The sequence below is a fragment of the Actinomycetes bacterium genome (assembly GCA_024222295.1).
GTDB lineage: Bacteria > Actinomycetota > Acidimicrobiia > Acidimicrobiales > Microtrichaceae > JAAEPF01.
On record JAAEPF010000055.1, the window covers coordinates 1 to 115,343 of the forward strand.

A 115,343-nucleotide genomic window follows, 5' to 3' on the forward strand; every position below is an offset into this window, starting at 1 on the left:
AGGGCCGCATGGTTGCCCCTTGTCGGTTTCGCCGTCATCGGGGTCGTCGTGTTCTACGTGTCGTTGCCCCTGGCAGTCGACACCGGCGGCATCTCGCTCGCCTACGTGCTGCTCTACACGGCGCCGATCTGGGTGATTCTCGCGGCGGCGGTCTTTCTCGGCGAGCGCCTCGCTCCGCCGTTGATCGTGGCGGCGGGCGTGTCGGTGTTGGGCGTGGTTGCTCTCGTCGCGTCTGCCGGCGGCACGGTGAACGTCACCGCGGTGTCGGTCACGTGGGGGCTCGTGTCGGGGCTCAGCTATTCGAGCTACTACATCCTCGGGCGGCGACTGTTCGACCGGTTGGGTGCAACGTTGGTGTACGCACTGGTGCTGCCGGCCGGTGGAATCGTGCTCGCAGCAGCGGTGGGCATCGCGATGCCCACTGCGGCGATGCTGGGATGGCTCGCCCTTCTCGGGTTCGGGTGCACATACCTGCCCTACCTGTTGTTCGGAATCGGCATCACCCGCACCGGGTCTGCACGCGCCGTCGTGGTGGCGATGATCGAGCCGGTGCTGGCGGCGGCCATCGGGGTGGCCTTCTACGGCGAGCAGCTCGGGCTGCTCGGCATGGCGGGTGCCCTCGCAGTGCTCGTCGCCGCCGCAACGGTGGGTATCCGGCGCGAGGCCGGGCCCGCCGAAGTGGTGCACCCCTGAGGGCGCGCATTCGGGGCACGGCCGGAGCCTGAGTACCCTCGACCCACTGTGATCACTGTTTCGGGCCTGTCGAAGTCACACGGCGGCCGGACGCTCTTCGAAGACGTCACCTTCCGGCTCATGCCCGGGCGTCGCGTCGCGCTCGTGGGCGGCAACGGTGTCGGCAAGACCACGATCCTCGAGATCATCGTGGGTGACCAGGATGCCGACGCGGGCGAGGTGCACGCGGCGCGTGGCACCCGGATCGGCTACCTGCCCCAGGAGTTGGCCGAGCAGGTCGACGGCACGGTGATCGAGGAGGTCATGCGCGCGGTCGCGCATGTGACCGAGCTGGAGGAACAGCTGACCCGATTGGCAGCCGACGTCGCACCGACGGCTCCCGGCGGTGACCAGGAGGACGCCGAGGCCTATGAACAGGCGCTCGCCGCGTACGGCGAAGCGCAGCATCGTTTCGAGACCTTGGGCGGCTACGGACTCGAGGCCGAGGCGAGGCGCGTGCTGGCGGGCCTCGGGTTCACCTCCGCGGACATGGACCGCGCGGTGCGCGATCTGTCGGGCGGCTGGCGGATGCGCGTGGCGCTGGCCCGCCTCATGCTGTCGGCGCCTGACCTCCTCGTGCTCGACGAGCCGACCAACCATCTCGTCGTGGAGTCCGTCGCTTGGCCCGCGCGTTACCTCGCTGATTGGCCGGGGGCGATCCTGTTCGTGTCCCACGACCGCGACTTCATCGATGCGGTGGCGGAGCGGGTCATAGAGGTGTCCAACGGCCATGCGCTCGAGTACGTGGGCGGTTTTGCCGAGTTCGTCGTTCAGCGCGAGGAGCGTCTGGCCGGACTGATGGCGGCCCAGGCCAGCCAGCAGGCCAAGGTGGCCGAGGTGGAGCGCTTCATCGAGCGGTTTCGCTACAAGGCGAGCAAGGCCCGCCAGGTGCAGAGCCGCGTGAAGATGCTCGACAAGCTGGATCGGATCCAGGTGCCGGATCGCGCCGAGCAGGCGGCCAACTTCGCGTTCCCCAAGCCGCAGCGCAGTTCACGGGTTGTCATCGAGGTCGATGACGCGACTGTGGGCTTCGATGGCCAGCCCGTGCTGTCCGGTGTGGACATGGTGGTGGAGCGCGGACGAAAGCTCGCCCTGATCGGGCCCAACGGTGCGGGCAAGACAACGCTGCTGCGCATGATCCTGGGCGAGCTGGCACCGGACGGTGGCACCGCCGGGCTCGGGGCCAACGTGGATGTCGCCCACTTCACCCAGCATCAGGTCGACAGCCTTCGATTCGACCGCACGGTGCTCGAGGAGTTGCGCGCAACGGTGGGGGAGCAACATGGCCGCAACCTGCGCACCGTGCTCGGTGGCTTCGGATTCTCAGGCGAAGCGGTCGACCGCAAGGTCGGGGATCTCTCCGGTGGCGAGCGCACGAGGTTGGCGCTTGCCCGCATCATGGTCGACCCCGTGAACCTGCTTGTGCTCGACGAGCCGACCAACCACCTCGACCTGCCGAGTTGCGACGTGCTCGAGGACGCCCTGATCGCGTACCCGGGCACGATCCTGCTGGTCACCCATGACCGCTACCTGATCCGCGAGGTCGCCGATGGCCTGGTCGTGGTCAAGCACGGCCGGGCGGTGATGCACGACGGAGTCGACGAGGAACTGCTCGCACCCAGCGGTACCACGGCTGCTGCTGCGCCGGCGACGGCCGGCGGACCCGCGGGCGGCTCGTCCGCTGGGAGCGGTGCTCGGCGGGAGAACCGTGCCGATGTGCGTCGTCGGGAGGCCCGGGCACGGGAGCGCTCGGCTGCTGAGACGCGCGAGGTGCGCAAGCGGGTCCAGCGCCTGGAGCGCCAGGTGACCAAGGCCGAGGCCGAGGTTGAGCGGCTCGGAACGGCCCTGGCCGACCCCGACATCTACGACGACCACCAGAAGGTGAGGGCGTTGTCCGACGAGCACGACGACGCGAAGGCGAAGTCCGAGGTTCTCATGGCCGAGTGGCTCGAGGCCCAGGAGGAACTCGAGTCGGCAGGCGGCTGAGCCGGTCGGTCAGGTCGGCTCGTCGCCGGTCAGGTCGATCTCGCGCAGGATTATCCGCGTCTGGGACTCCTCGACCCCACCTGAGTCACGCCACTGCATGAGCAGTCGGTCGAGGGTGGGTACGTCCGCGCATGCCAGCATGAGCACGTAGTCGTGTGAGCCGGTGACGTGCATGGCCGATTGCACCTCTGGCGCCGCGGCCAGCATGCGTTCGAATGGTCCGGGGTCGACCGAACGAGAGAGCCTGATCTCCGTGATCGCGCGCAGCCCCACACCGAGCGTCGCCAGGTCGATCTCCGCGCTGTAGCCGCGGATCACGCCCGAGGTCTCGAGACGCCTGACGCGATCGGCGGTCGCCGTGGCGCTCAACCCGATGCGCTCACCGAGATCGCGCCACGTGAGCCGCCCCTCGGAGCGGAGCTCACCGAGGATCACATGGTCGAGATCATCCATGGCCGGGGAATCCAGTGCGATGTCGATCATATGACTCACAATACCCTCTGAAACAAGGTCTCCACATCGGCATACTCGGCCATATGGAGATGTCGCATGTATTTCTGGGCCTGGCCACGGGGATTCCCGTGATGATCGTGGTCGGACCGGTCGCCCTTCTGCTCATCGAACAGGGCATGACCAAGGGTGTCCGCGCGGGTGCGCCGGCAGCGTTCGGAGTGTCCGCAGTCGATCTCGTGTTCGCGTCGGCTGCCGCCATGGCCGGCGCGGCCGCTGCAAGCGTGCTGGCTCCGGTGGAGCCGCTGATGCGCATCGCGGGCATCGGCGTGCTCGGGGTGCTGGCCTGGAGGCTGTGGCGTGACGCCGCGGCTGACCTGGCAAGGAAGGGCCCGCCCGCCGAAAGCGCCCAGGCCGAGCCTCCCGGGGCCCGTGCGCGTGTTGCGGGCGAGCGCGGTTCGGTATCGATGAAGGGTGGCGACCTGCCCACCGAGGCAGCGCTGCGCGGTCAACTGTCGATGGCAGCTCGGTTCTTCGTCGTCACGGCACTCAACCCGATCACGATCGTGGTGTTCACGTCCATCGTGCTCAGCGGTGCCGAAGGCGTGGGCACTCCGGGGTGGGTGCTCGGAATGGTCATGGCGTCGATGTCGGTCAGCTTCCTGTTCCTGGCCCTGGGTCAGGGGCTTGGGGCGGTGCTGAGTGAGCGGGCCACCATCCGTCTCCGGATGGCAGGCGCGGTGCTGATCGTGGCGATGGCCGGGTGGTTCGCGTTCGCCTGAGTCAGCCGACCTCAGCCGACCTTGTGGTCGCCGGACTCCGCCAGCTTCTTCGCCCACGGGTAGTCAGGCTTGCCCGAGGGTGAGCGCTGGATCTCGTCGACCTCGTGCAGCTCGCGGGGCACCTTGTAGCCGGCTACGTGGGTGCGGGCGTGTTCGCCGATCGAGTCGACGTCGGCAGACTCCCCCTCGCGCCACTGAACGATCGCAGCGACGCGCTGGCCCCAACGGTCGTCGGGCACGCCGACCACCAGGCAGTCGAACACAGCCGGGTGTGACTTCACGGCCTGCTCGACTTCCTCGGGGAAGATCTTCTCGCCACCGGAGTTGATCGACACGGTGCCGCGCCCGAGCATCACGATGTTGCCGTCGGCCCACTTGCCGAAGTCGCCGGCGATCGCGTACCGGTTGCCGTCGGCGGCCTCCACGAAGGTCTCGGCGGTCTTCTTCGGATCGTTGTAGTAGCCGAGCGGCAGGTTGCCCCGGCGGCCGAGGCGTCCGATGCGGTCGTCGCCCTCGGGGATCAGCGCGAGGTCGTCATCCAGGATGGCTACGTCGCGGCCGGGAGCCACGGTGGGCCCGCCGCCCTCGATCTTCGCCCCCTTGGCTGCGTAGGTGATGCCCTGGAAGCCCGACTCGGTGGAGCCGATGGAGTCCGTGATGATCAGGTTGGGGAAGTAGTCGAGGAAGCGGTCCTTCACCGACTGGCTGAACAGGGCTGCGGAGCTCGACAGTGAGATGAGGCTGTCGGTGTTCCAGCGCCCCGGGTTGGCGTCGAGCGCCTCGATCATCGGTCGGGCGATGGCGTCGCCGGTGATGATCATCGAGTTGAGACCGTCGTTGTGCACCGACTCCCACACGGTCTCGGCGTCGAACCTGCGCAGCAGCACGATCGTGGAGCCGATGAACCACTGGCTGAACGTGGCGATCTGCGCCGCGCCGTGCATCAGCGGCGGGATCACGCAGAACACGAGGCCCGACTCGCTTGCAGCGGCCTCCTCGGCCCTCGAGTACTCGGAGGCGACCTTCTCGTTGGTCAGGGCGTCGATGCCCTGACCGAGCGCGAAGAAGATGTCCTCGCTGCGCCACATGACGCCCTTGGGCATTCCCGTCGTCCCGCCGGTGTAGATGATGTAGATGTCGTCGCCGGAGCGTTCCGGGAAACCACGCTCGGGCGATCCCTCGGCGCATGCGTCCTCGAATGCCACCGAGCCGAGCTTGTCCAGCGACTCGGTCAGCTCGGGCGTGTCGGACCCGGGGTCCTCGATGTGCACGAAGGTCTTGAGCCTGGGCGACTCGTCGGACACCGCCGCCAGCCTGGGGGCGTACTCCTCGTCGAACACGCAGGCAACGCAGTCGGAGTTGTCGATCAGGTAGGCGAGCTCCGCCTCGACGTAGCGGTAGTTGATGTTGATCGGCACCGCCCGCACCTTCAGCGTGCCCAGCATCGCCGAGATCCACTGTTCGGAATTCATGGCGTAGATGCCGACGTGGTCGCCGGGGGACACGCCATGGTCGGCGAGCCAGTGGCCTATCCGGTTTGCGCGGGCGTCGAGTTCGGAGAACGACCACGCCGTGCCGTCGTAGATGAGGGCGGCGCGCTCGGGGACTGCGTCGGCCGTGTGCTCGAAGAGGTCAGCGAAGTTGTATGCCACGGGGACAAACTAGAACAGGTTGCAGTTCGCGTTCATCTCGTGCCGGCCGCCTCGGGCCCGAGGCGGATTCAGCTGCGGGGGGAGGTGCTGTCGCCGACGACGCCCGCCGCGGCGCGAATGTCGATCTCGGTTGGGGTGTCCTTGGGCGGCTTCTTCGACTTCGAACCGGACTTGGCTCTCGACTTGCCCGCTCCCTTCGACTTGGCCGCTTCGGCCTTGGAGGCGCTCTTTACCTTCGAGCCGTCGCCTTTCGAGCGATCGCCCTTTGAGCCGTTGCCTTTCGAGCGGTTGCCTTTCGAGCCATCTCCTTTCGAGCGATTGCCCTTTGAGCCATTGCCCTTCGAGCCGTTGCCCTTGGATCCGCCAGCCTTCGTGCCGGCCTTCTTGCCGCTCGAACGCTTCGCCTTCCTGGCCGCCTTGGACGTTGCCGTGACCGGTGCGGCGGTCTTCGTGACTGTCGGGTCCTTCTGCTCGGCCAGCGCCAGGATCTCCTCGAACGCGGGATCGACCGCAGCTGCCACGTCCCATACGTCGGGCACGAGGTCGCGGTCGGCCATGAAGCCGATGTCGATGTGGTCGCGGTAGGACAGCACGGTGATGTTGAGCCCGGCCCCGTCCATGATCGGCCCCATCGGGTAGGCGGCCACCAGTTCCGCTCCCGCCAGGTAGAGCGGGAACGGCGGACCGGGCACGTTGGAGATCACCAGGTTCTGCACCGGCGCGATCGAGTCCGCCAGGTGCATCGAGCCGTACAGCCTCGAGGCGAGTCCGAACGTGCGTGGCGCCGACCACTCGGCCCAGTCGGTGAGCGTGCGGGCTCCGACCATGTCGTGGTCCTGTTTGGCGCCATGTGTGGATTCCGCGATCGCGGCCAGCCTCTCGGCCGGGTCGTCGATGTTGGTCGGCAGGCCGGCGAACATCGCGGAGACCTTGTTGCCCAGCGCGCCTCGTTCGTCATCCACGCGAACCGACACGGGGCATGTTGCGACCAGTGGTTCGTCCGGCAGCTCTCCGCGTGCTGTCAGGTAGTTGCGCAACGTGCCGGCGCACACCGCCAGGATGACGTCGTTCATCTTCACGCCGAGCGCGTCCTTGACCGCCTTGGCCTGGTCCAGGGGCAGCCGAGCGAACGACACGGTGCGGTGTGGTCCGATCGTGTGGTTCCAGGGCGCACGCGGCGCCCCGAGCGGCACGGCACCGTGGTTGGCCTCCGGGTCGCGGGCTGCGGTGATCAGCTCCGAGATGCCGCTGATAGTGCGCTTGGCCAACCCGAACGAGTCGCCGAGCCTGCGGATCTTCGAGATGGCGGCGTATGTGAGCAGCTCCTGGTCGGTCGGGATGTGCTCGGGCTCGACTTCTGGGACCGGCTCGATGTCGTCGCGGCCGTCGGGGGAGAGGTCGTAGAGCTCGGTCATGATCTCGGCGCCGGATGCTCCGTCGATCGCTGCGTGGTGCACCTTGACCACGAAGCCGACCCTGTCCTGCTTCAGGCCCTCGATGACCCAGGCCTCCCACAGGGGGCGGTTGCGGTCGAGGGGGATCGAGGCGATCTGGGCCGCGACCTCGCCCAGCTCCCGTCGACCGCCAGGTGAGGGGCATCCGATGCGGCGAACGTGGTAGTCGAGATTGAAGTTGGGGTCCTCGACCCAGACGGGGTGGTGGAACTGGAACGGCACCTGCACGAGCCGCCGCCGGAACGGGGGCACGAGGTGCAGCCGCTGGCGGATGTGTTCCTTGATCGCGCCGAAGCTGTAGCCGCCCTGCATTGTGGACACGTCGTAGATGCCCGTCATGGCGACGTGCATGTGCGCCTCGTGGGTCTCCAGGTACAAGAAGGCGGCGTCCATGCCTGTGAGGCGTTCCATGAGGCCATTGTCGCCCATGTCGGTGGGGTCGCGTCCAGCGGAACCCGCACGGCGGGGTCGCGGGCCCCGACGCAGGCGGATTGTCGGCAACTGCGCGTTCGGCCAGACTTCCGGCGATGCCCGAATCGAAGCTCGACCCACTGTGGACCCCGTCTGCGGAGCGCACCGCCGCGACGGCGATGGACAGGTTCCGCCGGTCCGCCGCGGCCGAACTCCGCCACGACCTGGATGACCCCGCGTCGCTGCACCGGTGGTCGGTCGAGTCACCGGAGGAGTTCTGGGGCCGTCTGTTCGATGGCCTGGTGTCCTCGGTCCAGCGCCGCGGACCGGCATTGACGGTGGGTGGGAGCGGCGCGTTCGCGACCTCATGGTTTCCCGAGGAGCGCCTGAACGTGGCCCGCCTGATCCTCGAGGGTGCGGCCGGTGCTTCGGTGGTCGACCCCGACTCGGTGATGCTGGTGTCGCTCGATGAGCGGGGCCGGCGCCGCGAGCTCAGCCGTGCCGAGGCGACCGCAGAAGTGGGCGCGATCGCGGCAGCGCTGCGAGCCGAGGGCGTCGGACCGGGAGACAGGGTGGCCGTGTGGCTTCCCAACACCGACGTGGCGATGCTGGTCATGCTCGCAGCGGCCTCGATCGGCGCCGTGTTCAGCTCCACGTCTCCCGACTTCGGCGTCGACGGGGTGCTCGACCGGTTCACCCAGATCGAGCCGACCGTGCTGGTTGCCGCCGACGGCTACACGTACGGCGCCAAGCACTTCGACCGCCGGCCGCAGCTGGCCGAGATCATGGCAGGCCTGCCCAGCCTGAGGCGTACGGTCGTGCTCGGCTTCCTCGACCCGGCACCGGACCTGTCCGCGCTCCAGGAGTTCGGCACTCCGGTCGACTTCGGTGCATGGGTGGCACCCCACGAGGGCACAGCCCCCGAGTTTGCCGATCTGCCCTTTGACCACCCGTGGTACGTGCTCTTCAGTTCCGGCACCACGGGCGTGCCGAAGTGCATCGTGCACCGCACCGGTGGGGTGTTGTTGCAGCACCTCAAGGAGCACCAACTGCACAGCGACATCGGCCCTGGCGACCGCGTCTGCTACTTCACGACCTGTGGCTGGATGATGTGGAACTGGCTCGCTTCGGTGCCTGCCTCCGGCGCGACAGCGGTCCTGTTCGAGGGCAACCCGTTCCATCCCGGCCCCGCCCGGCTGTGGGAGCTGGCCGAGTCGGAGGCACTCACCTTCCTCGGCGTGTCGGCCAAGTACATCGACGCAGTGGCCAAGGCCGGCTATGTGCCCGCCGAGGCCGTCGACCTCTCCGCGCTGCGCACCATCGCGTCTACCGGGTCGCCCCTGTCGCCGGAAATGTTCGCATGGATCTACGACGCAGTCGCTCCAGGCTGCGCGGATGGAGGACTCCACCTGGCTTCGATCTCCGGAGGAACCGACCTGTGTGGGTGCTTCGTGGGCGGTGACCCGACCCGGCCCGTCTACCCCGGTGAGATCCAGGCTCCCGCGCTCGGCATGGCGGTCGACGTGTGGGACGTCGACGGCAAGCCGGTCCCGCCGGGGGAGCGGGGCGAACTCGTCTGCACCGCGCCGTTTCCCTCCACTCCGCTGGGCTTCTGGGGCGACGGCCCGCTGGGGGAGCTCGGTCCGCGGTACCGCTCGGCCTACTTCGAGCGGTTCCCGGATGTGTGGGCCCACGGTGACTTTGCCTCGTGGACCGACCACGGGGGCATGGTCATCCACGGCCGCTCGGACACCACGCTGAACCCGGGCGGTGTGCGTATCGGAACCGCGGAGATCTATCGCCAGGTAGAGCAGGTGCCAGAGGTGCTGGAGTCCCTGGTGTTCGGCAAGGAGGTTGACGGCGACGTGGAGATCTCGTTGTTGGTGCGTCTGGTGGAGGGGGCCGAGTTGGGCGACGAGATGGTCGCCGACATCAAGACCCGCATCCGCACCGGATGCACGCCGCGGCACGTGCCTGCGTTGGTGCTGGCGGTGGAGGATCTGCCGCGAACGCGTTCGGGGAAGCTGGCGGAGCTGGCAGTGTCGGACAGGGTCAACGGTCGGGATGTCCGCAACACCTCCGCCCTCGCCAACCCGGAGTCCCTCGACGCCATCGCGCCGCTCTTCGACTGAGCCCGTCCGGCCAGTCCGGAGCTCGGTGGTTTCGTTGGTGCTGAATCACGCTCAGCGTGATTCAGCACCAACGAAACGCCTCGAGGATCAGCCCGGGCGGTCGGCCCGCCGTGGATCGGTCACTTCTCGATCCTCTGGTGCTCCACCACGAGGGTGAACGCCATGATGGCGACCACGGCGATGAGCAGGACCACGGCGTCGATCGAACTGCCGAACACGAGAAGCGCGGCGATCGCCACTGCGCTGAGGACCCGCTCGCGTGCAACGGCCCGGAATGTTCGCCACACTGCCGCGGAGATTCCGAGGGCGAACAACGCCAGCCCGCCCAGCAACATCATCCTGAAGCTCGCCGGCACCGGGTCGCTCGGGTGCAGTGCCATCTCCTCGAGTGCGGCGGCCGACACGATGATGCCCGCCACGATCGGAGCGTGCGCCCAGGTGTAGACGTCGCGCACCCAGCGGCCACGCGCGTTGTCGCCCTCCAGTTCGTCGCCGTAGTGCTCGAGGGCCGGACTCGGCCGGTCGAAATAGCCCCACCACAACATGCAGGCGAACACGCCGGATGCGATCAGTGCGGCCAGGGTTGGGCCCGGCAGGCCCTCGCCGGCCTGGAGGTTCGCGAGCACCGGCAACCCGATGGCCACGATCACCTCGCCCAGGGCGATGATCACGATCAGTCCGTGGCGTTCGGCCATGTGGCCGACGCGTACGAGCCACTGGCCCCGGCCGGCAAGGACCATCGCACCGAGCACGATCAGCGCCGCGACCAGCCAGAGCGTGAGCCGGGCGTTGCCGTCGAAGGTGGAGCCCACGACCAGTACGACGATCGCGGCGACGTTGGGCAGTATCCAGGCCACCGCGGAGGAGCGATGCTCTGCGGTCATCCCGGTCACGAGGGACTGGATGGCAAAGCCGAGGCACATGATCGCTGCGAGCGAGACTGCGAACACCGTGCCGCTGTCGCCCAGCGCATCGGAGGTTGCGGCGGCCATCGGCACGCTGGCGACCGTGGCCGCCAGGAAGATGAGTCTGACCCGGCGTCCGTTGCCGGACACGGCATTGGCCGCCCAGGTGAGCTGCTGCCAAGGCAGCCACAGCAGCGCGAACACAAGCGCCGCCTCGCCCACACCGCTCCATGTCGGGTCGTTGATGAGCGTGGAAACGATCTGTGAGAACGCGAACACGTAGGCGAGGTCGAAGAACAGCTCGACTGGATCTGCCGTGAAGTCCTCGGTTCGCTCGGGGAGGATGATGCCCTTCATGGCCCGCACCCTACGTAGGTCGGCCGTGTGGCGCAGCACAGTTCCTGGACCACCGGCGTCGCGAGGCGGCAGCAATGAAGTAGACAGCTCCCTGGCACGAAAGGCGAGGTAAGCCATGCCGAAGCTGAAGCGCAAGGCATACGAGAAGGAACTGGAGAGGCTCGAGGTCGAGCTGGTGAAGCTCCAGGAGTGGATCAAGGCCGAGGGCCTGAGGATCGTGGTCGTGTTCGAGGGACGCGACTCCGCCGGCAAGGGCGGCACGATCAAGCGGATCACCAACCGCACCAGCCCAAGGGTGTTCCGCACGGTCGCACTCCCGGCACCGACGGAGCGCGAGAAGACGGAGTTCTACCTTCAGCGCTACATGGCACACATGCCGGCGGCGGGGGAGATGGTCCTGTTCGACCGGAGTTGGTACAACCGTCTCGGCGTCGAGCGGGTGATGGGCTTCTGCACCGATGAGGAGTACGAGAGGTTCCTCACCATCTGCCCCGGCTTCGAGCACGCCATGGTGGACGACGGCATCATCCTCATCAAGTACTGGCTCCACATCAACGACGAGGAACAGGAGCGCCGGTTCCGTAGCCGCATCGACGATCCCCGCAAGGTCTGGAAGCTGTCGCCGATGGACGTGGCGTCCTGGGACAAGTGGGTGGACTACTCGAAGGCGCGCGACAACATGCTGCGCCACACCGACACGGAGTGGGCGCCATGGCATGTGGTCGATGCCAACACCAAGCGCAACGCACGGCTCAACGTGATCCGCCACCTGCTCGACCAGATTCCCTATGAAGACCTGACCGGCCCTCCGGTCGAGTTGCCACCAAGGTCCCGCGACAGCGACTACGAGCTACCCGCCGACGTCGAGTTCAACTTCATCCCCGACCACTACTCCTGACTGTTCGCACCCGCGAGTGGTGCTCCGGTGGGTGGCGTCAGGATCGGTGTCGGCGGAGGGCCTTGTCGGCCTCGGCGATCACCGACGACGCCAGCGTGAGGCCGATCACAGCGAGCCACTGCATGCCGGTGAGGGTCGTCGTGTCGAGCCACCGCTGCAGCAGCGGCAGCTCGACGGCCAGCCAGGTGAGAGCAGCGGAGATGCCGAGCCACCCGACGTAGGGCCAGAACGGCCCCGTCCACACCGGTGTGGGATCACGCCGCTGCACCAGGGCCAGCGGCACTCCGGCGAGCGCTGCAACGGCGAACGCCATCGTCATCGCGATCGAGGGGGCGTCGACCTTCGGCTCGTCGGGACCCCACACGAGCGGCACCACACACGCAAGGGCGGTCACCAGGCCGATCGCAAACCACCGCAACCCGGTGTGGCGGTTGAAGATGAGCGCCGTCGGGTCGCGGGGCAACTGGTCCATCAATGACGGATCCTCCACGTCGGTCATGATCGCCAGCACCGCCCACACCGCCACGATCAGGCTGATGTACAGCAGCATCCCGGGCGTGAGGGCGACACCACTGTTGATGTTGAACGCAGTGGCTATGAGCATCAGCAACAGCACACCGAAGAGGCCGGTGAGCTGGTAGCGCAGGTAGGTCGAGATCTTCTCGTAGATGTCACGGCCCAGCCGCACGGCCTTCACCAGTGTCGAGAAGTTGTCGTCGGTGAGGATCATGCGCGCGGCCTGCTTCGTGACCTCGCTTCCGCTTCCCATGGCCACGCCGATGTCGGCCTTCTTGAGTGCCGCGGCGTCGTTGACTGCATCTCCGGTCATGGCGACCACTTCGCCGCTCTCCTGCATGCTCGCCACGAGCCGGAGCTTGTCCCTCGGGGCCACGCGCCCGAACACGTGCAGGTGCGGCACGGCTGCGGTCAGCTCTGCGTCGGTCATCTTCTGGAACTCGGGGCCGGTGGTGACTCCCTCGCCGAGGCCCAGGTCGGCCGCTATTGCCTGGGCAGTCACGGCGTGGTCGCCGGTGATCATGCGGACCTCAATGCCCGCACGATGCGCGACCTCGACTGCGTGCTTGGCCGATGGGCGCAGCGGATCGATGATGCCCACGAGCGACACGAACACGAGGTCGGCGACCAGGTCCATCGGATCGACGTCGCCCGTGGTCGGATCGTGTTCGAACTTCCGCACAGCGAACGACAGCACCCGCAGCCCCTTCTCGGAAAGCTCCTGATTGGCTGCCAGGAGCTCGTCGCGGACCTGCTCGATCGGCACGATCTCATCGCGCCACAACACCTCGGAGCACCGTGCGAGCACCACATCGGGTGCACCCTTGACCAGTTCCAGCACGGAATCACCCTCCTCCAGCGGGTTCTCGTGGAAGGTGGCCATGAACTTGTAGGCAGAGTCGAACGGCACCTCCGCGATGCGCGGATGCTCCCGCCTGGTGATCTCTGCGTCCACTCCCGCCTTGGCGGCCAGCACCACCAGCGCCGCCTCGGTCGGGTCACCGATCACCTCGCCGGCGTCGGACACCGTTGCGTCACTGCACAGGCACAGGCCGAGCCCGAGGTTCTCGAAATCGTGGGCCTCGTCGCCGGCCGCAGCCAGGATCGCCCCCGACTTCTCATAGCCGCCTCCCTCGATGCTGTACCAGCGGCCATCGGTGAGCATCCGCCTGGCGGTCATCTGGTTGAGCGTAAGTGTGCCGGTCTTGTCGCTGTTGATGGCGGAGGTGGATCCGAGAGTCTCCACATCGGTGAGGTTCTTGACCACGGCCTTGGACTCGGCGAGCCGTCGCGCGCCGGAGGACAGCATCAACTGCACGAAGGTGGGCATGCCGCTCGGGATCGCCGAAATGGCGACCACGATCGCGAGCAGGATCAGGTCCTCCAGTTCCAGGCCCCTGAACAGGCCGATGATCACGATCACGGCGACGGCACCCCATGCCACGAGGCCTATCCACTTGGTGAGGTTGTTCAGTTCCGTCTGCAGCGGTGAGAGACCGACTTCGACGTCGGACAGCATCCCGGCGATGTGGCCCATCTCGGTGTCGGCACCGGTGCCCGTCACGATGATCGTGGCGGTGCCACGGCTGATGGCCGTGTTCTGGAACAGCATGTTGGTGCGGTCACCCAGGGCGACGTCTGCCGACAGCGTCTCCACGTCCTTGGCCACGGGAGCGCTCTCGCCGGTCAGCGCCGCCTCCTGCACCTCGAGGGTGGCCGACGCGATGATCCGGCCATCCGCGGGCACCAGGTCGCCGGCCTCCACGTTCACGATGTCGCCGGGAACGAGGTCCCGCGCAGGCACCTCGACAAGTGATCCGCCGCGAAGCACGCGGGCGCTTGGCACCTGCATGTCCTCCAGGGCGTTCACGGTGGCCTTCGCCTTGAGCTCCTGGTTGGCCGCCATGACCACGTTGAGGGTCACGAGTACCGCCACGAGTATCCCGGTGGACACCTGGCCGATGAGGATGCTGGCAACGGCAACCGCGACCAGCATCATGTTCATCGGGTCGCGCAGTGCCTTGAGCACCACCTCCCAGAAGCTGGGTGGTGGCTGCTTGGGGATCTCGTTGGGGCCGACCCGGCCGAGGCGCAGGGCGGCCTCCTGCTTGGTCAATCCCTGGCCCGGATCGACAGCCTGGTTGGCGGCGACGGTTGTCGTGTCGAGTGTGTGGGGCGACATGTCGTGGCCCGCGGCCGGCTGGGGCTGGGGCGGTTCGGTGTCAACGCTCATGGCATTCCCTCGGGTGTCAGAGGACGGTGTGTTCCTTGTGGCAGCAGCGAGTCTCTCACTTGGCGGGGCCGCGTACCCTTCGTTCCATGCGCATTGCATTCGGAACCGACGAGATGACGACGACGAGCGAGGCTTCGGTTGCCTGGCTGCGCGACAACGGCCACGTGGTGGATGTGCTTGACGGCACCCCGGAGTGGCCCGAGGTGGGGCGGGCGGTCGGTCAGGCCGTGGCCGGGGGTTCGGCGGACTTCGGCGTTGTTTGTTGCTGGACAGGCACCGGCGTGTCGATTGCTGCCAACAAGGTGCCGGGAGTGCGCGCAGCGCTGTGCACGGACGCCGATACCGCTGCCGGGTCCCGCCGCTGGAACGATGCGAACGTGCTCGCCATCGGCCTGCGACTCACCTCGCCGACGGTTGCGACGGAGATGCTGGAGACGTTCCTGGCTTCGGATCCCGACCCGTCGGAGTTCGACGCGGTCGGTCGTGTCGAGGCCGGCTAGCCGGCCTCGACCATGCCCAGCGCAGAGGTCCAGAATTCCTGTGCGCGGGGCACATCGCTGACCCGCAGCACCGCATGGTTGAGACGCTTGACTTTCATCGCAGCATCCAACCGGGCGGTCCAGGGCATCATTCCCTGATGGCCACTGCGGCTACGACGAGGCCGATGCCGGCCAGCTCGGCTGCGCTCGGGGCCTGTGCGAGCACCACCGCGCCGATGACGGTCGCCGCGGCTGGCAGGATCGCGAGCAGCACGGCGAACTGGTGGGTGCTCACGCGCCTCAGCACGATCTGGTCGAGGCCGTAGGGCACCGCGTTGGACAGCACGCCGACCGCCAGTGCGCTGGCCAGCCACCACCAGTTGTCCAACGCGGCCGACGACCACTCCCACAGCAGGGGGGCCAGGACCACCGTGCCGATGGCGGTCCCGACCGCCAGTCCGTCCACACCGTCGCCGTTGCGGGCCACTCGGGCGCCCAGGGGTATGTACAGCGCCCAACAGGCCGCTGCGGCCAGTGCGAAGAGCACGCCGACCGCCGAGCCCGAGAACTGGATTCCGGCCAGCAGCATCACGCCGGCAGCGCCGAGAGTGAGCGACACCCAGGCACGCCGGGTGCGCGCACCGATGGCCCCCACGGTGATCGGGCCGATGAACTCGATCGCAACCGCGGTGCCGAGCGGAAGTTCGCCGATCGACATGTAGAACAGCGTGTTCATCGCCGCCAGCGCGATGCCGAACAGCGCCGAGTCGATGAGGCGCCGCCCGGTCCAACTGCGTCGCCATGGCCGCCGGACCGCAAGCAGGATCAGTGATGCCCCGACCAGTCGCCACCACGCCACGCCACCGGGCTCGATGTGGTCGAAGAGGCTGACCGCCAGCGAGGCGCCCAGGTACAGCGACGTGGCGGAGACCAGGAACAGCGGAACCGGGCCGACCCGGTCGAGGGGACCGTGGTCAGCCGTCGTGACCCTCCCAGTACGGGTCGCGCAGTTTGCGCTTGAACAGCTTGCCCGACGGGTCGCGCGGCATTTGCTCGGTCAGGTCGATCGAGCGCGGGTGCTTGAATTTCGCCAGCGACTCGGCGAGCGCTTCCATGATCCCGGAGCGCAGTTCGTCCCGCGCAGCGTCGCTGCCCAGGACCGACAACTCGCGTGGCTGCACGACGGCCTTGATCTCCTGGCCCCACTCCTCGTTGGGGATGCCGAACACGGCGGCGTCGCCAACTGTCGGGATCGCCAGGAGCGCAGCCTCGATCTCGGCGGGGTAGACGTTGACCCCGCCGGACAGGATCAGGTCACTGCGTCGGTCCTTGAGGAACAGGTAGCCGTCGTCGTCGAGCAGGCCCCAGTCACCCACGGTGAAGAACCCGTCCACACGGTTGGACTCGGTCTTGTCCCTGTCGCCCTTGTACTCGAAGTCGGCGAGGGCGAGGCTCATGTACACGGTTCCTTCCTCGCCGGTGGGCACGTCGTTGTGGTCGTCGTCGAGCACGCGGATCTCTGCTCCCGGCCATGGCAACCCCACCGAACCCGGCTTCTTCGTCCACTCTGCAGCCGAGATCGAGGTGCCGCCCCCCTCGGTCGCGGCGTAGTACTCCCAGATCGCGTCGCCCCACCAGTCGATCATCTGGCGCTTCACGTCTGCGGGGCAGGGTGCAGCCGCATGAACCATCGCCCGCAGGCTCGAGACGTCGTAGCGCCCCCGATTCTCCGCAGGGATCGATCCCAGGATTCGGTGGAACTGGGCGGGAACCATGTGTGACCACGTCACCGCGTGTTCGTCGACGAGTTCCATGAATCGTTCCGAGTCCCAGCGGTCCATGAGGATGGCGGGGTGACCCATGTGCAAGGCGCTGCCGAACCACATGAGGGGAGCCGTGTGGTACAGCGGCGAGCCGCAGATGTGCACGTTGCCGTCCTCGGGCACTATCCCGAACATGCCCTGCAGGCCCGTCATCATCTCGGCCATGTCGTTGGGGTCGATCTCGAACATCGCCCGGCGCACACCCTTGGGCCGGCCTGTGGTGCCAGAGGTGTAGTGGGTGGCCTGCCCGGCGGTGCGGCCCTGCGGTGCATCGGTCGGTTGGCCTTCGGTCAGCTCAGTCCACGACCTGAACCCGTCGATGTCGCCGACGGCGAACCATCGGTCGTCTGCGAGCGATGATTCCTTGCGTGCAACGTCGACCGGGTCGGCGAAGCGCTCATGCACGACTGCCACCTTCGCCTCTGTGTCGTCGACGATGTAGGCGATCTCGGGGCCGACGAGGTGGTGGTTGATCGGGGTGATGCGGACCCCGGCCTGCATTGCTGCGAGGTAGACCTCGACCATGGGGATGTCGTTGGGCTGTACGACCACGACCGAGTCGCCGGCCTCCACACCCTGGGTGCGCAGCCCGTGCACGAGCTGGTTGGAGCGGGCCAGCAATTCGCCGCGGGTCATGCTGCGGCCGTCGTGCATGATCAGCGCGGTGGTATCCGGTTCGCGCTCGGCGAGTCGCCAGAATCCGTAGTCACCCATTGTCTGAACCCCCCGGGTTCGGTCCCTGATCGCCCGGTCACGATACTGCGATCCGGCGCGGCAACAGTCCGGTGGCCTGACCTCGCGCTACCGTGGCGCGCCGGTGGAGGCAGGAACAGAGAGTGACCTGAGGCGCCTCGGGCGCAATGCGGCCTGGACCAGTGCCGGCTCTGCGGTCGCGCTGGCGCTGCTGTGGGCCGTGTTCGTGGAGGCCGGATGGGGCCAGTCGGTGGACGACATGGTGCTCGAATCGCGTCGGGTGACGGACCTGACCGCAATCGCGCGCAACGCCTCGAGCCTCGGCCTGATCACCAACAGCTCGCTGGCCCTCGGTTGCCTGGCGCTGCTGGTGGTGGCTGCGGCTTGTGTGGTGGGTGCAGCAACGGTGACCACCGAGGTTCTCAAGAAGCTCGTGATCGACCGCCCGGCGTTGATCCACGAGAGTGCCGGGATATCCGGGAACTCGTTTCCGTCGGGCCACACCACCATCTCGACGGCCTTGGCGCTCGCGGTGCTCCTGGTCGTGCCCGTCCGATGGCGCAAGGTGGCTGGTGTGGTCGGCGCGTTGTGGATCACCTTCCAGGCGACGGGAGTCGTTGCGACAGGGTGGCACCGCCCGAGCGATGCCGTTGCCGGCTACGCCGTGTCCCTCGGTTGGGCGGCGTTCGCCGTGGCCGCGCTGGCCCGGCTCGGCCGCGCGGACAGGGCAACCGAGGGGGACGAGGACCCGAGGAGCGCATGGGCGCTGATCCTGTTCGCACTCCTCATGGTCGGGCTCGTGACCTCGGTCCTTGTCGGTGGCGCGAGCCCGTTCAACCTCGGCGGACTCAGTTTCGTGCTCGCTTCGGCGCTGATCGACGCGCTTGGCATCGGAATCGTGGTCGGCTTCCTGTGGTTGGTGCGCGGCTGGTCGCTCGGACGCCCGCCGGCGTCCGGGACCGGCCAATCGGCCCGGTCCGTCGGTTTCCGCCACCAAGGCGATAGAAAATGGAGTCAGGAGTAGCGCACCTGCCTCCCCGCCGGTGCGGACAAGGAGTCGTCATGTCCCGCACGTACCGCACGCTCGCAGTGCTCTTCGCAACCCTGGCCCTGCTGGGTGCCGCATGCACCAGTGACAGCGAGTCCGACGGCGGAGATGGAGGTGACGGCGGTTCCGGTGCGGTGTCCTCTGTGGAGGACGCCAAGGGCGCGGTGGTGCAGATCGAAGCGGCGGGCGAGTTCCGTGACCCCGAGGTCGGTGTCGTTTCGGGAGGTGGCACCGGATCGGGGTTCATCATCGACCCGTCGGGGATCATCGTCACCAACAACCACGTGGTCACCGGAGCCGGTTCGCTCAAGGTGCACGTGGGCGGCGAGAAGACCGATATCGCCGCCGAGGTGCTGGGCGTGTCGGAGTGCAACGACCTGGCGGTCATCAAGCTGGACGACGAGGGCCCCTGGCCATACCTGCAGATCTCCGACACGGCACCCGAGCCTCCTCTCGACGTGTACGCGCTCGGCTTCCCGCTGGGTGATCCCGAGTACACCGCCACCAAGGGAGTTGTTTCGAAGGCCAGCGCGGACGGCGAGTCCAGCTGGGCCTCGGTCGCGAGCGTGATCGAGCACGACGCCAACATCCAGCCCGGCAACTCGGGTGGGCCGCTGGTGGACGACAACGGCATGGTCGTCGGCGTCAACTACTCGAGCTTCTCCAACGCCGAGACCACCACCCAACAGTTCTACGCGATCAACGCCGATCTGGCCGGCGACGTGGTCGAGACGCTCAAGGAGGGAGACGAGCTCTCCATCGGAGTGAACGGCACCGCGGTCCTCGACGAGGAGAGCGGAATCGCGGGCGTGTGGGTCAACGCAGTCGACGCAGGTGGCCCCGCCAAGAAGGCCGGTGTGCAGCCCGGTGACATCATCACCAACCTCAACGGTGTGGCGCTCGCCAGCGGCACCATGGAGGAGTACTGCGACGTGCTTCGCTCCTCATCGGAAGGGGACGTGGTCTCGATGCGGGTGCTGCGCTTCGACACCGAGGAGATCCTCGAGGGCGAGATCAACGGCGAGGAGCTCACCACGGCCCAGTCCTTCGCCGCCGAACTCGGTGACCAGGTCCAGAACACCGGCGGCAGCGATGTGCTCCCCGCCGATGCCTTCGTCGAGATCGTGGACGACACCGACCGAATCGCCACGAGGATCCCTGGTGAGTGGGAGATCAGCACCTCCCCCCAGGACCTGCTGGAGCTTGGAACCGCCCAGCCGACGGTGGTCGCGGCTCCTTCCATAGACGCCTTCAACGGCAACGCCGGACCGGGTGTCCAGATCATCGCCGTGGACGGGGTCACACCCGACGTGGCAACGCTGACGGGTGCACTGGATGCCCTCGTCGAGGGATCGGGTTGTGCTGAGCAGAACCGGGAGGACTACGAGGACTCCGTGCTCTCCGGGCCTGCTGCGGTTCTCGACTGCGGTGGTGGCGTGGTCGGCGTCGCCCTGGTGGCCGCCACCAACCAGAACCCGGATGCTGCCGTGGTGTTCGCCGGCCAGGCCAGCACAGACGGCGACCTCGACGTGCTGGACACGGCCCTGGCTGCCTTGGTCGTGCGCTGAACAGGGGTGTTCAGCGGCCAAGCAGGCGCTCGAACGCCCCCGGCACGTCCGACGGTCCCGCCAGGGTCGTCCACCGAACCCTCAGCGAGTTGGCCAGCGCCTCGGCATCGGCTGAGTCGCCCTCGGGGGCGATCACCACGAGCTCGTCGATACCGGCGGCATGGGGGAGCGGATCGCCCCCGGTGGTGGCCCTGCAGTCGGACAGCAGCACAGCCACGCGCCGCCCCGCAGTGGAACGCCCCAACTGACGGGCCGCGGTTCGCAAGGCCAGGCCGACGTCGGTGATGCCGAATCCCCTCAGGGTCAGCACGTCTGACACGACCTCTTCCACGGCGCGTGTCTCGTCCTGTGCCTTGACCACGATGGACCGGTCGCTGAAGCACACCACTGAGCAGTCCTGTGGCGCTCTGTAGGCGACCGATGCCGCAGCCACTGCGGCAGCGGCGAGCCGGTCGCCGGCCATCGAGCCCGACCGGTCGACCAGCAGGCAAACAGCGGTCGCCGGCCGGTCCCATGTGGTGACCCGCAGGTCGTTCGGGTCGGCTGCAGCACCGAAGCGCGCTGCTGCGAGCGCGTCCATCGACCGGTCGAGGTCGAGGTCCCCCTCGTTGGCCACAAGAGGTGCCGAGCGCAGCCGACCGATTCCGCGACGGGGCGATCCGGCGCGGGCGAACGTGACCATGATCCGCGCCGCTAGCTGTCGGGCCAGGTCGGCGAGCCGCCGGTCGGTGGCCCCGACAAGGTCAGCCAGCATCGCGAGTGCTTCGTCGGGGTCCTCGTCGAAGGCTTCGTCGAATGCGTCCTCGTCGAGAATGCCCACCTCGGGGCTCACCTCCTCGAAGCTCTCGTGGCGCGACAGCTCGCGCCGCGAGGCTGTGCGTCGACCGGCCTCGGCCACTGCATCACGGGCGGCTTCGGCCTCTTCCAGCTCGTCGTCGGCGGCCATGCCGGGCCCGCCAGCAGGCGGGGTCAGGCTTTTCCCGGATCCTCCGGCGGGCCGTTCCCGGCCTCCGCGGGGGCGAAGTGAAGCTGCCACAACTCCTCGACGATCTCCTCCGCTGAGCGGTTGCACCCCTCGCGGATCCGCAGCCGCCCCGACAGGGCCAGGAGTGCCGCATCCAGGGTCACCGTCGCGTCATCGGCCGTGGAGCCGCGCAGTGTCGCGAGCTCGGTGCTCAACAGTGCGTGGTCGATGGCGCCGCGTACCGAGGATCCCGTGCGCACGTCGGGGTGCTCGCGGCTGTCGCGCACCATCGCAACGGTCGCAGCGAGTTGGGCATCGGCCACGGGCGAGCCGGCGGGCAGGGCCGAGGCGACGATCTCGCGCTCCTCGTCGCCTGACTGGTAGTCCATCGCCAGGCGGCAGCACCTGTCGTACACGGCAGAGGCGATGCGGGCGGTGCCCACTGCGTCGAACGGGTTCATCGCGGCAACCAGCCGGAACCCCGGCGCCGCGCAGACGCGGCCGAGGCGCGGCACGTGCAGTTCGCCCTCGCTCATCACCGTGATGAGCACGTTGAGGGTCTCCTCGGGCACCCGGTTGATCTCCTCGACATACAGCAGCGAACCGTCGCGCAGCGCCGAGATGAGGGGGCCGTCGACGAACACATCGGGCACGTATCCCTCGCTGAGGACCGCCGCCGGGTCGAATGTGCCGACCAGCCGGGCAGGCGTGAGCTCGGCGTTTCCCTCAACGAATTCGAAGCCGATGCGTGCTTCAGCTGCGATCGCACGCAGCACTGTCGACTTGCCGGTGCCCGGCGGCCCTTCGAGCAGTAGGTGGCGGCCTGCCGCCAGCGCGGCGACCACGGACTCCAGTTCGCGGCGCCGCCCCACGACTTCTGTCGTGAGGCGGCTCAGCAGTTCCGGCCCGAAGGCCGGTTCGGTTGGATCTACCGGGTCGGGAGCGGCAGCGTCAGAACTCGAGGACGCCACGGATGTTCTTGCCGTCTCGCAGGTCCTGGTAGCCCTGGTTGACATCGTCGAGCTTGTAGCGGTTGGTGATCAGCTCATCGAGCTTGAGCACTCCCTCGCGGTACATCGAGAGCAGCTGGGGGATGTCGGCGCGGGGGTTGCCGGAGCCGAACACGGTGCCCTTGATGGACTTGTTCATCATGGCGAGCATGAACAGGTTGAGCGACACGTCGCTCTCCATCATCCCGGCAAGTGCGGTGATGACGAGCGTGCCGCCCTTGGACACGAGGTTCATCGCCGGCTCGACCATCTCGCCCGTGACCACGCCGGGCGTGAGGATGGCGGAGTCGCACATGTCGCCCCAGGTGAGGTCGGGCACGGCGATGAGGGCCTCGTCGATCGAGGAGTACGTGTGGGTGGCGCCCATCTCCATTGCCTTCTCGCGCTTGAACTCCACCGGGTCGATGGCGATGACACGCTTGGCACCGGAGATTGCCGCGCCCTGAACCGCGTTGATGCCGACGCCGCCGATTCCGATCACCGCCACGTTGTCGCCGGGCTTCACCTCGGCTCTGTGCACGGCGGAGCCGACGCCGGTGGCGACGCCGCAGCTCACGAGTGCCACGACCTCGAGGGGCAGGTCGGGCTCCACCTTCACAACGGAGGTCTCCGACAGCAGCAGGTTCTCCGAGAAAGTGCCGAGCTGCGCGAAGCGGGCGGCCTCGTGCTCGCCGATCTTGTGGGAGCTCGAGCCCTCGGTGCGGGTCATCATCTGCAGGTCGAACAGCTTGGCGCCCTCGTCGCAGATGTTCTGCTGGCCGGTCGAGCACCACTTGCAGCGGCCACATGCAGGGATGAACGACATCGACACGTGATCGCCGGGAGCGACCGCGGTGACACCCTCGCCGACCTGCTTCACGATGCCGGATCCCTCGTGGCCACCGATGAACGGCCAGAAGGGCACCGGCATGTCTCCGGTGACGACGTGCTCGTCCGAGTGGCACATGCCGGCATAGGCGGTGTCGATCAGGACCTCGCCCGGGCCCGGATCGTCGATCGTCATGTCCTCGACCTTCCAGTCCTGCTGGTGGCCCCACAGGACGGCTGCTCGGGTCTTGGTCGGCATGGATTCCCCCTTGGAACTGCTGGCCGCACGGCGTGCGGTCGCCCAAGTTCTACAACACCTGTCGAGGTCGATGTAAGCCGGCTGGTGTGGCGTGGGTCTCAGGCCGCGGTCGGGCCTTGTCGTTCAGCCGGAGACGGCGGAGGGCTCCCGGGCTGCCTTGCGCAGGGCGTCGTTGGCGTCAGCGGGCAGGTCGCCCAGCGGTTCGCGGATCTCGGCGACAGTGGGGCCGATCTTCGCGGCCAGGGGCGCCAGGGCGTCGAGGTCGAACCCGTAGAGCTCGGCTGCGTTGACCGCGACGAGCTTGTGCACCTCACCCGGGTCCATGTCGTGCATCATCGCCCGCAGCCCTTGCCGGCTGAACGGCGCCGTGCCCTCGTCGTGGGGGTAGTCGGATCCCCACATCCAGCGGCCTTCGCCGAGCACCTTGCGCGCCTCGAGGTCGGCCGGGCCGGGCATGGACACACCGAGCCAGACATTCTGCGCGACGTAGTCCGAAGCCGAGCGCGGCAGTACCGCTTCCGGCGGGAAGCGCAGCTCACCCGTGGCGCCGGTGCTGCGGATCGTCTCGAGTGTCGCGTCGAGGCGCTCGAGCATCGGCGGCAGCCATTCGGCGCCCGACTCGGTCATCACGAACTTCAGGTTCGGATGCCGTTCGAACACGCCTGAGAGCAGCAAGTGTGCGAACGGTCGCTGGGCGTAGAACTGCACTTCGGTGAGGTACAGAACCATCGAGTGGGGGTAGCGGCCGTAGTTGGGCAGGCCGGTGCCACCGTGCACGTTCACCGGCAGACCGAGCTCTTCGAGCTCCGACCACAGCGGTTCATAGCAAGGGTCGTGCAGCGGCTTGACCCACGTGCAGTCCGGCGGGACGTTGGGCAGCAGCACGCCGCCGCGCAGGCCGGCCTCTGCGATCCAGCGGGCGTCCTCGATTGCGTCGTCGACGTCGTTGCAGAAGATCTGCCCGATCCCGGCGCGCTGGTCCGGGTAGCGGGCACACCAGTCGACCATCCAGCGGTTGTGGGCCTGGACCCCGGCGCGGCGCTGGTCGTAGTCCTCGGGCTTTGGCGGTCCGGCGAACAGCACGAAGCTCGGGAAGAACGGCGGCACCGTATTTGGGAACACCACCTCGCCGACCACCCCATCGGCCTCCTGTTGGCGGATTCGCAGTTCGTCATCCCAGTTGCGGAGCTTGCGTTCGTCGCCCAGGTCCGAGAACGGATTCCTGTAGTCGCCTCGCCAGTCATCGAAGGCCTGGCGCCACTCGGGGTCGAGGTACTCGCGGTACTGCTCGTGGTTGCCGCCGGCATGGCAGTCGGCAGAGATCAGTGTGTAGTGGTCCTCTGGTGCGCTTGGCGCGGATGACATGGCAAGTTCCCCCGGGTGAGTCAGGCCACAGCATCGCAGTTCGGGCGATGGCGCGCCCAGCGGGCCTGTCGCCGTAGGATCGTGGACATGAACCTGCACAACACCGCCGCGGTCGACCGCGACCCCACTGCCGCCATTGGTGACGACACCGCGACCGGCAAGGCCGACGAAGAGCGCACCGTCGAAGACGAGTCCATGGTGACCGAGGAACTCCTGGTCGAAGAGGTCTCGATCGACGGCATGTGCGGGGTCTACTGAGCTCCGATTCGACCGCCGTGGACCTCGACGCCCCGTACCGCCTCGACTCACAGGTGAGCCTGCGGCCCGAGGACTTCGGGGCGCTCGCCTACCACTTCGGCAACCGCAAGCTCAGCTTCGTGAAGCACCCCGACCTGCTGCGCGTGCTCGAACTGCTCGACAGCGAGTCGACGCTCGCCGAAGCACTCGTAGCAGCCGGGGTCGACGAGAGCCGCTGGCCGTCGTTCGTTGCCGCACTGGAAACGCTCGAAGCGTCGGAGATGGTACGTGTCCGCACCACCTGAGCTGATTGTGGCGCAGCCGCCCACTGCCACCCGACCGCTGGTGGAGCACTTCAAGGAAGGCCTCGCCGCGCCGATCTGCCTCACGTGGGAGCTCACGTGGGCATGCAACCTGGCCTGCGTGCACTGCCTCAGCTCGTCGGGTCGGCGTGACCCACGCGAGCTCAGCACCGAGGAGTGCTTCGCGGTCATCGACGAGCTGCAGGCACTGAAGGTGTTCTACGTGAACCTCGGTGGCGGTGAGCCCATGCTGCGCCCCGACTTCCTGGACATCCTCGACTACGCGGTCGCCCACGATGTCGGAGTGAAGTTCTCCACGAACGGCACGTACATCGATGGCGAGGCTGCCCGGCGTTTCGCCGAGATGGACTACCTCGACATCCAGGTCTCGATCGACGGGGCAGATGCCGTCGTCAACGATTCGGTTCGGGGCGAGGGCTCGTTCGCAGCAGCGCTCGACGCGATGGGCCGGCTCGCCGGGGCGGACTTCGGGCCATTCAAGGTGAGCATCGTGGCGACCCGCCACAACATCGACCAGCTGGACGCCTTCAAGGCGATAGCGGATGACCACGGCGCGCAACTCCGCGTCACCAGATTGCGTCCGTCGGGTCGCGGAGCCGACTCGTGGGACGAGCTGCATCCCACCCAGGCCCAACAACGCCAGCTCTACCACTGGCTGCTGGACCGACCCGACGTGCTCACCGGAGACTCCTTCTTCCACCTGTCGGCGCTCGGTGAATCGCTGCCGGGGCTCAACCTCTGCGGCGCCGGGCGGGTGGTGTGCCTGATCGACCCGGTCGGCGACGTGTACGCCTGTCCGTTCGTGATCCACGACGAGTTCCTCGCCGGCAACGTACGCGACGAGGGCGGATTCACGAAGGTCTGGCGCAGCAGCGACTTGTTCACCACACTTCGCGAGCCCGACAACCCCGGCGCCTGTGTGAGCTGCGGCAGCTACGACGCCTGCCAGGGAGGCTGCATGGCCTCCAAGTTCTTCGTCGGACTCGACCTCGACGACCCTGACCCCGAGTGCGTGCACGGTGCCGCGGACGAGAAGCTGGCCTCGCTCGCGTCGGGCTCCGGCGGTGCACCGCGCAGCGGCCAGGACCATTCGCGTCCGGGCGTTGCGGTGCCCACACCGGTCCGTCGTCGCTGATGGGCCGCAAGTCTGATCTGCCGCTCAAGTTCGCGCGCCCTGATTGACGATGGAGTGGTTCAGCTCGTCTGCTGGGGACGGGCTCGACGTCTGGGGTAGGGCGTGTCTGGATCAGGGGAACACGAAGCGGGGGACCTGGCCGTCCTCGACCGCGACACTGCGCGGGTGCCGTCGCGGCGCTCACTCATGCGATGGGGGCCGGTGTTGGGCGCAGGTGCGGTCGCCGCGGCCTGTGTGCCGGCGCCCGAGAGCCCACCCGCCCCGGTTCCGGCACCGGCTCCGACGGGGCCGAGCCAGCCTCCCACATGGTCGAGCGCGACCGGCATGCACGTGGCCCGTCGGCTGACCTGGGGTGCAACGCCGGCGCTTGCCACAGGGATCGAGCAACTGGGCCTCGCAGCCTGGCTGGACGAGCAACTCGCCTGGCGCTCGATCGATGACTCCCATGTGGCGCCGATGCTCACCGCCTGGCCGCGGCCCGACATGACTGCGCCAGCCCTCAAGGCGGACCAGCCATGGAAGGTCGCACAGGAGCTGGCGGCGCACGAGACGATCCGCCGCTGCTACTCCAACAGGCAGCTGCACGAGGTGCTGGTCGACTTCTGGTTCGACCACTTCAACGTCGACATCCACCACAGCACTTCCAGGTACCACATGGGCGAGTACGACCGGCACGTGATCCGGCCCCACGCCCTCGGTCGGTTCTCGGACATGCTTCCGGCCGTTGCGGCCCATCCGGCGATGTTGCACTACCTCGACCAGGCCAGTTCCCGGGCCGACAGGGGGCGCGTACCCAACGAGAACTACGCGCGTGAGCTCATGGAACTGCACACGGTCGGCTCCGAAGGCGGCTACAACGAGGACGACGTCGTGGCGGTGGCCCACCTGCTCACCGGGTGGTCGACCGATGGCTCCGTCGGCGGTTTCGTGTTCCGCCCCGACCGGCACGACATGGGGCCGATGACCCCCACCCGTCAGGTGCTCGGCTGGGCGCCGGGAGGCCTCACCGGAGAGGCAGCGGGCCGGGCGTTCCTCAACCACCTGGCACACCACCCGGTCACCGCGCGCCGGGTGTGCCACAAGCTTGCCCGCCGCCTGATCCGCGACGACATCTCGCCGCACTCGGCGGTGGTCGACTCAGCGGTGCAGGCGTGGCAGTCCTCCGGCACCGACATTGCCGCCACGGTGAGGGCGTTGGTGCTGTCGGCAGAATTCGCCTCGGCCGCGGGCGCGAAGGTGCGCCGCCCCCAATCTCTCGTCACCCAGATGGTGAGGGCCCTCGGGATCCAATGGCAGATCCCGAGCAAGCCCGACAACTTCCTGTGGGCCAACTGGAGCAACCTCGAGCAGCTCGGCAACGCAAACCACGCCTGGCCTGCACCGAATGGGTATCCGGATGCCAACGGCTTCTGGCTGTCGGTCGGCGCACTCGTGTCACGTTGGAACCTGGCGGTCTGGCTCGCCTACGACACGATCGCCGGGATGCACTTCGACGCCGCTGCCACGATGGACTGGGCGCCCAACCGACGTTGGGGTGAATGGCTCGACGCCCTCGCGGAACGAATAGCCGGCGAACCGTGGCCACCAGAGGTACGGGCCTCGGTGCTTTCCCACCACGGTGTGACCGAGACAACGGTGTTCAGGAGCTGGGACCACCACGCCGCAAAGGCGGTCGTAGCGGTCCTCTTGCAGACAGCGGGGTTCCAACGATCATGACCACTCGACGCAACTTCATGGTCGGCGCCGCTGCAGGCGCCACGACGGTCCCCCTGATCGCTGCCCCCTCACTGGCGGGAGCCACTCCGTACAACGGGAACACGCTCGTCGTGATGTTCATGCGCGGCGGTTGCGACGGGCTGTCGCTGTTCCCGCCGGTGGGGGAGGCGGCGTACCACGATGCGCGTCCGACGGTCGCGGTGTCCGACACAGCCGCGTTGGCGCTGGCCGGACCCGGTGCCGACTCCAACTTCGGCTGGAACCCCGGGGCGGCCCGGCTGTCGGAGTTCTTCGACGCCGGGCGCGTGGCAGTGGTACCCGCGGCCGGTTCGCCCGACCACTCCCGTTCACACTTCGACTGCCAGGACGGCATCGAGGCGGGCCGACCCGAGGATCGCCGTTCGGTCAGCGGTGGCTGGATCGGCCGCTACCTCGCGGGGACCGCTTCATCTGACCACCCGCTGCGGGCGTTCAGCGCGGGCACGGGTATCCCGCCATCGATGCGGGGCTACGGGGCGATCTCGGCTCCGTCGATCGACAGGCTGGGCCTCCTGTCGTGGGGGCCGGAGCCGGCCTGGGCCCGAGAGGCGATCGCTGCGGGCTACTCCGCCGAGCGGGCGGGCGGAGACCTCGCCATGTGGGCGGGGGTGACCCTTGGGGCCCTCGATGAGATCGAACCACTGCTGGCGGGTGAGGTCTCTCCGCCCGACGGTTGGCCCGGTTCCTCGGTGGCGAGGCTGCTGTTCACCATTGCCCGCCTGCTCGAGGCGGGCCTGCCTGTGCAGATGGCCACGGTGGACCTGGGCGGGTGGGACCACCACGACAACATCGGCTCCGCGACCGACCCCAACAGCCGCACCCGCGGACACATCAACGTGCTGGACTCCGCCCTGGGTGCCTTCTTCGACCGCCTCGACGCTGCCGGACTGGGCAGCAGGGTGACGGTGGCGACCATGACCGAGTTCGGCCGCCGGGTGGGGGAGAACGATTCGGGCGGCGCGGACCACGGCTACGGCGGCCCGATGGTCGTGGTGGGTGGTGGTGTCAGCCCCGGCGTCAAGGGGCCATGGCCGACGGTGGCCGAGGATGCTCTAGACCGCGGCGACCTGGCCGTGACCGTCGACCAGCGCACAGTGATGTCGGAACTGCTCGCCAGCCGCCTCGGTTCAGGCGACCTGAGCGGCGTGTTCCCGGGCTTCAACACCTCGCCCGGCACCTTCGTGGGCGTCGCCGCCTGACTTGCTCGGGCATGATTGCCCGATGAGTGACGACCGTTACGCCGCCTTTCCGGGCCTCACACTCGACCGACCGTCAGACGGGGTGCTGCGCATCACCCTTGACGCGCCGGGCCTCAACTCTGTGGATCGCGCCGTGCACCGCGAGCTCGCCGATGTGTGGCTGGCAGTGGACCGCGACCCCGACACGCGGGTGGCGGTGCTCAGGGGCGCAGGCAAGGGTCTGTCGGCCGGCGGCAGCTTCGACCTCGTCGAGGACATGATCGACGATTACGAAGCCCGCACGCTCGTGCTGCGAGAGGCCCGCGATCTCGTATTCAACGTGATCAACTGCTCCAAGCCGATCGTGTCGGCAATCCACGGCCCCGCCGTTGGCGCCGGGCTCGTGGCGGCGGTGCTGGCCGATGTTTCCGTGGCAGGCCGCTCGGCGAGGATAATCGACGGCCACACCCGCCTCGGCGTGGCGGCCGGTGACCATGCCGCGATCTGTTGGCCGATGATGTGCGGCATGGCCAAGGCCAAGTACTACCTGCTCACCTGCGACGCGCTGACCGGCGAGGAGGCCGAGCGCATCGGCCTCGTCAGCCTGTGTGTGGATGACGACGAGGTGCAGGACAAGGCCCATTCCGTCGCAGAGAGCCTGGCCGGCGGCTCGCAGTCGGCGATCCGCTGGACGAAGCATTCGCTCAACAACTGGTACCGAGACCACAGTTCGATCTTCGATGCATCGTGGGGCCTGGAGTTCTACGGGTTCGGCGGCCCCGACGTGGCGGAAGGCGTGGCGTCGCACCGCGAGAAGCGCGAGCCCCGGTTCTCCGGGCCGACAAGCGAGTGAGTGCCTCGGTGACGCCCCTCATCATGGGTGTCGTCAACGCGTCGGTCGACTCGCTGCTCGGCGGGGTCGACGCGGCAGGCGCGGCGGAACTGGCCGCGCAGATGGTGGACAGCGGTGCGTCGATCCTCGACTGCGGCGGCCAGTCGCTGCGGACGGACCAGGGCGAGATCAGCGTGCAGGAGGAACTCGCCCGCGTGCTGCCAGTCATCGAGGCGGTGCACGCGGCCTGCCCCGACACGACCGTTTCGATCGACACCTACCGCGCAGGTGTCGCCACAGAGGCGATTGCTGCGGGAGCGGGCCTCGTGAATGACCCATCGGGACTGCTCCACGAGGATCTGGCAGGGGTGGTGGCCGGTTCCGGCGTGGACCTGGTGCTCGCCTATAGCCGCGCCGTGCCCAAGGTGCGCATGACCCGCGACCAACTCGTGGACGACCCGGTTGCCGATGGCGTCGGGTTCATCAACGAGCGCATCGCCGTGCTCCAGGCGGCGGGTGTGGATCGTTCCACGGTCGTGGTCGATCCAGGCCCCGACCTGGGCAAGTCACCCGACCAGACCATCGAGATCCTGCACCGGGGCTCCGAGATCCGCGCGGCAGTCGGTGGCGGCCGGTTCCTCTGGGCCGTGTCGAAGAAGGACTTCATCGGGGCGTTGCGGGAGCGCACGCCCTCACAACGCGGTCCGGGCACCCTCGGGGCGCTCGCAGCGATCGACTTCGAGCCGGGCGACATCGTGCGGGTGCACGACGTCGCCGGCGTGGCCGACTTCTTCGCGGTCCGCGCCGCCATCAACGAGGGCTGCGATGGCCCCCTCGACCTCCCCGAGCACGTCCGTTACGAACCCGGTGGCTGATCACATCCGGTCGGTCAGCTCCAGCAACGATGTGTGGAACGCGTCGGCGTCGAGGTCGTGGCTCCAGCCGTGCCCACAGAACAGACGGTCGAAACGGTGCCCCGACTCTGCAAAGCGGCGCAGCGAATCACGCTGGGCGTCCCAGGAGAACCAGCAGGCGTTGCGGAACGCGGTGAGGTGTTCGCTGCGCGGGCTCCAGGCCAGCGAGTCACCTGAGAACAGCAGATGGTCGTCCACCAGGAACAGCACCGAACCCTCGGTGTGTCCCGGCACCGGGAACGCCACGATGTCGTCGCGGACCCGCACTTCGTCGGTGCCGTCGATCATGTGGTTGGCATCCGGTGCAGCCGATGAGTCCGCCTCGTGGACCCAGACTTGCGCGCCGAAGCGATCGGCATAGCGGGCGTAGTCGGCCACGTCGTCACGGTGTGACAGCAGGATGTGGTCGATCCCACCCATCTCCTCGACCGGGCCGACCACCTCGCGGGTCCAGCGCGGTGAGTCGACCATCACGTTGCCTGCGTCGCGCGCGACCAGGTAGCTGTGCGCCCCGAACGAGGAACGGGCGTTGTGGCCCAGCCGGTACACGCCATCGCCGAGGTCCTGGGGAAAGGCCTTCGGATATGGGCGCTTCAGCGTCTCGTTGCCGACCGAACGGGTGGGGCACACGAGAAGTGCACGCCAAGCAGCATCGAGGTCCTCGGGCGTCTCCGGCTGACGAAGGAAGACGGACTTGCCGTCGTCGTCGGTTCCCACGAGGCCCGGGGCCACATGGCGTGCCGCATCGCAGTTGATGCAGTTCGTGTCGACGTACCAGTCGCCCGGGGCCGAGAGCTCATTGCGGTCCATTGGCCGTGCCATGGCGACTCCCTTGTCGGCTCCATCCGCCGGCCCGGTCGGGCCGGTCGGTCGTGTCAGCCGGGCAGTTCCATCAACTCGATGCGTACCCCGGCCGGGTCCGAGAGGAATACCAGATTCACACCCGGATTGGTCCGCGTCGACTCGATCACGCTGCCGCCCGCAGCCACTGCCCGGTCCACGGCGCCGTCGAGGTCGTCCACCCAGAGCGCCAGGTGTGTCAGCCCGATCGTGGCCCGGCTGGTCGCCGGTGTGCCGCTGGGCGTGGGGGAGTCGTAGCCGAGCAGCTCGACCGCGAAGTCCCCATGCTGCACCACCTGGGAGTGCACCACCAGCGGCGCCCCGTCATCAGGTATCACCTCCAGCGCGGCCGCGATGTCGGGCACCGACTCGGAGTCGATGTCGAATCGGTCCGTGGCGTCGAAGCCGAGACCCTCGGTGAAGAACCGCATGGTGGCCTCGAGGTCGGGTGTGCACAGACCCACGTGCGACGGCTTGATCATCAGACGACCTCCGGCAGGCCAATGGGGTTGGGAAACGGAATCCAGCCGGCCTCCACGACCGATGCGGCGAGCGGGATCAGGCCGTCGCGAAGGTGGGCACGGCCCGACTCGCCGATTGCCGCGAACGGGGGTGCGGCAAGGTCATCGGTACGGCTCTCGATGCCCTCGTGCAGCTTGCGGCCTCGCTCTGTGAGTGCGTCGTCGGCCGCTTCGAGGATCCCGGCGACCCGCAGTGTCGTCGTTGCCTCGGTCCAGTCCGCCTCGCTCCACCCCCGGTTGTCCCGCAACACAGCGGGATCCGTGCCGGAGGCTGCTGCGGCCAGGACGTGGGCCTCGCAGCCGCTGAAGCCGTCAGCTGTGAGTACCGCTACATGCCCGCCGCCGCGGTGCTCGCGCAGCGACGTGCACATCTGCCACAGGTCTTCGACCAGATCCTCGAATGGCATCACATCGCGGTTGGCGGCGAACAGCGGGCGGCCCGTCGCATCCGCTGACTCGACGGCCCGGTCGAGCGTACCCAGCAGGCTCGACACGTGGTCGTCACAGTCGGGCATGGCCTCGCGGATCGCCTGGGCAGCAGCTCGTGCCCGACCTTCGACTGCAGTCTCGGGTTCCACGAACCCCCACGCGTCGGGCAGTGCCTTCAGGACCATCTCGGTCTCGAACCCACCGAAGGTCGACTCGACCACGCCCGGGCCCACGGCGCCCATGGGGGCCGCCCGAGTGCCGAAGTAGCCCATCCAGAAACCCCTGAAGCCCATCTCGGCGTTGGCCTCGCGGCAGTGGGGCGCGAAGTATGTGACCGCATGCACCGTCTCGATGAGGTGCCACAGGTCCCGTGCTTCACTCGCGTGCATCACCTCATCATTGCCGCTTGCGGAGCCACGTGGTGCCGCGCCATGTACCGTCCCCACCAACTGCTCGAAACGGGGGCGCCCATGGCCGGCAAGGGCATCACGATGACCGACGAGTTGCGCGAGTACATGCTGGCGCACAGCGATCCGCCTCGCAGCGACGTGCACCGCCGCCTCATGGAGCGTACGGCGCAGGAGATGGGCGACCTCTCCATGATGCAGATAGCCGCCGAGCAGGGCCCGTGGCTCACGTTCACCGCGAGATCGATGGGCGTTAGCAACGCCGTCGAGGTCGGCACGTTCACCGGCTACTCGGCACTCTGCATCGCGGAAGGCCTGGCACCCGGCGGCAAGTTGCACTGCCTCGACATAGACGCCGACTTCGTGCACATCGGCCGGCCGTTCTGGCAGGAGGCCGGGGTGGCGGACCGCATCGAGGTGACCATTGCCCCTGCGCTGGAGACACTGCAGGCCCTTCCCCATGACGATCCGATCGACTTCGCATTCATCGACGCCGACAAGGAGAACTACTGCGCGTACTACGAGGAGCTGCTGGGTCGCGTGGCGCCCGGTGGCCTCATCGTGGCCGACAACACCCTGTGGGCGGGCGCAGTGCTCGATGAATCGGTCGATGACTCCTCCACCGTTGCCATTCGGCAGTTCAACGACATGGTCGCAGCGGATGAGCGCGTCGACTCCCTGCTGGTCAACATCGGTGACGGGTTGATGCTGGCCCGCAAGCGCGGCTGACCCGGGTTGGCCGCGATGCGTCGATTAGCAACCCAACCAGAGACCTCACCGTTAGACTGACCGGGTGTCCCATCGTGAGGAAGAGAAGCGCTACGAGGCACTGAGCCCGTTCGAGCTCAAGAATGAGCTGCAGGCGTTGGCCGGCTCGGCGGACGAAGCGCTCATGCTCAATGCCGGGCGGGGCAACCCCAACTGGGTGGCCACGGAGCCGAGACGGGCGTATGCGGAGCTGATGCAGTTCGCCCTCGACGAGTCGGAGCGCAACCCGATCCGCGACGGATTCGGGGGCACACCGCAGCGCGACGGCATCGCCAGCCGACTTCGGGCCCATCTGGAGGCCGACGGCGCGCAGGGCGCAGCGTTGCTCGGCCGCTCGCTCGACTGGGTCGGCAGCACCCTGGGGATCGACGCCGACGACTTCGTGGTCGAACTCTGTGACGCCATCCTGGGTGACCACTATCCGGTTCCCGTGAGGATGCTCACGCAGTGCGAGAAGGTGGTCGACGCCTACCTGGCTCTCGTACTTGCGGGCGGCTCATGGCCGACCGGCAACTTCGAGCTGTTCGCCACCGAAGGCGGCACGGCAGCGATGACCTACGTGTTCAACTCCCTCGCGGAGAACCGGTTGCTGCACAAGGGCGACAAGATCGCACTCGGCACGCCGATCTTCACTCCCTACCTCGAGATCCCGGAACTGAACGACTACGAGCTCGTCATCCTGGAAGTGGAGCAGAGCGAGTCGGACGACTGGAGGTACTCGGCCGACGAACTCGAGAAGCTTGCGGACCCGGACGTGAAGGCGTTCTTCGTGGTCAACCCGTCGAACCCCGCCTCGCGGGCGATGCACGCCGACACGCTGGCTGCCATCGGCGAGCTGGTGCAGGACCGGCGTGGCGACCTGATCCTGCTGACCGACGACGTGTACGGGACGTTCGTCGACGACTTCCGTTCACTCGCCGCGGCGGCGCCGCACAACACCGTGCTCGTGTACTCGTGGTCCAAGTTCTTCGGTGCCACGGGCTGGCGCCTCGGCGCCATCGGGCTGCACGAGGACAACGTTCTCGACCGGCTGCTGGCCGACCTCCCGCGATCCGACCGCGACGAGCTGGCACAGCGCTACTCGACGGTCTTCCTCGACCCTGCCGCTGCCCGCATGATCGACCGGCTCACCGCCGACAGTCGCACGGTGGCGCTCAACCACACAGCCGGGCTGTCCACGCCCCAACAGGTGATGATGACCCTGTTCTCGCTGCATGCGCTCACCGAGGGCGGACGCAACTACCAGCAACAGGCACAGGCGATCGTGCGCGCCCGCATCGACAAGCTCTATGCAGCGATGGGTGTGGAGCACTCGACGAGCCAGTGGGACACCAGCTACTACACGATCATCGATGTTCCGCAGCTTGCCGAGGATCGCCACGGCGCGGGTTTCCGCGAATGGCTCACCACTGCGCACGAGCCGATCGACTTCGTGTGGCGTCTGGCCCAGGAGCGCGAGGTCGTGCTGATGGACGGTGGCGGTTTCGAAGCACCGGACATGTCGGTGCGGGTGTCGCTCGCCAACCTTCGAAGCGAGGACTACGTGCGCATCGGCGAGGCGATCTCCGGGCTGCTCGAGGACTACCACTCAGAGTACGAGGGCGATCGGTGAGGTCTCGGGCGTGATCGACTGGATCGAGGACGTCTTCGACACGGCACCTCTGCTGGCGCTGTTCCTGGCCGTCGGGCTCGGCCACATCCTCGGCAAGCTGCGCATCTCCACCTTCAAGCTCGGTGGCATCGCCGGCACCCTCATAGTCGCCGTGGCGATCGGCCAGTTCGGCATCTCGCTCAGCGATGACCTCAAGACGGCCTTCTTCGCGTTGTTCATCTACGCGGTCGGTTTCCAGGGCGGCCCGCAGTTCGTGGCGTCGCTGAACCGCCGCACGATCAACCAGCTGGCATCGGCGGCGCTGATGGCCATCGTCGGTCTCGGAGTGGTCCTCGCCTGCGCGTTCGCGTTCGACCTCGACAAGGGAACGGCAGCCGGCCTCGGCGCGGGCGGGCTCACACAGTCGGCGATCATCGGCACCGCGGACGAGTCGATCGAAGAACTCGACGGCGTGAGTGCCGACGACAAGAAGCAGATGCAGACCAACGTGGCGGTCGGCTACGCGATCACATACATCTTCGGTCAGATAGGCCCGATCATCGCCGTGACCTGGCTGTTTCCGCTCTGGCGGCGCTGGAACATCCGCAAGGAGGCCAAGGCGAAGGCCGAGCGGATGTCGGGCGGCGAGATCATCCTCGAACCGGGTGAGGTGGATGCCGTCGAGCCGCTGCGCACACGCTTCTTCAGGGTGGGCGTCGGCGCGGACCTCGATGGCATGACGGTCGGCGACATCGAGCTGAGCGACCCGTACGTGGCCATCGAGGCTGTCGTGTCCGAGGGCAGCACGCGCTCGGGCGAACCCGACGTCGTGCTCGAGGCCGGTGACGTGGTGGCCGTCACTGGCTACGTGGCGCAGCTCGAGGGTCTGGAGACGACCCTCGGTGAGGAGATCCCGCCGCCGCTGGGTTTCCACATCGTGGAGGAGCAGCGCGACGTGGTCATCACCAATGGGGAGGTCGAGCATCGTTCGCTCAAGGACCTCGCCACCACCGTCGACGTGGATGTCCGCCATGGCGTGCTCCCCTCGAAGCTCGTGCGCATGGGCCACGAGATGCCGCTGCTGCCCGACGTCGAGCTCCAGCGCGGTGACGAGCTCACCCTCATGGGGCGTCCCTCGGACATCGACCGTGTGGAGCCACTGCTCGGATACGGGGTCTCCGCAGCGAAGATCACCGACTTCGTGTTCTTCGGCTTCGGCATGGCCCTGGGTGTCGCCATCGGGCTGCTCACCTGGACCATCGGGGACGTGCCCATCACCCTCGGCACCGGCGGCGGCTGTCTGGTGTCGGGGCTCATCTTCGGGTGGCTCCACGCAAGGGTGCCCAGATTTGCCGCCGTGCCGGTGGGCGCGACCAACTTCCTGCGCGATTTCGGGCTCGCCGTGTTCGTGGGCGTCGTCGGTCTCACGGCCGGCAAGTCGGCGATCGAGAGCCTGGAAGCCAACGGCGTGAAGCTGTTCCTGCTGGGACTCGTCGTCACGATGCTGCCGATGCTCATCGTCTTTCCGATCTCGTACTACGTGTTGCGCATCAAGGACCCGATCGACTCGCTGTCGTGTGTCGCCGGTGGTCGCAGCGCCAATCCCGGGTTTGCGGCTCTGCTCCAGAAGGCTGGAAATGCCACACCTGTCGCGGCGTTCACCGTTACCTACGCGCTTGCCAACGTGCTTCTCACCGTGTGGGGGCCACTGATCGTGGGCATCGTGCCCACGACCGTTTCGTAGGGATCGCCGGGGAACATCCGCGCCCGGGTTTCCGTTGGGCGGGCCCTGCGAGCAAGCATGAGGCGTGCCCGCTGTGCAGCCATCGTTGCTCGAAGAATTGAGGATCGGTCCGCGCACCGCGCCCAACCGGGTTGTGTTCGGCCCCCACGAGACCAATCTGGGCCGCGGCCGCAAGCTGTCTGAGCGGCACACGGCCTACTACGAGCGCCGAGCGGCAGGTGGTGCCGGGGTGATCGTCACCGAGGAAGCATCGGTGCACGACTCGGACTGGCCCTACGAACGGGCGCCGCTCGCCACGGAATGCGGCGACGGCTGGGCGGAGGTCGTCGAGGCTTGCGGGGCACATGGATCGCTGGTGCTGGCAGCGATCGGCCATGCCGGCGGACAGGGCACTTCGCACTGGTCCCAGAGCGAGCTGTGGGCACCTTGCCGCGTACCGGAGGTCAACACCCGCGAGGTGCCGAAGTGGATGGAGGCCCCGGACATCGAGGCCGTGATCGCCGGCTTCGCCGAGGCCGCCCGCACCGCTGTGGAGGCCGGGTGCGACGGCGTCGAGGTCAACGCCGGCCAGTTCTCGTTGGCCCGCCAGTTCCTGTCGGGTCTGACCAACACCCGCGACGATGAATGGGGCGCCGACCGCACGTTGTTCCTGGACCGGGTGCTGGCAGACGTCCGCGCAGCCGTCGGCAGCGAAGCCATCGTTGCGCTGCGTCTCTCTTGTGACGAGCTTGCGCCCTGGGCCGGAATCACTCCCGAGGACGCACCCGCCCTCGCGGTGGACCTGCTCGGCGATCCGGCTCGCCCGGCGTTCGACATGCTCACCGTGGTGAGGGGCTCGATCTTCTCCACCGGGGCGACGCGTCCCGACGGTCACACCCCCGAGGGGTTCAACCTGGAGCTCGCGAACTCGGTGGCAGCCGCGCTGGCCGAGGTCTGCGACGTGCCGGTGGCGGCCCAGGGGTCGATCGTGGATCCGGCCATGGCCACCAGCGCCGTGGCCGCAGGGCCTGTCGCCGCCGTCGAGATGACCCGGGCACAGATCGCGGACCCGCTCCTCGTGTCGAAGCTCGCCGATGAGGAGCCACAGCAGGTCAGACCATGTGTGCTGTGCAACCAGATGTGTGCGGTGAGGGACAACCGCAACCCGATCGTGAGCTGCACGGTCGAACCGGCCAGCGGGCACGAGACCGAAGACGTGCCGGTGCGCGGTACGGCCCTGGCCCCCGTAGACGTGCTGGTTGTGGGGGGTGGCCCGGCGGGCATGGAAGCTGCACGCGTTGCCGCCCTGCGCGGCCACAGGGTCCGCTTGGCGGAGCGCAGCGACGAACTGGGCGGCAACCTTGCCGTCACGGCTGCACAGCCCGGCCGCAGCCGCTTCGCCGTGCTTGCAGGATGGCTGCAGTCGGAGTGCAGTCGCCTCGGGGTCGACATCCGTACCCGCCACGATGTGTCCTCTGCGGAAGCGGGCGAGGTTCCCCACGTGATCCTCGCGGTCGGCAGTCGTGACGGCGACCTCGCGGCGGATCCGTCCCGAGGCGCCCACGTCGTGTCGGCAGCCTCCGCGCTGGCAGCCCCGCGTGGCTTGCCCGAAGGGGCAGTGCTCGTCTGGGACCCGATAGGCGGCCCGACCGGAGTCGCCGTGGCGGAGCTGCTGGCAGCCATAGGGCGCGATGTGCACCTGGCCACGCCCGACTACACGGTGGGCAATGAGCTGGCCCGTTCAGGTGACCTGGGCCCGGCCAATGCCCGGCTGGCCCAGGCCGGCGTGCAGATGCACCGCCGTCGCACGCTGGGCGAGCTCGGGGATGGAACGGCGGTGCTTCGCGACCGCTTCGGTGGCGACGACCTGGTCCTCGAAGTCGGGGTGGTGGTTGATGCCGGAGCGCGGCTTCCGCAGACCGATCTCGAAGTGGACCTGAGCGGCCACCTCGGCCATGACATGGCGGCAGCGGGTGACTGTGTGGCACCTCGAACGGTGCACGAAGCTGTGCTCGAAGGTCGGCGCCGGGCCCTCGAGCTGGGATGAACACTGTTCACGCTTACCCCTGAACGCCTCACGGTTGGTACGGTTCTGCCGAAGCCACCAATAGAGGGGTGAAGCGTTGAGTAACGACGCATCCGGATCGGCCACGGCGGCCGAGACCAAGCCACGCGAGCAGATCACCGATGTGGTGATCCGGCTGGCGGGGGATTCGGGCGACGGAATGCAGCTCACCGGCAATCAGTTCACTGCCGTGAGTGCCCTGGCGGGCAACGACCTCGCCACCCTGCCCGACTTCCCTGCCGAGATCCGTGCCCCAGCCGGCACGTTGCCGGGAGTGTCAGCCTTCCAGGTCCGGATTTCCTCAGAGGACATCTCCACTCCGGGTGACGAGGCCGACGTGCTCGTGGCAATGAACCCGGCGGCGCTGCGTTCGGAGATATCCAAGCTCCGCTCGGACGGCATGGTGATCGTCAACGCCGACGGGTTCGGTGAGCGCGACCTCGAAAAGGCCGGCTACGAAGTCAGCCCTCTGGACGACGACAGCCTGGATGGCTTCAACGTGGTCGAGGTGCCGATGACCAGCCTCACCGTCACCAAGGTGAAGGAACTCGGAGTCAAGGGCCGCGACGCCGAACGTTCGAAGAACTTCTTCGCGCTGGGCCTGCTGTGCTGGATGTACAGCCGCAACCCGGACGACCTGCGCACGTGGATCGAGGAACGGTTCTCCTCCGACGAGCTGGTGAAGGCGGCCAACACCACCGCCTTCGAGGTCGGATACGCGTTCGGCGAGACCACCGAGCTGATCCCGGTCACCCGTGCCGTCGCTCCCGTCGACAGGCCGGCCGGCACGTACCGGAACGTCAACGGCAACACCGGTCTGGCCTGGGGGATCATCGCCTCTGCCCAGCTCTCGCAGTTGCCGACCTACCTCGGTTCGTACCCGATCACACCGGCATCCGACATCCTCCACGAGCTCGCGAAGTACCCCGAGGCGTCGATCCGGACCTTCCAGGCTGAAGACGAGATCGCCGCTGTGGCCTCGTCGGTCGGGGCCGCGTTCGCCGGCAACCTGGCCTGGACGACAACGTCGGGGCCCGGCATGGCGCTCAAGGCGGAGGCGATCGGCCTCGCCATCTCCCTCGAGCTGCCGCTCGTGATCGTCGACATCCAGCGAGGTGGTCCCTCCACCGGCCTGCCCACCAAGACAGAGCAGTCCGACCTGCTGCAAGCGCTGTACGGCCGCCACGGCGAATCGCCCCTGCCGGTCATCGCGGCATCCCGCCCTGCGGACTGCTTCGAGTGTGCGATCCAGGCCGCCGACATCGCGATCCGATACCGCACACCAGTGATCCTGCTGTCAGACGGCTACATCGCCAACAGCTCCGAGCCATGGTGCATGCCCGACTCGGCATCGCTGCCGGACCTCAGCACCGAATTCGCCACCGAGCCGAACCACAAGGCGCCCGATGGCACCGACGAGTACTGGCCGTACCTGCGTGACCCCGAGACCCTCGCCAGGCCATGGGCCACCCCGGGCACCCCCGGACTCGAGCACCGCATCGGTGGCATCGAGAAGGCCGACGGATCGGGCGACATCTCCTACGATCCCGACAACCACCAGCGGATGACCAACCTGCGTGCCGAGAAAGTGGCCGGTGTGGCCGACTACTACGCACCGCTCGAGGTCACCGGCGATCCCGATGCCGACCTGCTCATGGTCGGGTGGGGATCCACGTGGGGCGCGATTGCCTCGGCGGTAGAGACCATTCGCGGTGAGGGTGCCAAGGTTGCCCAGGTGCACCTGCGCCACCTCAACCCCCTTCCGCGCGAGCTGGGTGACGTCATCAAGGGCTTCCGCAAGGTGCTTGTGCCCGAGATGAACCTCGGCCAGCTGTCGAGGGTCCTGAGGGCGGAGTACCTGGTCGATGCCCAGTCCGTGAACAAGGTGGCCGGCCTTCCGTTCACCGGCGGAGAGATCGAAGCCGAGATCCGCAAGGCGCTCGGCGACATCAGCAACGGAGGTGCCTGATGACTGCCACGCCTGTCGAGATACCGACCACTACCCGCGCCGACTGGCAGAGCGACCAGGAGGTCCGCTGGTGCCCCGGCTGCGGTGACTACTCGATCCTCGCCGCCCTGCAGTTCGCACTGCCCGACATGGGTGTGCGGAAGGAAGACACCGTGGTGGTCGGCGGCATCGGCTGTGCTGCGCGCTTCCCGTACTACATGGACACCTACGGCATCCATGGCATCCATGGCCGCGCCCCGGCGATTGCCACTGGAGTGGCGATGGCGAACCCCGACCTGTCGGTGTTCGTGGTGGGCGGCGACGGCGACCTGCTGTCCATCGGCGGCAACCACCTGCTGCATGCGCTGCGCCGCAATGTGAACCTCACGATCCTGTTGTTCAACAACCGGATCTACGGGCTCACCAAGGGCCAGTACTCGCCCACGTCCGAGCAGGGCAAGGTCACCAAGTCCTCGCCCCAGGGCTCCGAGGATGCTCCGCTGATCCCGCTGTCAGTCGCACTGGGCGCGGACGCGACGTTCGTGGCTCGCACCCACGACATGGACCGCAAGCACATGCAGGAGGTCTTCCAGCGTGCGCATGCCCACCGCGGGGCCGCGTTCGTGGAGGTGCTTCAGAACTGCAACGTGTTCAACAACCACGCCTATGACCAGATCACTGCGCGGTCCAACCGCGACGACATGGTGATCCCGCTCGTGCAGGGTGAGCGGATCCGCTTCGGTCCCGACGGCCAGAAGGGCGTGGTGCTCGACCCGAAACAGGGCGCTGTCGTGGTCGACGTCGCCGATGTGGGTGAGGACGCGCTGCTGACCCACAACGAGGCACGTGACCATCCCTCGGTGGCGTTCGCACTCAGCCGTCTGTCCCCCAACATGGACGAGCCCACGCCCATGGGCGTGTTCCGCGCTGTCGACAAGCCGGTCTACGGCGAGCGCAACCCGGTGCCCGAGGCACCCCCCGGGCGTGAGTTGATCGACAAGCTGCTGCACTCAGGGTCGACCTGGGAAGTGCAGTGAGTGATTCGCCCAGTCGAATTGCACTGCGCAATCAGATGAATTCTCTTCACTTGGGGGATTCGTGCGTTCTAATCCGTGTGATCAACGCGTAGACTGGAGGGGCAAGCCGCGGGTTGGCTCCCACGGCAAGGACTAGGGCGACAGGCAACGAAGCCGAACGGAGACCTCTGATGATCGAGAAGACCAAGAACCTCCTCGAAGCGACGATCCAGCAGTCGCTGGACCTCGCGAAGGCCGCGAACAGCGCCTTTCGCACACATGACGACGTTGCAGTGGCGCTGCCTGGCGGGATGTTCGGACACGTGCACAAGGGCCGCCTCGTGGGCTTCGGTCTCGAGCCGGTGGGTGACGTGGTGGTCGATTCGGACCGTCAGGTCGAGAACCTCATGGACGGCGACGGCGGTCATGTCCTGTGGGGCAGGGTCGCCGCGGTTGCAGGCGGTGCTGCCGCAGCTGCTTCCACGATCGCCGGCGTGACTGCCGCGATTCTGCGCGGCCGGCGCCACGGCACAGCGGCTGCTGCCTGATACAGCGGCTGCTGCCTGATACAGCGGCTGCTGCCTGATACAGCGGCTGCTGCCTGATACAGCGGCTGCTGGATCCCCGAGACTGCGCGCCAACTTCTGCGAGCCGACCCCGCCGACCTACCGTTGCACCGATGGCGGAGCGGATCCTCTGGACACCCCAACAGATCGGGCCTGTCACGGTGCGCAACCGCATCGTGTTCTCAGCGCACCTCACCAACTACGCGCGTGACGGCCTTCCCACCGAACAGCACGCCGCGTACTACGCCGAGCGGGCAGCCGGTGGTGCCGGTCTGATCATCACCGAGGAACACTCGACCCATCCGACCGACTGGCCCTACGAGAAGCTGATCCACGGCTTCAACCGCGACGTGATCCCCGGCTACCGCCGCATCACCGAGGCCGTTCACCGCCACCGCACTCCGATCTTTGCCCAGATCAACCACAACGGCGGCCAGGCATCCTCGATGTACTCCCGCCTGCCCGTATGGGCGCCGTCACCGGTGCCCGACCCGCTGTTCAGGGAAGTGCCGAAGGCTGTCACGCACGGTGAGATCGCCGAGATCGTCGCCTCGTATGCGCGCGTGGCCGAGCATTGTGCCGAAGGCGGTTTCGACGGGATCGAGCTCCAGTGCTCCCACTCGTCGATCGTGCGCGGGTTCCTGTCGCCGGCAACCAACAAGCGCACCGACGACTACGGAGGGTCGCTGGCCAACAGGGCGCGGATCCTCATGGAGATCGTGGCCGCGGTGCGGAGTTCCATAGGCGCCGATCTCGCGCTCGGAGTGCGCCTGTGCGGCGACGAGTTGATCGAGGGCGGGACCACCAGCGACGAGGCGGTCGAGGTGGCGGAGATGATGGATGCCGCAGGCCAGGTCGATTACATCAACACCTCGATCGGCGTCGCGACTGCGTCGTTGTTCATGATCGAGGCGTCGATGCACATCCCGCCCGGATACGCCACGTTCATTCCGTCAGCGATCCGCAAGGCGGTCGACCTGCCTGTGGTGGGAGTCGGCCGCTACAAGGATCCGATCCAGGCCGAGCGCTCCCTCGCCGAGGGCCACTGCGACCTCGTCGGTGTCGTGCGTGGCCAGATCGCCGATGCCGACTTCGTGGCCAAGGCCCGTGCCGGGTCCGCCGACGACACACGGTTGTGCTTGAGCTGCAACCAGGAATGCGTGGGCCGCATGGGGCTCAACCGATGGTTGGGCTGCATCGAGAACCCGCGTACCGGGCGCGAGTCGCTCGGCGTCGGTCTGGCGCAGCCGGTGTCCCTGGCGCGTGAGGTGCTCGTGGTGGGTGCAGGCCCCGCCGGGCTCCAGGCCGCGATTGCGGCCGCCCGCAACGGGCACCGGGTCACCGTGTGCGAGGCGGCCGATGAGGCCGGCGGCCAGGTGCGTCTGGCGGCGTCGGTGCCCAACCGCGCCGAGTTCGGTGACCTGGTGCGAAACCAGCTGCACGAATGTGGGCGTCTGGGCGTGGAGATCGAGTACGGCACGACCGTCGACGCCGGGGAGGTGGCGCGCCGCATGCCCGACCATGTGGTGGTGGCGACTGGCTCCGCACCGGCCCGCCCATGGTGGGCACCGGCGGACGCGGAGTGGATCGTGGATGTGCGTGACGTGCTCACGGGCGCGGCCCAGCCGAGCGGCTCGGTGCTGGTGCTCGACGAGTTGGGCTTCCATCACGCCACGTCGGTGGCCGAGCTGCTCGCCGACGGCGGGTGCGAAGTCGAGATCGTGACGCCGGGCATGGTCGTTGGCCAGGACCTGGGCATCACTCTCGACCTGGAGAACTTCTGGATCCGCGCACAGGCGAAGGGAATCCGCCAGAACACCGAACTGGTGCCCATGTCCGTCGATGGGCATGTTGTCGGTTTCCAGCACCACCCCACGGGCCAGATGCAGGAGCGGGAGCCGGACTGGATGGTGCTCGCGGTTCCGTCCGACCCCGTCGAGTCGCTCTACTTCGAGCTGCGCGAAGCAGGCCTGAGCGTGGAGCGCATCGGTGACGCCATCGCGCCCCGGCGGGCCCACGCCGCTGTGGTCGACGGCGAACGGGTCGGGGCGGCCCTCACCTGACGGTCACCAGTCGACCTTGTCGCAGCCGCTGTGGCTGTCGGGCTCGACCTGCAGTGTTGCGTGGTGGATGTCGTGGTTGCCGGCCAGCAGGTCACGGGCGGAGTCGAGCACCCGGTGGTGGTCTGCATCGGTGCACACCATCAAGTGGGCAGTGAGCACGTCCATGTCGGTTGTGAGGGTCCAGACGTGCAGGTCATGCACATCGACCACCTCGTCGATGCCCTCCAGCTCGCCGCGGATCGCATCGAGGTCCACGTGCCGGGGCGCCTGCTGAAGCAGCACGCGCAGCGCCTCGCGGGCGAGTCGGATCGCCCGCGGCACGATCCAGATGCCGATTGCGAGGCCTATCCACGCGTCGATCACAGGCTCGTCGGTGATCAGGATCAGGGCGCCGCCGGCCACAACGCCCACCGATCCGACAGCGTCGGCCAGCACCTCGAGGCGGGCGCCTTCAGCGGCGAGCGATCCGCCCCCACTGAGCAGCTTCAGGGCGACCAGGTTGGCAGCCAGCCCCAGGGCGCCGACGACGAGCACCGGCATTCCGGGCACGTCGGGCGGGTCCTGGATGCGCTGCACTGCCTCCCAGATCGCCCATATGGCAACAGCGCACAGGAGCACACCGTTGGCGAGCGCGGACAGGACCTCCAGTCGGTACAGGCCGAAAGTCCGCTCGTCGCGGGTGGGTCGTGAGGCGAACGTGACCGCAGCGAGGGCCAGGATGATGCCACCAACGTCGGTGAGCAGGTGGGCGCCGTCGGTGAGCAGCGACAGCGAGCCAGTGCTGATGCCCACCGACACCTGCACGATGAGGGTGAAGATCGTGATGCCGAGCGCCCACGACAAGGGCTTTCGTGCCGACTCTCCGGAGCGTGCGAGTGCCGAGCCATGATTGTGGCCGCGGGCATGGTCGTGCGCCATGGATCCAGAGTACGTGAGGCTTGCCGGATCAGCCCTCGACGGCGGCGGCCGCCGAGAGTAGGTCGGCGACGAGGCCCTCGAAGAGCACCTTGCCGTGCTCGGCGGTTGCAGCGGTGGGGTCACCAAGCACGCCGTTGGGTGCGACAGCCGCCAGTCCGTCGGTGCGCAGCACATCGCCGATCTCGGAGAATCGTGTGCCCGGGCCGGGTTCCGCGAGTTCCATCCGCACCCGATCCGGAGCGAGGTGGAGCATCATCGACGTCTCGGTCCGTCCAGCGTGGGGGTCGCCGTCGGGCACGCGGGGATGCCATGCCGCGACGCGTCGGCCTTCGCCGCGAAGCGTGGACACGGCCGCCTCGAGCGCCTCGAGGTTGCCTCCGTGTCCGTTGACGAACAGCACGCCGCCAAAGCCAGCCCACGCCCCGGCGTCGGCTGGTTCGGGCAGGGCGCTGCGGGCAATCTCCACTGCCACATCACGCATGGCCTCTGTCCCGATCGACAGCGTGGCCGGGAAGCCCCGATGCTCGCCGGAGGCACCGATGCTGACCGGTGGGGCAACCACGACGTCGTCGCGCGACTGCGCCAACGCTTGGGCGAACGCGCATGCGATGACGGTGTCGGTGTCGACGGGAAGGTGACGCCCATGCTGCTCGCAACTGCCTGTGGGCACAGCCAGGATCGGCGAGCGCTCTGCGAGATCCGGCCAGCGCAGGTCACCCAGGCGGTACGAGACCATCAGTCATCACCGCCGAGGTACCCCCATGACCGCAGTTGCTCGACGATCATGCGCGCCGCCTCGGCCGGCTCGGCCTCCACGGAGCGGGGTGGTTCTGTATCCAAGCCGGCGCCGGTGAGCTGCGTGATCCGATCGAGCGCGCTGTTGCCTGCGGGCGGTGGCAGCACGCGAGCCCGCGGTCGCCATGGCCGCATGCGGGGTGGCTCCACATGGGCCTCGATGCGGCCCCGCTCAACGTGGAGCGTAGGGCCCTTCGCGGCTGACCCCAGGGACGCCGACAAGGGGGCGCGGCGCAGGGTGGCTACCGCCCCCTCCACCGAATAGACCGCAGGGCCGTTGATGGCGAGGCGTTCGCGCCGCGCGCCATCGAGCCGTCGCACGGCGGTGGCCCCTGCGGATTCCGGAGTCACGGAGATCAGGCCGAGAGCCTGCGCGAACTGGAGGTGGTGCGCCAACAGCCCCGGCACCGACCCGGATCCGCGGTCGTAGCTCAGGTCGCCGCATACGACCGCTCGTGCATCCAGCTCACCGGGTCCCAGAACCGATGCCAGCACGTCGGCCACGGTCTCGGAGTGCAGCCCCGAGGACTGGTCGATCCGCACGACCCGCATGGCTCCGGACGCGGCGAGTTCCAGCAGTCCACGGTCTGCATCCGGGGGGCCTGCGCACACGATCACGGCTTCGCACTCCCAGGCCTCGGCCATCTGCAGGGCCACCTCGAGGGCGGTGCGGTCGGCAGGGGAGAAACCCCCGCCGCGCTCGGACGGAGTGACCGTGCCATGCACGGGATCGATCACGGGTCGGAGGTCGACCCACTTCACGCAGGCCACCACGGGACCCGTCGGTGCCGACGCGTTGGCGCTCATGAGTTGTGGAACACCACCCCGTGGCCACCCTCCGGGTAGGTCCAGGTGATGGCGCCCTCCTCGTTGCACACGAGGTAGCAGGTGCCGCACTCGAAGCACTGCTCGTAGTTGAATACGATGCCGCCGTCGGAGGTGGGCACGAACAGGTCGGCCGGGCAGGCCGTGATGCACCCACGGACCGTGCAGTCGCGGCAATGCGTGTCGTCGAGGGTGATGTGGGCATCGGAGTGGACTCTGAACTCCGCAGAGTTCATCCGGGCCTCGAAGCTGATCTCCGGGTATGGGTTGGGTGTATGCGCTGCCATCTGTCGACCTGTCATCCAAACGTGCGCAGGGCGCGCCATCCGTCTCGTGCGGCGTCGCGGATCCGCAGTCCATTGCGGCGCATCTCAGAGCGCACGATCTTGCGCAGCCTGGGCTTCGGGTTCGGGTTGTCCACCTGGAAGACCTGTTCGACAACCCCACAGGCCACCGCCGGAAGGTACTTCTGTGCGAGATCGCCCATCACGAGGTGTGGTGCCTCGCGCAACCGCCTGTGGTCCTGCATCACGAAGCTCGACTCGAGTCGTGACCGGTATCCGGAGAGCCCCGTGGCCGATGCATCACCTTGATCGACAGCCTTGGCGGCCGCACGGCCGGCCGCAGCACCTGAACCTATGGCGAAGTTCACGCCTTCCAGCCAGATCCCCGCAGCAAGGCACATCGCTGCGGCATCACCGGTCACGAGGATCCCGTTGCCGACGATTTCCGGCATCATGTCGTAGCCCGCCTCCGGGATCACATGGGCGGAGTACTCCTTGACCTCGCCACCCTCCACGAGGGGTGCCACCGCGGGATGCGCCTTGAGGTCGGCCAGGATCTTCTCGGGCCGCACGTCCCCCTTTGCCAAGGACGGGAGCGACAGCACCAGCCCGACCGCGATGGTGTCCCGGTTGGTGTAGACGAATCCGCCACCGGGCACATCGCCGGTGCATCCGATGATCTCGATGTCCACCCCGTGGTCGCCCCGCACACCGAAGCGCTCGTCGATGACCTCGCGGGGCAGGGCGATCGTCTCCTTCACGCCCAGCGTGTAGTTGGCCGCGTCGACCTCGCCGTAGAGGCCGGCCTCCTTGGCCAGGAACGAGTTGACTCCATCGGCCGCGATCACCACTGGCGCCGTGAGCTCGCCGTCGGGGCGGTCGGTGCGTACGCCGACCACTTGCCCACCTTCGCTCAGCAGGCCGGTCACCGTGGTGGAGCAGACCAGTTCGGCCCCGGCGTCGACCGCCTTGTCGGCGAGCCAGGAATCGAAGTCTGGCCTGTAGGCCGTGGCGCCGTTGTAGGGCTCCTCACCCCATGCCTCGGTGCGGTAGTCGACCGTGAGCGCCTGGGTACCGGTCATGATCATCGTCTGGCGTCGCGTCACCCAACGCTGGATCGGGGCCTCGCGGTACCACTCGGGCACCAGGTCATCGAGCACCCGGCCGTAGATGACCCCGCCGTACATGTTCTTGGAACCGGGGAACGGTCCGCGCTCCACCAGCACCACACGCTTGCCCGCGCGCGCGGCAGTGAGCGCAGCAGCAGAGCCTGCGGGCCCGGCGCCGACCACGATCACGTCGGCGGTCGTCATGGGGTCACCTCGGCGGCCGCATCGTCGAGAGCTGCCAGCTCTGCTTCGAGGGCATCGAGGGTGGCGTTGGCGTCGGCCACGATCGCCAGGTCTGCGAGGCCCATCATCGGACAGTTCGCCTCGGTGTTGACCGAGATCACATGATCCGGGCTTCCGAGGCCGCTGGTGTGCTGCACGGCGCCGGAGATCCCGAACGCCATGTAGAGGCGGGGATCCACGACCACGCCCGTGGTGCCGATCTGGCGCTCGTGGGGCAGCCAGCCCTTGTCGGTGATCACCCGGGTGGTGCCGACAGAGGCATCCAGTGCGGTGGCGATGCCCGTGAGTTGCACGAACCGCTCGCTCGCTTCGAGGCCGTTGCCGCCACCGAGGATCCGGGGGGCCTCTGCGAGGTCCATCGTGGTCACGTCCGGCGGCAGCACCTCGACGATCTCCGCCTCGGCCGTCTCGGGTGCCTGCAGGTCGAGTTCGGTGACGGACATCTCCAGCATCGGGTCGGGCTCGACGCCGCGTACGCCCGGCTGGAGCGTGACCACAGCGGCGCCGCGAAGCGAGTGCTCGGCCATCGACGACCCGGCGAAGCCGACCGTGGTCACACGGTCCTCGCGGACTTCGATGGCGCCGGCGATGGGCACGTGCTCGAGCAGCGCCGCGAGCCGGGGAGCAAGATCGCGGCCGTCGGGGCTGGCGGGTAGCAGCAGGATCCGTTCCTCCGCGAGCAAGGGAGCCAACACGGCAGCCCATGCACCCGGCGCGAAGCCCGGGGTGTCCCAGACCCGAACGTCGGTTGCGAGTCCGCGCAGCTCCTGGCTTGCCGTCATTGCCGACTCTCCCACGAGCACGGCTGCTCCGCCCGCCTCGGCGACGGCTTCGGCGCCTCCCGCGGGCAGCTCACCCGCACGCACCGGGACCACTGCGATCATGGGGCAAAGCTACCGCTGGCCGACTCCGGCTCCCCAGTCGTGACCGCCGATGGTGTCCCGTGCCACGCTTGGTGCATGACAGAAGCCAATGTGCTGGTCACCGGTGCGGCCCGCGGCATAGGCGCCGAGGTCTGCCGACAGTTCGCCCGGCAGGGTGCCCGCGTGGTTGCGCTCGACCGCTGTGAGGACGACAAGCGTATCGACTACCCCCTCGCCACAGCAGAACAGCTTGACGCCGTGGTGGCGGATTGTGGCGGCGGTGCAACGGCGGTGGTGGCAGACGTAGCTGACCGCGGCGCCCTGATGGCAGCAGTGGAGGGCCTGCCCACCTTCGACGCGGTGGTTTGCGCCGCGGGGGTGCTGTGGGGTGGAGGCCCGCTTTGGGAAACGCCCGAAGAGGCATGGGAGGCCCAGGTGGGTGTCAACACCACCGGAGTGCTCAACACCGCCGCAGCAACGGTGCCGGCGATGCTCGACGCAGCCGAGCCGCGGTCCGGTCGTTTCGTGGCCGTGGCCTCCGCTGCAGCTTCGAGGGGTTTGCCTTCACTCGGCAGCTACTCGGCAACCAAGCATGCGGTCGTCGGTCTGGTGCGGTCCCTCGCAGCCGACCTCGGCGACTCGGGCATCACCGCCAACGCGGTGGCGCCGGGTGCCACCCGCACCGACATCCTCGAGGCCTCAGCCGCCGTCTACGGGCTCGACACGCCCGAGCAGTTCAGTGAGCACCATCTGCTGGGCCGACTGCTCGAGCCGGCCGAGGTGGCATCCGCGATCGTCTGGCTCTGCAGTCCGGCCGCTGCTGCGATCACGGGTGCCGTGCTTCCGGTGGACGCCGGAATGACTGCGTCGTGAGTCAGCGGCCCCCGTCCGCGTTGCGGGGCTGGCCGGTGTGCGCTGACGAATCGCTGCGCCGCCTGGCGCCACAGGTGTGGTTGGGCGGCTCGCCGTTACGCCTGTTCAGGTTGACGGAGCCAGGCGACGAGTTGCTCCGCGAGCTGGAAGCGGCGGGACCTGGTGGTCTGGCGGTCAACGGCTCCGCCGCAACCCGGCTGATCGACCGGCTGGTGACGACCGGAGCCGCCAATCCGCTCCCTGTGCAGGGCGACACCACTCCTGACCCGGCTGAGGTGACTCTGGTGGTCCCGGTCCGCGACCGGGCCCGGTCGCTCGACCGACTCCTCGAGCGATGGCGTTCCGCTTCGCCGGGCCCGCCGCGCGCCGCGGTGGTCGTGGACGACGGATCGGTCGAGTCCGGTGAGGTCGCCGCTGTGGCAGGCCGCCACGCCGCCACACTCCTGGTGAACGAAACGCCCCGGGGGCCCGCCGCTGCGCGCAATGCAGGGCTGCGCCAAGTGCGAACACCGCTGGTGGCGTTCGTCGACTCGGATGTCCGGGCCGACGGCGACTGGCTCGCGCCGCTACTCGCTCAGATGGCCGACCCCCGGGTGGCGCTCGTGGCACCACGGGTCCGTTCCCGGCCGGGTCCGGGCGCGCTGGCACGCTACGAGTTCGAACACTCTCCACTCGACCTGGGGGCTGAACCATCCGTGGTGCGTCCGAGGGCCAGGGTCGCCTACCTGCCCGCTGCCACTCTCGTCGGGCGGGTGTCGGTGCTGCGCGACCTGGGGGGATTCGACGAGTCGATGCGCTTCGGTGAGGACGTCGACCTGGTGTGGCGGGTTGTGGACGCCGGCCATGGCGCACGCTACGAGCCGGCCTCCCAGGTGTTCCACGCCCCGCGGGCGGACTGGCTCGGCTGGGCTCGGCAACGGTTCGCCTACGGGTCATCGGCTGCACCGCTGCACACGCGCCATCCGGGTTCGGTGGCGCCGGTGTCCTGTTCGGGGTGGAGCGCCGCGATGTGGGCGCTGGCGGGAGCCGGCCATCCGGTCGCTGCGCTGGCTGTCGGCGCTGGGTCTGGCGCCGCACTGGCTCGCAAGCTCGAGGGAGTGGCTCCGACTGACTCAGCGATGCTCGCGGTGAAAGGGCATGCGGGCGCGGCTCGAGGGCTGTCGCGTGCTGTGGTGCGTCCCTGGTGGCCGGTGGCTCTCGCAGCTTCGGCTGTCTCGCGACGAGCCCGCCGTTTCGTGCTTGCCTCGGTTGCCACGACCGTGGCCTCTGCAGAGGGCACGGTCGCCGACAGGTTCACCAGCCTGGCCGACGACGCCGTCTATGGCGCAGGGGTCTGGTGGGGCGCCGCTCGAGAACGGTCCTTCGGGGCGCTGTTGCCGGCCCTGCCCCGGTGGCCCTGAAGAATTGCTGATCGCACTCAAGGTTTCGGTGGCCGTTTGCCGATCAAGTACCACTGGCGGAAGGGCGGGGCGGACAAAGCGTCCGTGTGACATCGCAATGCAGCCGTGCTGGTGGGGTTGCTTCTTGTGACCGCGGCTTCAGTGGTGTCCCCCCGCCCTACCCCCGGTCCCCACCCTTGGTGGGCAAGCCGCTTGTCCCCGGGTTCACTCCTCGATCGTGATTGCGTACTCGGGGCAGTTGTCGGCCGCGAGCCGGGCCTTCTCCTCCAGCTCGGCGGGCACGTCACCTTCGATGCGGAGCACTGCGTATCCCTCGTCATCCACGTCGAACACCTCTGGTGCCAGCAGGTAGCAGCGATTGTGGCCCTGGCAGGCGTCGCGGTCGTACTTGATCCTCATCTCAGGCTCCCTGGGCTGTCTCGAGTATGCGCACGGGTAGCTCGCGGGGTCCGCGTACCTGGCCGGTCGACCAGCGCACCGCGTCGGGGTCGGGGTCTGCCAGCTCGAACCGCTGAATGGCCGCCACCCACTCCTGCAACGCCACGCGGAGTTCCATGCGGGCCAGGTTCGACCCGGCGCAGCGGTGGATGCCGAGGCCGAACGCGGCGTGGCGGTTGCGCTGGCGGTCGATGATGAACTCGCCGGCGTCCTCGAAGGCCTCCTCGTCGCGGTTGGCCGAGGGGAAGGGCAGCAGCACCCAGTCACCTTCCTTCATTTCGGCGTCGCCGACGGTGATGTCCTCGGACACCACGCGGGCCATCGTGACCGGCGCATAGAAGCGCAGGAACTCCTCGATCGCGAAGGGCCACACGTCGGGCTCGTTGCGCAGGCGGTCCATGTGCTCGGGGTGCTGGGCGAGGTGCCACAGCGACGCGCCGATGGCCGACCAGGTCGTGTCGATGCCTGCGATCAGTGTGAGTGCGATCGAGCCGAACACGTGCTCGTCGCTCAGCGGCATTCCGTCGATGTCGGCCTGCAGGAAGTAGCTGATCAGGTCGTCGCCCGGATTGGCCCGCCGCTCGATGATCACCTCGGCGAGGTACTCGGCCATGGTCTCGTCAGGCGCGACCTCGATCTGGCCGGGCTTTTCGAGGATCCGGTGGATGAACGTGCGGAAACGGTCGCCATCGGACTCGGGCAGGCCGAGCATGTGGGCGATCACCCGCACAGGTATGTGCTGGGAGTAGTTCACCGCGATGTCCGTGAGGCCGTCATTGGCCTCCGCGTCCGCCACGAGCTCGGCGATGAGCCGACGACATGTCTCGCGGGTCTGCGGTTCGAGCTCTGTCACCGCCTTCGGTGCCATCGGGCCGAGGAAGAGCTTGCGCGCGATCTGGTGGAACGGCGGATCCGACGAGATGGGCGGCGCGAACCCGACCGGTGCCTCGCCACGGAAGCCCATGTCGTTAACGATCATCCCGCGGCTCGAGAAGTGGTCGGTGTCGTGCGCGATGTCCGACACGTCGTTGTGCTTCGCCGGGTACCAGGCGCCACCGAAGCGTTCCGTGTGCGCAACCGGGCAGCCCTCGCGGTAGCGCTGCCAGATTTCCGGCGCGTTCTGCGCCCAGTCCTGGATCGTGTGGTCGAAGTCGGTGTTCCAGTCCTGCACCGGCGGATGCTCGGGCCGCTCGATCGGCGGGAAGACGGTGTCCTGCGAGTCGGTCATGACCGCAGGGTAGTTGTGGGCGGGCCGCCGGGGCAGGGGCTGTGACCCGCGTCTCCCATGAACGTGAATGGGTGCTAGGAAGCACCCATGGCAGCCCCCGACAGCACCCAGCCCAAGAACGCGACCAAGCACACAGCCGAGGTCCAGCGCCGTTTCCGCGAAGAGAGCCCGATGGACTGGAGTGACCGCGCTGACCACGACAACGCAACCCGCGGGTTCGTGGCCGCACCACCGCCCGGCCCTGTCGCGGGCCCACGGGACCACCCCGCATGGAACCTCGGCGACTACGAGTTCCTGGACTCCGAGGATGCGCCCGACACGGTCAATCCCTCGTTGTGGCGCCAGGCGAAGCTCAACATGGAAGCGGGCCTGTTCACCATCGCCGACCGCATCCACCAGTTGCGCGGCTTCGACCTGTCGGAGATCACGATCATCGAGGGCGACGAGGGTTTCATCGTCATCGACCCGCTCATCTCCGTGGAGACAGCCGCCGCCGCAATGGAGCTCGCTCGTGAGCATCTCGGCGACAAGCCGGTCACGGCAGTGATCTACACGCACTCACACGTAGACCACTTCGGTGGTGTGAAGGGCGTGACAACGCTCGAGGACGTACAGGAAGGTCGTTGCCGTGTGGTCGCTCCGGTCGGCATGGTCGAGGCAGCCGTCAGTGAGAACGTGTACGCCGGCGTCGCGATGAGCCGACGTGCCCAGTACATGTACGGCGCGCTGCTCGACCGCGGTCCCAAGGGTCAGGTCGACGCCGGACTCGGCAAGACCAACTCGCTGGGGACAGTCACCCTGATACACCCGAGCGACACGGTCACCGAGACCGGTCAGCGGCTCACTCTCGACGGGGTGGAGATCGAGTTCCAGCTCACTCCCGGTACCGAGGCGCCGGCGGAGATGAACTTCTACTTCCCGCAGTTCCGGGCGCTGTGCATGGCCGAGAACTGCTCGCACAACCTGCACAACCTGTACACGCCCCGCGGAGCACAGGTTCGCGACGCGCTCGCCTGGGCGAAGTACATGGATGAGGCGATGGTGCGCTTCGATGGCGAGGTCGACCTGGTCTTCACCAGTCACCACTGGCCGGTGTGGGGCGCCGAGGAGTCGATGGACTACCTCGCCACCCAGCGCGACCTCTACAAGTTCCTGCACGACCAGACCCTGCGGCAGGCCAACAAGGGCCTCACGATGCTCGAGTGTGCAGAAGAGGTGCAGCTGCCGGATGCGATCGCTCGGCACTGGTGCAACCGGCCGTACTACGGCACGGTCAACCACAACGTGAAGGCCGTGTACCAGCGCTACCTCGGCTGGTTCACGGGCAACCCTGCCGACCTGCATCCGCTGCCCCCCGAGCCGGCTGCCGCCAAGTACGTCGAGTACATGGGCGGGGCGGCTAGCATCGTCGAACGAGCACGTGCGGACTTCGAAGCCGGCGACTACCGCTGGGTGGCCGAGGTTCTCAACCGGGTGGTGTTCTCCGACCCGGATCGCTCAGACCCGGCCACCTCAGAGGCGATCCAGCTCCTCGCCGACACCCACGAGCAGCTCGGTTACCAGGCCGAGTCAGGGCCGTGGCGCAACTTCTACCTCGTGGCCGCCCACGAGCTGCGCAACGGGCTGCGCGAAGGCGTCGGCGCTGCCATCGAGACGGCGTCCATGGAGCTGGTGATGGCGGTCGAGGTGCCGATGCTGCTCGACGCCCTGGCCCTGCGGCTCGATCCCGAGGCATGTGCCGGCGAGCACCTCGTGGTCAACCTGGTGATCACCGACGCCGCCCCCGATGGTGGGCCCGAGGACCATGTGCTCTGGGTGGAGAACTCGGTGCTGCACCACCGCAACGAGACCCACCTGGACGGGGCCCACGCCACGGCGACACTCACGAAGGTGGAGCTGTTGATGGCGATCGGCGGCCTCGGCATCAGCGAGGACATCGAGTTGGAGGGCGAACCCGATGCGTTCGTGCGTCTCGCCGGCTGGCTCGACCGTCCCGACGCGAACTTCGCGATCGTCACCCCCTGACCCCACCTCGGAGAGGAAGTCACCGTGTGGGGTGCTTCGCGGTGGGGAAGGGTTACGAGATGGTGCACAATGTCGGGCATGGATGATCTCGAAAAGCTCGGACCACTAAAGGGACTCGTCGGCGAATGGGAAGGCACCAAGGGCCTTGATGTCTCGCATCACCACGAGGAAGGCGCGGAGGGGGAGACCGTCTACCGCGAGAAGGTGTCCTTCAGCGCCTTCGGACCGGTCGACAACGGCCGCCAGACTCTCTACGGCCTCGACTACCGGATGGCTGCGTGGCGCAACGACGAGGAAGACCCGTTCCACACCGAGGTGGGTTACTGGCTCTGGGACGCCGATGCGGGCCAGGTCATGCGTGCATTCATGGTGCCCCGCGCGACTGTCGTGCTCGCGGGTGGCTCCGCCGGGGCGGACGACACCGAGTTCACGATGGTCGGTGAGCTCGGTGAGTCGACCTACGGCGTGCTGGAGAACAAGTACCTCGCCGAGAACGCGTCGACGAAGCGCTACGAGGTGAAGATCACCATCGGCGACGACGAGTGGTCATACGACGAGGTGACCGTGCTCGAGATGAAGGAGTACGACGAGCTGTACAACCACACCGACAGGAACACCCTGCGCCGCGTAGGCTGAGCCGCTCGCGTCCAGATCGGAACCGAGGGCCGGGCTGCCACGGGGCGGCCCGGCCCTTGCGCGTCCGGCCCGGCCCCCAGGGCCGGTTTTTCAGAAACGAGAACGTGTTCTAGTGTCACGCCGGTCACCACGCGGGTGACTCGTACGACACAGGGGGCATGCCATGGGCGACTCTCCGGACTCGCAGGACGTACTGCGGGCGCCGCTCACGATCGGATACGACTTCCTTCGAACGACCGGACCGGTCATCGGTGCATTCCTCACCGGCCTGCGTGAGCAGAAAGTGCTCGGCATCCGCGACACCATTGGCAGGGTCGTCTGCCCGCCGGTGGAGTACGACCCCGAGACCGGTGAGCCGATCACCGAGATGGTCGAAGTGGCTCCCGAAGGTGCGATCACGTCATGGTCGTGGGTGCCGGAGGTACGCGAGGGGCAGCCGCTGCAGGCACCGCATGCGCTCGCGCTGATCCAGCTCGATGGCGCCGACACCTCGATGCTCCATGTCGTGGATGCGCCGGGCCCCGATGCCGTTTCGACCGGCGCCCGGGTGCGCATCCGGTGGGCAGATGAACGCCAGGGACTGATCGAGGACATCGCCTGTTTCGAACTAGTCGAGGGAGGGGCCTGACATGCCGGCCGAGAGCGACCGCACCACATCGACCATGCCCGAGGGCCTCTGGTCGCAGCCCCAGCCGAGCCTGCCCGAAGTTGGTGGTGACGACCCTGTGCAGCGCATACGCGTGCCCGCCACGCTGGTCTACAGCTACACGCCGGGCACTGCGCCGACCCGCTTCCTGCGCGGCCTCGAGCAGAAGAAGATCCTCGGTGGCCGCCACGGTGATGACGGTGACGTCTACGTGCCGTCGCGTGGCATGGACCCGGTGCTCGGCCTGCCCACTAGCGAAGCAGTCGAGGTGGGCCCCAAGGCCACCATCACGACGTTCTGCATCGTGCACATCGGCTTCGGTGAGAACGCACCTCCCACGCCCTTCGTGTCGGCGCTGATTCTTCCCGACGGTGCCGAGGTATCGCTCTACGGCACCATTCTCGGCGTCGCACATGACCAGGTGCGCATCGGCATGCGTGTCGAGCCGGTCTGGGCCGACGAGCTCACCACGAGCTTCGAGAACATCACTCATTGGGAGCCGATCGACGAGCCCGATGTGCCCGCCGCCGAGCTGAAGGGACACATGTGATGAGAGACGTCGCAATCGTTTCGGTCGCCCAGGGCGAGCACGTGCGTGCCGAGGCCCTGCTCAACGAGGTCGAGATGGTCCAGCCGATCATCCGAGCCGCCCTCGACGGTGCCGGAGCGGAGATCTCCGACATCGGCTTCACCTGTTCGGGCAGCTCGGACTACCTGGCAGGACAGGCCTTCAGCTTCGTGATGACCCTCGATGCGGTGGGCGCATGGCCGCCGATCCAGGAGTCGCACGTGGAGATGGACGGCGCCTGGGCGCTCTACGAAGCGTGGCTGAAGATCCAGGCGGGCCACGCCGACACGGCGCTGGTGTACGGCTACTCCAAGGCGTCGCCCGGCGACCTGCCCCGTGTGCTGAGCCGCATGCTCGACCCGTACTACTACGCACCGCTGTGGCCCGACTCGGTTGCGATGGCCGGCCTGCAGGCACGCCAGATGCTCGACTCGGGTGCCATCACCGAAGAGGAGATGGCAAGGATTGCGCACCGCAACCGCACGGCTGCGGAGTCCAACCCGTTTGCACAGCTCAAGGGCTCGCCTTCGGTCGAGGACCTGCTGTCGGCCGACTACCTGTCGGACCCGCTTCGCAAGCACGACTGCCCGCCGATAACAGACGGCGGTTGCGCCATGGTGCTCGCTGCCGGCGACAAGGCCCGTGAGTGGTCGGAGCGCCCGGCATGGATCCGTGGCATCGACCACCGGATCGACTCGCACAACTACGGCGCCCGTGACCTCACCAAGGCCCCGTCGATCGGACTTGCCGCCCAGAAGGCCGATGTGGCCGCCGGCGGCGTGGACGTGGTTGAGGTGTGTGCCCCCTTCTCGCACCAGGAGAGGATCGTGCTCAACGAGCTCGGGCTCGGCGACGACGCCAATGTCAACCCGTCTGGTGGTGCACTCGCCGCCAACCCGATCATGGCTGCCGGCATGCTCCGCCTCGGTGAGGTGGCAAACCGGATAACCGCCGGGGAGGCGGATCGGGGCGTGGCCCACGCCACCGCCGGCCACCTGTTGCAGCAAAATCTCGTCGCAGTGATCGAGGGGGACTGATGTCTGACAATCGTGTAGCCGTGGTCGGGATCGGCCAGACCCAGTATTCAGCAGTGCGCGGTGACGTGTCGCTGCCGGGCCTGCTCCGCGAAGCCGCCTACCGGGCGCTCGCGGACGCACACATGACGATGGACGACATCGACGCGATCGTTGTCGGCAAGGCCCCCGACTTCTTCGAGGGCATCATGATGCCCGAGACCTACCTGGCCGAGGCACTGGGTGCGATCGGCAAGCCGCTGTTCCGTGTGCACACCGCCGGTTCCGTCGGTGGTTCGACCGCAGTCGTAGCCGCCAGCCACGTGCAGTCCGGGGTGCACGAGCGCGTGTTGACCATCGGTTGGCAGCAACAGTCGGTATCCGAGGCCATGTGGGCGCTTTCGTTCCCCATTCCCTTCCAGCAGCAGTTGGTGGCGGGGGCGGGTGGCTACTTCGCGCCGTTCATCCGCGAGTACATGCGCCGCTCGGGCGCGCCTGAGGACATCGGCATCCTCGTGGCGCTGAAGGACCGGCTCAACGCCCTGAAGAACCCGTACGCCCACCTGCACGAGCCCGACATCACCTACGACTCCGTACAGGAGTCGATGATGTTGTGGGAGCCGATCCGCTACTCCGAGACGTGCCCGTCGTCGGACGGTGCCATCGCGCTGGTGCTCGCCGGTGACGAGGCTGCCGAGGCCAGCGCCGCGTCGAGCGGTGTCAACCCGGCATGGGTGCACGGTGCGTCGATGCGTTCGGAGCCGGCCACGGCCAACGGGCGCGACCAGGTCAACCCGCTCGCCGGCCAGCAGTGCGCGCAGGACGTGTACGCGCAGGCCGGGATCACCGATCCGCTCAAGCAGATCGACATGGTCGAGATGTACGTTCCCTTCTCCTGGTACGAACCGATGTGGCTGGAGAACCTCGGCTTCTCACCCGAGGGTGAGGGCTGGAAGATGACCCAGGCCGGCGCCACGGAGATGGGTGGCGAGTTGCCGGTGAACTGTTCCGGTGGCGTGCTCTCGACCAACCCGATCGGTGCGTCAGGCATGATCCGCTTTGGTGAGGCCGCGATGCAGGTGCGTGGACAGGCCGGTGACCACCAGGTCGACGGTGCCCGCACAGCGGTAGGCCACGCCTACGGCGGCGCCGCCCAGTTCTATGCAATGTGGGTGGTTGGGGCTGAGAAGCCCTAGGTGTCGCCAGCCCACATTGCGATGAGGCTCTTGGCCGAAGAGCTATCTGGGTGTGGGTGGTCGGGGCTGAGAAGCGCTTTAGGCGGGACGTTCTTGGGGTGCCAAGGCAAGGTGCCGGTTCTGGGCAAGAATCGGGGCCGTGGCGATCTGGGCGATCCGACGACCGCGGGCGTGGATACTCGATGCAGGATGGCCCGGTGCGGCACGTGTAGTGGTGGTGCTTGCTGTGCTCGCCTCCACGCTCGTCTTGGGGGTGAGCGAGGTAGCTGCCGCGACCGTCGGTGTGTCCAAGTCGGTCAATCCAACCACCATCACGCCGGAGGGCACTGCGACGTACAAGATCACCATCACGTGCTCGGCCGTCGGGGAACCCCAGGGGTGTGAGGACTACACCGTCACCGACACGCTGCCTACCGAGTTCGTGGCATCCCTCGTGCCCGGTACGTTCACCCACGCTGCCGGAGCCGGTGACACAACACCCTCTGGCGGCACCCTGTTCCCGTCGTTGACTGCCCTGGCCTACACCTACACATACGACGACTCCACCGGAGCGTTCTCACTCACATTCGCGGCGCTCGATCCGGCCACCACGCCGCTCACCATCGACATCGGGGTGACCCTGCCGGCGGACACCGGACTGACCGACGGCACCGTTGTGCCCAACGAGGCCTGCGCGAACGCGGGCAACAACAGCATCGGCGAACAGTGCGGCAACGTCGACCTGACCGTCAGCATCCCCTATGACCTGGTGCTGGAACCCACCAAGGCCTGGGATCCGTCATCGGTGATCGCGCAGTCGGGGGGCACGACCGACGTGACCCTTGGCATCACCAACAAGTCCAGCAACTCCACGGACCCCTTCGAGCTGGTGCTGACCGACCAGACGGACGGCGATCCCGATGGGCCACCCCCGGACCCTTGGAACCTCTTCGACTTGTCCGGGCTCGGAACCGTGTCGTTCACCGACAATGCGGATCGCGTCCAGGTCATCTACTGCACCGCCCCGTACGCGACGCCATGCACGCCCAACTCTGGCAAATGGACGGGCCCGAGCACCGTGGTAGGCGCCCAGCAGAGCGGACCCAACCTGGTTCTCGACGGCGGTGTGACGCCCGCAGATGTGACCGGGGTCCAGTTCGTCTACTCGAACTCCGGGGGTGCCGAGCTCGGGTACGGCGCCGGCGGCACGGCAGATTTCGAGTGGACCCTCCGCGGCACCGAGCGTGACGGCGGCGAGTCCATCGAGCCCGTCACCGCAATCGATGTGGACAACACTGCGCAGAGTTCCGCCCTGGTCGACGGGGCCGGAGCAGCCTGCAAGTCGGCACCCACGGATCCACCCTGCTACGACCCGGGTCCGGACGCGACCGCCAGCAACCAGATCATCCCCAATCTCCCCGAGGTGAGCACCGAGAAGCTCTGGTTCGCGGACCCCGACGCGGACTACGTCGACACCGGGGCCGACCCGCCAGCGGACTCGGACTATCCCGTCTCGGCGACCGTGAGCGGCACGAACGACTCGCCCTTCCCGGTCGAGCAGGTGACCATTTCGGAGCCTACCGGGGTTCCCCCGGCAGACGACCCGTTCGACTACATGACGATCAACGAGGTGGCGCTCGTGTTCCCCGCCGGTGCGGCGAGAGCCGACCTGACCATCGACTGCGCCGCGCCCGATCCCGACGTGGTGCTGACGGGCCTCACGTCCGGTGCCGCGCCATTCGTGCGGCCGGCCGACTTCGACTGCGACGTGGATGGCGTCGAAGTCACTTACGTGGGCACCGGTGGTGGCGCCACGATCGACGTCGGCGCTTCAGCCGGGTTGAACCTGCACGGCACACTGGACGACACGGCGACACCGGGTACGTACCAGAACTGCGCCACCTCCGAGGTCGAGAACTCGGGGGCCGGAACCGCCACCTCGGAGGACTGCGACACGCTCGTGGTCGTGCCGCCCGGTCCTCCGTCGGGTCCCGGCACCAAGACGGTCAGTCAGAACGAACTCCCGCCCAACACGCCGCTCGACTACCGCGTGCGGTTCAGGAACGATTCGCCCGGTTTCCTCGACGATGTCCAGATCTGGGATCCGGCCACGACCACGCCCTCGGTGGGTGACCATCCCTTCGACGTGGTCCGGATCACGGACATCTCCACCAACTGCCAGGGTCTCGCCAACACGATCGAACTGGCCCAGGCCGGGCCCGTATGGATCGACTACGCCACAGCCAGCGCTGCTGAGCTGGAATCGGCGATCGGTTGGCGGGTGACTGTCGACGAGCCGATGCCGACCGGGTTCCGATGCACGGTCGACGTCGAGTCGTTCCGTCGCGACGGGGTCGGCGACGGCATCCGGTTCCAGAACTGCTACCTGGTCACCGCCGACGGGGTTCCCGTGATCAATGGGGACCAGGGGGACTCCACGCGATGCGCATCCGAGGTCATCACGTCACCCCCCGATTCTGCCGCGAACCTCTCGAAGTTCATCACGCCGGCCTCGGTTCCCAAGCCGACACCCGGGCTGACCCCGCAGACCGCAGAGGTGAAGATCCGGGTGTCGAACACCGGAAACACGCACCTCAAGTTCCTCCAGGTCGTCGACTCGGATGACGACGGGGCCGGCAGGGACTTCTTTGACAGCTTCGACTTCGTCCAGTTCAACGGAGTGTCCTTCCCGCCCGGCGCCAACCTCGTGCAGTTGGATGCCTGCACCACCGGATGCGCCAGCGACACCTGGATCGACGGGTCTCCCACCGCCAGTGACACCCCGTCGCTTCCGGGTAGCGTCGCGGCGGCCGATGTGCAGGGTGTCCGCGTCACCTTCACTTCATCGAGTTCGGCCAACGCAGGGTTCAATCTGACGCCGGGCGAGAACTTCCCGACGGGTGGGGCCTGCCCGCAGGCCTCGATCTGCTTCGATGTGACGCCGCGGGAGACGACACGCTCGAGCGGGGATCCCGTCGACGGCAACCACGAGAACACCATCCAGGCCTCCGGTGAGAGCTACGTGGGCGTGTTCGAGATCCCCGACACCACCGGCGACGTGGACGTGACCGAAGGTCGGCCGGGCATCGACGTCAACAAGTCGGTGGCCGGCTCGGCGGTCATCGCCCCGGGGGAGACCGCTCTCTACCAGCTCAGGGTCCGAAACACCGGCACCGCGGCACTGAACGACCTGATCGTGTCCGAGCCGATCCCTGCGGGACTGGTGTTCAACGAGTCCGGAGCCGGTGGGCAGCCCTACCAGATCACCGCGTTCGACGTGCCGTCCGGAACGACTCCCCCCGGGCCGGTCGACTTCACGGCGACGACGGACAGCAATGGACGCGTGACGCTTCTCACCTGGGAGTTCCCGGGTCGATTCGAGGTCTCCAGTGATCTGCGAATCCTCATCGGCATGAAGATCGAAGGCGGCCTGACCGCGGGTGACACCGTCGAGAACACCATGGGTGCGGGCTCAACCGCCACCGACGAGTTCGATTGCACTGATGTGCCGCCCGACGGGGAGACAAACGGTGACCCGTTCCCGCCGGGCAAGACGTGCACAGACCCAGCCGAGATCACGACCGCGGCCGGAACGGCGTTCGGCGCTCGCAAGTGGGTGTCGGGGAATCCGACCCTCGGCTTCTATGACACCTCCAAGTCGGCCTTCGTCCCCCTGGACGATCCCGACTGTCCGACGCTCACCGATGGCGGCAGCACATACACCCGCTACCCCTGCGTCGCTCTGGTCAATCCTGGGCAGAACTACCGGTACCTGGTGGTCGTCGGCAATGACGGGACCTTCGATGGCCAAGAGGTACGAATCCTCGACATGCTGCCGCGCCTCGGTGACACCGGCGTACTCGATCCGGCCAGCCGCGGCACGGAGTGGAGTGAGCGGCCACGGTTGGTGGGAGCTCCCATGGTGGAGTCCTCTGGCGGATCGTTCATCACCACCAACACCTATACGACGCAGTCGACCCCTTGTACGACGGAAATCGGCCAGCCGCCGGTGCCCTGCCCGGCTGGGCAGTGGACCTCTCCGTTCAGCACTGATGCACTCGGCTTCCAGACGTTCGTCGAGTTCGATCCCGGCGATCCGTTCCCGCCCGCAGGCGAGGTGAGGGTGCGTTGGGAGATGTCGACGCCCGTGGATCTGGACCCACCGGGCGCTCCGTCGATCGCGTGGAACAGCTTCGCCCACAACGAGCAGTATGAAGACCCCTCAGGAGGGCCCGAGTGGCTGTTGCCCTCCGAGCCCCTTGAGGTCGGCGTGGGAATGCTGTTCGGCGGCCTGCAGGTCGACAAGGACGTGGTGGTCGGCGACGGCGCCACCGCCGCCTCGTCGTTCATGCTGTCCTATGAGTGCGTCGTCACCCCTGACGGCGGTGGCGCACCCGTCGTGGTCGCCCAGGGGTCCGCCGAGTTCGCTCCGGATGACCCCTTCCAACTGCTGGGTGTTCCGGCCGCGGCCCAGTGCAAGGTTTGGGAGACGGACTCGGGAGGGGCCAACTCGTCCAATCCACAGTCGGATCCGGTGGAGGTTGCCATCGCCCCCGGTCCGACTCTGGGCGAGGTCACGGTCACTGAGGCCATCACCAACACCTACCCGGCGGTCATACCTCCCGTACCCAGCGGTGAGACCGGTGCTGGAGGCGAGGGCAGCGGTTCGCTGCCTGCAGCCCTGGCTGTCACAGGTCTGCAGGACTGGCTGTCGCTCATCGCGCTCGTGGTGCTGGGCTTCGGGCTCGCCCTGACGCTCCTGGGCCTGCACAGTCAGCAACAGGAGTTGGCCCGCCGGCGTCCGGCCGGCGCTCGAGGAGGAGACCCGTCGGCGAGAGGTTGACGGCAGTAGCGTCGGCGCGTGGTTCCCGATCCCAAGGCCAGGCCAGCCCGTCCCCCGGGCTGGGGATTCGTTGTCTCCGGCATCGTGTTGATGGTCATGGGTGTGGTGGCCGCGGTTGTGACGGTGGCGGTGTTCGGGCCGCGCATCGACGTGGACGGGTTCACGCGCGACGTGGTCATCACGGGCAACGCCGAGTCGGCAGTCCCGGGTCGGGTGGGCTTCCGGGTGATCGAGTCGTTGTCGTCGGAAGGGGACACGATGACGGTGGGGGTCGCTGTGTCCAATGCCAGTACCGCGATCGAGTGCACCGTGGTCAACGTGCAGGGTGACCCGGTGGACCTCCGCCGCGGGTCGTCCACCGACACAGTGGTGAACCCACAGGTCGACACTTCGTGGACCGTTGCAGTCGTGGCTGCTGATCTGGCGCCCGGCGACTACTCGGCGGTGTGCGATGCGGCGGGGGAGCCGTCTGCCACCCGGGGCGCCGAGTTCACTCCGACCAGGGTCGTCACCACGACGGAGGTATTTGAGTTCGCCGGGCCGGCGTTCGCGATTCTCGGAGCGATCGTGGTCGGTGGCCTTCTCGGCCTGCTGGGTCTGATCCTATTGGTCGTGGGGCTGGTGAAACGCAGCAAGGCGCGCCGCCCCCCGCCGCAGGTGCAGCCTCCGGCGCCACCGCCGTGGCCCCCTGCCTGAGCGGGTTCAGTCGGCGAATGGGTTGGTGCCGTGCTTGCGCGAGGCGGTCTCCTCGAGCACGTAGTCGTAGGTCTCAGCGCCGACATACACGTCAGCCGACTCGTCGATGCCCTCGGCGTAGAACTGAGAGGCCCACTTGCGGAACTTGGTGAACGGCCCATCGGTGTCGGCCAGGGCAGGGCGGCTGATGTAGGCCTTGTTGGCCCAGATCGGGCCGTCTTCCTGCACCTGCTTGTCGATCTCGTCGACGAATGCCTTGCCGACGGTCGAGTCGAACCCGTCGTCGCCGAGCTTCTTCACCGTGAACGTGAACCGCATGTGGCACTCGTTGGCGTTGATCGGCGTGTTGCAGCCCATCAGGATCGTGTCGACGATGCCGCCGAAGTGGATGACCGAGAAGCCCGGACCCCAGGAGTCGGCGTTGATGTGGCCGTCGACGATGCCCTTCGGCGTCGGGAACTTCTGGATCGACTTCATCGCGGTGCGGGGCCCGTCCATCTCGTAGCTGACGAGTTCGGGAACCTCTTCGGTGTGGTGCACGTAGCGGAAGTGCGCCGAGTCCACGCCGTTCTCGGCCAGGTCCTGCCACGGAGCCGGGATCGTGTAGTCGCGCACCTCGACCGCCGTGTAGTTGTCGGGATCGTTGAACTCGGGGACCTCCGGGATCTCCCACTGCGGCTCGATGCCATCGGGGTGGTACCAGGCCATGAGCAGCCCGTTGCGCTCGATCACGGGGAAGCTCTCGATGCAGGCCTTCTTGTTGGTGCGCTGGGAGTAGGGAATGAGCGAGTTGTTGCCGTCGCCGGTGAAGCGCCACCCGTGGAAGGGGCATGCGAGCTCGTCTCCGTGAACGGAGCCGCCGTAGGCGAGGTGGGCGCCGAGGTGGGGGCAGTGTGCCGAGTTGAGGTGCGCTTCGCCGTTCTCGTCGCGCCAGAGTGCGAGGTGGCGGCCGAAGTACTCGAGGGGCTTGACGTCCCCTGGCTTCACGTCATCGGGCCAGCCGATCTGGAACCACCCGAAGGGAATCGGGAACGGGGATCTCATTCCGTTGTTGATCACGGTGGTCATCGGTTGTCTACCTGCCTGTGTTCGACTGTCCGGGCTTGCGGCCCATGAAAACTAGAACGTGTTTCACTTTATCAAGCCCTCCACGCCACACAACAGCGAGCAGTCATGGGCCGCTTCGCACCGCATACGCGGATGGGCAGGGCAGACTTGATCCATGCGCCTCTCGATGGTCCTGCTGGTCCTTCCCGCCCTTCTCGCCGCGGGGTGCGGGTCCTCCGGTTCTGAGGCGACAGCGGAGTCCGACGACCGTGGAGAGGGTGACTTCTGCGCGCAGATGCTGGAGATGGCGGCCACCACCGACGCTGCGGCTGACGACGACCCGGAAGCCGCCCGTGAAGGAGCTGCCCAGATCCGCAAGCTGGCCGCCTCGGCGCCGTCGGAGGTCTCCGAGGCACTCGAGGTGTTTGCAGTGATGCTCGACCAGTTCGCCGAAGCCGGGAGCTCGGGTGACGATCTGGACGCCCTTTCCGAGATGATGGAGCTGGTGTTCTCGCCCGAGGTACTCACGGCTGCCCAGACGCTGTCGGACTACATGATCGAGGAGTGCGGCATGGACCCCGCGGAGGCAGCCGAGCAGTTCGGGGTCGGTGGCATGTCTGGCGAGCCCGATGTGTCGATACCTGAAGGAGATGATCAGTTCCCGGATGTGGATGATGGGGTGCAGGAGCCAACGGACCCGAGCGACATCAGCCTCGACGACATGGACGCGATCAAGGATGCACACGAGGGGGAGGTGTGGGTCGAGAAGATCTTCTCGACCAGCATCTCCAACGATAAGGCCATCTCACTCGGTGCTGCGGCGACCGAGGAGGAATTCGGCGATGGACCCCTCACCGTCGAGGAGGCCGTCCAGGCCTGTGAGGCCGTGCGCACCGCGCTCGAAGGACGCCAGCCCCAGCTCACCATCGAGATCCTCAATGGCGAGGCGGTCGTTGCACAGGGTGGTGCTGGCGTACCCTGCACTGCTACGTGAGCGAGAACCAGGTACCAGAGCCGGGTGAGAGCCCGGTCGACCGATACGACGAGGACGGCGGGTTGCCCCAGCGGCGGTTCAGCGCGCCCGAGGGGTCGACCACGATCTACCTGGTCCGACATGGGGCGACCGAGCCCGCACATCCAGACCGGCCGTTCCCGACCATGGACGGCCACGGTGACCCTGCACTTGCCCCTGAAGGGGTCCACCAAGCCCAACAGGTGGGTATGAGGCTCGCCCAGGAGCACGCCAGCGATCCCTTCTCGATGGTGTACGTCACGAGCCTGCGGCGCACCCATGAGACCGCTGCACCCCTGCTCCACGCCACGGGCCTCGAAATGCGGGTGGAGGCTGAACTCCGCGAAGTCCACCTCGGCGAGTACGAAGGCGGCTTGCTGCGGCTAAGGGGTGCCGAGGGTGACCCTGTGGTCCGCGAGGTCTACACCCAGGAGCGGTGGGACGTGATCCCGGGTGCAGAGTCGTGGGAAGGGTTCCAGCAGAGGTGTGTGAGCGCCGTGGAGCGGATCTCCGAGGCACACCGCGGTGAGCGGGTCGTGGTGGTGGTGCACGGGGGAGTGATCGCGGCGGTACTGGCGCATGTCGCCAACTCGAGGAACTTCGCTTTCGTGAGCGCCGACAACTCCTCGGTGAGCGAGATCGTCTATCTGGCGGATCCCATCGGTCGTTGGGTGCTACGGCGATTCAACGACATGACCCACCTCGACTGAGCAATCGCCCTTTCGGCGCGTTTGACTCCACAACGTCGGCTTCCGCCCGGAGCCGCCGGCCACGAAACGCCTCATCCGGAGCCGCTGGGGCCCCGGGCAGCCGGCCGTCTCCGGCGTTGCCCGGACCGGTTCAGCTCGGGGTGCAGACCACCACCGGGATCTCCCGGTCGGTGCGGTCCTGGTAGTCGTCGTAGGACGAGTACATCTCGACGAGCCGCGGCCACAGCTTGGCCTTGCGCTCCGCATTGGCGGTATGGGCGAGGTAGCGGCCCTTGTCGTCGCCGAGCTCGATCTCGACCTGCGGGTTCGCCTCGACGTTGAGGTACCAGTCGGGGTGGGTGGGCATGCCGCCCTTGGACGCCACGACCACGATCTCATCGCCGTCGAGCATGTACAGCAGTGCCACGGTGCGGGCCTTGCCGGACTTGCGGCCCGTGGTGGTGAGCAGGCAGATCGGGGCTCCGCCGGGGAGCCGACCTCCGACGCGGCCCTTGGTGGCGCGGTAGGTCCAGTTGTTGGCCTTTGTCATCACCTTCATGACGGCCTTGCCGAGCTTCACCTGGCGCTCGTTGTAGGGCTTGTTCGCCACCTGCTCGTCCTTCGTGCGCTGATCGGGAACGAAGGTGACCCTATCTGTGCGTCGGTTGCGCCCCGGCATCACGCCCAGAGCTGCCGCATTGGGAACATTGACCCCTGTTCAGAAAAAAGTGAAGAAACCATCATGTTCAAGTAACGCGCGGGGGTGCGGCTGGTCTACTGTTCGACCGGCGAATATATGAGGGAGTCATCATGTTTATCGAAGGCGGATCGCTGGGCGAAGCGATCAAGGCGGGCGCGCGATCGACAACGCTGGTCTACTCGGGTCAGGATCCCGAATGGGCCGAGGGGGTGCGGTCAACCCTGCTCGCACGACCCGAAGTGCGTGCGTGGGCCACGGAGGTCCTGTTGGACCTGGACCGCCGACTGTCCGCTGACCCCACCATCCACCCCGAACTGGCGGCCGAGGGCGTGGACCCGGCCGACTGGCTGGAGGGTGGTGGCCGCTGGAGCAACGGGGAGCGGGCCGCAAGGCACCTGTGCCTGATGGGCTCGCTGCTTGGCCACATGGTCGCCGGATACGCGCTCGCCCAGGACGGGCTTCCGTCTGAGTCGGCTGGCGTCACAACGGTCACCGGTCACAGCGCAGGGCTGTTGTCCGCCTGGGCAACGGCGCGCTACGGCACCACCCCTGAGACTGCAGACGCCTCGGCTGCGCTCGCGGCATTCGCCGTGATCGTGGGTGAGATGGAGCGCCAGCGCGACACCATGGCGGATGCCGCCCTGGGCGAGCTGCTCGGCGGTGCAGAGGAGCCCAGCCCGATGCTGTTCGTGGCCGGCCCCACCGAGCCCACCGTTCGATCGGTACTCGAGCGCCATGGCGCGGGCACCGTGCAGGTCTCATTGCAGAACTGCTTCGACCGCTGGGTTCTCAGTGGGCGTCCTGCTGAGTTGGCGGACCTGCGGGAGCGGTTCTCGGACATGGGCGGTGTGGGCACCGAGTTCGTGTCCAGCAGCTGCGTGTACCACAACCCCTTGATGACCCCACACGTCGAAGCAGCCGCCAGCAGGCTCACGGAGAAAGCCCTGTCGCTGACAGGAGACCTTCTGACCGACCTGGTTGACCCCCGCGACGGCACCCGCCACACAGGCGGTGACCTCACCGAGCGCGTTGTCGCTTCCATGGCGAGCCAGCCGGTGCGCTGGGCCGACACGGTCAGCGAACTCGCCGACCCCGGCCACGTGGTTGTCGACGTCGGGCCGTCCACCTTCCTGGCAGTCGTGTGCCGCCGCGCCCTGCGCGGCAGCGGAGCGATCGTGCTCGGTGCCGGCGACGCCGCCGACCGCCGCAAGCTCGCGTCAGCGGATCACTGGCCCGAGCCCCTGGTCGACTACTCGCAGTACGCACCAACGGTCGCTGCAGATGGTGCGCACCGCGTGCGCACCCGGCACACCGATCGCAGCGGTCGCTCGGCCATCGTGCTGGCGGGCATGACTCCCAGCACCGTCGACGCTCCGATCGTGGCTGCCGCCGCCAACCGGGGCCACGTGGGCGAGCTTGCAGGCGGAGGGCAGGTCAGCCCCGCGATCCTCACCGAACGCCTGGAGGAACTCGGCGAGCTTCTCACCCCGGGCCACGAGGTCGTATTCAACGCGCTATACCTCGATCCCTACCTGTGGGGCATGCACCTCGGCAAGGACCGCCTGGTGCAGCGGGCGCGCGACAACGGCGCGCCGATCCTCGGCGTCACCGTGTCGGCCGGGATACCGGAACCGGACGAGGCAGTAGACCTCCTCGACGAACTGCATGACCACGGCATCTGGCTCAACGCGTTCAAGCCCGGCGACATCGCTGGTGTGCGAAAGGTGCTGGCCATCGCCGACCGCACCGACCACGACATCTGGCTGCACCTCGAAGGCGGCCTGGCCGGCGGCCACCACTCCTGGGAGGACCTCGAGTCGGTTCTGTTCACCACATACGGCGACATCCGCGAGCGCGACAACGTTGTGTTGCTCGTGGGCGGCGGTGTCGACTCGCCCGAGCGTTCCGCAGAGCTGATCAGCGGAAACTGGGCCCTGCGTCACGGACCAAGGGCGATGCCGGTCGACGGCATCCTCATGGGCACCGTCGCGATGGCAACCGCAGAGTCCACGGCGTCCGACTCGGTGAAGGCCGCGCTCGTGGCCGCGCCGGGCGTCGATGGAGCCGTGGCCGAGGGCGAGGTTGCCGGCGGAGTGACTTCGGGTCTCTCCGGTCTCAACGCCGACATCCACTACCTCGACAACCATGCCTCGCGTGTGGCTGCGGTGCTCGGAGAAGTCGCGGGCGACGCGGACGCCGTCGAGGCACGCCACGACGAGATCGCAGGGCTGCTCGAGCGCACGGCCAAGCCCTGGTTCGGCGACGTCACCCGTATGACGTGGTCGGAGGTCGCCACGAGGTTCGCGGAGCTCTGCGCACTGGGGCGTCACGGTCGCTACGAGGACGGCAGGTGGCTCGATGTCACCCACCGCAGCCGGTTCCTGACGCTGTTGCGGCGCGCTGAGTCGCGCTGTGTGGACCAGGACCACGGCACCTTCGCATCGGTGTTCCGTGACGCGGGCGACCTCGACGATCCCGCCAAGGCGATCGAGATGCTCAACGAGTGCTATCCCCTCGCGGCGCAGGCAGTGCTCACCCCGAGCGATGTCGCCGCTTTCGTCGATATCTGTGACGCACCCGGCAAGCCGATGCCGTTCGTGGCCGTCCTCGATGGCGAAGTCCGGCGTCGCTACCTGTCGGACTCGCTCTGGCAGTCGCACAGCGACTTGTGGGACGCCGACTCGGTGCTCGTCATCCCCGGGCCCGCGGCGGTCGGGGGCATCGAGGTGGTCGACGAGCCCGTCGGTGACCTGCTGGACCGCTTCGACACCGAAGTGGCGGAGTTGCTCGGAGGCCCCGGCCTTCTGGTCGCAGGCGACCTGCTCGGCGAGTCCGAATCGCCGGTCGAGCCGCGTCCGAGCGCCGTCGAGTCGCTCCTCGATGTCGTTGCTGTCCTCCACGGATCCGCGATGGTGCGCTCCCCTCTGCGGCTGCTTGCGCAGCCGGGCGACTGGGAGCTGTCCTCCGAGGGCGACCGTTGCATGGCGACGATTGGTCACGGTGGTGAGACCGCCACCCTCGAGGGGCCGCTCGAGCCCACCGGCAAGGTCCGGCTCACCTTGCGTTGGCCCGAACTGGCCGGTGTCGACAACGACGGCAGGTTCTCCATCGGCTTCGACGTTGACGATGACCACGGCGTGGTGATCGCCACCCTCGACGACGACTCGTTGCTCGAGGCGCAGCGTGACGTGCTGTCGATGCTGTCTGGCGCCGCGGCTCGTGTGGCCACCGGACGGGCTGGTTCCATTGCGCCGCTCGCCGGCTCGACTGCCGTGCCCGATGCGGCGATGGGCCTTCTCTGGGGGCCTGTGTTCGATGCGCTCCTCGGCGATGACCTGGCCGACGGCCTGCTGCGGTTGGCCCATGCCCGCCACACGGTGCAGACCAATCCGCAGTCCGGTGCCGTTGATCCGCACGCAGAGATGACCGCTCGGCACCGCGCCGAGGCGGGACTCGTGGTGCGCACCACGTCATCGACCGGAGACGTCGACGTGGTCGACGAATTCCTGGTGCGCGACGCAGCCGGCGGTTCGTCGGTCGGCGCCGAGGAAGCCGATCCGGCATCAGATGAGTCGGCGCCGCAGGAAGCTGAGGGCGTCGAGTGGGTCCAGACCCCTCGCTCCTTCATCGCACGGCGGACCTTCTCCACGCCACGCAACCCGGAGGCCTTCGCAGCCGTCTCCGGAGATGCCAACCCCATCCACCGCAGCGACCTCGTGGCCCGGTTCGCCGGGCTGCCGGGTCGGATAGTGCACGGAATGTGGACTTCAGCAGTCGCCCAGGCGTTCGTGGTCGATGACGTGTTGGGTGGCGAGACAGCGCGCTTGCACAGATGGGACATCCGTTTCGTGGACATGGTGGAGCCTGGCTCCACTGTCACGGTCACGGCCTCGCGTATCGCGGTGAATGACGCCGTACGCCGATGTGAGGTCCGAGTCGAGCAGGGCGACCGCGTCGTCGCACTTGCCGAGTGCGACTACACGGCGCCCCGAACCGCCTACGTCTTCCCCGGCCAGGGGATCCAGACCCCGGGCATGGGACTGGATGCCCTCGAGCGGTCCCCGGCGGCCCGCGGCATCTGGAAGCGAGCCGACGAGTACACGCGGTCCGAGCTCGGGTTCTCCGTGCTCGGCGTCGTGCGAGACAACCCGACGGTGCTGCGTGTCGGCGACGAGGTGTTCCGGCACCCGGCAGGCGTGCTGCACCTGACCCAGTTCACCCAGGTGTCCATGGCGACGCTCGCGGCCGCGCAGGTTGAGGAGCTGAGAGAGAGTGGATTGCTCGACCCCGACGCGGTGATCGCGGGTCACTCGGTGGGGGAGTACAACGCGCTGGCCTCCGCCGGCGGCGTGCTGCCCCTCGAGGCAGTGCTCGGCATCGTGTGGGCCCGGGGCAACGCCATGCACAACCTCGTGCCCCGTGCAGCCGACGGGTCATCCGACTTCCGCCTCGGCGTCGTGCGTCCCCACCACGGCGGTCTCTCCGAGACCGAGGCGGCCGAGCTGGTCGACGCAGTTGCGGCGCAGACCGGCGAGCTGTGCGAGATCGTCAACCACAACCTGCGCGGCCGCCAGTACGCGGTCGCCGGCACCGTGAGGGCCCTGGATGAGTTGCAGGAGCGTCTCGGTGAAGGGCCGAGCGCAGCGAAGGCTCCGTTCCTGCTCGTGCCCGGCATCGATGTGCCCTTCCACTCACGCGCCCTTGCCGACGGTGTGGCCGAATTCAAGGCGCACCTCGACGCCGCATTCCCCGAGGAGATTGACCCTGCCGAACTGGTGGGCCGGTACGTGCCCAACCTCTATCCGGAACCGTTCAGCATTGATCCGACCTACGTGGAAGCCGTCGCAGATTCGTGTGGGGGCAAGGCCTGCATCGAGATCCTGGAGGACTGGACCGAGATCTCCCAGCGCCCCGCACGGCTCACACGCCAGCTGCTCATCGAACTGCTCGCCTGGCAGTTCGCATCGCCGGTGCGGTGGATCGAGACGACCGACATCCTGCTTGCTCCGCTCGATGAAGGCGGGCTCGGCGTGTGCAACGTGGTCGAGATCGGGATCGGCTCGTCGCCCACACTTGCGAACCTGACGAAGGCTGCGATTGCGGCCGGCAAGGTGCAGGGCGTCGAAGTCATGCACTTCGAGGCGGACCGCACGCTCGTTTTCGAGGAGAGCGACGAGCCGGAGCCGCCCATGCCTGCGGCGTCCGTCTCGGTCGAGGGTGGAGACGACGGTGCGTCGTCCGGAATCGACCTCGATTCCGATTGGGACGGCGACGCTCCCGCGGTGGGGGTCGAGTCGGGGGCTGCTCCCGGCTCGACCCAGGCCACCGAACCCGCCCAGCCGGTCGCGCCTGCGCAACCGGTCGCGTCGACGCCTGAGGCGCCGGCTCCGGCCGCAGCCCCGTCGGCTGGGGGTGCGGTCGACGACCAGCCCGTGGGACTCGGGGACGCCATCGGCGCCCTCATGGCCCATCTCGGCGGCGTCCGGTTCGACCAGCTCGGCGACGACAGCATCGATGACCTGGTCGACGGGGCATCCTCGCGACGCAACCAGGTGCTAATGGACCTCGGCAAGGAGTTCGGTGTCGGCTCGGTGGAGGGCGCCCACGAGGTGGCACGCAGTGTGCTGGCCGAACAGCTCGCTCCCATGGCGCGCGGCCACCGCCACCCCGGTCCAGTGCTCTCAGCCGCCGTGTCGGCCGGCATCACCTCGGCGCTGGGTCCGTTGGGAGCCGGTCCGTCGTTCGTGGCCAAGCATGTGGCTTCCGAGTGGGGCCTCGGCGAGGGATGGGCGGAGCAGTGTGAGCTGGAGCTACTGCTCGGAACACGCGACGGCGCTTCGCGCCGCGGTGGCGACCTGCGCACGCTCGAGGGAAGCGATGCCGCGGCACTGGTCGACGCAGCGCTGCAGTCCGCGGCGGCTCGCCTGGGTCTGGCGATCGCGAAGCCGGTTGCCGCAACTGCGACAGCGACCGCCGATGCGGCTGAGCTCGACGCCCTGGCGTCGCGGGTCGGTGCCGCCTTCCAGCAGGCCGCCGGCGCAGCAGCGGCAGTCCTCGATCCCGGTGCCGACCGCGACGCGGACGACGACTCCGCAGCGGTTGCCGCTGCGGCGGACCGCGACCGCCTCGCGCTTCTCGACCAGGAGCACGGCGCCGATCGCGCGGAGGCGGTAGCGCCCAGCTTCGACGAGGACCGGATCCGCTGCTTCGACTCGGCCGGCATCTGGGCCCGGGCAGACCTTGGCCACCTCTTCCACGGTGCGATGGCAGGCCGGGTGGATCCGACCGGTTTGGCCGCGGCAGTCGAGCACCTCAGGCTCTTCGCCGGATCCGACGCTCGGTTCGACGACTCGGTGAACTGGTACCTGGAGCAGGCGGCCGAGGCAGGCAACGACCCGCTCGTGCTTGCCTTCTCCACGATCGCGGAGGGTCCGACGCCCGAGCAGCGCCGCGCAGTCGGCCGATTCGGGGGGCGCACCGTGCTCGTGTCCGGTGCTTCGCCCGACTCCATCGGTGAGGCCACCGCCGCGCACCTGCTTGCAGGCGGCGCGACGGTGATCATGGTCAGCCACAGCTCCGGCCGCGGCCGCCGCAAAGCGGTGCGCGAACTGCTGCGCCGTCATGGAGGCCCGGGCGCGAAGCTGTTCCTGGTGAGGGCCAACCTGGCCTCGTTCACCGACATCGACCGGTTGGTCGGCTGGCTCGCCGATGCCACCGATGAGGACCACCCCGGGTTGCCGGATGTGGTGCTTCCGTTCGCCGCCTCTGCGGTCTCGGGTGACGTCCCCGACACCGGTGCGCGCAGCGAGGTCGAGATGAGGGTTCTCCTGCTGGGCGTGGAGCGCCTCGTGGGCCGCCTCTCCGAGGAGACCGGCTCCGCTGCGGGTGATCGACGCCTCACCGCAGTCCTGCCGATGTCGCCGAACCACGGGACGTTCGGAGGCGACGGGTCATATGGCGATGCCAAGGCCGGACTCGAGGTCCTCGAGTCCCGCCGGCTCTCCGAGTTCGACCGATGGGGACGGCACTGCCGCATCATCGGCGCAGAGATCGGATGGGTGCGGGGAACGGGTCTGATGGCCGCCAACGACACGCTCGCACCGCTCGTCGAGCAGCAACTCGCGGTGCGCACTTACAGCCCGCCCGAGATGGGTGGGCTCATCGCCGAGTTGTGTGCCCCCGAGGAGATCGGTGGCCGCACCGGCGCAGCCGCGGAGGAGTCCGGCCAGTCGAAGGCCCGCGCCGGCGCCAACAGGGTCGACCTGACCGGCGGCCTGTCCGCGGTCGCCAGCAGTGGAGCGCTGTCGCGGCTGCTCCGCAGCGGCCTCTCGGTCAACCCGGCCGATCCCGACGCCGACAAGGAAGAGCTGGAGTCGGGCCGCGAGCTGGCGGCGCTTCTCACGCCTCCGGCTTCGGCGGCCCGAAGGGCACCCGAGTGGCCGAAGCGGCCCACGGTGACAATCGACGAAATGGTCGTGATCTGTGGCACCGGCGAAGTGGGGCCATGGGGCACCGCCTCGACCCGGCTGGGCGCCGAGCTCGGCGAGCTCGGAGGCCGGGGGACCGTGGAGCTGGCCATGCGCTGTGGCCTGCTGCGCTGGGAGCCCAACGGTGCCAAGGGCAGCTACGTGGACGTCGACAGCGACGAGGTCGTCGACGAATCCGAGCTGGTCGATCGCTACCGCGACGAAGTGCTCGACCGATGCGGAATCCGGCCGGTTGACGATCCAGGTTTCGAGCAGGACGTCGAGGTGTTTCTCGACCGACCGGTCACCATCGGCGTGGCCGATCGATCCGCAGCGGAGGCATTCGCGGCCGCCACCGACGGTGCATCCGCGATCCAGGACGGCGAGCGGTGGGCTGTGAAGCTGCCCACCGGAGCTCCGATGAGGATGCGCCGCAACGTGGACCTGCCACGTGGGGTCACCGCCGCCCTTCCACGGGGCATGTCACCCGAGTCGTGCGGTGTCCCCGTCGAGGTGGCGGGGTCGATGGACCCGATCGCGGCCTGGAACCTGGTCATGACCGCCGAAGCCTTCCGCGACGCCTGTACCCGGCCCGACGAGGTGCTCAGCGTCGTGCACCCGAGCATGGTGGCCAACACACAGGGCACCGGAATGGGCGGTCTGACCAGCCTGCAGCGCCTCTACGTCGACCCGGTGACCGGCGAGGACCACGCCAACGACCTGCTGCAGGAGTCGCTCGGCAATGTTCCCGCGGCCCATGCGATGCAGTCGTTCGTGGGTGGCTACGGCGCAATGGTGCACCCGGTCGGGGCATGCGCGAGCGCCGCTGTGAGCCTCGAGGTGGCGGCCGACATCGTCGCGCTGGGTAAGGCCGACGTGGTCGTTGCCGGTGGCTTCGACGACCTGGCACGCGAGGGCATCATCGGTTTCGCCGAGATGTCCGCCACGGCTGACTCCGACGAGATGATTGCGGCGGGGTTCGAGCCCTCGGAGATGTCGCGGCCGGGAGACCGTGACCGCGCCGGGTTCGTCGAGAGCCAGGGCGGCGGCACGTTGCTCGTGTGCCGTGGTTCGGTGGCGCGCGAGCTCGGACTGCCTGTGAGGGCGGTTGTCGGACTCGCACGCAGCCATTCCGACGGCGTGCAGACATCCATCCCCGCGCCGGGCCTGGGCGCGCTGTCAATCGGTCGCGGCTCGACCGAGTCGCCCCTTGCCAACGCCTTGGCCGGTCTGGGCCTGGGTGCGGACGACATCGCGGTGGTCTCCAAACACGACACCTCGACCCGGGCCAACGACCCCAACGAGGCGGCGATCCACGAGCGTCTGTGTGCCGAGCTCGGACGCACGCCGGGCAATCCGGTGCGTGTCGTCTCCCAGAAGGCCCTCACGGGCCATGCCAAGGGTGGTGCCGCCGCATGGCAGGTCGCGGGCATATGCGACATGTTCGACACCGCAGTCGTACCCGGCAACCCCAACCTCGATAGCCCCGACCCAGACGTTCACGCCGGCGGATGGCTGGTACCCGATGACAGGCCACTCGCCATGGAGAGCCCCCCGAGGGCCGCGATGCTCACGAGCCTCGGCTTCGGCCATGTGTCGGCAGCGGTGCTGTTGGTGCATCCGGCCGCATTCGTGGCGGCACTCGAGTCGAGCGAGGTGGACATCTACCTCGCCAGGGTGGCCGAACGCGAGGCCGAGCGGGAGCACTTGCGCCGGTGGGAGCTCCACGGCGGGGAACCCGCATACAGCCGACCTGTTGACCGGCGTCTGGCAGGAGGTGACGACGAGTCGAGGCGAGCCGCGGAGATGGATGCGCTGGTCGATGAGACGACGCGCCTGGGGGCCGGCGGTGTGTTCGTGGGCTGCGGTCCGGCCGACATCGGTCCCGATGAGCGCAACGGCGGTGGTTCCAACGGCAGTGCGTCGAACGGCAGTGCGTCGAACGGCAGTGCGTCGAACGGCAGTGCGTCGAACGGCAGTGCGTCGAACGGCAGTGCGTCGAACGGCAGTGCTTCGAACGGCAGTGCCTCCACCGGTTCCGGTGACCAGGCACCTGGCGCCGGTGTGGGCACCGGAGAGCGGTCATGAGCGTCGTCGGGCTCGGCATCGACCTGGTGGAGGTCGAGCCGTTCGCCGCCCAACTCAACGCCACCGGAACCAGCTTCCTCGAGGGCACGTTCAGTCCGGCAGAGCTCCGCCGGGCCCGCGATGGCCACGAAGTCTCCTCGACCGGGTTCGCCCGGCACCTGGCCGCGAGGTTCGCCGCCAAGGAAGCCTTTGTGAAGGCTTGGTCGATGGCCCGTGCGGGGATGCCGCCCGCCATGCACGACGTGCATTGGACCGACATCTGCATCGAGTCCGACGACTGGGGGCGCCCGTCGATCCTGCTCGGTGGCGAGACGGCGGAGTGCGTGGCCGACACCCTTGGCCGGGTCTCGCTGTCCGTGTCGCTCACCCACGAGGACTCGGTCGCGGGCGCGGTGGTCGTCATATCGCCGGCCGTCGCATCGCCACCGGCGTCCTCGTCCGCTGATGTCGCCTCGTCGGGGGAGGCAGTCCGATGATCTCGCACCACCAGCTCTCCTCCATGCCTGGCCTCGTTGTGGCGCACTGTGTAGAGGTTGGTGACCGCGTCGACGCCGGAGATGTCGTTGCCGTGGTCGAGACCATGAAGTGCGAATGGCCAGTGCATGCCGAGGAGAGCGGCCGGGTCACCTGGCTGTCTCCGCTGGGCGACGTGCTGGCGGTCGGCGACGACATCGTGCACATCCGAGCGGTGGAGTCGATCCGCCCCCCTGCCCCCGACGACCTCGCCGACCTGCTCACGGGCGCCACCCCCGAGCCGCGCCTCATGGGGCTCACGAACGGGGCGACGTTCGCCGAGTATGACCTCGATCCCGATGACCCGGACAAGCTCATCGCCGTGCCCAGGGGCCGCACCGATCGTGAGGCCGGCATCGTGGTGGGACTCGTGTCGCATCGTCTGCACGGCACCGGAGCCCCGGTCAGGCGGGTCTGGCTCTGTGGTGACGCCACGATGGCGCTCGGCGCCGTGTCCGAACCCGAGTGCGCGCGGATCATCGCGGCCATCGACATGGCCGAGGAGATGGGTCTTCCCCTCGAGTGGGTGGCCGTGTCGAGCGGCGCGCGGATCTCGATGAGCTCGGGCACCGAGAACATGGACTGGTGCGCCGCCGTGGTGCGCCGGCTGGTCGAGTTCACCCAGGGCGGTGGCGAGGTCGTCATCGTGGTCGCGGGGATCAACGTGGGCGCCCAGAGCTACTGGAATGCCGAGGCCACGATGCTGATGCACTGCGCCGGCATGCTCGTCATGGTCGAGGGTACGGCCATGGTGCTCACGGGGCACCGGTCGCTGGCCAAGGCCGGAGGTGTGAGCGAGCGAAGCGACCACGACCTGGGTGGCACACCGGTGATGATCACCAACGGCCAGGCGCACCACCGTGCCGATGATCTCGTGGAGGCCCTGCGGCTGGTGCTCATGCACCACAAGTTGTGCGCCCACGGCCCTGAGCATCCACGCAAGCGGGTAGCCACACTCGACGCTGCCGACCGCGACGTGTGCGACGACCCCTATGACGTGGCGGACCACTCGACCCCAGGAAGGCGCGGAATGGCCGACCTGGGCGACGTGCTGCACGCCGCAGCCAATCCGGACCGCACGAGGCCGTTCGCGATCGAACCGGTCATGGCAGCCCTTGCCGACCGCGACGCACCACAACTACGGCGTTGGGAGGACTCGAAGGGCGCAACCGGGGCACATGTGTGGGACACCAGGGTGGACGGCTGGGGGGTCAGCCTGATCGGCATCGATTCCAGGCCCCGGCAGGTCGACGGCACATGGGAAGCCGCGGCCACGCTCTATCCGGAAGGTGCACGCAAGGTTGCACGCGCTCTCAACCACGCCAGCGGGCGCCGCCCGGCGGTCGTGCTCGCCAACCTGGCGGGCTTCGACGGCTCGCGGGACTCGCTGTTCAACCGCCAGCTCGAACACGGCGCCGAGCTCGCGCGTGCAGTCGTCAACTTCCGCGGTCCACTCGTGGTGGTGGTCATCGGTCGTTTCCACGGAGGTGCGTACGTGGTTCTCAACCGGCGCCTCAACCCCGAGCTGCGGATCGTCGCACTCGAGGGCACGAGGGTGTCGGTGATCGGTGGCACGTCGGCCGCCGAGGTGGTGCTGCGCCGACAGGTCGCCGAGGAACTCGAACGGGCCGGCGGCGACCCGGGCGACACCGAGGCGCACCGCGCTGCAGTCGCGAAGGTGGCCGCCGACTTCGACCGCACTCACGACGTGCACCGTGCGGCCGCGGTGGGTTCTGTCGACCGTGTGATCGGTCCCGAGGACCTCCGGCCGGTGGTCTCGTCGCTCGTGGCCGCCGCCGGCGACGAAGAGTCGGCGGAAGCGGACCTCAGAGCGACGGGTCGAGAGCCACGGCTCGCAGATAGGAGCGCAGCGCCCGCTTGAGCTCCCTCACCGCGGAGGGGTGCGGGCGGTCATCGCGCACCGAGAAGTGCAGCAGCGAGTAGCACATCTGCACCACGACCTCCGCGATCGTGCGCGTGCGGCGCTTCGAGCCGGGCGGAAGCAACGGCTCCACCAGGGGCACGACCTCGTCGGTGACCACCTTGGTCTGGTCCGCCAGCAGTGAGCGGGTGGCGGCGGTGGACTGCATGGCCAGCCACACATGGCGACGCGTGGGGTCAGTACGCCAGAGCTCGGCGAGGTTGTCGATCACGCCGTCGGTGCCGGACTGCCATTCGGTCGTGTCGAAGCCCTGCGCCGCCTCATGCAACTCCGACGCGAGAGCCACGGTGTCCTCGCGTGACAGCTCCGCGATCAGTGCGTGCTTGTTGGGGAAGAACTGGTACACGGAGCCGATGGGAACGTCGGCGCCGATTGCGACCGCCTCGAGTGTGAAGCCATCGAGGCCGACCTCAGAGAGCTGCGAACGCGCGCTTGACAGGATCAAGTCGAAGCGTCTTCGGCCGCGTTCCTGCACCGGTCGCTTGCGCACTGACAGCTGGGGCGCTCCCATGCCCACAAGCATGGCCCGTCGCCGCGGTCCCTGCAGGTCGACCTGTGCGAAGTGCGGCCCGTGCGGCGAAGGTAGAGTCTCGGCCATGAAGATCGAGATCAATTACGACCTGTGCGAGGCAAACGCGATCTGTATGGCGATCGCGCCAGAGGTGTTCGAGGTTCGTGACGACGACAACCTCTACATCCTCGACGAGAACCCGGGCGAGGACATGCGCGAGAAGATGGAAGAGGCCGTGCGCCGTTGCCCGAAGCAGGCCATCGCAATCAGCGGGTGAAACCCACAGTCGTAGTCGGCGCTTCCCTGGCCGCCATGAGCGCGGTCCAGGCGATGAGGGCAGCGGGCCACGACGGCCACATCATCGTTGCCGACCGCTCGCCGGTCCTGCCGAAGGACCGGCCGCCGCTGTCCAAGCAGGTGCTGGCCGGCGAATGGGACCTGGGCCGCGCCAACCAGCCCGTGGCGAGTCAGCTGGCCGAGCTCGATGTCGACCTACGCCTCGACTGCCTGGCGCAGTCCCTCGATGCTGCCAATCGGCTCGTGGTCCTGGCGGACGGTGAGCACATCGAGGCCGAAGGCATCGTTGTCGCCACGGGGTCGGCCGCGCGACAGCTTCCGGGTCCACAACTGGAAGGCGTGCACACCCTGCGCACCGGCGCCGACTCGATGGCGCTCCGTGATCGCCTGGATGCCACCGAAGGCCGCGTGGTCGTGGTGGGCGCCGGATTCATTGGCGCCGAAGTCGCGGCGACCTGCCGTGAGCTTGGCCGTGATGTGACGATGATCGAGGCCGCACCCGTGCCGCTGCAGCGGGCCCTGCCCGGCGACATCGGCATGTTCGTGGCGGACCTGCACCGTGACCACGGGGTGGACGTGCGCCTTGGCGTGGGCATCGAGTCGATCGAGTCCGATGACGACGGAGCCGTGAAGGCAGTGTTGCTCGCCGACGGCACGGAGCTGGAGGCCTCGGTGGTCGTGGTCGGCATCGGTGCCGCGGTGCAGACCGGTTGGCTGGAAGGTTCCGGACTCGATGTGCGGTCGCCGGCGGACGGCGGCGGCGTGCTCTGTGACGCGACGATGCTGGCGGCCCCGGGGATCGTCGCCGCCGGCGACGTGGCCGCATGGCCCAATCCGCACTTCGGCGGCGAGGTCATGAGGGTCGAGCACTGGGAGAACGCGATCGACCAGGGCACCCATGCCGGGCGGCGCCTGACCGCAGAGCTCGGGGGTGGTGCCAGTGGACCGATCGACCCGTTTGCGAGTGTTCCCTGGTTCTGGACCGACCAGTACGACGCCAAGATCCAGATGGTCGGCCGGGCATCACCGGAGGACGAGGTCGTGGTGGTGGACGGCTCGCCGGCCGAACGACGCTTTGTTGCGCTGTTCAGGCGCGGCGACCAGTGCCGTGCGGCGCTGGGCGTCAACCGCGCCCGCCTTGTCGTACAGGCCCGCATGAAGCTCGCCGAATCGCTCGACTGGTACTCGGTCATGGAGTTGTTCTCCTGAGTCCCCGACACGCCGCCGCCGTGGACACCCGGGTTTCGGATCGTGGCCGGCGGCTGCGAGAATCACCACGATGTTCTGGATCCTGATCGCCGCCACACTCGTGGTCGCCGCCGCCGACTGGGTTGCGGTCGGCACCGACAACCGTCGCGTGGAGTACGTGCTCAAGCCGGCCACGATGGCCGTGTTGATCGCCGCAACCCTCGTGATGGCAGAGCCGGACCCCGCGGCGGCCCGATGGTTGATCCTCGCCGGCCTCGTGTTCTCGCTCGCCGGAGACGTGTTCCTCATGCTCGAGGACCGTTTCATCCCCGGTCTTGCCTCGTTCCTCGTGGCCCACCTGTTCTACATCGGGGCGTTCGTGCTGATGGGAGTGGAACCCTTCCCGTTCATCATCGGCGCCGCGATCGCTGCGGTGATGGTGCGCGCCGTCGGCGTGAAGATCGTGGTGGGTTCCACCGAGGTGGACCGGCGATTCGGCATGCCGGTGGCTGCCTACGTCCTCGTGATCTCGCTCATGCTCACGTTCGCGTTCGGCACCGGCCGTCCGTGGGCGATGCTCGGAGCAGCCCTGTTCTGCTTCTCCGACGCCTGCATCGGCTGGTCGAGGTTCGTCAAGGAGTTCAGCGGCCAGCGGCTGGCGATCATGACCACGTACCACCTGGGCCAGGTGGGCATCGTGTTGAGCCTGTTGGGCACAGCATGACCCCCCGGGCCGGCCTCGCCCCGCAGATGTGCAAGGCGGCCGGCGAGTCGGTGCTGCGCGAGATGGTGGGCCTTCGGCGCAGCATCCATGTGCATCCCGAGTTGGGCCTCGACCTTCCGCGTACACAGGCGCTGGTGCTGGAGGCCATCGAGCCGCTCGGGCTGGACGTGAGCACCGGGTCCGGCCTCACATCGGTGGTGGCCGACCTCGACACCGGCCGGGAGGGTCCGACCGTGCTTCTGCGCGGGGACATGGATGCCCTGCCGATGCATGAGGACACGGGCCTCGAGTTCTCCTCGGAGGTCGAGGGCCGCATGCACGCGTGTGGCCATGATGCGCACACGTCGATGCTCGTCGGCGCCGCAACCGTGCTCACGGAGAACGCCGATTCGCTGCGTGGCCGTATCCGCTTCATGTTCCAGCCGGGCGAGGAAGGCGGTGGTGGAGCTGCTGTGATGGTGAACGAAGGTGTGCTCGACGGCGTCGACGCCGCGTTTGCGCTTCATGTCGCCCCCAACCTGCCGAGCGACCGGCTGGCCCTGCGCGCAGGGCCGATGTTGGCAGCGACCGATGACTTCACGATCCGGATCATCGGTCGCGGCGGCCACGCCTCGACGCCACAGTGGGCCACCGACCCGGTTCCCGTGGCCGCCGAGGTCGTGATGGCGCTGCAGACGATGATCACGAGGACGGTCGATGCCTTCAACCCGGCCGTGCTGACGGTCGGCAGCCTCCACGCCGGCACCACGGAGAACGTGATTCCGGAGACCGCCCTCATGGAGGGCACGTTGCGCACCGTCGACGAGGGTGTGCGGTCGGCCGTGCGGGGCAGGATCGCCTCGGTCGCCGAGGGGATCGCCGCGGCGCATGACTGCACCGCCGAGGTGCAGGTGCGCGAGGGCTACCCCGTCACGGTCAACGACGACGACATGGCCGGGTGGGTCAACGCGGTCGCCGGTGAACTCCTCGGGGAGCGCCGCGTGTTCGAGATGCCGGCGCCGGTCATGGGCGCAGAGGACTTCTCGTACGTGGCCGCGAAGGTGCCGGCGGTGATGGCGTTCCTGGGTGTGTGCCCACCCGAGAACCCGGATCCGCTGGCAGCGCCGTCTTGCCATTCCAACCGGATGGTCCTCAACGAGGACTCGATGGCCACCGGTGTCGCCCTGCACACGGCGGTGGCGTCCGAATTGGTCAACGCGCCACCCGGTTGGCTCGACACAACCGGAGTCGGCTGAGTTGGCCGACGCCCTGTCTCCCGATGACGACACTTCGGTGTCACGTGAGCAGTGGGCGCGGCGCTATCAACAGCAGGCACAAGCTTGTGCGGGGCTCGGGTCGCCCATGTACGGCCGCCTGCTGTCCCTGATCTCCTCGGAGATCGCTGCAGGTGCGCTCAGTTGGGAACTCGTTCGAGCACGGGGCGGGCTCCGCTTCGGTCAGGCAGGGCCGCTACGGCTGGTCGGCACCGCACACCGGATGGCGCTGGCGGGCAGCGTCCCTGACTGGGCGGCCCTGCTGCCCTCGTGTGGTGGGGTGGTGCCCGACGATGACCGCGAGCTGCTTGCAGCGTGGCGTGGTCTCGCCGAACGCCACGGTGAGGAACTGGTGGACGGACTCGATCGCGAGGTGCAGACCAACGAGGTGGCCCGTGGCGCGGGGCTGGCCCTTGCCCTTGCCGAAGCCAGGATGGACTCGGCGCAACTCGTGGAGCTCGGGTGCTCCGGCGGCCTCAACCTTCGCCTCGACCGCTTCGAGGTGGACCTGGGCGGCATGGTGCTGGGCGACGCGGGGTCTCGGGTGCACCTGCATCCCCGCATCACCGGCGACCTGGGTGGCCTGCGTCACGTGGGGCTCACGCTGCCGCGGGTCACGGCCCGAGTGGGTATCGATGTGAACCCTGTGGACCCCACCACCGGCGAAGGTCAGTTGACCCTTCTCGGATACGTGTGGCCCGACCAGACGCAAAGGCTCGAGCGGATGCGGGCCGCGATGGACCTGGCTGTGTCAGAGCCGGCCGAGCTGCTGGCGGCATCGGTGGACGGCCCGGGCGACACCGCCGAGCTGCTGGCTGGCGTGCTGGCCCGCGAGGGTGCGACCGTGGTTTCGCACTCCATCGTGTGGCAGTACGTACCGACCGATGTGCGCTGGCGCATAACCGAGGCGATCGAGGAAGCGGGTTCGCAGGCGACCGATGTCGCGCCGCTGGCATGGATCCGCTACGAGCCCGACGAATGGAACCGCAATCGTGCTGCGGTGTGGCTGCGCCGCTGGCCCGATGGCGGTGATCGACTCGTGGCCCACGTGGACTACCACGGCCGCTGGTTGTCTCCCGCCTGAGCCACCCAATCAAGTGTTTTGTTGGTGCTGGATCACGCAGGGCGTGATCCAGCACCAACAAAGGGTGCTGACCGCAGGCGTGCGGCCGCCCTCACCGTGGCATGCATGGCCTCGACGTGCTGCTCGACCTGGCGGCCTCCGCTCGGCAGCGGATTGTCGGCCAGGAAGCCCGTCGCCTCTGCGGCCAGGTCGGCGTCGGTGAACGTGCGGATGCCTTCGAGCATTCGCGGCAGCGAGCCGGTCGGGAACCGCGCAACGACTTCGTCCCAGTTGGAGGTGATCTCGTGCCAGGCGGTCCCTCCCAGCGTGACGTTGGTCAGCGCCCGGCGAAGCACGTAGGGCGCGTCCTGGGTGCGTGCGCGGGTGCGTACCAGTTCGAGTGCGCGTGAGAACTGGGCCGGGTCAGCGGTCAGCACGAGTGCCGCAAGGTGTCTCTGTTCGTCCTGGGGTGTGCCGGCCTCGCGCCATCGCCGTTCGATCTCGGAATGCTGGGCGTCGTCGCAATGGCGACCCACGGCGTCGAGTGCCCCGGCGGCAACTGCGGGGTCAATGGCCCCCGGTTCCACCGACCGGTCGAATGCGGACTCCGCCTGGCCCAGCGCCTGCTTGTCACCGGCGACCCCGCCCAACACCCCGAGGATGGCTCCGACAACCTCTGCCGGCCTGCCTTCGGCATCCGCCGGAGCGGCGAAACCCCTCAACGCGTTGCCGAGCGTGACTCGGACCCATTCCGTGGCAGCCTCGCCTTGCTCGCGACCGCCGAGCCTGACCAGGTCGGCGCCGACCGCGCTGATGCGTCGCCAGACGGCCGGGTCCGTTTCGCCGGCCCGGATGACCGCGAACACGGTGTCGAGTGCCTCATCGGCGCCGATGAGGCCGCTGCGCATGGCGAACCACGTGTCGTCGACCAGCACGAAGCGCTCCAGCGGTGTGCCGGGAGACTCCGCCAGCGCGCGGCGACCGGCTCCGTCAAGGAGTGTGCGGTAGAAGCCGGCCCCACCCGCGTTGGGCTGCACCTGCACAGCCGATGGGTCGACCGGAACCTCCCGGGGCTCGTCGAGCAGGATGCGCTGCGACTCCGACCCATGGTCGCCTCCCGATGTTCGCAGCACCATCGGAACCGGGAAGCGCAGCCCGGGATCGGAGGCGTCACCATGGGGATCGGCGAGGGCTCTGCGCTGGTCGAGCCGGATCGACGCACCATCACGCTCGACGGTGACCAGTGGGTGCCCGCCGTTGAAGATCCACGAATCCATCATCCATCGCACTGGCTCGCCCGAGGCTTCCTCCAGTGAGTCCCACAGGTCGGTGGTCTCGGTGTTTCCCCACGCATGCTTGCGCAGGTAGCTGCGGATGCCGTCGCGGAACCGTTCGGGTCCGAGGTACTGCTCCAGCATGCGCACCACAGAGCAGCCCTTCTCATAGGTGAGGATGTCGAACATGGCCTCCGAGTCGGCGGCGGTGACGACCTCGTACTCGATCGGTCGGGTGGAGCGGAGGGCGTCGGTGTCGAACGCCGCGGCTCGGGCGAGTCCGAACGAGGTCCACACATCCCATTCGGGGCGAAACGCGTCCGATGCCGTCACTTCCATGAAGGTCGCGAATGCCTCGTTGAGCCAGATCCCGTTCCACCACTTCATGGTCACGAGGTTGCCGAACCACATGTGGGCGAGCTCGTGGTTGATCACGTCCGCGACCCGTTGCAGCTCCTGGGGCGTGGCCCCTTCGGGGTCGACCAGCAACAGCACCTCGCGAAAGGTGATGGCCCCGAGGTTCTCCATGGCACCGAACGCGAAGTCGGGCACCGCTATCAAGTCGACCTTGTCGCCCGGGTACGGGAGGTCGTACCAGTCCTCGAAGAACCTGAGCGCCGCCTCGGCGACGTCGAGGGCGAAGTCGCACAGATGCCCCTGGCCCGGGGGATGCACGACCCGGAGCGCGATGGCCCCGTTGCGGCCCGCGACCATGCGCGGATCGGTCGCCTCGAGCGGCCCAACCACAACAGCGAGCAGGTATGTGGACATCACGACGGTGGGGGCAAAGGTGACACGCACCGTCGGCTGGCCGGTCGAGTCCACACCGGCGGACTCCCTCGAAGCCTCGGCTGCGTTGGATATGGCCGTCATGTTGTGCGGCACGACGAGGCTCACAGCGAACGTCGCCTTGAACTCCGGTTCGTCGAAGCAGGGCACGAACCTGCGGGCGTGGGTCGACTCACACTGCGACACAACGATCTGGTGGGTTTCGCCGCCGACCTCGAAGTTGGACGTGTACAGCCCCACCAGTTGGTCACAGAACCCGCCTTCGTAGGCCAGCTGAATGGTCGCTTCTCCGGCTGGGACTTCACGTTCGAGGCGAAGCGTGATCCACTCGCGCTCGCTGTCCGTCTCCACGGTGGCGGCTACTGCCTGTGCACCGCGCGGGGTCACCGACACGGTTGAGATCTGCAGTTCGAGGGCGTGCAGTGTGATCGAGTCGGTCGCTGTGCGCAGGTCCACGTCGATCGAGACCCCACCTGTGAAGCGACCCGCCTGCACGTCCGGAGCGAGCTCGATCGCGTAGTGCCTCGGTGCCGCGTCGGTGGGGAGCCTGCGGTCGTCGGTTGGTGGAGTCATCGCCACAACCTATGCGCCTCGGAAGCGGCCGGTCGCGGCCTGCAGCGTGGTGACTTCGGCCTCAAGTACGGTGCGTGACGTGTACGAATGCTTTGACCTCTCAATCGACGACGGTGTTGCCCATCTCCAGCTGAAGCGGCCCGACGAGTACAACACCATGGTTCCCTCGTTCTGGAGCGAGCTCCCGGCGATCGTCCGTGACCTCGACGCGGGGGCGAAGGCCCGCGCCATCGTGATCTCCTCGACCGGCAAGCACTTCTGTGCGGGCATGGACCTGTCGGTGTTCACCGGTGGCAGCGCTCTGGGATCGGGCGGAGGAGCCAGCGAGACCGGCCGCAAGAACGGCTTCCTGTGGATGATGGTGCAGCACCTGCAGGACTCCTTCACAGCGCTGGAGCAGGCGCGGATACCGGTTCTGGCTGCCATCCAGGGCGGCTGCATCGGTGGAGCGGTCGACATGGTCACCGCGGCCGACATGCGTTACTGCTCGGAGGACGCCTTCTTCTGTGTGCAGGAGATCAACATCGGCATGACCGCCGATGTCGGCACCCTCCAGCGCCTGCCGAAGTTGATCCCGGAGGGGATCGCACGCGAGCTCGCCTACACGGGTGACCGGATGCCGGCCGGCCGTGCGCTCGAGGTCGGCCTCGTCAACCAGGTGTTCGATGACCACGATTCGCTCGTGGAGGGGACCCTTGATGTGGCTGCGCGGATCGCGAAACACTCACCTCTGGCCATCTGGGGCACAAAGGAAGCGATCAACTACACCCGGGACCACTCGGTGGCCGACTCGCTGCGCCACATCGCCGGCTGGCAGTCGGGCATGTTCGTGGGCACCGACATGATGGAGGAGTTCGGGGCGAAGTCCGAGGGTCGTGACCCCGGATTCGAAGAGATCCCGACGCGCCCGGAGGTTCTCTGAGCAAGCGAATCCCCGTGCAGCGTCGGCGATTTGGTTCACGGAACCTGAGGGGTTCGGTCACGGTGGTCGTGCGCGACATCCCGCCGTTCGCGACTTTCTCCGAGGGCGAGTGGACCGGCTACTCCGTGCAGCTCTGGGGCGATGTGGCGCAGCGGCTCGACCTGAAGACACGGTGGGCGGGAGGGCGCCATGTGCTCCCTGCAGGAGAAGTGGTTCGACCTGGAAGAAGCCTGACCCAGGCAGCGCCCGGATTGTTTCTCTGAGCGAAACAGCGTTCCGGTAGGGTTTGCCACGTGAGCGACTACGTGCTGATCCTGCACATCCTGGTGTTCGCAGCCTGGCTCGGCACCGACCTGGCCACGTTCTACCTGTCACGCCAGGTGCTGGTGGAGGGCCCCGAACTACCCACCCGGGCTCACCTGGCAAAGGTGATGCTCGGAGTCGAGGTGATCGCCCGGCTCTGCCTGCCCACAACCCTGGTGCTGGGTCTCACGTTGTCGATCGACCTCGGGTACCTCGCCGTGGACCAATGGTGGATCCTTCCGATCTGGCTCCTGGGTGGCATGTGGGTGGCGATGGTCTGGGCCATCCACCGCGACGGCGGCACCGGGGGACCTGCGGTCACCCTCACCGGGCTCGACCTCTGGGTGCGCTCGGCGGTGTGCATCGCGGTGTTGGTGGCAGGTGTCGTGACCGTCGTGAACGGCGACCCCTTCAGCGTCCTCTGGCTGGGGATCAAGCTCCTTGCCTTCGGCACGATCATGGCGATCGGCATCCGGGTGCGCTTCCTGCTGCGCCCTTTCGGTGTCGCTTTCGGCGAGTTGATGCAGAACGGTTCCTCGCCCGAGCGCGAGCGGGCGGTGAAGGTGGCCCTGCGTCGGGCCTATCCGTACGTGATCACGATCTGGGTGATGCTCACCCTGGCGGTCGCGATGGCGGTCCTGCGGCCGACCTGAGTCAGCCGAGCGGTCGTCCGAGCGGACCCATCACCGACTCGAGGTCGGCCTGTGTGTCGAGCCGCCCCGCCGCGGCAACGATCTGCCCCCTGTCCTCGCGGTCGAGAAGGCCATCGGCGTTATCGGCGAACTTCGCGGCCAACTCGGCATCGGTGAGCGGGTTCTGAGGGCCACCGCGGTTGGCGAGCACTTCGGCGGTGAGGGTGCTTCCGTCGCGGGTCCGCACTGTCAGCACCGCCGGGAACTGGCTCGGGTAGATCTCGTCGCACCGCTCATCGGCGCCGACGGTGATCCGCGACATGAGCGCCCGTCGGGTGGGGTCGGTGGCCAGTGCATCGGTGAAGTCCGCGAGGCCGAGGCCGAGGCCGCTGCCACCGAGGAGCGCCGCTGCGACCGTGTACGGGCCGGAAAACTGAGCCTGGTAGCCGGTGTCGGGATTCTGCTTCACATCGAGGGGCTCGCCGATTGTGCGGGCGGTGGCGGTCGCGACGCCCAGATGGGCCGACTCCACGTCGCTGGCGAGCAGCCCGCCTTCGCGCAGCTGGATCGCGGCATCGATCCCGCAGTGGGTGTAGTGGTTTGCCGGGTAGGGCTTGTAGAAGATCCCCGCCACCGACCAGTCGGTGAGCGCCGGGTTGTCGTCGAGGCGGTCGGTGACCTCTTCGGGGCGGGCACGGTCGCCGAGGAATGCCTGCAGCAGCCCGAAGCGACCCTCGAACACGGTGGGTGGCCCGGACAGGCCCCGTGCGGTCAGCTCCGCAGCGGTCACCCCAGCGTGGGCGGCCCAGCCGCAGTGCAGCCTCTTGACCGTGCCGCCGGTGCGGTTGGCTTCGATGATGCCGGATGCCATGGATGCGGCGACGGCCATCGAGTCCGCGATTCCGCCCCCGTCGAGACCCATCAGCTTGGCGGCAGCGGCGGCCGAGCCGATCGTGCCGCAGATCGACGTGGCGTGCTGCCCTCGGTCGAACCAGATGTTCTCGCCCGTGGCCCGGTCGTAGCCGGCCATTCCGAGCCGCACCGCCACCTCGAGGCCGACTGCCACCGCGGGCACGACCTCGGCGCCGGCGCAGCCGTGGGCCTGGGCGGTGGCGAGCGCGGCGGGTACCACCGACGCTGACGGGTGCAGGATCGAAGGCAGGTGCGTGTCGTCGTAGTCGAGGCTGTGTGCCAGGACGCCGTTTACGAATGCCGCCTGCGCGGCCGGGAGCCTGCGCCCGGCACCGATGGCGGTGGCCTGCGGGCTGCCCGCCTGCTCCAGTGCATAGCCGGTGGCGGCCTCGCTGGTGGGCAGCGTGGTGGCACGGATCGCGATGCCGAGCACGTCGAGCACCCGCTGCGGCACCGACGCGGCCTGTGCGGCCGGCAGGTTCTCGATCGTGGTGGCTTCGGCGACGTTGGCCAGTCGTTCCAGCAAGGTCGCTGCTCCCGAGACCTCGACGTCCATGGTGCTCATGAGTGTGCCCCCGCAATCGCCAGGGGCCTCACGGGGGCACCGGTTGCTCCGACCAGGTTGAGGTGGCTCAGCACGAAGAGGAACTCGTGCACGCCGGCTGTTGCCACGGCTTCCAGGTCGAGGGTCTCGATGATCGGCACACCGGTCTCGACCAGCAGCACACGATGTGCCGGGAGGCTGGCGTGGCCGGCTCCCGCCGGCAGCATCTCGAACGCGATCGTGTCGGCTCCGACGGCCGTCAACTGGTGCCCGGCCAGCCATTCTGCGCCCGCTTCGGAGACCCCGGGTACACCGGAGTCCTTGCCGAGGTACGGGTCACCCTCGGCGAAGCGCATCCCCCAGCCGGAGCGGATCAGCACGGTGTCGCCCGGGCGGATGTCGGTGCCCTGCCCATCGAGGGTGGCCTTGAGGTCGTCGACTGTTATCTCGTAGCCGCCCGGGAGGTGGCCGGCGGGCTCGCAGGCGTCGGCCCCGAGCGCCCGCGGCACGTCGAGCAGCACGCCGCGGCCGGCGATCGGTTCGACGGTGTGGATGCCGGACTCCATGAACTTGCCGCCGCGCTGGGCGTCGTCAGCATCGATGCCGCCGTGCAGCCTTCCGTCCTGGCTCACATGCGCCAGCGCGTCTATGTGGGTGCCCACATGGCAGCCCAACATGATGATGTCGGCAGCGGCGGAGCCGCCGCAGTCGCGGATGCGGTCGCCGTGGCGCCGGTCGAGGGCGTGGCGGTAGGCGGGGTGGTTGGGCGACTGCGGCATGCCGACCGAGTAGGGCCGTCCCAGGTCGAACACGGTGAGCCCTTCGGCGATTGCCGAAAGGAGTGCTTGGGAGCCGGCTTCGCCGCTCGACACCGCGGGGCTGTTGTCCTCAGGCACAGATACCACGCTCGCGCAGCTCCTCTATCTCCCCGGGCTGCATGCCGAGGTCCTTGCCGAGCACCTCGTCGGTGTCGGCGCCGATCTCCGAGCGGCCCGTGTGGCGTATCGAGCCAGGGGTCTCGGACATCCTGAACAGTGGGCCGCCCATCTTCACCGGGCCCAGGTGCGGGTCCTGCACCGTGGTGACCATCCCGGTGGCCCGTACGTGCGGGTCTTCGACCAGGTCGGCGGCGGTGTACACGGGGGCGACCGCCGCGTCCGCCTTCTCGAAAGCCTCGGTCACCTCCGCCTCCGTGCGGGCGCCGATCCACTCAGCCACATAGGTGTCGAGTTCGTCCACATGTTCAGCTCGCCCCGAGGCGCTGGCGAACCAGTCCTCGTCGATCACCTCTGGATGGCCCACGAGCGTCATCACCCGCTCGGCGATCGGCGTGGCCGACGTGGAGATGGCGAGCCAGCGTCCATCGGAGGTGAGGTAGCTGTTTCGCGGCGCGTTGGATGTGGACCGGTTGCCGTTTCGCTGCTGGAGCTGGCCGAGTTGGTCCCACACGGTCGGGCCGGGGCCGACCGCGCACATGATCGGCTCGAGCAGCGATACGTCGATCATCTGGCCTTCTCCGCTGCCGCCCGGTCGGTCGCGGTGCCAAAGCGCCATCATCGTGGCCGACGAAGCGGTGATCCCGGCGATCGAGTCCGCGAGGCCCATCGAGGGCAGGGTCGGCGGACCGTCGGGCTGGCCGGTGATGGCCGCGAAACCCGACATCGCCTCGGCGAGCGTGCCGAAGCCCGCCCGTGCGCTGTAGGGCCCCTCCTGGCCGAAGCCGGTGACCCGCACCAGCACGAGGCGCGGGTTGAGGTCGTGCAGGGTGTCCCAGCCGACGCCCCAGCGTTCGAGGGTGCCGGGCCGGAAGTTCTCGATGACGACGTCTGCCTCGGCGGCCAGGTTGCGGAAGACCTCGGCCCCATCGGGGTCGCCGAGATAGAGCCCGATGCAACGCTTGTTGCGTGACACCGACTTCCACCAGAGTCCATGGCCGTCCCTGGAGGGGCCGTGGGTGCGGAACGAATCCCCGCGCTCGGGATGCTCGACCTTGATGACATCTGCGCCGTAGTCGCCGAGGATCTGTGCGGTGAGCGGGCCGGCGAGCACCGTGGAGAGGTCGATGACCTTGAGCCCCGCCAGGGGACCAGGCTGGGTACCGGCGTCGATGTCGTTGCTCATTCGGCCCCCATTCTCCTCGCATTGTCGCAATGGACCGAAACACGTTCAGCAGTCGCCCCACTGGAGCTGCCATCCGCTGAAGTCCTTCGGGACCCGTTCCCGGACCCACCTCTGACGAGGTGTCTGGTTGTCGTTCCGCAGGGCGGAACAGCATTCCATTTTGGCCTCGAAACGGACCGGCGTCAATGCGGGTCCAGTACGGCGTTGCGGTTCACGGAACAGGAACGCCGTTCCGCTAGCTTGGGATCCCGTACTTGCAGTGCGGGTCGGTCCCGGGTGCACAAGCCTCGCACCGGACCGGGTTCCACGCTCATGGCGGGCCTTCCTCCGCCCGCCACCACAGGAGTCAGAATGCCAGCAGATTCCACGGGAAATCGGACTGCCGAACGCAACGTCGCTGCGATCGAGAGGGCTGCCGACGTCCTGTTCCTCTTCGCCCGCAGCGAAGCGCGCACACTGGGAGTGACCGAGATCGCATCGACGCTCGGGATCTCCAAGGCGGTGGTGCACAGGATCCTGTCATCGCTTCGAGACCGCGACCTGGTCACCCTCGACGAGGAGACCCGGCGGTATTCGCTCGGCCCTGCGGTGCTGGTGCTCGCCGATGCGTACCGCGACGGCCTCGATCACCGCGCCACGGCGGTGGCCGCCATGCGTCGACTCTCGGAGACGACCGGCGAGACGGCCACGATGAGTGTCCTCAGCGGTGGGCAGCGGGTGTACGTGGACCAGGTCACCCCGCCGGTCGAGGTCAAGATGACGATCCAGGTGGGAGGCTCCTACCCGTTGCACGCAGGGTCGTCCTCCAAGGCGTTCCTGGCCTTCATGCCGCCCTCGGAGCGTCGCCGCGTGCTCGACGCCGAGTTGCCGGCGGTGACCGACTCCACAATCACCTCCGCGCAGGCACTGGAAGCCGACCTGGAGGCGATCCGCAAGCGCGGCTACGCCGTGTCGCTGGGCGAGCGCGAGGCCGGCGCCGGCTCAGTTGCAGCCCCGGTGTTCGACCACACCGGCGAGCCCGTCATGGTGCTGTCGGTATGTGGCCCGATCGAGCGTTTCCGGGACCGGGTCGACGAGCTGGCGAAGCAGCTGGTGGCCGTTACGTCCGACCTCTCGCGGCAGTTCGGGCACCAACCGGTATGACAGCCCGCGGTTCCTCCGCCATGGGGTCCGTCCGTGGTTGGGTCATTGGGCCGACCGGCCCTTTGTCGGCGTTTTGTGAAGAAGCGTCGCCGCCGGGCCGAAACGAGAATATGGATACTCGGCACTGGTGCACAGCAGAGCAGGCGGCCCACCGCCTGGGCCTGCCTGTCGGCACGGTGAAGAGACTGGTCGGTGCGGGCGTGCTGTCCTCTGGTCGGGTCGGGCGGCTGCGGGCCCTCGACATCGACGACGTCGAGCGGTACGCCAACCGTCGCCGCGGCGTCGGCATCCGCTGAGTCCTCCCGCCGCAGTACTCCCGGGTCCCGCACTGCCACTACCGTCAATGCGCAATGGCGGACCAACTGGCCGGTGACACCCTGGGTGTTGCAAACCCTGCGGTGATGACCCCGGCCCAGGTGGCCGAGGCGCTCGACGCGGACCTCGTCGACGGCCTGTCACCGAGCGAGGTGGCGCGCCGCATCGAGGTCAAGGGACCCAACAAGCTCGACGAGCCGGAGCCGCCCTCGGCGCTGCACCGCTTCCTCGCGCAGTTCCGCAACGTGCTGGTCTACGTGCTCTTCGGCGCCGCGGCGGTTTCGGCGGCTGTAGGCGACCTGAAGGACCCGATAGTGATCCTCGTGGTGTTGTTGATCAACGCCGTGTTCGGGTTCGTGCAGGAGTACCGCGCGGATGCCGCGATGGCCGCGCTGGCTTCGATGCTCGAATTGGTCGTGCGGTTGCGCCGCGGCGGGGAACTGTTGGAGGTGCCGGCGTCGGAGATCGTGCCCGGTGATGTCGTGTTGCTCGAGGCAGGCGACCGGATCCCCGCCGACGGGCGATTCGTGTCGGCCAACAACCTGGGCGTGGAGGAGGCCGCGCTCACGGGGGAGTCGGTGCCTGCGGACAAGCACACGGCGACGCTGGACGAGCAGCAGGCGGCTGCGATCGGAGATCGCGACAACTGCGGGTTCATGAACTCGACAGTGGTGCGTGGCCGCGGCGAGCTCGTGGTCACCGCCACCGGCATGGACACGGAGGTTGGTCGCCTGGCCGGCATGCTGGCCGAGGCACCCGAGCAGCAGACACCGCTTCAGCGGCAACTCGACGTGCTCGGCAAGCGGCTGGCGGTCATCGCCATCGTGGCGGTGCTCGTGGTGTTCGGCGTGGCAATCGCGCAGGGCGAGACGGTGGCCGATGCGCTGATCGAGTCGGTCGCCCTTGCTGTGGCGGCCATACCCGAGGGCCTGCCTGCCGTGGTGACCGTCACGTTGGCGCTCGGTGTGTCACAGATGGCATCGCACAACGCGATCGTGAAACGCCTGGCGTCCGTGGAGACCCTGGGGTCGACCACTGCCATCTGCTCTGACAAGACAGGCACCCTCACGCTCAACCAGATGACCGCGACGCGCCTCGTGCGTGGTGGTCACATGTTCGAGGTCACTGGCCTCGGCTATTCCCCCGACGGTGTGATCGCTGACGCCGGCGGTGTACCCGACTCCAAGGTCGCCGATCAGGGTCTGCTCGAAGCACTCGAGATGGCCGTGTTGTGCAACGACGCAGTGGTCCGCCCCGCAGAGGACGGAGCCGAAGGCGTGTTCGAAGTGGTCGGTGACCCCACCGAGGCCGCCCTGGTGGTGCTGGCTCAGAAGGCAGGTGTGGATCCAGCGGAGCTGCGCCGGCAGCGCCCGCGCGTCGGCGAGGTGCCCTTCGACTCCGCAACCAAGTACATGGCCACGTTGCACGACTCCTCCGGGCCCGGCTCGTCGGTGTTGGTGGTCAAGGGAGCGCCCGATGTGGTGCTGGCGCGGGCGGATCGGGTGGCCACGCCGCTGGGGGAGGAGCCGCTCGACGGCGCATGGCGCGAACGGCTCGAAGCGGCGAACAGCGAGCTCGGCTCCACCGGCCTTCGCGTGCTCGCCGTGGCGCGTCGATTGCTGCCGGTGCGTGCCGCAGAGTTCGAAGCGAACCTCGAAGCAGAGGTGCATGACCTGTGCATCGAGGCGCTCGTGGGAATCCTTGATCCGGCGCGGCCCGAAGCAGTCGAAGCGGTCGAGAAGTGCAACCACGCAGGCATCGCCGTGCGCATGATCACCGGGGACCACGCCGCGACGGCAGCCGCGATCGCAGCCGAGCTCGGCATCTCGGGTGAGGTGATCACGGGCGCCGAGATCGATGCCATGGACGACGAGGAGCTCGCCGCGGTGATCGAGCAGGTGGGCGTGTGCGCTCGGGTGTCACCGGAGCACAAGGTCCGGGTCGTCACGGCGCTGCAGGCCAATGGAGAGGTTGCGGCCATGACCGGTGACGGCGTCAACGACGCTCCGGCACTGAAGCGGGCCGACATCGGAGTGGCCATGGGCATCACGGGCACCGAGGTCACCAAGGAAGCGGGCGACATGGTGCTCGCCGATGACAACTTCGCCACGATCGTGGCGGCGGTCAGGCGCGGCCGCGCCATCTACGAGAACATCCTGAGCTTCGTGCGCTTCCAGCTCACGACCAACATCGCCGCCATAGGCACGATTCTGTTCGGCCGGCTGCTCGGCATGCCCACGCCGTTCACTGCCATCCAGGTGCTCTACATCAACATCATCGCCGACGGTCCCCCAGCGGTGAGTTTGGGTGTGGATCCTCCACGCGAGGGGTTGATGGACCGGCCACCGCGGCCGCCGGGAGCCACGATCCTGAGTGGCGAGCGGCTTGCGCGGATCATTGCCGGTGCGGTGGTGATGACGATCATCACGCTCGGCCTGCTGAACGTGGCCGACGGCGAAGTGGGTACCGATGTGGCGTTGACGATGACGTTCACGACATTCGTCCTGTTGCAGATGGGAAACGCACTCGCGGTGCGGATGCCGAAGGGCTCTGTGTTCTCGCGCCACAGCCTCACCAACCGTTTCCTGTGGGTCTCGCTGGCAACTGTGGTCGGAGTGCAGGTGCTCGTGGTGGAGGTGCCCTGGCTCCAGGGGATCTTCGACACGGTCGGACTCACCTGGGCGCAATGGGGGATCTGTGTCGCAGCGGCAGCGTTGTACCTGGTTCTCGACGAGGTGCGCAGCCTCACGGAGCGGTTGCTGGCCCGCCGTCACTGAGCCCCCGTCGGGGTCGGGCACCGGGCGCCGAATGCGGACGGCCGGGCCCGCCGGGGCAATACAGTGCGGCGATGCGCGCAGCGATCCTCAACGAACCCAACACCCCGCTCGAGCTGGCCGACGACGTGCAGCTCGACTCGCCCGGAGTCGGGCAGGTCAGAGTGAAGGTCGTCGCCTGCGGGATCTGCCATTCCGACCTGTCGCTGATCAATGGCACGTTTCCGGTGTTCGGCCCCACGATTCCGGGCCACGAGGCCGCCGGTGTGGTCAGCGAAGTGGGCCCCGGTGTCGAGTCGGTGGCCGTCGGTGACCATGTGGTGTGCAGCCCCAACCCCGCTTGTGGGCGGTGTCGCGGGTGCCGCCGCGGCCGGCCGGGTGCCTGTGAGCGCACCGGCGCCCTGATGACGTCCACGTTCGCGGACGGCACCACCAAGCTCTCGCGTGGGGGCGAGGTGGTTTACCGCGGCGTCGGGCTCGCCGCCTGGGCCGAAGAGGTGATCGTCGACGAGGAGGGCGCGATCCGCATCGCCCCCGAGCTTCCGCTGGACGTGGCATGCGTCATCGGTTGTGCCGTACAGACCGGAGTGGGTGCCGCCATCAACACGGCTGACATCGAACCGGGAGACGCGGTGCTGGTGGTCGGAGCGGGCGGGATCGGAGTGTCGATCGCGGCGGGAGCCTCGATCGCAGGAGCGTCGCATGTGATCGTGTCGGACCCCTCGGAGTCCCGACGCGAGCAGGCGATGGCCTTCGGTGCCACCGAGGTGATCGACCCCACCGACGCGGACGTAGTGGCGCGGGTCAATGAGTTGGTCCCTGGCGGGGTGGACGCCGCTTTCGACGCGGTGGGCTCCTCGGCCCTGCTGCAGAACTGCCTCGATGCGACGTGCGCGGGAGGCGAGACCGTCATGGTCGGTGCCGCTCCCGTCGACGACAACATGGTGGTCAACCCGGTCACGATGATGTTCAGCGAGAAGGGCCTGAAAGGCTCGCTGCTCGGGTCATCCAACTCGATTCGTGACATCCCCCGACTGGTGGACCTGTGGCAGGCGGGGCGGCTGCCGCTCGACGACATGGTCACTGCCCGCCGGCCGCTGGCAGAGATCAACGACGCCGTGGCGGATGCTGCGGCAGGCAAGGGCCTGCGCACGGTGCTCATGATGGACTGACCTCCTGACGCATTCGGCACCCGTCATGGGCCAGGCTCCACTCGAGATGTCAGCCTGAGAGGGTGCTCGGCCGGTGGGCCGTGCTCGACCGCTACGCCGCTACAGTTCGCGCCCGATGATCGACTCGAAGATGATCACGTTCCTGTCGCTGCTCGCGCTGCTGTGCGTGGCGTTCCTGGCGTGCGTGCTCGTGCTGTCGGTCGTGTCGCTATTCAACCGTGGACTGCCCGAATCGGTGCGTCCCCTTCGCGAAGGCATGGCGCAGGCCGCGCTGCCGATGGCGTTTGCCGTGGCAACGATGACCACCGCCGGGAGTCTGTGGCTCTCCGAGGTCGAGAAGCTGCCGCCCTGCTACCTGTGCTGGTGGCAGCGCGGGTTCATGTATCCCCAGGTGCTGATCCTGGGCCTCGCCCTTCTCTGGCCGGCCGGGCGACGGGTCCTGATGCGGTGGATATCACTGCCGATGGTGATCGTGGGTGCCGGCATCTCCACGTACCACTACCTGGTGGAGCGATTCCCCGACAGCATCGAGACGGCTTGTTCGACCTCCACCCCTTGCTCGACCGTGTGGATCTGGAAGTACCACTTCCTGTCGATCCCCGGAATGGCGTGGGTGGCGTTCCTGACCATCGCGGCGCTGATCCTGCTGTACCGGCCGAAGGCAACCTCGGGTGAGCGTGTCGATAACATCGAAGAACCGATCGAAGCGGAGCTGACGAAATGACCACCACACGCAAGGGCTCGAGCCCGTACGAGACGCCGGCAGGCGCGTCATCAGGCGGCGACAACAAGATGGCCTGGATCATCGGTGGCGCGGTTGCCGTCGTGGTCGTCATCATCGGCCTGATCGTCATCTTGTCCGGCAACGGCGACAGCGGTGGTGACGCGGTGGCAGGCACAGGCGCCGCGGCGGCCAAGAACGCCAAGCAGGAGACCGCACCGGTACAGATCAGCGGAGAAGACCTCCCCGTACTCTCCGAGTCGGGTCTCGTCCCCGCAGGTTCGGATCCGGCTGTGGGCATGCCCGCTCCCAAGGTGGTCGGCCAGAGCTTCGACGAGTCCGTGGTCACCATCGACCCGGGCGACGGCACGCCGAAGATGCTCGTGTTCCTCGCATCGTGGTGTGGGCACTGCCAGGCCGAGGTCCCGGCCCTCCAGGACTGGATCGACTCCGGAGACGTCCCCGAGAACCTCGAGATCATCGGTGTGAGCACGATCGTCGACCAGAGCCGACCCAACTACCCGCCATCCAACTGGCTGGCGACCGAAGGTTGGACGCCGCAGGTGTTGCTCGACGACGACGCCAACAGCGTCGGTGCGACCTACGGGCTTTCCGGCACGCCGTACTTCGTGATGATCGATGCCGATGGCAAGGTCTGGCAGCGCGGCTCGGGCGAGATCCCGGTGGCGAACTTCCAGACCCTCGTCGACGAGCTCGCCACCGGACAGTCCCAGTCCAGCGGCGGCAGCGGTGAAGGCGGCGAGGAGGAGACGCCCGTCAGCCTCCCGGGCACCGAAGCCGAGGGCTGAGCGCCTTCGGCCCGCCCGGCCGAGGTCTCGGGGATCAGGGCACGAGGCAGAGCTTGCCGGTGACCTTGCGGTCCAGCAGGTCGCGCATGGCGGTTCCAGCCTGATCGAGCGGAATCGTGTCCGGCTCGACCGGCTTCAGGGTGTCGTTGCCGATGGCTTCGAGGACCTCCGCCATCATCTCGGCGTTGTCCGCCGGGTTGGCCATCGCCCACAGACCCCAGTCGACTCCGATCACCGACCGGTTGCGCAACAGGACCTGGTTGGCCGGAAGGCTGGGGATGTCGCCCGAGGCGAAGCCGATGATGATGAGGCGCCCGAACTCGCCAAGTGCCCGCAGGGCAGCCTCGGCATGGGGGCCGCCGACGGGATCGACCGCGATGTCGGCCCCGCCGCCGGTGATCTCGCGCACGCGGTCCTTCACATCCTCCTCGGAGTAGTCGATCACCTCATGCGCGCCACGCCGGATGCACAGCTCCAGCTTCTCGCGGGTCGATGCGACCGCGATCGTGTTGAGCTCGAGTGCCCGCCCGACATCCAGCATCGCAAGCCCGACACCGCCCGCAGCACCGAGCACCACCATCCACTCGCCCGCTCTCGCGATGGTTCGCCGCCTGAGGCTGAACCAGGCCGTCGCATAGGACTGCCCGAGGGTGGCTGCCTGCTCGAAACTCACGGAATCAGGCACCGCGAGTAGCTGTTCGGGCCGCAGGTTGGCTTCGTCGACGAAGCCACCAAGTCCGACACTGGCCATGACGCGCTGGCCGGGTTCCCAGCCGTCGACGTCCGCGCCGACTTCGGTGACCTCACCCGCCAGCTCCGAGCCCGGAGTGAAGGGCACCGGGGGCACCATCTGGTAGCGGCCCTGCACGAACAGGCCGTCTACGTAGTTGACCCCCGCCGCAGCTACCCGCACGCGCACCCGGTCACCGGCCAGGGGAGGGGATTCACGCTCCTCGACCTCGACCGTCTCCGGTTCTCCGAGTTCCCGACATACCACTGCTCGCATGCAGGCGACCCTACCCGTCGCTCGGTACCGCGGTCCGCGAACCGTTGCGGCGCGCGCCGGCTCTGTTCGGATCCGCGTGCCGCGGCGGGTGGGTGCCGTGAGTTGGCCGGGCGGCCAAGTCCACTCTACGGTCGGGCGAGGTCGCCAAATGCCCGACGACACGCCCAGGAGGCACCGTGCGCAGCCCCAAGGACTTCTTCGCCCCGCTCGCAGCAGGAGCACCCGAGCCGCTCCGCGAAATCCCTGTCCGCCCGTCGCGGATGATCCACTTCTTCCCACCCCACCTCGACAAGGTGACCGCCAAGCTGCCTGACATGGCAGGAAAGGTCGACATCCTGCTGGGCAACCTCGAGGACGCCATCCCGATGGAGTCCAAGCAGGAGGCCCGCGACGGCCTGGTGCGGGTAGGCAGGGAGATGGACCTGGGCGACACCCAGCTGTGGACCCGCGTCAACAGCCTTGATTCGCCATGGGTGCTCGATGACCTGACCACTCTGGTCACCGAGATCGGCGACCGCCTCGACGTGATCATGGTCCCCAAGGTAGAGGGCCCCGAGGACATCCACTACGTGGACCGCCTGCTCGCGCAGCTCGAGGCCAAGGCCGGCCTCACGAAGCCACTGATGGTGCACGCCATCCTCGAGACCGCGCGGGGCGTGGCCAACGTGGAGGAGATATGCCTCGCGTCGCCGCGCATGCAGGGCCTCAGCCTCGGCCCGGCCGACCTCGCTGCGGACCGTCGCATGAAGACCACCCGCGTGGGTGGCGGTCATCCGGGCTACCTGGTCCGCGACGACCCGCCCGATGGCGACGACGGCCCGGCCTACGGCGCCGATCGCAACTCCTACCAGCAGGATCTCTGGCACTACACGATCGCCCGCATGGTCGACGCCTGCGCAATGGCGGGGATCCTGCCGTTCTACGGGCCGTTCGGCGACATCAAGGACACGGTCGCCTGCGAGGACCAGTTCCGCAACGCGTACCTGCTGGGCTGTGTCGGCGCTTGGTCGCTGCACCCCGTGCAGATCGACATCGCCAAGCGCGTGTTCAGCCCCGACGCCGGCGATGTTGCCCACGCCCAGCAGGTCATCGAGGCCATGGGCGACGGCACCGGTGCCATCATGCTCAACGGCAAGATGGAGGACGACGCCTCCGTGAAGCAGTGCAAGGTGGTGGTCAACCTCGCGAAGGAGCTGGCCGCCAACGACCCCGAACTCGCCTCCCTCTACGGCTTCTGAGGAGTGAAGATGAGTGACAGCAACGACTATCGTCCGCGGCGCACGGCGCTCTACATGCCGGGCGCCAACGACAAGGCACTCGAGAAGGCCAAGGGCCTGGCTTGCGATGCGATCATCTTCGACACCGAGGACTCCGTCGCCCCGGACATGAAGGCGGAGGCCCGCGCCAAGGTGGCGGCTGCAGTCTCGTCGGGTGAGTACGGCAACCGTGAGCTCACGATCCGTGTCAACAGTCTCGAGACCGAGTGGGCGGAGGACGACCTCCGCTCGGCTGCCGAGGCCGGCCCGGCCGGCATCGTGGTGCCGAAGGTCAACTCGGCCGCCGATGTGGCGACCGTGGAGCGCATCATCGAATCCGCCGGCGTGGCCGACCACACCCGCCTGTGGGCGATGCTCGAGACGCCCGCCGCGATCGAGAACGCGGTCGAGGTCGCCACCAGTTCCGAGCGCCTGGAAGTGCTGGTCATGGGCACCAACGACATGGCCAAGGAGTTGCGGGCGGCACTCGTGCCGGGCCGCGGCCCCCTGCTCTGGGGCCTTGCCCGCTGCGTCAACGCAGCCCGTTACGCCGACAAGGTCATCCTCGACGGCGTCTACAACGACGTGCGCAACCCAGACGGGTTTGCCGCGGAGTGCGAGCAGGGGGCGGAGATGGGCTTCGACGGCAAGACGATCATCCACCCCTCACAGGTCGAGCCCTGCAACGAGGCGTTTGCTCCCGGTGAGGACGAAGTGGAGTACTCGCGGCGCGTCATAGAGGCCTTCGAGGCCGGCGTTGCCGAGGGCAAGGGTGTCGTGACCGTCGACGGCAAGATGATCGAGAACCTGCACGTCGACAACGCGCGCCGCGCCATCGCGGTCGCCGACGCCATCGCCGCCCTCGGCTGATCGCTCGTCGAAGGCCACTCCTGCGTCGGTGAGTCGCTCGGACCTGTGTGCCTGCAGGCCGTACTGCCGGCGCGCCGTCACAGGTTTCTGAGAATCGCGAAGAGCACGAACAGCACGGCGGCGGCCACGAAGAAGTGCCGCGCCATGATCGACATGGGCTGATCCGTCGGACCGAAGGACCGGCGGATCATCGCGGCCAGGCCCACCACGTACACCGTGGCGAACGGATGCTCCGCGATGGTGGTGCCCAGGTCCCCCCGCAGCAGCGCCACGGTTGCATGCGTCATGCCGCAGAACGGGCAGAGCAGGCCGGTGGCGGACCGGAAGGGGCACTCGCCGCCGGCGTCGTACAGGTGCGAGGCGACTCCCGGCACCCATGCCACGACCGCGGTGGCACCGGCGGCGGATGCGAGCAATCCCCGCGTGATCCATCGCGTGGGGTCCGGGGCCGGGCCGGCCGGGAGCGACGGAGGAGCAGGCCGCCCGGCGGCCTGCTCGCTCAGAACCACTCCTTGGCCTGCCTCACGTAGATCTCCTGGAACTCCGCATCCGACTTGCCCAGGATGATCACGCCTTCGACGATCCCGATGACTCCGGTTCCGGCCAGCAGCAGCCACGGGAAGAGCAGGAAGAAGCCACAACAGAACGAGACCAGGGTCACCAGCAGCAGAATCACTCCGGCATTCGTGCGGCCGAGGTAGAACTTGTGCACGCCGAGGGATCCCAGCAGGATCGCCAGGATGCCCGCCGTGGTCCGGTCCTTCTGTGCACTTCCGGCGGCAGCCGGGCCGATCAGGGACGATCCGCAATTGAGGCACACCGCCTGTCCCGGTGTCGTCCGTGTGGCGCATACCGAGCAGTAGTTGTCGGCCGCATTGCGGGCGAATCCGCACGACGTGCAGATCGCCGCCTGGGGTTGCATCGGCTGGGCACAGTTGGAGCAGAAGCCGCCCGAGAGGTTCGGCGCCGCTGTGGGCGGGGCCTGCTCGGGCGGATACCACTTGCCGTCGCTTGCCTGCCACCAGCTCGGATCTCGTTGATAGTCGCTCATGCGTGCGTGCTCCTCCCCGATCCACCCTAGGGGCCGATCGGAGCGCGGGAGCGCTCCCCGGTGAGCTTCAGCGAATGTGGTCGGGGATCAGCGACCGGCGACGAGCTGGCGGGCTATCACCTTCAGGCACAGCGTCTCGTCCGCGCCCTCGAAGATCGACAGCACGCGGGCGTCGACGAATAGGCGGCTGACCGTGTACTCCTCGGCGTAGCCCATGCCGCCGTGGATCTGCATCGCTTCGCGGGTGACCCACTCGGCGGCCTTGCACACGTAGGCCTTGATCATCGAGGCCTCGAGGGTGCCCTCTCCCTTGGCCATCATCTTGGCCACCTCGTAGGAGAACTGGCGCGAACCCTGGATGGTGGCCGCCATGCGGCCGAGCTTTGCCCGCGTCAGCTGGTAGTCGCCGATCGGCTGACCGAAGACCTTGCGCTCCTCGGCGTATGTGCGGGCCTCCTCCAGGGCCGACTGCATCACGCCGACGGCCCTTGCCGCCGTCTGGAGGCGTCCGTTCTCGAAACCCGCCATCTGGTAGTAGAAGCCCTTGCCCTTGCCTCCCTCGAGGCCGATCAGGTTCTCCTCGGGCACGAACCAGTTGTCGAACGCCACCTCATAGGAGTGCATGCCGCGGTAGCCGAGGGTGTCGATCGGTCGGCCTTCCATCTTGCCCCCACCGTGGTCATTGTCCTGGGTGATCTGGAAGCCGTGTCCGTCACCGCGCTCCTTGGGCACGATGAACATCGACAGCCCCTTGTGGCCAATGCTGCGGTCGGGGTCGGTGCGGGCCAGGAGCATGAGCACGTCGGCCCGGGCGCCGAACGTGCACCAGGTCTTCACGCCGTTGACCAGGTAGCCGCCTTCGGTGGGGGTCGCGGCGACCGTTACGCCGGCCACGTCGGATCCGTAGTCGGGTTCGGTGACCGCCACGGCGTTCATGACCTCGGCGGTGGCGAGGCGGGGGAGCCATTCCTTCTTCTGCTCCTCGGTGCCGCCCGCCTCCAGGGCCCGGGCGAGGATCTCGGGGCGGGTGATCAGCGATCCGCCGGCGCCCAGGCTCCCGCGGCTCAGCTCCTCGGTGGCAACGACCATGGCGATGTAGTCGGACTCGCCGCCGGAGGCGAAGCCGCCGTACTCCTCACCGATCGACAGGCCGAAGGCACCCATCTCAGCGAGGCCGGTGATGATGTCCTCGGGGATGTCGTCGTTCTCGCGGTGGATGTGCTCCGCGATCGGCATCAGCTTCTCCTCGGCGAAGCGCCGGAAGGTGTCCTGCACCATCTCGAAGTCGTCATCGAGGCCACGGCTGCCGTCGATGTCGGCCAGCGAGGCCAAGTATGCCGGGTCGCGGTATGTGGCGGTGAAGGCGCGGGCGTCGTCGAGGGCCCCCGGCTGCACGCCCCATTCGTCCTCGCGGCCGTAGAGCTTGGAAGCCAGGTCTGCGATCACATCGGCCGCGAACGCGCAGGTGACAGCGGCTTCCTGCTCTCCCTTCGAGCCGTACTCGAGCAGGCCGCGTGCCGCCATCACGGCGGCCGCAGCGTGCGCCGTGTCGTAGGCCAGGACCTGGTTGTCGTCGATACCGGACTCGGCGAGCTGATCGATGGCCGAGTCGACGACTGCCTGTGCCGTCTCCAGGGCACCACGGGCAGCGTCGAGGTCTGCGGGAGTGACAGGGGAGGTGCTCATGGGCACCGAGATTACTGGGCGGTAACCGGGTTCTCCCAAGCGCCGGCAAGCCTCACGGCCAGCGTCGAGGCCGGCATCGCCGCCCCCCAGTGGAAGCCCTGCGCGCTGTCGCAACCCATCGTGCGCAGACTGTGCTCGGTGAGAGCGTCCTCCACGCCTTCGGCGACCACGTGCAGTCCGAGGTTGTGGCCCAGGTCGATCACCGAACGCACGATCGTGTCGTCGCGGTGCAGGTCGGCCACGAAGCTGCGGTCGATCTTGATCTCGTCGATCGGGAGCTCACGCAGGTACGCCAGCGACGAGTAGCCCGTGCCGAAGTCGTCCACGCTGAACTTCACTCCGTGGCGGCGCACCTCGTGCAACAGCGGCAGGCAGCGACTCGGATCGTCCATCAACTCCGTCTCGGTGATCTCGAAGCAGAGGCGCTCCGGTGCGATCACGGTGTTGGCCAGCAAGTCCTCGACCCAGTCCGCCAGCTGCGGGTCATAGAGGCTTCTGGCGGACAGGTTGATGCTCAGCGTCAGCTCGTGCTTGCCCAGCAGGCTCTCCATCTCGTCGGCAGCCTGTTCGCCGACACACTGTGTGAGCTCGCGTATGTTGCCCGACATCTCGGCCAGCTCGATGAACTCCTCCGGTGGAAGGAGCCCGTGGCGGGGGTGGCGCCAGCGTACGAGCGCCTCCAGACCCACCGTGCGGTGGCTGCGCAGGTCGACCCGGGGCTGGTAGTGCACCTCCATGGCATCCGAGCGGATCGCCTCGCGCAGGTCACCCATGAGTTCGAGGCGCCTCACGGTGCTGAGTTCCTGGCCGGGCGAGTACAGCGTTGCGCCACCACCCGTGGCCTTGGCGCGGTACATCGCCGAGTCGGCCCGACGCAGCAGCGTCTCGCCATCGGAGCCATGGGTGGGTGCGACCGCAACGCCGACAGATGCTCCGACCTGGAAGCGGAACTCGCCGACCTCGAAGTGGGTTTCACAGGTGTCGAGGATGCGGCCCGCAACCTCGAGGGCGTGGTCCTCGCCGTAGCAGTCGGTCAACAACACGGCGAACTCGTCACCTCCGAGGCGTGCCACGAGGTCGCAGTTGCGGAGCCTGCGGCCGAGCCGGCGGGCGAACTCGGTGAGCACCCGGTCGCCGTACTCGTGGCCGAGCGCGTCGTTGATCTCCTTGAACTCGTCCAGGTCGACGACCAGGAGCGCGATCGGCGGGCAGTCCTTGCCGCCGAGCAGCTCGGCCAGCCGTTCGTTGAAGTGAGCCCGGTTGGGCAGGCCGGTGAGGGCATCGTGGTGTGCCTGATGACGGAAGGACTCGGCCAGGCGAGCGCGCTTGGTGACGTCCTCGAAAGACACACCCACGTGGTTGTCGGGCAGCGGCACAGCCCTGATCGCGAACACGTCGTCGGTGTCGCCGAGGCTCACGAACGGGCTCTCGTAGGCCTCCGCGGCCCGAGCCACCGAGGCCAGGCGGTCCACCCACTCCTCGCTGATCGGTATGACCGACTGCAACGGCGAGGCAGATGTGATCTTGCCGAACGTTGCCTCGCCGGCCGGGTTCATCGACACGATCTGCAGCGACGACGGGTCTTCTGTGTCGGCCAGATGCAACACGGTGAGGGCCACCGGGATGCCCCGGATGAACTCGGCATGGCCTCGCATGACCGACTCGCGGGCCCAGCGTTCGGACTCGTCGAACAAGAGCCCGCGGGCGCCCGCAACGGTGCCGTCGGAGTTGAGTGACACTGTTACGCGCTCGTGGATGTTCCGGTAGCTGCCCGTGTCGTCGAGGATCCGCACATGGGTCTCGGTGCTGCGGCCGTCGTCGTTGCGACGGCGAGCGTCGCTCAGGGCGTCTCGGTCATCGGGGTGGACCCTGGCCAGCTGGAAGCCGGGTCGTCCGAACTCGATGCTCGAGGTGCCGAGGGCTTCTGCCACGTTTCCGGACACGAAGGTCTTCGTGCCGTCGCCGTCCTGTTCCCACACGACCGCATCGAGACCGTTGACCAGGGCGTCGTAGCGACGTCGTGTGCGCGCAGCGCTCGAAGCGATGCTGTGCAGCACGATGATCGTGACGGTGGCGCAGATCGAGTAGGTGACCACACTCACGACCCACAACGCCGGCTGGTAGTAGAGCCCCGCTGCAAGCATTGCGACGCCGCAGGTGGCGGCGAGCACGGTGGATGTGCGGGGTCCGTACCAGAACACGTTGAGCGCTGTGATGCTGGCGTAAACGATTCCTGCGATGGGCAGCGCCTCTGGTGCCGCCCACAGGACCACCAGCGTGAGCGAGATGTCGGCGATCGGAATGGCGACGCTCGGCATGCCGGTTCGGGCGAGTCTCTCCAGTGCATGCAGATTGGCCAACACCTCACTGGCCGCCACGATCACGCCCAGCACCACCCGCCAGGGGCCGAACATGGGGATGACCGCGATGATGATTCCCATCGTGACCGCGGTGACCATACGGACTGCGATGACGGCTGTGAACGCTCCCGGCTCCGGCAGCCGGCCTCCGACGCTGCGCTGTGCCTCCAACCCCGCAATGTCCTGCATCGTTCTCCCGTCTGGCGGCCCGTTGGGCCGGGTGCGACACCCAACGTCGCTGGCCGAGTCAGTGCCACCATCGGGTGGTCACGGAATGTGCAGACTACGGCACAATCCGTGGGAGCGGTAGGGGGAAATGGTTCTGATCGCGCGCAAGTCTCGCGCGACCTCACTCTCTATCGCGCTGTGCGTTGTATTTGTGCACGCAAAGCGCGAGGCGGCAGCGGTTGGTCGCCGCGAACAGTGGCCGCTACCGTCCGCCACGCAACGCCCCACCCCCTCACCCCGAGCAGTCCCGGAGGACCAACATGACCGTTCACGACCGCCAGTTCGGCCGCTACCTCGAGGACTTCGAACCCGGAGACGTCTACCGCCACTGGCCCGGCAAGACGATCACCGAGTACGACGACCACCTGTTCTGCATGATCACCATGAACCACCACCCGTTGCACACCAACGAATGGTTCGCCCAGAACGAGACCGTGCACGGCAAGACCGTCGTGGTCGGCAACCTCGTCTACTCACTCGTACTCGGCATGTCTGTGCCCGACGTCTCGGGCGCTGCAATCGCCAACCTCGAAGTCGAAACCCTTCAGCACAAGAACCCCACCTTCCACGGCGACACGATCTACGCCGAGACCAAGGTCCTTGACAAGCGCGAGTCCTCCAAAGGGGACCGCGGCATCGTCACCGTCGAGACCAAGGGGTTCAACCAGGACGGAGTCGAGGTCTGTTTCTTCAGGCGCAAGGTCATGGTCTGGAAGGCCGAAGCCGCCCCACAGCGCAAGCGCCCGTACGACGACGACGTCTGGTCCGACTGAGGCCGCTTCTTTCGTCGACCGCCACCTACGTCCGTACGACTCGGGTGCTGCCGGGCTGACGCACCGCTCGCCGCACGCCCCCTGCTTCGGCAGGAGGTTGCCCTTCGCCCGGGCCTAGGTTTGGTGAGGTGAGTGGGATGCATCCGGTATCGACCGGGGGGTTCTCTTCGGCGGCGGGGAGTTATGCGCGGGCGCGGCCGGGGTATGCACGCGAAGCGGTCGGACTGGTGAAGGAAGCGGTGCGTGGCGGGCCTCTGCTCGACCTGGCGGCGGGCACCGGCATCCTCACCGGCCAGCTGTCGAGGGCCGGGGTCGAGGTGTACGCGGCGGAACCGGTGCCCGAGATGCTGGAGCAGCTCGTCAGGTCGCTGCCGGGCGTACCGGCCGTCGCCGCAACGGCGGAGGCGTTGCCGTTCGACACGGGATCCTTCGCAGCCCTGACGGTCGCGCAGGCGTTCCACTGGTTCGACGCTCCAAGGGCACTGTCGGAGATCGCGCGGGTGCTGACCGAAGGCGGGGCCCTGGCGATGCTGTTCAACGTGCGTGACGAGTCAGCCGACTGGGTGCGCGAACTCGCCGACCTCGTCGAGGACCGAAGCGGTGGCCGGCCCTATTCCGACCAGCGCGAACGCAGTTGGGAACAGGTGGTGGCCGACCATGGAGCCTTCGGTGCCGCGACCTTGCAGACGTTCGCCAACCCGGTGCCATCGAGCCCCGCATCGATACTCGAACGGCTGCGGTCGACATCCTTCGTTGCTGTCATGGACCACGAATCGCGTGAGTCCCTCCTGGCCGAGGCCGCCGAACTCGTGGCGGGCCACCCCGAGCTTCGCGGACGGGAGCGATTCGACTACCCGCACCGCTGCGAAGTCCGGATATGGAGGACGCAGGGGCCAGAGCGCCAGTGACGCCGTTTGCACGGCGGAGGTCGCGAGAATTCGGTCACAACCCATTCAGAAATCCGCCTCATTCACCTAGAGTTCACCTTCCGGGTCCCGGTGGCCCGCACAGGGGAAACGGCTGACTCAGCCAGCCGCTACGAACACAGGGGACAACACAGGTGTCGACGGAGGTCACGTTCTTCGGGGTGCGCGGTTCCACGCCGTGCTCCAGTGACGCCCATCAGCGCTATGGCGGCAACACCTCCTGCGTGGTCCTCGAACGTCCCGGCCGCGAACCCCTCGTGTTCGACCTGGGTACGGGCCTGCGCTTCTTCGGGCTGCACCGCCCGCACCCCGAACCGTTCCGCGCCTCCGCGCTGGTCAGCCACCTCCACTGGGACCACGTGCAGGGAATCCCGTTCTTCGCCCCGCTGCTGACCGAAGGCGCCCACCTCGACCTGTACGGGCCCGCGCAACCCGACGGCTCACTCGAGCAGGTCATCAAGTCGTTCCTGACGCCTCCGTACTTCCCGGTCGAGCTCGATTCGCTTCCCTGCTCGATCAGCTTCCACGACATCAGCCCGGGCTCGTTCGACGTTGACGGCGCTGCGGTCACCGCAGCGATGGTTCCCCACGTTGGTCCCACCCTTGGCTTCCGGGTGGAGATCGACGGTTTGTCCGTCGCCTACGTGAGTGACCACCAACAGCCCGGTCCGGGCAGCAGGTGGGTCGCTCCGGAGGTGCTCGAGCTTTGCGCCGGGGTGGACGTGCTCATACACGACGCCCAGTTCGATGACCTGGAATTCGAGATGCGCTCGGACTGGGGCCACTGCACCGTCGACTATGCCGTCGAGGTGGCGGTGCAGTCCGGAGCCCGCACCCTTGCACTGTTTCACCACGACCCGAGCCACAGCGATGCACACATCGATGAACTTCTCGACGGTGCGCGCAACAGGGCTGCCGAGTCGAGTTCCGTCGAAGTGATCGCGGCCCATGAGGGACTCACGATCGCGCTCGACCGCGAGACCGCCGACAGCTGAACGACGGCCCCCATACCGCACGGCGACAGCATTTCGGTGCCGTTGCGGTGTGCCGGTAGCCTCGCCCGCATCCGGCCCGGCCCGGATCCTCAACAGACCGCCACCCAGGAGAAACCCATGGCCGACAGCACCGGAGCCGACTCCGAGCACATGGACATCGAGATCGACCCCAAGGAGTTCCGAACGGTGCTCGGCCACTTCCCGACAGGCGTGACTGTGGTCGCAGGAGCAGACGACGCAGGAGCACACGGACTCGCGATCGGATCCTTCTTCTCGATCTCCCTCGACCCGCCGCTGGTCGGATTCTGTGTCGGGGAGTCATCGCAGTCATGGGCCAAGGTGGCCGCCACGGGCAGCTTCGCGGTCAACGTGCTCTCCGAGCACCAGGTGGAGCTGTCCAACGTGTTCGCCGGCAAGGCCGAGGACAAGTTCGCTGAGATCTCCTGGCAGCCCGGGCCGGCAACCGGTTCCCCGTGGATCGACGACGCCGTGGCCCACATCGATTGCGAACTGGAGACCGACTATCCCGGCGGCGATCACAAGATCGTGGTGGGCCGGGTGCGCACCATGCAGGTGCACCGTTCCGAGCACGGCCCGCTGCTGTTCTTCAAGGGCTCCTACGGTCGTCACGTCGGCATCTAGAACAGTGCCGATCTACGCGCTGGGCCACCAGGAACCAGAGATCCACCCGGATGCCTACGTACATCCCGACGCAGTCGTGATCGGATCGGTCACCATCGGGGCGCGGTCCTCGGTGTGGCCCGGCGCCGTGTTGCGCGGCGACGACGGCGAGATCCACGTCGGCGAGGACTCCTCGGTGCAGGACGGTGCGGTCCTGCACACAACACCGATGTGGGCGACCGTGCTCGGCAACCACGTGACGGTGGGCCACAACGCGCATCTCGAGGCCTGCACCGTGGAGGACAAGGCGCTGATCGGCTCCGGCTCCATCGTGTTGCACAACGCGCAGATCGGCCGCGAAGCGGTGGTGGGTGCCGGGGCGTTCGTGGGCAACAACAAGGTCGTGCCACCACTCGCCATGGCGCTCGGCGTACCGGCGACGATCAAGCCGGACGCAGTCGAGCCGGGTCACTTCGACTTCGGCGTTCTGTCCTACGTGCACCGTGCGGAGCGCTACCGCGAGGAACTGCGCCGCCTTCCGGACCACGACACTGCCGGCTGAGCCGGGAGTTCGCGGGGTCGGCTGAGCCGGGAGTTCGCGGGGTCGGCTGAGCCGGGAGTTCGCGGGGTCGGCTGAGCCGGGAGTTCAGCCGACGAACGAGTCGGAGTGCAGCCAGCGCGCCCACGTGGTGCCGGTGAAGTTGCGCACGATTCCGAACGCGACGACCAACACCGCTGCGGTGACCGAGATCCACAGCGGTATCCGTTTGGGCTCGGAGTCGCCACCGCGCAGACGGCGGCCCATCCACCACAGCCACATGAGCACGGTGACGGGCAGCGCGACCGCGAGCACCACGTTGTGGTCCAGTGCATCGCCGATGTTGCCGCGCAACAGCGCGTTGGTTGCCCTGAGCCCGCCACAGAATGGGCAGTCGACTCCGAACACAGCTCGCGACCAGCAGAGCGGGGTCCCGCTGTCGCCGGGGTCGGCGGCGGCGACAGCGATGCACCCGCACACCGTTACGGCGCCCAGGCCGAGCGGCAGTGCCACCCGGGACATGCGGGAGGGCCTGTCTGCGTGGACTCTGCCATCTGGGTGGTCGCCATCTCGCGGCTGCGCTCCCTCGGCCGGTTGCGCTGGCTGACCGGCCAGAGGTGCACCGGGTGGCGGGGTCATGAGGTCCACGGCCAAACGGTACCCCCATGGTGGTTGTCGGTGGTGTTCTGGCCGATGTCGGGTCAGCGGAGGGGTTTGTTACTATCCAGATGTTGTAAATACCCCTAGCGGAGGCACCATGTCGGTGGATCTCGATCTCTCCAAGTACTCCCTCGGATGGAGTGACGAGGAGGACTACGTATACAAGCCGAAGAAGGGCCTCACCGAGGACATCGTTCGCGAGATGTCCTGGATGAAGGGCGAGCCCGACTGGATGCTCAAGAACCGCATGAAGTCGCTGCGGGCCTTCGAGCGTCGCCCGATGCCGAACTGGGGCGGGGACATGTCGGAGATCTACTTCGACGACATCTTCTATTACATCAAGCCCACCGAGGAGCAGGTCGAGGACTGGGACGACCTGCCCGAAGCCATCAAGTCCACCTACGAGAAGCTCGGTATCCCCGAGGCCGAACGCAAGTACCTCGCCGGGGTCACCGCCCAGTACGAGTCCGAGGTGGTGTTCCACCGCAACCGCGAGGACCTCGAGCGCCAGGGGGTCATCTTCTGTGACATGGACACTGCGCTGCGGGAGTACCCCGAACTGGTCAAGCAGTACTTCGGCAAGGTGATCCCCGCCAACGACAACAAGTTCTCCGCACTCAACACGTCGGTGTGGTCGGGGGGCTCGTTCATCTACGTGCCTCCCGGCGTGAAGGTCGAGATGCCCCTGCAGGCCTACTTCCGCATCAACGCGGAAAACATGGGCCAGTTCGAACGCACTCTGATCATCGCGGACAAGGGCTCCGAGGTGCACTACATCGAGGGTTGCTCGGCGCCGGTCTACACGTCCGACTCGCTGCACTCGGCCGTGGTTGAGATCGTGGTCAAGGAGGCCGCCCGGGTCACCTACACCACGATCCAGAACTGGTCGTCCAACGTCTTCAATCTCGTCACGAAGCGCGCCGTGGTGGAGGCCGAAGGTCACATGGAGTGGATCGACGGCAATATCGGCTCCCGCCTCACGATGAAGTACCCAGCTGTGGTGATGGTGGGTCCGAAGGCTTCGGGCGAGGTGCTCTCGGTCGCCTACGCCGGTGCCGGCCAGCACCAGGACACCGGCGCCAAGATGACCCATGCCGCGCCGGAGACCACATCCAAGATCGTGTCCAAGTCGATATCGAAGGGCGGCGGTCGCTCGTCGTACCGGGGACTGGTGCGCGTGGAGGACGGTGCCCACGGCTGCCGGTCACATGTGCAGTGCGACGCCCTCATCCTCGACGAGGACTCGATCTCCGATACGTACCCCTACATGGAGGTCGGTAGTCGCGACGCCGTCGTGGGCCACGAGGCGACCGTTTCGAAGGTGGCGGACGAGCAGCTCTTCTACCTGATGAGCCGCGGTCTCACCGAGGAGCAGGCGATGTCGATGGTGGTCAACGGTTTCATCGAGCCCGTGACCCGCACCCTGCCCATGGAGTACGCAGTCGAATGGTCCCGCCTGATCG

94 protein-coding genes and 1 pseudogene (1 of these 95 running past the window's edge) are annotated in these 115,343 nt (G+C 67.8%); 59 read left to right on the top strand and 36 right to left on the bottom strand.

Going from position 1 to position 115,343, the window contains the following annotated elements:
• On the top strand, positions 1 to 693 hold a 693-nt coding region (locus GY812_15620; protein MCP4436909.1), incomplete at its 5' end, for a DMT family transporter.
• A 48-nt stretch (positions 694 to 741) separates the two neighbouring features.
• On the top strand, positions 742 to 2,718 hold the full coding sequence (locus tag GY812_15625) for an ABC-F family ATP-binding cassette domain-containing protein (protein ID MCP4436910.1): 1,977 nt from the start codon (positions 742 to 744) through the stop codon (positions 2,716 to 2,718).
• 9 nt (positions 2,719 to 2,727) lie between these two features.
• Here the strand turns inward: GY812_15625 and GY812_15630 are convergent, their stop codons facing one another.
• On the bottom strand, positions 2,728 to 3,201 hold the full coding sequence (locus GY812_15630; GenBank protein MCP4436911.1) for an Lrp/AsnC family transcriptional regulator: 474 nt from the start codon (positions 3,199 to 3,201) through the stop codon (positions 2,728 to 2,730).
• A 53-nt stretch (positions 3,202 to 3,254) separates the two neighbouring features.
• Between GY812_15630 and GY812_15635 the strand changes: the two genes are divergently transcribed.
• Positions 3,255 to 3,950 (top strand): LysE family transporter, encoded by a 696-nt coding sequence (locus GY812_15635; protein MCP4436912.1) that lies wholly within the window; start codon positions 3,255 to 3,257, stop codon positions 3,948 to 3,950.
• A gap of 11 nt (positions 3,951 to 3,961) precedes the next feature.
• On the opposite strand, the pseudogene GY812_15640 reads toward GY812_15635, so the two are convergent.
• Together GY812_15640 and GY812_15645 are read right to left on the bottom strand one after the other, a co-directional pair.
• Positions 3,962 to 5,620 (bottom strand): annotated as a pseudogene (locus tag GY812_15640) (acyl-CoA synthetase).
• Between the two features lie 50 nt (positions 5,621 to 5,670).
• Positions 5,671 to 7,467, bottom strand: a complete 1,797-nt coding sequence (locus GY812_15645; GenBank protein ID MCP4436913.1) for a wax ester/triacylglycerol synthase family O-acyltransferase — start codon at positions 7,465 to 7,467, stop codon at positions 5,671 to 5,673.
• Between the two features lie 116 nt (positions 7,468 to 7,583).
• Here GY812_15645 and GY812_15650 point away from each other — a divergent pair, with 116 nt between their 5' ends.
• Positions 7,584 to 9,599 (top strand): acetoacetate--CoA ligase, encoded by a 2,016-nt coding sequence (locus GY812_15650; GenBank protein MCP4436914.1) that lies wholly within the window; start codon positions 7,584 to 7,586, stop codon positions 9,597 to 9,599.
• 119 nt (positions 9,600 to 9,718) lie between these two features.
• Here the strand turns inward: GY812_15650 and GY812_15655 are convergent, their stop codons facing one another.
• Entirely contained in the window at positions 9,719 to 10,861 is a 1,143-nt protein-coding gene (locus tag GY812_15655; protein ID MCP4436915.1) for a low temperature requirement protein A, read from the bottom strand.
• A gap of 115 nt (positions 10,862 to 10,976) precedes the next feature.
• On the opposite strand from GY812_15655, the gene ppk2 reads away from it, so the two are divergent.
• Positions 10,977 to 11,759 carry a polyphosphate kinase 2 gene (ppk2, locus tag GY812_15660; protein MCP4436916.1) on the top strand — a complete coding sequence of 261 codons (783 nt, stop codon included), beginning with the start codon at positions 10,977 to 10,979 and terminating at the stop codon, positions 11,757 to 11,759.
• A gap of 37 nt (positions 11,760 to 11,796) precedes the next feature.
• Here ppk2 and GY812_15665 read toward each other — a convergent pair whose 3' ends face one another.
• On the bottom strand, positions 11,797 to 14,508 hold the full coding sequence (locus tag GY812_15665) for a cation-translocating P-type ATPase (protein ID MCP4436917.1): 2,712 nt from the start codon (positions 14,506 to 14,508) through the stop codon (positions 11,797 to 11,799).
• 86 nt (positions 14,509 to 14,594) lie between these two features.
• On the opposite strand from GY812_15665, the gene GY812_15670 reads away from it, so the two are divergent.
• Positions 14,595 to 15,008 (top strand): RpiB/LacA/LacB family sugar-phosphate isomerase, encoded by a 414-nt coding sequence (locus tag GY812_15670; protein MCP4436918.1) that lies wholly within the window; start codon positions 14,595 to 14,597, stop codon positions 15,006 to 15,008.
• Here the strand turns inward: GY812_15670 and GY812_15675 are convergent.
• From GY812_15675 to GY812_15685, 3 genes are read right to left on the bottom strand one after another with little or no spacing between them, the layout of a single operon-like run.
• The gene (locus tag GY812_15675; GenBank protein MCP4436919.1) at positions 15,005 to 15,106 is read right to left on the bottom strand and encodes a VOC family protein; all 102 of its coding nucleotides are present in this window, start codon (positions 15,104 to 15,106) and stop codon (positions 15,005 to 15,007) included. The two genes, GY812_15670 and GY812_15675, sit on opposite strands and share 4 nt — an antisense overlap.
• 29 nt (positions 15,107 to 15,135) lie before the next feature.
• Positions 15,136 to 15,903: an EamA family transporter gene (locus GY812_15680; GenBank protein ID MCP4436920.1), complete on the bottom strand. Its 768-nt coding sequence runs from the start codon at positions 15,901 to 15,903 to the stop codon at positions 15,136 to 15,138.
• Positions 15,904 to 15,961: 58 nt separating this feature from the next.
• Complete coding sequence (locus GY812_15685; GenBank protein MCP4436921.1) at positions 15,962 to 17,524, bottom strand: AMP-binding protein; 1,563 nt, start codon at positions 17,522 to 17,524, stop codon at positions 15,962 to 15,964.
• Between the two features lie 103 nt (positions 17,525 to 17,627).
• Between GY812_15685 and GY812_15690 the strand changes: the two genes are divergently transcribed.
• The gene (locus tag GY812_15690; protein ID MCP4436922.1) at positions 17,628 to 18,527 is read left to right on the top strand and encodes a phosphatase PAP2 family protein; all 900 of its coding nucleotides are present in this window, start codon (positions 17,628 to 17,630) and stop codon (positions 18,525 to 18,527) included.
• Between the two features lie 38 nt (positions 18,528 to 18,565).
• On the top strand, positions 18,566 to 20,119 hold the full coding sequence (locus tag GY812_15695; GenBank protein ID MCP4436923.1) for a serine protease: 1,554 nt from the start codon (positions 18,566 to 18,568) through the stop codon (positions 20,117 to 20,119).
• Between the two features lie 10 nt (positions 20,120 to 20,129).
• Here the strand turns inward: GY812_15695 and GY812_15700 are convergent, their stop codons facing one another.
• The 4 genes from GY812_15700 to GY812_15715 form a co-directional block, all read right to left on the bottom strand.
• On the bottom strand, positions 20,130 to 21,065 hold the full coding sequence (locus tag GY812_15700; GenBank protein MCP4436924.1) for a VWA domain-containing protein: 936 nt from the start codon (positions 21,063 to 21,065) through the stop codon (positions 20,130 to 20,132).
• Positions 21,066 to 21,088: 23 nt separating this feature from the next.
• On the bottom strand, positions 21,089 to 22,099 hold the full coding sequence (locus GY812_15705) for a MoxR family ATPase (protein MCP4436925.1): 1,011 nt from the start codon (positions 22,097 to 22,099) through the stop codon (positions 21,089 to 21,091).
• Positions 22,035 to 23,159 (bottom strand): NDMA-dependent alcohol dehydrogenase, encoded by a 1,125-nt coding sequence (locus GY812_15710; protein MCP4436926.1) that lies wholly within the window; start codon positions 23,157 to 23,159, stop codon positions 22,035 to 22,037. The genes GY812_15705 and GY812_15710 overlap by 65 nt, the downstream gene beginning before the upstream one ends.
• A gap of 123 nt (positions 23,160 to 23,282) precedes the next feature.
• Complete coding sequence (locus GY812_15715; GenBank protein MCP4436927.1) at positions 23,283 to 24,524, bottom strand: amidohydrolase; 1,242 nt, start codon at positions 24,522 to 24,524, stop codon at positions 23,283 to 23,285.
• Positions 24,525 to 24,611: 87 nt separating this feature from the next.
• Between GY812_15715 and mftA the strand changes: the two genes are divergently transcribed.
• From mftA to folP, 7 genes are all read left to right on the top strand, one after another.
• Positions 24,612 to 24,782 carry a mycofactocin precursor gene (mftA, locus tag GY812_15720; GenBank protein ID MCP4436928.1) on the top strand — a complete coding sequence of 57 codons (171 nt, stop codon included), beginning with the start codon at positions 24,612 to 24,614 and terminating at the stop codon, positions 24,780 to 24,782.
• Positions 24,783 to 24,799: 17 nt separating this feature from the next.
• Positions 24,800 to 25,066 (top strand): mycofactocin biosynthesis chaperone MftB, encoded by a 267-nt coding sequence (mftB, locus tag GY812_15725; GenBank protein MCP4436929.1) that lies wholly within the window; start codon positions 24,800 to 24,802, stop codon positions 25,064 to 25,066.
• A 7-nt stretch (positions 25,067 to 25,073) separates the two neighbouring features.
• Entirely contained in the window at positions 25,074 to 26,219 is a 1,146-nt protein-coding gene (gene mftC / locus GY812_15730) for a mycofactocin radical SAM maturase (GenBank protein ID MCP4436930.1), read from the top strand.
• A gap of 102 nt (positions 26,220 to 26,321) precedes the next feature.
• A complete protein-coding gene (locus tag GY812_15735; protein ID MCP4436931.1) occupies positions 26,322 to 27,935 on the top strand; it encodes a DUF1800 domain-containing protein in 1,614 nt (537 codons plus the stop codon).
• On the top strand, positions 27,932 to 29,173 hold the full coding sequence (locus GY812_15740) for a DUF1501 domain-containing protein (protein ID MCP4436932.1): 1,242 nt from the start codon (positions 27,932 to 27,934) through the stop codon (positions 29,171 to 29,173). Before GY812_15735 ends, GY812_15740 begins: the two co-directional genes overlap by 4 nt.
• A 22-nt stretch (positions 29,174 to 29,195) precedes the next feature.
• On the top strand, positions 29,196 to 30,005 hold the full coding sequence (locus GY812_15745) for an enoyl-CoA hydratase/isomerase family protein (GenBank protein ID MCP4436933.1): 810 nt from the start codon (positions 29,196 to 29,198) through the stop codon (positions 30,003 to 30,005).
• A gap of 8 nt (positions 30,006 to 30,013) precedes the next feature.
• A complete protein-coding gene (folP, locus tag GY812_15750) occupies positions 30,014 to 30,859 on the top strand; it encodes a dihydropteroate synthase (protein ID MCP4436934.1) in 846 nt (281 codons plus the stop codon).
• On the opposite strand, the gene GY812_15755 is transcribed toward folP, so the two are convergent.
• Genes GY812_15755 through GY812_15765 form a run of 3 tightly spaced genes read right to left on the bottom strand, consistent with a single transcriptional unit; the run spans position 30,860 to position 33,077 of the window.
• The gene (locus tag GY812_15755) at positions 30,860 to 31,720 is read right to left on the bottom strand and encodes an MBL fold metallo-hydrolase (GenBank protein MCP4436935.1); all 861 of its coding nucleotides are present in this window, start codon (positions 31,718 to 31,720) and stop codon (positions 30,860 to 30,862) included. It abuts the gene before it with no gap.
• Positions 31,721 to 31,773: 53 nt separating this feature from the next.
• On the bottom strand, positions 31,774 to 32,220 hold the full coding sequence (locus GY812_15760; GenBank protein ID MCP4436936.1) for a VOC family protein: 447 nt from the start codon (positions 32,218 to 32,220) through the stop codon (positions 31,774 to 31,776).
• Positions 32,220 to 33,077 carry a hypothetical protein gene (locus GY812_15765; GenBank protein ID MCP4436937.1) on the bottom strand — a complete coding sequence of 286 codons (858 nt, stop codon included), beginning with the start codon at positions 33,075 to 33,077 and terminating at the stop codon, positions 32,220 to 32,222. The genes GY812_15760 and GY812_15765 overlap by 1 nt, the downstream gene beginning before the upstream one ends.
• A gap of 81 nt (positions 33,078 to 33,158) precedes the next feature.
• Between GY812_15765 and GY812_15770 the strand changes: the two genes are divergently transcribed.
• The 8 genes from GY812_15770 to GY812_15805 all read left to right on the top strand — a co-directional run bounded on the left by GY812_15770 (position 33,159) and on the right by GY812_15805 (position 44,835).
• A complete protein-coding gene (locus GY812_15770; protein ID MCP4436938.1) occupies positions 33,159 to 33,824 on the top strand; it encodes an SAM-dependent methyltransferase in 666 nt (221 codons plus the stop codon).
• Positions 33,825 to 33,888: 64 nt separating this feature from the next.
• Positions 33,889 to 35,475, top strand: a complete 1,587-nt coding sequence (locus GY812_15775) for a bifunctional aspartate transaminase/aspartate 4-decarboxylase (protein ID MCP4436939.1) — start codon at positions 33,889 to 33,891, stop codon at positions 35,473 to 35,475.
• 13 nt (positions 35,476 to 35,488) lie between these two features.
• Entirely contained in the window at positions 35,489 to 37,198 is a 1,710-nt protein-coding gene (gene aspT / locus GY812_15780; protein MCP4436940.1) for an aspartate-alanine antiporter, read from the top strand.
• A gap of 73 nt (positions 37,199 to 37,271) precedes the next feature.
• Complete coding sequence (locus GY812_15785) at positions 37,272 to 39,224, top strand: mycofactocin system FadH/OYE family oxidoreductase 1 (protein ID MCP4436941.1); 1,953 nt, start codon at positions 37,272 to 37,274, stop codon at positions 39,222 to 39,224.
• 178 nt (positions 39,225 to 39,402) lie between these two features.
• Positions 39,403 to 41,211 (top strand): 2-oxoacid:acceptor oxidoreductase subunit alpha, encoded by a 1,809-nt coding sequence (locus GY812_15790; protein ID MCP4436942.1) that lies wholly within the window; start codon positions 39,403 to 39,405, stop codon positions 41,209 to 41,211.
• Complete coding sequence (locus tag GY812_15795; GenBank protein MCP4436943.1) at positions 41,211 to 42,227, top strand: 2-oxoacid:ferredoxin oxidoreductase subunit beta; 1,017 nt, start codon at positions 41,211 to 41,213, stop codon at positions 42,225 to 42,227. Before GY812_15790 ends, GY812_15795 begins: the two co-directional genes overlap by 1 nt.
• Before the next feature lie 170 nt (positions 42,228 to 42,397).
• Positions 42,398 to 42,754, top strand: a complete 357-nt coding sequence (locus GY812_15800; GenBank protein ID MCP4436944.1) for a hypothetical protein — start codon at positions 42,398 to 42,400, stop codon at positions 42,752 to 42,754.
• A 131-nt stretch (positions 42,755 to 42,885) separates the two neighbouring features.
• Entirely contained in the window at positions 42,886 to 44,835 is a 1,950-nt protein-coding gene (locus GY812_15805; protein ID MCP4436945.1) for a mycofactocin system FadH/OYE family oxidoreductase 2, read from the top strand.
• Between the two features lie 3 nt (positions 44,836 to 44,838).
• On the opposite strand, the gene GY812_15810 is transcribed toward GY812_15805, so the two are convergent.
• The 6 genes from GY812_15810 to GY812_15835 are packed head-to-tail and all read right to left on the bottom strand — an operon-like array spanning position 44,839 to position 49,893.
• A complete protein-coding gene (locus tag GY812_15810; GenBank protein MCP4436946.1) occupies positions 44,839 to 45,753 on the bottom strand; it encodes a cation transporter in 915 nt (304 codons plus the stop codon).
• A 28-nt stretch (positions 45,754 to 45,781) separates the two neighbouring features.
• On the bottom strand, positions 45,782 to 46,489 hold the full coding sequence (gene mftE, locus GY812_15815; GenBank protein ID MCP4436947.1) for a mycofactocin biosynthesis peptidyl-dipeptidase MftE: 708 nt from the start codon (positions 46,487 to 46,489) through the stop codon (positions 45,782 to 45,784).
• Entirely contained in the window at positions 46,489 to 47,310 is an 822-nt protein-coding gene (locus tag GY812_15820; GenBank protein ID MCP4436948.1) for a putative mycofactocin-associated electron transfer flavoprotein, read from the bottom strand. Before GY812_15820 ends, mftE begins: the two co-directional genes overlap by 1 nt.
• Positions 47,311 to 47,351: 41 nt before the next feature.
• A complete protein-coding gene (locus GY812_15825) occupies positions 47,352 to 47,660 on the bottom strand; it encodes a ferredoxin (protein MCP4436949.1) in 309 nt (102 codons plus the stop codon).
• Between the two features lie 11 nt (positions 47,661 to 47,671).
• Entirely contained in the window at positions 47,672 to 48,970 is a 1,299-nt protein-coding gene (locus tag GY812_15830) for an FAD-dependent oxidoreductase (protein ID MCP4436950.1), read from the bottom strand.
• The gene (locus tag GY812_15835; protein ID MCP4436951.1) at positions 48,967 to 49,893 is read right to left on the bottom strand and encodes an electron transfer flavoprotein subunit alpha/FixB family protein; all 927 of its coding nucleotides are present in this window, start codon (positions 49,891 to 49,893) and stop codon (positions 48,967 to 48,969) included. The genes GY812_15830 and GY812_15835 overlap by 4 nt, the downstream gene beginning before the upstream one ends.
• A gap of 75 nt (positions 49,894 to 49,968) precedes the next feature.
• Here GY812_15835 and GY812_15840 point away from each other — a divergent pair, with 75 nt between their 5' ends.
• On the top strand, positions 49,969 to 50,745 hold the full coding sequence (locus tag GY812_15840; GenBank protein ID MCP4436952.1) for an SDR family oxidoreductase: 777 nt from the start codon (positions 49,969 to 49,971) through the stop codon (positions 50,743 to 50,745).
• Positions 50,742 to 52,145: a mycofactocin system glycosyltransferase gene (gene mftF, locus GY812_15845; protein ID MCP4436953.1), complete on the top strand. Its 1,404-nt coding sequence runs from the start codon at positions 50,742 to 50,744 to the stop codon at positions 52,143 to 52,145. The genes GY812_15840 and mftF overlap by 4 nt, the downstream gene beginning before the upstream one ends.
• A 204-nt stretch (positions 52,146 to 52,349) precedes the next feature.
• Here the strand turns inward: mftF and GY812_15850 are convergent, their stop codons facing one another.
• Together GY812_15850 and GY812_15855 are read right to left on the bottom strand one after the other, a co-directional pair.
• Entirely contained in the window at positions 52,350 to 52,544 is a 195-nt protein-coding gene (locus tag GY812_15850; protein ID MCP4436954.1) for a ferredoxin, read from the bottom strand.
• Between the two features lies 1 nt (position 52,545).
• Positions 52,546 to 53,811, bottom strand: a complete 1,266-nt coding sequence (locus GY812_15855) for a cytochrome P450 (GenBank protein MCP4436955.1) — start codon at positions 53,809 to 53,811, stop codon at positions 52,546 to 52,548.
• Positions 53,812 to 53,898: 87 nt separating this feature from the next.
• Here GY812_15855 and GY812_15860 point away from each other — a divergent pair, with 87 nt between their 5' ends.
• The 8 genes from GY812_15860 (at position 53,899) to GY812_15895 (ending at position 65,413) form a co-directional block, all read left to right on the top strand.
• Positions 53,899 to 55,836, top strand: coding sequence for an MBL fold metallo-hydrolase (locus tag GY812_15860; protein ID MCP4436956.1), 1,938 nt, complete (start codon positions 53,899 to 53,901; stop codon positions 55,834 to 55,836).
• 69 nt (positions 55,837 to 55,905) lie between these two features.
• Entirely contained in the window at positions 55,906 to 56,472 is a 567-nt protein-coding gene (locus GY812_15865; GenBank protein ID MCP4436957.1) for an FABP family protein, read from the top strand.
• Between the two features lie 163 nt (positions 56,473 to 56,635).
• Positions 56,636 to 57,100 (top strand): hypothetical protein, encoded by a 465-nt coding sequence (locus tag GY812_15870; GenBank protein ID MCP4436958.1) that lies wholly within the window; start codon positions 56,636 to 56,638, stop codon positions 57,098 to 57,100.
• 1 nt (position 57,101) lies between these two features.
• On the top strand, positions 57,102 to 57,668 hold the full coding sequence (locus GY812_15875) for a hypothetical protein (protein MCP4436959.1): 567 nt from the start codon (positions 57,102 to 57,104) through the stop codon (positions 57,666 to 57,668).
• Positions 57,668 to 58,723, top strand: coding sequence for a lipid-transfer protein (locus GY812_15880; protein ID MCP4436960.1), 1,056 nt, complete (start codon positions 57,668 to 57,670; stop codon positions 58,721 to 58,723). Before GY812_15875 ends, GY812_15880 begins: the two co-directional genes overlap by 1 nt.
• A complete protein-coding gene (locus tag GY812_15885) occupies positions 58,723 to 59,895 on the top strand; it encodes a thiolase domain-containing protein (protein ID MCP4436961.1) in 1,173 nt (390 codons plus the stop codon). The genes GY812_15880 and GY812_15885 overlap by 1 nt, the downstream gene beginning before the upstream one ends.
• 139 nt (positions 59,896 to 60,034) lie before the next feature.
• Complete coding sequence (locus GY812_15890; GenBank protein MCP4436962.1) at positions 60,035 to 64,717, top strand: DUF11 domain-containing protein; 4,683 nt, start codon at positions 60,035 to 60,037, stop codon at positions 64,715 to 64,717.
• A gap of 18 nt (positions 64,718 to 64,735) precedes the next feature.
• Positions 64,736 to 65,413, top strand: a complete 678-nt coding sequence (locus GY812_15895) for a hypothetical protein (GenBank protein MCP4436963.1) — start codon at positions 64,736 to 64,738, stop codon at positions 65,411 to 65,413.
• Between the two features lie 6 nt (positions 65,414 to 65,419).
• Here the strand turns inward: GY812_15895 and GY812_15900 are convergent, their stop codons facing one another.
• Positions 65,420 to 66,481, bottom strand: coding sequence for a Rieske 2Fe-2S domain-containing protein (locus tag GY812_15900; GenBank protein MCP4436964.1), 1,062 nt, complete (start codon positions 66,479 to 66,481; stop codon positions 65,420 to 65,422).
• A 154-nt stretch (positions 66,482 to 66,635) separates the two neighbouring features.
• Here GY812_15900 and GY812_15905 point away from each other — a divergent pair, with 154 nt between their 5' ends.
• Positions 66,636 to 67,454: a hypothetical protein gene (locus tag GY812_15905; protein MCP4436965.1), complete on the top strand. Its 819-nt coding sequence runs from the start codon at positions 66,636 to 66,638 to the stop codon at positions 67,452 to 67,454.
• Positions 67,455 to 67,516: 62 nt separating this feature from the next.
• Positions 67,517 to 68,182: a histidine phosphatase family protein gene (locus GY812_15910; GenBank protein MCP4436966.1), complete on the top strand. Its 666-nt coding sequence runs from the start codon at positions 67,517 to 67,519 to the stop codon at positions 68,180 to 68,182.
• A gap of 130 nt (positions 68,183 to 68,312) precedes the next feature.
• Here the strand turns inward: GY812_15910 and GY812_15915 are convergent, their stop codons facing one another.
• The gene (locus tag GY812_15915) at positions 68,313 to 68,720 is read right to left on the bottom strand and encodes a nitroreductase family deazaflavin-dependent oxidoreductase (GenBank protein ID MCP4436967.1); all 408 of its coding nucleotides are present in this window, start codon (positions 68,718 to 68,720) and stop codon (positions 68,313 to 68,315) included.
• A 251-nt stretch (positions 68,721 to 68,971) separates the two neighbouring features.
• Here GY812_15915 and GY812_15920 point away from each other — a divergent pair, with 251 nt between their 5' ends.
• From GY812_15920 to GY812_15930, 3 genes are read left to right on the top strand one after another with little or no spacing between them, the layout of a single operon-like run.
• Positions 68,972 to 78,415 carry a DUF1729 domain-containing protein gene (locus GY812_15920; GenBank protein MCP4436968.1) on the top strand — a complete coding sequence of 3,148 codons (9,444 nt, stop codon included), beginning with the start codon at positions 68,972 to 68,974 and terminating at the stop codon, positions 78,413 to 78,415.
• Positions 78,412 to 78,891 carry a holo-ACP synthase gene (locus tag GY812_15925; GenBank protein ID MCP4436969.1) on the top strand — a complete coding sequence of 160 codons (480 nt, stop codon included), beginning with the start codon at positions 78,412 to 78,414 and terminating at the stop codon, positions 78,889 to 78,891. Before GY812_15920 ends, GY812_15925 begins: the two co-directional genes overlap by 4 nt.
• On the top strand, positions 78,888 to 80,810 hold the full coding sequence (locus tag GY812_15930) for a hypothetical protein (GenBank protein MCP4436970.1): 1,923 nt from the start codon (positions 78,888 to 78,890) through the stop codon (positions 80,808 to 80,810). The genes GY812_15925 and GY812_15930 overlap by 4 nt, the downstream gene beginning before the upstream one ends.
• Here GY812_15930 and GY812_15935 read toward each other — a convergent pair.
• Complete coding sequence (locus GY812_15935; GenBank protein ID MCP4436971.1) at positions 80,755 to 81,381, bottom strand: TetR/AcrR family transcriptional regulator; 627 nt, start codon at positions 81,379 to 81,381, stop codon at positions 80,755 to 80,757. The genes GY812_15930 and GY812_15935 overlap by 56 nt on opposite strands.
• 85 nt (positions 81,382 to 81,466) lie before the next feature.
• Here GY812_15935 and GY812_15940 point away from each other — a divergent pair, with 85 nt between their 5' ends.
• From GY812_15940 to GY812_15960, 5 genes are all read left to right on the top strand, one after another.
• Positions 81,467 to 81,658 carry a ferredoxin gene (locus GY812_15940; protein MCP4436972.1) on the top strand — a complete coding sequence of 64 codons (192 nt, stop codon included), beginning with the start codon at positions 81,467 to 81,469 and terminating at the stop codon, positions 81,656 to 81,658.
• A gap of 35 nt (positions 81,659 to 81,693) precedes the next feature.
• Positions 81,694 to 82,887 (top strand): FAD-dependent oxidoreductase, encoded by a 1,194-nt coding sequence (locus GY812_15945; GenBank protein MCP4436973.1) that lies wholly within the window; start codon positions 81,694 to 81,696, stop codon positions 82,885 to 82,887.
• Positions 82,888 to 82,957: 70 nt separating this feature from the next.
• Positions 82,958 to 83,590: a lysoplasmalogenase gene (locus tag GY812_15950; GenBank protein ID MCP4436974.1), complete on the top strand. Its 633-nt coding sequence runs from the start codon at positions 82,958 to 82,960 to the stop codon at positions 83,588 to 83,590.
• Between the two features lie 26 nt (positions 83,591 to 83,616).
• The gene (locus tag GY812_15955; GenBank protein ID MCP4436975.1) at positions 83,617 to 84,825 is read left to right on the top strand and encodes an amidohydrolase; all 1,209 of its coding nucleotides are present in this window, start codon (positions 83,617 to 83,619) and stop codon (positions 84,823 to 84,825) included.
• Between the two features lies 1 nt (position 84,826).
• A complete protein-coding gene (locus tag GY812_15960; GenBank protein ID MCP4436976.1) occupies positions 84,827 to 85,927 on the top strand; it encodes a DUF2332 domain-containing protein in 1,101 nt (366 codons plus the stop codon).
• A gap of 32 nt (positions 85,928 to 85,959) precedes the next feature.
• Here GY812_15960 and GY812_15965 read toward each other — a convergent pair whose 3' ends face one another.
• Positions 85,960 to 88,542 (bottom strand): M1 family metallopeptidase, encoded by a 2,583-nt coding sequence (locus tag GY812_15965; GenBank protein MCP4436977.1) that lies wholly within the window; start codon positions 88,540 to 88,542, stop codon positions 85,960 to 85,962.
• Positions 88,543 to 88,591: 49 nt separating this feature from the next.
• Between GY812_15965 and GY812_15970 the strand changes: the two genes are divergently transcribed.
• On the top strand, positions 88,592 to 89,464 hold the full coding sequence (locus tag GY812_15970) for a crotonase/enoyl-CoA hydratase family protein (GenBank protein ID MCP4436978.1): 873 nt from the start codon (positions 88,592 to 88,594) through the stop codon (positions 89,462 to 89,464).
• A gap of 293 nt (positions 89,465 to 89,757) precedes the next feature.
• Positions 89,758 to 90,420: a hypothetical protein gene (locus GY812_15975; protein MCP4436979.1), complete on the top strand. Its 663-nt coding sequence runs from the start codon at positions 89,758 to 89,760 to the stop codon at positions 90,418 to 90,420.
• A gap of 1 nt (position 90,421) precedes the next feature.
• Here the strand turns inward: GY812_15975 and GY812_15980 are convergent, their stop codons facing one another.
• Genes GY812_15980 through GY812_15990 form a run of 3 tightly spaced genes read right to left on the bottom strand, consistent with a single transcriptional unit; the run spans position 90,422 to position 93,976 of the window.
• On the bottom strand, positions 90,422 to 91,867 hold the full coding sequence (locus GY812_15980) for an MmgE/PrpD family protein (GenBank protein ID MCP4436980.1): 1,446 nt from the start codon (positions 91,865 to 91,867) through the stop codon (positions 90,422 to 90,424).
• A 5-nt stretch (positions 91,868 to 91,872) separates the two neighbouring features.
• Complete coding sequence (locus GY812_15985) at positions 91,873 to 92,751, bottom strand: cyclase family protein (GenBank protein MCP4436981.1); 879 nt, start codon at positions 92,749 to 92,751, stop codon at positions 91,873 to 91,875.
• The gene (locus GY812_15990) at positions 92,744 to 93,976 is read right to left on the bottom strand and encodes a CoA transferase (protein ID MCP4436982.1); all 1,233 of its coding nucleotides are present in this window, start codon (positions 93,974 to 93,976) and stop codon (positions 92,744 to 92,746) included. The genes GY812_15985 and GY812_15990 overlap by 8 nt, the downstream gene beginning before the upstream one ends.
• 351 nt (positions 93,977 to 94,327) lie before the next feature.
• Here GY812_15990 and GY812_15995 point away from each other — a divergent pair, with 351 nt between their 5' ends.
• The 6 genes from GY812_15995 (at position 94,328) to GY812_16020 (ending at position 100,910) form a co-directional block, all read left to right on the top strand.
• The gene (locus tag GY812_15995) at positions 94,328 to 95,119 is read left to right on the top strand and encodes an IclR family transcriptional regulator (GenBank protein MCP4436983.1); all 792 of its coding nucleotides are present in this window, start codon (positions 94,328 to 94,330) and stop codon (positions 95,117 to 95,119) included.
• 110 nt (positions 95,120 to 95,229) lie between these two features.
• Positions 95,230 to 95,415 carry a helix-turn-helix domain-containing protein gene (locus tag GY812_16000; protein ID MCP4436984.1) on the top strand — a complete coding sequence of 62 codons (186 nt, stop codon included), beginning with the start codon at positions 95,230 to 95,232 and terminating at the stop codon, positions 95,413 to 95,415.
• Positions 95,416 to 95,520: 105 nt separating this feature from the next.
• Positions 95,521 to 98,211, top strand: a complete 2,691-nt coding sequence (locus tag GY812_16005; GenBank protein MCP4436985.1) for an HAD-IC family P-type ATPase — start codon at positions 95,521 to 95,523, stop codon at positions 98,209 to 98,211.
• A gap of 71 nt (positions 98,212 to 98,282) precedes the next feature.
• Entirely contained in the window at positions 98,283 to 99,380 is a 1,098-nt protein-coding gene (locus tag GY812_16010) for an alcohol dehydrogenase catalytic domain-containing protein (protein MCP4436986.1), read from the top strand.
• Positions 99,381 to 99,495: 115 nt separating this feature from the next.
• The gene (locus GY812_16015) at positions 99,496 to 100,104 is read left to right on the top strand and encodes a disulfide bond formation protein B (protein MCP4436987.1); all 609 of its coding nucleotides are present in this window, start codon (positions 99,496 to 99,498) and stop codon (positions 100,102 to 100,104) included.
• Complete coding sequence (locus GY812_16020) at positions 100,101 to 100,910, top strand: redoxin family protein (protein MCP4436988.1); 810 nt, start codon at positions 100,101 to 100,103, stop codon at positions 100,908 to 100,910. Before GY812_16015 ends, GY812_16020 begins: the two co-directional genes overlap by 4 nt.
• A gap of 34 nt (positions 100,911 to 100,944) precedes the next feature.
• On the opposite strand, the gene GY812_16025 is transcribed toward GY812_16020, so the two are convergent.
• The gene (locus GY812_16025; protein ID MCP4436989.1) at positions 100,945 to 101,916 is read right to left on the bottom strand and encodes an NADPH:quinone oxidoreductase family protein; all 972 of its coding nucleotides are present in this window, start codon (positions 101,914 to 101,916) and stop codon (positions 100,945 to 100,947) included.
• A gap of 176 nt (positions 101,917 to 102,092) precedes the next feature.
• Between GY812_16025 and GY812_16030 the strand changes: the two genes are divergently transcribed.
• Both GY812_16030 and GY812_16035 read left to right on the top strand, forming a co-directional pair.
• A complete protein-coding gene (locus GY812_16030; GenBank protein MCP4436990.1) occupies positions 102,093 to 103,154 on the top strand; it encodes a CoA ester lyase in 1,062 nt (353 codons plus the stop codon).
• A 9-nt stretch (positions 103,155 to 103,163) separates the two neighbouring features.
• Positions 103,164 to 104,042, top strand: coding sequence for a CoA ester lyase (locus GY812_16035; protein ID MCP4436991.1), 879 nt, complete (start codon positions 103,164 to 103,166; stop codon positions 104,040 to 104,042).
• A 77-nt stretch (positions 104,043 to 104,119) separates the two neighbouring features.
• On the opposite strand, the gene GY812_16040 is transcribed toward GY812_16035, so the two are convergent.
• From GY812_16040 to GY812_16055, 4 genes are all read right to left on the bottom strand, one after another.
• Positions 104,120 to 104,458, bottom strand: a complete 339-nt coding sequence (locus tag GY812_16040; protein ID MCP4436992.1) for a DUF2752 domain-containing protein — start codon at positions 104,456 to 104,458, stop codon at positions 104,120 to 104,122.
• An 83-nt stretch (positions 104,459 to 104,541) separates the two neighbouring features.
• Positions 104,542 to 105,093, bottom strand: coding sequence for a TM2 domain-containing protein (locus GY812_16045; protein MCP4436993.1), 552 nt, complete (start codon positions 105,091 to 105,093; stop codon positions 104,542 to 104,544).
• 87 nt (positions 105,094 to 105,180) lie between these two features.
• Positions 105,181 to 106,779: an acyl-CoA/acyl-ACP dehydrogenase gene (locus tag GY812_16050; protein ID MCP4436994.1), complete on the bottom strand. Its 1,599-nt coding sequence runs from the start codon at positions 106,777 to 106,779 to the stop codon at positions 105,181 to 105,183.
• Positions 106,780 to 106,790: 11 nt separating this feature from the next.
• Positions 106,791 to 109,328, bottom strand: a complete 2,538-nt coding sequence (locus GY812_16055) for an EAL domain-containing protein (GenBank protein ID MCP4436995.1) — start codon at positions 109,326 to 109,328, stop codon at positions 106,791 to 106,793.
• A gap of 299 nt (positions 109,329 to 109,627) precedes the next feature.
• Between GY812_16055 and GY812_16060 the strand changes: the two genes are divergently transcribed.
• The 5 genes from GY812_16060 to GY812_16080 all read left to right on the top strand — a co-directional run bounded on the left by GY812_16060 (position 109,628) and on the right by GY812_16080 (position 113,244).
• Complete coding sequence (locus tag GY812_16060) at positions 109,628 to 110,140, top strand: MaoC family dehydratase (GenBank protein ID MCP4436996.1); 513 nt, start codon at positions 109,628 to 109,630, stop codon at positions 110,138 to 110,140.
• 137 nt (positions 110,141 to 110,277) lie between these two features.
• The gene (locus GY812_16065) at positions 110,278 to 111,048 is read left to right on the top strand and encodes a methyltransferase domain-containing protein (GenBank protein MCP4436997.1); all 771 of its coding nucleotides are present in this window, start codon (positions 110,278 to 110,280) and stop codon (positions 111,046 to 111,048) included.
• Positions 111,049 to 111,200: 152 nt separating this feature from the next.
• On the top strand, positions 111,201 to 112,061 hold the full coding sequence (locus tag GY812_16070) for an MBL fold metallo-hydrolase (protein ID MCP4436998.1): 861 nt from the start codon (positions 111,201 to 111,203) through the stop codon (positions 112,059 to 112,061).
• A 150-nt stretch (positions 112,062 to 112,211) separates the two neighbouring features.
• A complete protein-coding gene (locus tag GY812_16075) occupies positions 112,212 to 112,703 on the top strand; it encodes a flavin reductase family protein (GenBank protein MCP4436999.1) in 492 nt (163 codons plus the stop codon).
• 4 nt (positions 112,704 to 112,707) lie between these two features.
• Positions 112,708 to 113,244, top strand: coding sequence for a gamma carbonic anhydrase family protein (locus GY812_16080; GenBank protein MCP4437000.1), 537 nt, complete (start codon positions 112,708 to 112,710; stop codon positions 113,242 to 113,244).
• 84 nt (positions 113,245 to 113,328) lie between these two features.
• On the opposite strand, the gene GY812_16085 is transcribed toward GY812_16080, so the two are convergent.
• The gene (locus GY812_16085) at positions 113,329 to 113,733 is read right to left on the bottom strand and encodes a DUF2752 domain-containing protein (GenBank protein MCP4437001.1); all 405 of its coding nucleotides are present in this window, start codon (positions 113,731 to 113,733) and stop codon (positions 113,329 to 113,331) included.
• A 244-nt stretch (positions 113,734 to 113,977) separates the two neighbouring features.
• On the opposite strand from GY812_16085, the gene sufB reads away from it, so the two are divergent.
• A protein-coding gene (gene sufB / locus GY812_16090; protein MCP4437002.1) for a Fe-S cluster assembly protein SufB crosses the window boundary here: on the top strand, positions 113,978 to 115,343 show its 5' portion. It continues 29 nt past the right edge of the window; only the first 1,366 of its 1,395 coding nucleotides appear in the window; its start codon is at positions 113,978 to 113,980; its stop codon lies beyond the right edge, outside the window.

Coding starts and splice junctions, on each gene's coding strand:
- GY812_15630 (MCP4436911.1), bottom strand. CDS start 3,201: ATGATCGACATCGCACTGGATTCCCCGGCCATGGATGATCTCGACCAT.
- GY812_15635 (MCP4436912.1), top strand. CDS start 3,255: ATGGAGATGTCGCATGTATTTCTGGGCCTGGCCACGGGGATTCCCGTG.
- GY812_15645 (MCP4436913.1), bottom strand. CDS start 7,467: ATGGAACGCCTCACAGGCATGGACGCCGCCTTCTTGTACCTGGAGACC.
- GY812_15650 (MCP4436914.1), top strand. CDS start 7,584: ATGCCCGAATCGAAGCTCGACCCACTGTGGACCCCGTCTGCGGAGCGC.
- GY812_15655 (MCP4436915.1), bottom strand. CDS start 10,861: ATGAAGGGCATCATCCTCCCCGAGCGAACCGAGGACTTCACGGCAGAT.
- ppk2 (MCP4436916.1), top strand. CDS start 10,977: ATGCCGAAGCTGAAGCGCAAGGCATACGAGAAGGAACTGGAGAGGCTC.
- GY812_15665 (MCP4436917.1), bottom strand. CDS start 14,508: ATGAGCGTTGACACCGAACCGCCCCAGCCCCAGCCGGCCGCGGGCCAC.
- GY812_15670 (MCP4436918.1), top strand. CDS start 14,595: ATGCGCATTGCATTCGGAACCGACGAGATGACGACGACGAGCGAGGCT.
- GY812_15675 (MCP4436919.1), bottom strand. CDS start 15,106: ATGAAAGTCAAGCGTCTCAACCATGCGGTGCTGCGGGTCAGCGATGTG.
- GY812_15685 (MCP4436921.1), bottom strand. CDS start 17,524: ATGGGTGACTACGGATTCTGGCGACTCGCCGAGCGCGAACCGGATACC.
- GY812_15695 (MCP4436923.1), top strand. CDS start 18,566: ATGTCCCGCACGTACCGCACGCTCGCAGTGCTCTTCGCAACCCTGGCC.
- GY812_15700 (MCP4436924.1), bottom strand. CDS start 21,065: ATGGCCGCCGACGACGAGCTGGAAGAGGCCGAAGCCGCCCGTGATGCA.
- GY812_15705 (MCP4436925.1), bottom strand. CDS start 22,099: ATGTCAACCAGGGCTACCAGGACCTGCGAGACGGCAAGAACATCCGTG.
- GY812_15710 (MCP4436926.1), bottom strand. CDS start 23,159: ATGCCGACCAAGACCCGAGCAGCCGTCCTGTGGGGCCACCAGCAGGAC.
- GY812_15715 (MCP4436927.1), bottom strand. CDS start 24,524: ATGTCATCCGCGCCAAGCGCACCAGAGGACCACTACACACTGATCTCT.
- mftA (MCP4436928.1), top strand. CDS start 24,612: ATGAACCTGCACAACACCGCCGCGGTCGACCGCGACCCCACTGCCGCC.
- GY812_15740 (MCP4436932.1), top strand. CDS start 27,932: ATGACCACTCGACGCAACTTCATGGTCGGCGCCGCTGCAGGCGCCACG.
- GY812_15745 (MCP4436933.1), top strand. CDS start 29,196: ATGAGTGACGACCGTTACGCCGCCTTTCCGGGCCTCACACTCGACCGA.
- GY812_15755 (MCP4436935.1), bottom strand. CDS start 31,720: ATGGCACGGCCAATGGACCGCAATGAGCTCTCGGCCCCGGGCGACTGG.
- GY812_15760 (MCP4436936.1), bottom strand. CDS start 32,220: ATGATCAAGCCGTCGCACGTGGGTCTGTGCACACCCGACCTCGAGGCC.
- GY812_15765 (MCP4436937.1), bottom strand. CDS start 33,077: ATGCACGCGAGTGAAGCACGGGACCTGTGGCACCTCATCGAGACGGTG.
- GY812_15770 (MCP4436938.1), top strand. CDS start 33,159: ATGGCCGGCAAGGGCATCACGATGACCGACGAGTTGCGCGAGTACATG.
- GY812_15790 (MCP4436942.1), top strand. CDS start 39,403: ATGCAGCTCACCGGCAATCAGTTCACTGCCGTGAGTGCCCTGGCGGGC.
- GY812_15795 (MCP4436943.1), top strand. CDS start 41,211: ATGACTGCCACGCCTGTCGAGATACCGACCACTACCCGCGCCGACTGG.
- GY812_15800 (MCP4436944.1), top strand. CDS start 42,398: ATGATCGAGAAGACCAAGAACCTCCTCGAAGCGACGATCCAGCAGTCG.
- GY812_15805 (MCP4436945.1), top strand. CDS start 42,886: ATGGCGGAGCGGATCCTCTGGACACCCCAACAGATCGGGCCTGTCACG.
- GY812_15810 (MCP4436946.1), bottom strand. CDS start 45,753: ATGGCGCACGACCATGCCCGCGGCCACAATCATGGCTCGGCACTCGCA.
- mftE (MCP4436947.1), bottom strand. CDS start 46,489: ATGGTCTCGTACCGCCTGGGTGACCTGCGCTGGCCGGATCTCGCAGAG.
- GY812_15825 (MCP4436949.1), bottom strand. CDS start 47,660: ATGGCAGCGCATACACCCAACCCATACCCGGAGATCAGCTTCGAGGCC.
- GY812_15830 (MCP4436950.1), bottom strand. CDS start 48,970: ATGACGACCGCCGACGTGATCGTGGTCGGCGCCGGGCCCGCAGGCTCT.
- GY812_15835 (MCP4436951.1), bottom strand. CDS start 49,893: ATGATCGCAGTGGTCCCGGTGCGTGCGGGTGAGCTGCCCGCGGGAGGC.
- GY812_15840 (MCP4436952.1), top strand. CDS start 49,969: ATGACAGAAGCCAATGTGCTGGTCACCGGTGCGGCCCGCGGCATAGGC.
- GY812_15850 (MCP4436954.1), bottom strand. CDS start 52,544: ATGAGGATCAAGTACGACCGCGACGCCTGCCAGGGCCACAATCGCTGC.
- GY812_15855 (MCP4436955.1), bottom strand. CDS start 53,811: ATGACCGACTCGCAGGACACCGTCTTCCCGCCGATCGAGCGGCCCGAG.
- GY812_15860 (MCP4436956.1), top strand. CDS start 53,899: ATGGCAGCCCCCGACAGCACCCAGCCCAAGAACGCGACCAAGCACACA.
- GY812_15865 (MCP4436957.1), top strand. CDS start 55,906: ATGTCGGGCATGGATGATCTCGAAAAGCTCGGACCACTAAAGGGACTC.
- GY812_15870 (MCP4436958.1), top strand. CDS start 56,636: ATGGGCGACTCTCCGGACTCGCAGGACGTACTGCGGGCGCCGCTCACG.
- GY812_15875 (MCP4436959.1), top strand. CDS start 57,102: ATGCCGGCCGAGAGCGACCGCACCACATCGACCATGCCCGAGGGCCTC.
- GY812_15880 (MCP4436960.1), top strand. CDS start 57,668: ATGAGAGACGTCGCAATCGTTTCGGTCGCCCAGGGCGAGCACGTGCGT.
- GY812_15885 (MCP4436961.1), top strand. CDS start 58,723: ATGTCTGACAATCGTGTAGCCGTGGTCGGGATCGGCCAGACCCAGTAT.
- GY812_15900 (MCP4436964.1), bottom strand. CDS start 66,481: ATGACCACCGTGATCAACAACGGAATGAGATCCCCGTTCCCGATTCCC.
- GY812_15905 (MCP4436965.1), top strand. CDS start 66,636: ATGCGCCTCTCGATGGTCCTGCTGGTCCTTCCCGCCCTTCTCGCCGCG.
- GY812_15915 (MCP4436967.1), bottom strand. CDS start 68,720: ATGAAGGTGATGACAAAGGCCAACAACTGGACCTACCGCGCCACCAAG.
- GY812_15920 (MCP4436968.1), top strand. CDS start 68,972: ATGTTTATCGAAGGCGGATCGCTGGGCGAAGCGATCAAGGCGGGCGCG.
- GY812_15925 (MCP4436969.1), top strand. CDS start 78,412: ATGAGCGTCGTCGGGCTCGGCATCGACCTGGTGGAGGTCGAGCCGTTC.
- GY812_15930 (MCP4436970.1), top strand. CDS start 78,888: ATGATCTCGCACCACCAGCTCTCCTCCATGCCTGGCCTCGTTGTGGCG.
- GY812_15935 (MCP4436971.1), bottom strand. CDS start 81,381: ATGGGAGCGCCCCAGCTGTCAGTGCGCAAGCGACCGGTGCAGGAACGC.
- GY812_15940 (MCP4436972.1), top strand. CDS start 81,467: ATGAAGATCGAGATCAATTACGACCTGTGCGAGGCAAACGCGATCTGT.
- GY812_15945 (MCP4436973.1), top strand. CDS start 81,694: ATGAGCGCGGTCCAGGCGATGAGGGCAGCGGGCCACGACGGCCACATC.
- GY812_15950 (MCP4436974.1), top strand. CDS start 82,958: ATGTTCTGGATCCTGATCGCCGCCACACTCGTGGTCGCCGCCGCCGAC.
- GY812_15955 (MCP4436975.1), top strand. CDS start 83,617: ATGTGCAAGGCGGCCGGCGAGTCGGTGCTGCGCGAGATGGTGGGCCTT.
- GY812_15965 (MCP4436977.1), bottom strand. CDS start 88,542: ATGACTCCACCAACCGACGACCGCAGGCTCCCCACCGACGCGGCACCG.
- GY812_15980 (MCP4436980.1), bottom strand. CDS start 91,867: ATGGACGTCGAGGTCTCGGGAGCAGCGACCTTGCTGGAACGACTGGCC.
- GY812_15990 (MCP4436982.1), bottom strand. CDS start 93,976: ATGAGCAACGACATCGACGCCGGTACCCAGCCTGGTCCCCTGGCGGGG.
- GY812_15995 (MCP4436983.1), top strand. CDS start 94,328: ATGCCAGCAGATTCCACGGGAAATCGGACTGCCGAACGCAACGTCGCT.
- GY812_16000 (MCP4436984.1), top strand. CDS start 95,230: ATGGATACTCGGCACTGGTGCACAGCAGAGCAGGCGGCCCACCGCCTG.
- GY812_16005 (MCP4436985.1), top strand. CDS start 95,521: ATGACCCCGGCCCAGGTGGCCGAGGCGCTCGACGCGGACCTCGTCGAC.
- GY812_16010 (MCP4436986.1), top strand. CDS start 98,283: ATGCGCGCAGCGATCCTCAACGAACCCAACACCCCGCTCGAGCTGGCC.
- GY812_16015 (MCP4436987.1), top strand. CDS start 99,496: ATGATCGACTCGAAGATGATCACGTTCCTGTCGCTGCTCGCGCTGCTG.
- GY812_16020 (MCP4436988.1), top strand. CDS start 100,101: ATGACCACCACACGCAAGGGCTCGAGCCCGTACGAGACGCCGGCAGGC.
- GY812_16025 (MCP4436989.1), bottom strand. CDS start 101,916: ATGCGAGCAGTGGTATGTCGGGAACTCGGAGAACCGGAGACGGTCGAG.
- GY812_16035 (MCP4436991.1), top strand. CDS start 103,164: ATGAGTGACAGCAACGACTATCGTCCGCGGCGCACGGCGCTCTACATG.
- GY812_16045 (MCP4436993.1), bottom strand. CDS start 105,093: ATGAGCGACTATCAACGAGATCCGAGCTGGTGGCAGGCAAGCGACGGC.
- GY812_16050 (MCP4436994.1), bottom strand. CDS start 106,779: ATGAGCACCTCCCCTGTCACTCCCGCAGACCTCGACGCTGCCCGTGGT.
- GY812_16055 (MCP4436995.1), bottom strand. CDS start 109,328: ATGCAGGACATTGCGGGGTTGGAGGCACAGCGCAGCGTCGGAGGCCGG.
- GY812_16060 (MCP4436996.1), top strand. CDS start 109,628: ATGACCGTTCACGACCGCCAGTTCGGCCGCTACCTCGAGGACTTCGAA.
- GY812_16065 (MCP4436997.1), top strand. CDS start 110,278: ATGCATCCGGTATCGACCGGGGGGTTCTCTTCGGCGGCGGGGAGTTAT.
- GY812_16075 (MCP4436999.1), top strand. CDS start 112,212: ATGGACATCGAGATCGACCCCAAGGAGTTCCGAACGGTGCTCGGCCAC.